A 115,343-nucleotide genomic window follows, 5' to 3' on the forward strand; every position below is an offset into this window, starting at 1 on the left:
GGGCGCGAAGCGCCCTCGACAACCAGGAATTGAGTTGCAGCGTACCTTAGCTGTCAACTCCAATGATTTGTTAGGGGGTCTTATTTATGAGAATGTCAATGATTATATCCTTGATAATGGATAGTGCAGCGATGATTGCAGCAATTATCGCAATTATATATGCTCGGCGTGCAATTCGGCTTGTTTCCTCTTCTCGTTCTTCTCGGCGTCGGGAAGCATCCTGATTAGATTCAAATTGTAGCTGTGCTTTTTTATCAATTGCAAGTTGATATGTATAGACCTTCTCTATCAACATTTGCGCAGGAATGAGATGTATAAAATCATCAAGTTCTTTTATTGAAGTAGAATCCTTAATCCAATTTTCTGCTTCTATACTATACGCTATTTTTGCTATTTCAGATGGAGATTTTCTATTCATACTTTACTCCTAACAAGTGATTATCCAGGTCTGGATATCATTACTTTTGTAATGTTATCCAACAAAAATTAAAGTTTAACTAGGAAGTTCTTGAGACACAATACTCAATTCAGCCATGTCTCTTTTTCTGTTCTCATAATTCATTCCTTTTTTTTAACCCCATGAGCTTTCATAAGTCTTTCCAGCATCTCGTAGGGCTGCGCACCAACCAACTTATCATGATTCATCACAAATGTTGGAACGGCTGTAATCGCTTTCTCTTGTGAAAGTGACCAATCCGCATCCACCGCCGTCTTAAATGCCCTTGTTGTAAGTATAGACTCTGCTTCTTTGCGAGAGAGCCCAATGGATGCAGCTAAATCTACAAGCACTGGAATTTTTGCGATGTTTTTTCCGTCTACAAAGTAGGCCTTGAAGACCGCTATGTGGAACTCATCCCCTTTATTTTTTGATTCACACCAGAGACCCAATTCCTGAGATAGACGACTATTGTAAGTTTTTTCCTGCTCTCCGAAAGGCAATCCCAGAGTAGTTGCGGTTTGTCTAAAATTTCGCATCATTGCTTTTACATCTATACGGTAGTTGGCAAAAAGCTGTTCAATCAAAACCCCCCCCTCCGGTATTTCCGGATGAAGCGGAAAAGCCCGCCATTTAGTGGCGATTTCATATTCTCTTTTAAGCTGTTCAACACGCCCGGTGATGAAGTAGCACCAAGGTCAAATGTAATCGGAGAATATTTCAAGTGTTAAAGGTGTGGGCATCTATATCCTGTTTATTGAGAAGGTTATCTTATTGTAAATCGAAACAAAGAGGCAGGTTTTTTGTTGACTTTTTTAATCCTTTTATATAAATAAGAAGCAATAAACATATCTTACTGGGAGATCGTCCAGCGGCAGGACTACGGACTCTGACTCCGTCAACCCAGGTTCGAATCCTGGTCTCCCAGCCATTAAAAATCCCCCATTACTTCTAACTATTCTCCTTTTGAGTAATCTTGGCCCACGAATCACGCAACGTTACAGTGCGGTTAAACACCATTACTCCATCGGAGGAATCAACCAAATCAACACAGAAATAGCCAAGCCTTTCGAACTGGTACTGGCTCCCCGGTTCAGCCTTTGCCAGAGACGGCTCAACCCGGCATAAGGTCAAAACCTCAAGCGAGTTAGGGTTTAAATAAGCCCTGAAGTTAATGTTATCCTTTATTCTGTCGGGGTTTTCTTCGGTAAGCAGGTTATCGTAGAGACGTACCTCAGCCGGTATAGAGTGGCTTTCAGAAACCCAGTGCAGCGTTGCTTTAACCTTGCGTCCATCCTGTGACCAGCCACCCCGTGTCTCAGGGTCATAAGTACAGTGAAGCTCAACCGGTTCCCCGGTTTTTTCATCCTTCACCACACTTATACATTTAATGTAATAGCCGTATCTCAGACGCACCTCACGACCAGGGGCTAACCGGAAGAATTTTTTTGGCGGGTCTTCAAGAAAATCATCTTGTTCTATATACAAAACGCGAGAGAAGGGTAGCTTACGCGATCCCATGCCTGGGTCTTCCGGATGATAAGGTGAATCCAGTTCCTCTGTTTTGTCTTCAGGATAGTTATCAATGATTACCCGAAGTGGACGCAACACTCCCATAACCCGTGGAGCCCTTTGATTCAGATCTTCACGGATGCAGTGCTCGAGCAGTGCCATGTCAACCATGCTTTCTTTTTTAGCGACTCCGATACGTTCACAGAAGTTTCGGATTGACTCTGGTGTATAGCCGCGTCTGCGCAGGCCTGATATTGTAGGCATCCGTGGATCGTCCCACCCGCTGACGACTCCGCTTTCCACCAGTTCCAGAAGCTTACGTTTACTCATCAAAGCATAGCTCAGATTGAGACGGGCAAACTCAATTTGCTTCGGATGGCAATCGACCTCCAGTTGGTCAAGCACCCAGTCGTATAATGGACGATGATCCTCGAATTCCAGCGTACAAATAGAGTGCGTAATCCCTTCAATAGAGTCAGAAATACAATGGGCATAGTCATACATCGGATAGATGCACCACTTGTTACCTGTTCGATGATGCTCTGTTCGAAGGATACGGTAAAGAACCGGGTCCCGCATATTTAAATTTGGAGATGACATATCGATTTTTGCCCGAAGTACACGAGAGCCCTCCTCAAATTCCCCTGCCCGCATGCGTTCAAACAGGTCAAGGTTTTCCTCTATGGACCGTGTGCGGTAGGGGCTGTCTTTGCCAGGCTCAGTCAATGTACCACGATAATCTCTAATCTCCTCTGGGCCTAAATCACAAACGTATGCCCTGTCCTTTTTAATTAACTGAACAGCATATTGGTACAGCCTGTCAAAGTAGTCAGATGCGTAAAAGAGTCTATCCCCCCAATCGAAACCAAGCCATTTGATGTCCGATTTGATTGATTTAATGTATTCAGCACTTTCTTTGTTGGGGTTGGTGTCATCGAATCGTAAATTGCAAAGGCCGTGGTTTTCAGCGGCAAGACTAAAATTAAGCCAGATAGACTTGGCATGCCCGATATGCAGGTAGCCGTTTGGTTCAGGTGGAAACCGGGTATGGACCCGGCTGCTGTTCTTGTTTGCCTTCAAGTCCTCTGCAATGATATTGCTAATGAAGTTGATCATACTTAAAATCCCATTTCACAAGCCACCTTCTCCCGACAGAAATCGGGAGTTCCAAAAAGGGAAAGTGCCTGCCTGGCACGGCGGTAATAAAGCCCCATATCATGCTCTCTGGTAGTACCAATGCCACCAAAAATCTGAACTCCCATGCGGGTGCAGTGCCTGTATACCTCGCTCATTCGTGCCTTTGCCATAGCCGATTCCTTGGAGCAAGGCAAGCCTTGTTCTATAAGCCAGCCTGCATAATAAACCAGTCTCTTGGCATGGCCGATTTCTGCCCACATCTCAGCCAGGTAGTGCTGAATAATTCCAAAGCTGCCAATTGGCTTATCAAACTGTGTCCTTTCCTTAGCATAAGCCACACAGTTTTCTACCGTCCAATCGGCACCACCAATCATCTCAGCGCATTTTGCTACGGCAGCCCTGTCGAGGGTTTTTTTTACTGCTTGCCATCCAGCATTTAATCCACCGACCACATTCCCTTCTGGTACCATAACTCCCTCAAATAGAATTTCATTTTGTTTATCATCCGCAATGGTAGGCAGAGGAATGGTCTTTATCCCCTGGCTTTTAGCATCCACCAGAAAGATGGTAATGCCTTCTTCTGGCGGCGACCAGAAATTCGTCCTGGCTACGCAGAGAAAATAATCAACTACCTGGGCATCATGAACGAATAGCTTGGTACCGTTGATAATATATCCGTCTTTATCCTCTGTAGCCTTTGTGTAGATACCGCTGGCATCATATCTGGCACTGGGCTCGGTTAAAACCAGGGTAAATATCTTTTCCCCGGATGCTATCTTTGGCAACCATTCCCTCTTCTGCTCTTCACTACCGGCATCCAAAAGAAGGAAGCTGCAGATAGCGGTTGAAAAAAACGGGGAGATGAGACAAGCCCGCCCCATCTCTTCCAACAGGACAATCAAATCCACGAATCCGCAACTGCTGCCACCATACTCCTCTGGGATAATTAATCCCATCCATCCCAACTCTGCCATTTTCTTCCAGATGTCAGGGCGAAATCCGATTGGATCCTCCTCCATTTCCCTCACCAATGTCTTGGGAAACTCTTTTGCCAATAAGTCATGAGCCATCTTTCTTAATATTTCCTGCTCTTCCGTAAAAGCGAAATCCATATTTCCTCCATTTAGTCACGGGGCAGCTTGAGTCCCTGCCAGGCGATAACATTTTTCCTTATTTCTGTGGTCCCTCCCGCAATGGTGAAGCCGGAACTCCACTGACAGAGATCTTGAAATTTTCCGCAGAGGGGAGCCCACTTAGATCCTCTTGTTACTGTTCCATAGAGCCCCATAATTTCCACTGCGGTGTTGGCGAGATGGAGATTAAGCTCGTTAGCGTAATAACCGCACGCCCCTGCCTCGGCTGCAACTTCCTTCCCTCTGCTCTGAAGCCAAGCTACGTAATATGCAAACTTCAGGGCTGCTTCAAAATCAATGGCAAGTTCGACGAGCCTGTGGCGAATCAAAGCCTTTTTAGCCAGGATTTCACCACCTTCTCGTGTCTCCTTGCAATATGAGATCAGATCTTCCAGGTCTCGCTTTCCTCCGGCAGCAAAAGCTATATTGGCACGGGCAAAGTTTCTCCCTGCCATCATAACATACCACCCTTGATTTACCTTTCCCACTATATTTTCCTTGGGTACACGGAAATCATCTATGAACGTTTCGTTATAAAAATGGCTCCTGTTCATAAAGATTAAGGGGCGAAACTCAATACCAGGACCGAGCTTATTGATGAAGAAGGTCAGTCCCTTGTGCCTTGGCTCGTTAGGGTCTGTTCTTGCCAGGATAAAAATATGGTCAGCACGGTGGGCACCGCTTGTCCATACCTTTTGCCCGTTGATGACGTAAGAATCACCATCTGCCACTGCTGTAGTAGTAAGGGAGGCAAGGTCTGAGCCAGCATTAGGTTCGCTCAAACCTTCAGCCCAATTTATTTCTGCTCTGGCTATCTTCGGTAGCCACTCTTTCTTCTGTTCTTCGGTTCCGTACACCATAATACCCGCAGCCACTGTCATAAAATGGAAAGGAATAGCGGGTACTCTATAGTAGGCCATTACCTCGCTGAAGATGAGCTGCTCAACAGGACCATGCCCCTTCCCACCATATTCTTTTGGCCAGGGCAAGCATAGCCATCCTTTTGCTGCTACCTTCTTTACTACCGATCGGTGATATGCCCAGCCTTCATCCGTTTCTTCAGCAGCGAGACCTCCTATCCAGCCCTCAGGGGCTCTATTTGATTCCTCTTTACAGAACTCCGTAAACTCTTTCCTCAATGCTTCCTGCTCAGGTGTAAACCTGAAGTCCATCTTCACTCTCCTTTTCTATGAACTGGTTTATTTATATGGTTATTCTCCCAACTAATTTGGAGAAAGGGATCCATGATTCAAGGGTTCAAGGATTCAAGTATTTGTAATTTTCAAGTATTTCACTCGAATCCCTGAATCCTTATCATCGATCAACTAATTTGGAGATGATCCTTACATTTAATGGTTTCCTCTGCTGCCACTTTAAGGGAATGCTTTCATCTCCCTAACAACCACTGCGGGGCACCTTTACCTTTGCATCGATGAGCTGTTTGTGGCTGAGACGTAGCAGATTGGCAAGTTTGTGAACTAAGTAATCCTCATGTTTATCAAGCGTTCCATCGGCATAAACAATCTTCCATATCATCTCAATAATATGGATTCTCTCCTCAGTTGAATAATTCTGATTGATAAGGTTTGTAAACTGCCATAGGTCTATACTCTGCTTCAACTCCTTATTTGAAGCTTCAAGAAGTTCGGCAGCATATTCACCAGACAATTGATAGTCTTTTTTCAAAATAGATATAATATCTTCTCGCTCTGTATCACTGAACTCACCATCTATATTAGCCATCTCAAGGAGAATAGCACAGGTTGCCACTCTGATATCATGATAATCTTCTCTTTTTTGATTCCCAGTATCAACCTGTGTGCTTTTCCCGAAAAAATTTTTTACCAGATCGATCAAATTACCTCTCCATTTTATATGGGTTGCAAACTCAGGACTATCATTAACTACCAGGTTATCTATATCTCAATTACCAGATTAAATCCAGTTCTTTTTCACCTTATACCATATTTTTAACGACCTTCCCGATTATCTCCCTTTTTTTGTATGTTACATTTCCCTGACCCAAGATCAATTCCACTGTAGAATGACAATATAAGGGATTAGAGATAAGTTGCAATACCCACCCCCAAGAATCCACGACAAAATTATAACTATTCGTAAATTCCTATATAATAATGTGGCGAATATATTCCCGGGCAGCTCGTTCCCATGAGAAACTACGCCTTATATGGTTTATCCCTTCTGCCAGCATCCTGTAATACAGTTCAGGGGTATCTCTATAGACTCGAACAGCATCTATGATGCTGAGCATAAGCTCATGGGCAATTGATCGAAAAAGAGGGTATCTCTTTCGCTGTTCAACCCGGTCTAACCCTTTGTCTTTTATATCATATCCGGCAAAGTTAATTCCTCTCCAATCATCAACAGCAGATTCTATGTTGTCTCTCTCCCGGAATAGGATTCCGGTGGGTGTGGCCGAGGCGGTATGCCAGTGCTCACTCCTAACCTGGACAGCTCGGGTGAAAGATGGGACAGACCTAAGGGGAACAATTTGCTGGACAACCCCTCCAGTTGCGCGACCAATCCCCACAGTACCATTAAGATAGAATTCGTTAGCCATTCCGAACGGCTCATATAGTGAGGGCATAATCCCATAAGTAGCTCCTTGGAGGACAGCGAAAAAGCCCTCTTGAAACAAAAAGGGAAGCACAAGGACACTTTCAGAAAATCTTTCCGACATCTTTTGCAAGAAGTGCAAACCCTCCAACCCCTCATCTCCCGGGATTGGGAATAAGAAAAATCGTGCTTCCCCCCCTTTTTCTAAAAACTCCGAGATGGCCAATACTGCAACATCATAACCCTTCTGTCGGGGATCATCCCGTCCTGCCATGATAAACCATGGAGAGTCATCTCGTCTTAACCTTTTAAGGTCGCCCCAGATAGGTTTTTCCTTTGAAGGGGAAAATTCATCCAGTGACTTAAGGGCTTCCTTTCTTCTTGTATTCTTCCACTTCCGCACCGGAGTAAAATTGCCCCGCATTATTTCAGCTAAGATATTTTCACTAATCGCAAGGCTTGCAAAAAGACCGTTGTCAACCCCAAAAAGCCTTGGTTTCAGAATGTCTTTTAGATGTGCTGCCATGACCTCAGCATGGAGAGGATCTTCCGTTAAGTCCATGGCAAATTGGCTTGATACAGTGAAAACAGGCCGTTCGGCAAGGGGCAGCGCCCGTTGCAGTATTGTTTCACCCGGGCAAGAGACAGAATCAATTCCCACCCGTGAAAGGTCAGCATCTGTAACTCCGCTGTCATAGCTGTTGTGAAGCGTTATGTACAGATGTTGATTCTTGCCCCGTCCTGTCATGGCTAAAACTGTGGTTGCCGCTTCCCAATCCTGTATCATGACCTTCCAATGGCATGTCCGGTCTATGAGGTTAAGTACACAGGCTGTAGCTGTACCAAAAAACAGGGAGTCCCGCAGTAAGTTCCCTGAAACCTCCCCCTGTGTCTCCCCAACGTCATACGGATGACGTCTTCCTGCAAAAAACCGACTGTCTTTTGGTTTTAAGAAGTACCATGTCCACTCGTATCGGTTGTCATTGTATTGATACAATTCTACACGGACATTTTTATTATCAAATGGGACATTGATGTTAGTCATGAGTTTGATTTTGTCATCAAGGAATGATGTCTTCTCGATTTTGTAATGGAATGGTGTAATGACAATCGTATCCAGACCAGAGGCTTTTTGAACATAGCCGGGTAAACGCCCCATTACTGCAGCAATCCCTCCGCAGGGAGCAAATGGAGTTTCATATGTGACAAAGGCCAGTTTCACAGACATCTGCTCTACCCTCATAACCTGCTACTTCAGGAATTGTCAGCCTCCACAGCTTTCAGAAGCTTAATATATATGTCTGGAATACTATAGAGAACGCGGTTCCAAGATGGGATTTGTGTATCTTCGCTTTTTTCTCTTGTTTCTTTCCATGTAGTCCAAAGGAATTCGTGAAAATACCATGCCATGAGCTCTTCTTCATGACGATCAAAAATCAGATCGTTCACTTCTGCATCGTCGCTGTATCGTTTAATGAAGTTGAGAGCATTCTGATAGTAAGTTCGCCTCATCATTTCCACGAAAGCATCATCAAGGACAACTCCGTTAGAGCGCATGTAATTAAAATAAAATTTAGCGATATCTATTACCATGCGGTGAAGCCCTTTTGTCTTGTCGTCAGGCGAGAGAGCCTGATGCTTGTGCTCGTAATTGGGGATAAGATCAATCTGGGCAATCTTTCTAGGGATAACTCTGTGGTAGACCTCTGAGAGTGTACTTACCTCAAGCCCCCAGTCGAAAGCTATATTTATCCCCTTAGCCAGGCGTGCAGTGAAACTAAACTCACCAGCCAGGGGATAATTGAACGTTCGGTGGTAGGAGAAGAAAGATTCCAATTCGTGGTACCCGCGGTCGTGCATGATCTGTTTCATCGTATCAACAAAGGGAACTACAAAGAGACGGGTAACTCGTCCCTTCATACTTCGTTCTGTCGGAGAGATCCTCAGGTAGTATCCTTTACAAAATTCAAAGTCGTTATTAGGATTTGCTGTGGGTTCAATGAGCCTTCCCAGAAGGAGTCGGTTATATGTAAGAATATCACAATCATGAAGGGCTATTACATCGCTCTCATCTCGGGCAAAGAGGTAGCCTAGGGCAAGCCAGACTGACTGCCCTTTCCCCTCAACACCGGCAGGGATTTTTCTTTCACGAATATAACTGAGTATACCCTGGATACGCAGACCATCGACCCAGAGGATTTTGATATCCCTCTCATCTGTGGTAAGCCGTCCAAAGTACTCTTTTGCCTCCTTGAATTTGCTTTCTTCTGTGGTACCCCCCAGTGCCACTACCACACTGTTGAGGTAGCGAACTTTCTGGATTTCATCCACTATTCTATCCAGAATTTGGGTATTCAACATTTCAGAATAAAAGCACGGAAGAATAAGACTGATTCTGGTATGGCGGGAATACTCCTCAAGTTTCTGTTCAAGCCCTATGAGATATTCTTCACGATCAAAAACTTCATAGAGTGCATGGAGGGTGGTGATTATTCCTTCCTGGTGAAAATCTGACATGAAAAATTCCTCCTTTCTCGGTTGTAATTTACCAAGGATTGGTATTTTTGACTTTTTAGGACTTCATCAGTTTTAGTTAGTAGGTATAAACGGTGATTGTTATCGAGGGAGTAAAAAGGTTATTCGACTCTGCCTAGGATTTTTTGGATGTAAGAATCCTCAGGAGCCAGCCTGTAATCAAACCAACTATAAAGGTACTAAACAACAGAACAATTCTCGACATTGATATTTGCCAGAATAGAAACCGTACTTCAATGACCTCAGTATTTTGAAGAAGAAAGGTCACAAGAAGCGCAAGCAAAACTAAAATGATTATGTTTTTGATTTTCATTTCTTAAAAACACCAAAAAATTTATCTATCATGGATTTTTCAAGTTTTGACAGAGCTTCAAGCTCTCCAGCATCAAGCCATACACCTTCGCATGAAAAGCATTTGTCTATTTTTATATTCCTGTACTCAATCTCCGAAAGCTCCATCCCGCATTTTGGGCACATCATATAATGAAGCTCTTTTAACCTGCTCTTTTCCCCTTCAGCCAGTTTTTTCTGCTTTTCTTCCATAATCTTCTTTTTCTTTTCTATCTCAATTCTTGTGAAATATTCTTGTTCGGATTCACTTGGTTTTAGTGGCATACCAACCTCCTCAGTTCGAAATGTCATAAAAATATTGTTAATACTACCTCAGAATAGATTTATACACAAGAAAAATATTCAGGCTCTTTCTCATTTCATGTTAGTAAATTTCCCTCCCTTAATGGAAGTGACACCAACTACTTTTCCCTCCCTTGGAGACTGTATCGTAATAGGGGGAAATGTCATTTCGATCCCTTCGCCTGTCATTCTGAGCAAAGCGAAGAATCTTAACATCTTAATATTACTACTGGTTTAGATTTCTAGTCTACCATAGGCTGACTCGAAATGATAAAAAAGGAGATTGCGACACAGTCTCTTGATGGGAGGGAATTAAGGGGAGGATGAAGTTAAAAAGGTCTCTCCCTTTGATCGAGATGACATCTTAATAAAGAAACAATCTACGGGGGGTATAGATAGGTAGGTAAACAGATGGATAATTAAAAGGCATGGTCACATAAAGCCCCATGCCTTTTAATTTTTAACAGATTACGTCCTACTTGAAGATTGACTTAGCAGCCATAGTATCTTTTACATACATAGCTTTTACCTTGTCGCCTACCTTAATATCAGCCAGAGCCTTCTTTTCTTTCCCTATCTTTACCACAGTTTCTGGAGTAACATTAAGGGTAATCTCCTCGGGGGTCTTTCCAGCCTTTTTAATGGTAACGGTGTTGGCAGCGGCGTCTACCTTTGTAACCTCACCCTTTGCCACAATCACTTTCTCTTTGGGTGCTTTGGCTTCTTTCTTTGCCTCTGCCTTCGGAGCTGGGGCTTCTTTCTTTGCCTCTGCTTTTGGGGCTTGGGCTTCTTTCTTTGCCTCTGCTGCGAAACTTACACCAGCAATAAATACCACGGCAATAATAAGCGCCAGAACATTAGATATTTTTCTCATTCTTCTTCACCTCCTTTCTAATAAATTATATTAGAGACCTTTGAAAAATACACTCCCTACGTCATTCCTGCGGACCTCGTATCAAGTACGGGGCATCAAGTGCGGAATGATGAAGGAGAGTTGCAATGCGGTTGTGCAAAGTTCTCTATATTAGAAAAGGAGCAATTTTTGTGCCTATTTAAAGATTCAAGGAAAATCAATGAGTTAAGTTTTGAATCTAAAATCCATTTTCCCCATTTGGGAAACCTTCCCTTCCCATTTGGGAAAATCTCCTTTTAACTCTAATTTCTTAATCCTGTACCAAAGGGTTTTATAGCTTAAACCCAAAAGCCTGGCTGCCTTAGTAATGACGAAATCAGATTTTTCCATAGCCTTAATGATCAAATCCCTCTCCAGATCATCCAGAGATATTCCCTCTTCCGGGATGTCCAGTTCAATTTTTCCCATAGTGTAAAAACAGGGGTGTATCGCTTTTGAAAAATCTTTCACCTCTAAAATCTCCCGCTCGGATAGGAGAACTGCCCTTTCTATAGCAGATTCCAGTTCTCTTACGTTGCCTGGCCAATGGTATTCCATCAATAAACGAAGGGCATCCTTAGAAATTCCTTTAATTTTTCTCCCCAGGGAACCATTGAATTTATTAATAAAATACTCTACCAATGCCGGGATGTCGGTAACTCTATCCCTTAAGGGGGGAAGGGATAGGGGGACCACACTTAATCTGTAATAGAGGTCGGCTCTGAACCTCCGTTCTTCCATCTCTTTATCCAGATCCTTATTAGTAGCCGTTATTATCCGCACATCCACCTTGATATTTTCTGTACTTCCCAGTCTTCTTATCTCCCTTTCTTGAAGTGTCCTCAGTATCTTTGCCTGCATGCTGTAACTCAGGTCTCCAATCTCATCCAGAAAAAGAGTGCCGTTGTGTGATACCTCGAAAAGACCTATTTTCCTTCTATCTGCACCGGTAAAGCTGCCTTTTTCATAGCCAAAGAGTTCCGAATCCAGAAGGGTTTCCGGAACAGACGCACAGTTTATCGCATGGAAAGGCATTCCCTTTCTTTGGCTGTTGTAATGGATTGCTTTTGCTATCAACTCCTTTCCTGTGCCGCTTTCACCAGTAATCAAGACAGTGGAATTACTGGGTGCTACCTTCTGAACTAATATGAAGACCTCCTGCATCTTCTCATGCCTTCCGATGATATTGTCCAGACTGAATCTTTCCTCTAACTGCTGTTTAAATAAGAGGTTCTCCCTTACAAGTCTTGCCTTCTCAAAACCCTTTCTAATGCTAAAGAGCAATTCATCCCTGCCTACCGGTTTAAATAGATAGTCAAAAGCCCCCAGTTTCATTGCTTCTTCAGCAGAACTCACTGACCCGAAGGCAGTAATGATAATTACAGTTACATATGGGGCTTCCTTCAGGAGATTTTGCATCAGATCTCCCCCATCTATATCAGGAAGTTTCAGATCAGTTAAAACGAGGCTACAAAGGTTTTCCCTGAATATTTTCAATGCATCTCTCCCGGTAGCAGCAGTCTCTACCTCGTATCCTTCTTCTTTCAGGATAACCTTAAGGATTTCCAGTTGAGACTTATCATCTTCTATTACAAGGATACTACCTTCTTTCATCACTGCCTCCTTAATTTGATCTTTACCTTAGTCCCCTTAAGGGGTTGGCTCTTAATCCTGATTTCTCCATTGTGCTCTTCAATGATCCGTTTGGTAATAGCCAGTCCCAATCCTATACCTACCTCTTTTGTGGTAAAATACGGTTCAAATACCTTCTCCATGTCTTCAGGCATTATACCTTCTCCGGTATCCTCGAATTCTATATCCATAAAAGGACCGGATTGAGATACCCGGATTGTTAGCTCTCCGCCTAAGGGCATTGCCTGAATGGCATTTACGGTTATATTTATAAAGCATGTTTTCACTTTATCTCTATCCACCATGCAAGGAGATTTGAGCGGAAAGGACTTTCTTACCCTTATTCCCTGCGTATCGATCCTTTCCCTGGTAAGGGTCAATACCTCTTCCAGTAAAAGAACCAGGTCGGTTTCCCTCAAATGAAGTTTAAGGGGTCTTCCATAATCCAGGAGATCCTCTATCATCCTGTTTATGCTGGAGATCTCCCCTTTCATATTGTAAACCAGGTGATGAAGCTCCTCATTTGGAGATAGTTTGTCTTTTATATGGTCTATGGTTAAGCTGATAAAATTCAGAGGATTCCTTACTTCATGGGCAATCCCTGAAGCAAGTTGACCAATAGCAGAAAATCTCTCGGCTTCTTTAAGTCTATTTTCGAGCTCCTTTCTTTCCCTCAGTCCTTTTACCATCTTATTGAAGCTTTCTACCAAAAGACCGACTTCATCCCTCTGCCGGGAGGGGGGCATATATTCAAGATTACCTTCAGTTATCCTTTGGGCAGCCTTTGCTACCTCTTGAATGGGCATAGTATATCTCCAGAACAGGAGAAAGGAGAATACTATCCCAAAACCAAAGATCAGGGCGGTCACCAATACCCTTTGGTAATACTTCTTCCTCAGGAGTTTATTGAAGCCCTCTAAGTCCGTATTGATATGGATATAACCCAGGTGTTCTTCTCCTATTATTACTGGAACGCTAACTCCCAACTTTTTCTCACTACCGAAATTTCTATCGAGGATTGCCTCCGTTATCATACTATCAGACAGGGGATTAACCTTTGTGCCCAATTTTCCGGGGTCAGAACTGGCAATCACTTCATCCGCGTTACTGATAATAGAGACTTCCTTAATTCCCTTTTTCTGGAGTTCCTTTATATACTGACGAAGACGTACCTCAGAATCGTTTCCCTCCAGGGTTAGTTTTTCTACACTCACCCTGATAGCCTCAGAAATTCCTTCGGTATGCTTGCCCAATTTCAATACCATATCTTCCTTTCCCTGAACATAAAGAACCGACAATGCCAAAATGGTAATTAAGGACAAAAAGATAAGGATAAGAAGGAGCTTTGTCCTTAGATTCAGATTAAAACTACCCAGAATTGTCCTCATTAAATTCTCCTTATTACAGTGAACAACCTCGAAAAGTAGTCATTGCGAGGAGTTCGCCAAAGGCGAACGACGTGGCAATCCCAAGAGATTGCTTTACTTCGTTCGCAATGACTGAAAGCGAGTTTTTCAAAGGTTTAGTATTCGTTCTCAGGACACTTTTTCAAAATAAACAGTAGTTTTTCAAAGATTTTATAGTATACCATAGTCAAAATGCTTTTGTTTACAAGATTTTCTGGGTCTTGATTTTTTTTTATAATAAAGGTATTCTACACGAGAATTCTGTGATAAAATAACAAACTTTTTACCTTTGAAAGAAGTAACAATATGATCGCTATGCAAATAGAGCCTTGAATCTTGTCATTTCGAGTCCGCCTCTGGTGGACTAGAAATCTTAATCGTTAGAAATGTTAAGATGTTAGATTCCTCACTTCATTCGGAATGACAAGCGAGGGGTTCGGAATGGCATTTTACCCTACTGCGACAGAGTCTCTTGGTCGAAATGATACTGTTGGCGGTTTTTCAAAGCTCGAAACCGGGGAAGAGAGAATTAATGTAGATATGCCTGAGAAAATGAAAGACAAAACAGAAAATGTATTACACGGTGTAAGCCTTCTTACAGACCACGATGTTTATCTCTTTAAAGAAGGAAACCATTTTAAACTCTACGATAAACTCGGCTCTCATCCAATTACCATTGATGGAAGGAGGGGAATGCTCTTTGCAGTATGGGCGCCAAATGCCGAGACGGTGTCGGTCATTGGAGATTTCAATGGATGGAAGCCGAATGTGCATCCTTTGAAGGCAAGGGAGGATGAATCGGGCATATGGGAAGCCTTTGTCCCTGGTGTTGGAAAGGGGGCTCCTTACAAATATCACATTGCCTCCAGATACAATAACTACAAGGTTGATAAAGGTGACCCCCTTGCCTTTTATTGGGAGACTCCTCCCTGTACGGCTTCAGTCGCATGGGATCTTAGTTATGAATGGGGAGATGACGAATGGATGAAAAACAGGCATAAATTCAATGCCTCTGATGCCCCCTTTGCCATATACGAAGTACATCTTGGTTCGTGGAAAAGATGCCCTGAAGAAGGAAACAGGTTTCTTACCTATAGAGAGATAGCCCATTGTTTAACAGAATACGTAAAGGAGATAGGGTTTACCCACGTTGAATTATTACCGGTTATGGAGCATCCCTTCTATGGATCATGGGGGTATCAAACTGTAGGATACTTTGCGCCAACAAGCCGATATGGAACTCCTCAGGACTTTATGTATCTGATAGACTATCTCCATAAAAATGGAATTGGTGTCATACTGGACTGGGTTCCTTCCCATTTTCCAACGGATGAACACGGGCTTGCTTACTTTGACGGAACCCACCTTTATGAACATGCAGACCGAAGAAAGGGATACCATCCTGATTGGGACACCTATATCTTTAACCTGGGAAGGAACGAGGTCAAGGAATTCCTTATCAGCAGCAGTCATTTCTGGCTGGACAAATACCATGTTGACGGTTTCAGAGTAGATGCTGTAGCATCAATGCTGTACCTTGACTATGGAAGAAATGAAGGGAATTGGATACCTAACGAGTACGGGGGAAATGAGAGTATCAGGGCCATAAACTTCCTGAAGAGGTTCAACGAAGCGGTCTACAGGGATTTTCCTGATGTACAGACAATAGCTGAAGAATCTACAGCGTGGCCAATGGTTTCTCAACCTACGTATGTTGGAGGGCTTGGTTTCGGGATGAAATGGAATATGGGATGGATGCACGACACACTGGACTATTTTTCCAAAGACCCCCTTTACCGGAAGTACCACCACAATCAGCTCACTTTTAGTATATGGTACGCATTTTCGGAAAATTTTCTACTTCCCCTGTCGCATGATGAAGTTGTCCACGAAAAGGGAGCCCTTGTTGGAAAGATGCCTGGAGATGAAGAACAAAAGTCGGCAAACCTTCGTCTCCTGCTAGGATACATGTATGCTCACCCGGGAAAGAAACTGCTCTTCATGGGAGGAGAATTTGGTCAATGGAAAGAATGGAATCATGACGAGAGTTTAGAATGGCATGCCCTCCAATACCCATCTCATCAGGAAATCCAGAGATGGGTTAAGGATCTGAACCTCTTTTACAGAAGCGAACCTGCTATGCATGGACTGGACTTTGCGATAGAGGGTTTTGAGTGGATAGATTTTCATGACTGGGAGCATAGCATCATAAGCTTTATAAGAAACGGTAAAGAAACTGACAGCATAATCCTTGTTGCCTGTAATTTCACACCTGTTCCACGATATAAATATAGAGTTGGAGTCCCTTGCAATGGCTTCTGGAAAGAGGTACTCAATAGTGATTCAGAGCTATACGGTGGAAGCGGGCATGGTAACCTCGGTGGTGTCGAGGCTACTCCGGTACAAGCCCATGGAAGAGATCATTCCATTTCCATAACTTTACCCCCTCTTGGGATTCTCTTCTTTAGGGGCAAGGCGTAAAACCAAATGAAACTCACATGCCTCAAAGAGACACAAACGAATAAGTAAAATGTCTTTGCGAGGAGTTCGCCATAGGCGGACAGCCCCCACAACAGCACACTTAAGTGTGCTGTTGTAAAGGATGGGATTGCTTCGTCCCGACTTGTCGGGGCTTGCAATGACAGAACCAGGTGTATTTTCAAGTGAAAATGTATATAGCAAGGAGTAAACTCTATAATGGATAAGTATATATGCATCCACGGACATTTTTACCAGCCACCAAGGGAGAACCCATGGCTTGAAGAGGTAGAATTTCAGGACGGGGCTTATCCTTACCATGACTGGAATGAGAAGATAACCGCCCAGTGTTACAAACCTAATGCAGCTTCCCGCATCCTTGATAAGGATGAAAGGATTGTTGATATAGTAAACAACTATTCGAAGATCAGCTTTAACCTGGGACCAACCCTTGCTTCCTGGATGGAAAGGCACGAACCAGAAGTCTACAAGGCTATCCTCGAAGCTGACAGATTGAGCATAAAACGGTTCTCCGGACATGGTTCGGCAATAGCCCAGGTATATAACCATATGATTATGCCCCTCGCAAACAAAAGGGACAAATATTCCCAGGCAGTATGGGGGATAAAGGACTTTCAGAAGAGGTTTGGGAGATTCCCTGAAGGAATGTGGCTTCCCGAGAATGCCGTTGATATAGAGACCCTTGAGGTGCTGGCAGAGCTTGGGATAAAGTTCACTATCCTCTCTCCAATACAGGCAAATAGGGTAAAGAAAAAAGAAGAGAGAGAATGGCAGGATGTCAGCAGAGGAAGGGTTGACCTAACGATGCCTTATATCTGCACCCTTCCATCCGGAAGGGCTATAAACCTGTTTTTCTACGATGGGCATATATCTGCTAATGTTGCCTTTGGGGACCTGCTGAATAGCGGGGAAACCTTTGCCAGAAAGTTGGCCTCTGCCTTTAATGATCAAAGGGGCGGACCCCAGCTTGTCCACATTGCAACGGATGGGGAGACATATGGGCATCACCACCGCTTCGGGGATATGGCTTTAGCTTATTGTCTCTACCTTATTGAGTCAAATACCCTTTCAAAGATAATCAATTATGGAGAGTACCTTGAAAAATACCCTCCAACCTACACTGTTGAAATCTCAGAAAACTCATCCTGGAGTTGCTGTCACGGAATAGAAAGGTGGAGAGAGAATTGCGGCTGCAGCACAGGAATGAATCAGGGATGGACCCAGGCATGGAGAAAGCCCCTAAGAGTGGCGATGGACGAACTGAGAGACAGACTCGTACCGCTCTATAAAGAAGATGCATCAAGGTATTTAAGTGACCCATGGAAAGCAAGGGACGACTATATTGAGGTTATACTGGACAGATCACGGAAAAATACAGAAGAATTTCTAAGAAAACATTCTGTCAAAGCCCTTTCAACCGAAGAAAAAATAAGAGTCTTAAAGCTTCTGGAGATGCAGAGAAATGCTATGCTCATGTTTACAAGCTGCGGCTGGTTTTTCGACGAGATATCCGGAATCGAGACTACCCAGATCATGCAATATGCAGCCAGGGCTATCCAGCTTACAGAGGAACTGTTTGACATATCCGTTGAAGAAGATTACCTTTCGACCCTTGAAAAGGCTCCTACCAATATACCGAAACTGGTGAATGGCAGAAGGATTTATGAAACCTTTGTCAAACCTGCAATGCTTGACCTCATGAGGGTTGGTGCCCATTATGCCATATCCTCTCTGTTCGATGGACATTCTGAAAGCACTGCCATATACTGTTATACCGTTACCAGGGATACATACAGCCTGAGTGAGGCAGGAAGGTTAAGGCTCGTAGCAGGAAGGGTCAGGGTAGTGTCGGACATAACATGGGAACAAGAATATGTATGCTTTGCTTTGCTCCACATGGGAGAGCATAATATCATTGGGGGAATTAGAATTAATGTGAACGATGAAGCCTTCTCAACGATGTACAGGGAATTAACAGAAGTTTTTGACAGAGGAGATATCTCCAAGGTCATAAGAGCCGTGGACAAACACTTTGGTGCGAATGACTACTCTCTCTGGCATCTCTTTAAAGATGAACAGAGAAGGGTCTTAAATCACATCCTTCGTTCAACGCTGGATGAGGCAGAGGCTTCGTTCCGTCAGATATACGAGGATAATTACGGTATCATGAACTTCTTACATGAAGTCTCTTACCCCCTTCCAAGCCCGCTTCTTGCGGCCACTGAGCTCATCCTGAATACAGACATAAGGAAAGTTCTTGAAGAAGAAAAACCAGATTTAGACAAACTGAAACAGCTGATAAGCGCGGTAAAGAGATGGACTGTGAATATTGACAAGCCAACCTTGAGCTTTGCTGCAAACTCTATGATTAATACCCTCAGCGAAAAGTTAAACTTGAATAGTAATGATCTGTCAATAATTGAAACCCTTGAGCATACTATAAGGCTGTTGAGGTTATTGGCACTGGAGTTAGACCTGTCAACTTCCCAGAATATCTACTTTCGCATAGGGCAGACGGTCCTTCATGATAAGTTGAAAGAGAGAGAAGAAAATAGAGATGAAAAAGCAGAGAAATGGCTGGATGCTTTTTATAAATTGGGGCATCAACTCCATGTGAAAGTCTTATGATGAGAAGTCAGGATGGAAATGAATAGAGAGGAAGAATGAAGAGAAGAGGAAGCGGCATACTTCTTCATATATCATCCCTGCCTTCATCATTCGGCATTGGAGATTTGGGACCATGGGCTTACCGTTTTGCGGATTTTCTTGCTGAGACCAAACAGGGTTTCTGGCAGATACTTCCCTTAAACCCTGCCGAACCGGCTTATGCCAACTCCCCATACCATTCTATATCTGTCTTTGCCAGTAATCCACTGTTAATAAGTCCAGAGCTTCTGGTCCGCGATGGCTTCCTTACCGAAAAAGATATTGAGCCATCACCCAATTTCCCCAGGGAACGGGTAAACTATGAAGAGGTTGTTGCTTATAAAAAAAGGCTTTTTTCTATGGCATACGAGTCTTTCAAAAAAGGGGGAGCCAATTATGAATACGACAGGTTTTGTCAGGACAATTCCCATTGGCTCACAGACTTTGCCCTTTTTGTTACCCTCAAAGCCCATTTCAATGGAAAGATGTGGAGTGAATGGCCTTCTGAAATAAGAGATAGGGAAAAAGAAGCTCTGCAACTGTTTGAAGAAAAGCTTTCGGATAAAATGGAGTTTCATAAGTTTCTTCAGTACATCTTCTTCAAACAGTGGTTCTCGCTAAAGCTCTATTGCAACCAGAAGGGCGTTCATATCATTGGAGATATCCCCTTTTATGTGGAATATGACAGTGCAGAGCTTTGGACTAATTCCGATATATTTAAGCTGGATGGAGGGAAAAGGCCTTATGCTGTAGCGGGTGTTCCACCAGATTACTTCAGTGAGACAGGACAGCTTTGGGGCAATCCTGTTTATCGGTGGGATGTCTTGAGGGAGAGGGGTTATGATTGGTGGAGTCAAAGGGTAGGACATAACTTAAAATACTTTGATATTGTAAGGATTGATCATTTCCGTGGCTTTGTGGGGTACTGGGAAGTTCCAGCAGGCGAAAGCACTGCTATAAATGGAAGATGGGTTGAAGCACCCGCGGAAGACCTGTTCAATACACTGCTTAAGAAGTTTCCTTATCTGCCCATGATTGCTGAGGACTTGGGTCTCATCACCCCGGATGTGCGGGAAGTTATGAACCGTTTTGACTTTCTAGGCATGAAGGTGCTGCTTTTTGCCTTTGGTAAAGATATCCCTACCAACCCCTATATACCCCATAATATAGTGAAAAACTGTGTTGTATACACAGGGACACACGATAACAATACGGTGAGGGGGTGGCTTGAAAAAGAGATTACCCCGGAAGACAAAAAGAGGCTATTTCAGTATCTGGGACATGAGGTGTCTGTAGAGGATATTAACTGGGAAATGATCCGGCTTGCCATGATGTCAGTCGCAAACATGGCAATATTCCCAATGCAGGATATCTTAGGTCTAGGGGAGATTGCCAGGATGAATCGGCCATCAACAACGCAGGGCAACTGGATATGGCGGCTTCTGCCTGAACAGTTAACACCGGACATTGCTGCAAAACTCCTGGAGATAACCGAAATTTATGGAAGGGCATAAAATAGGAGGAGTCACCTGATGCACTATGACACAGCTCTTAGGGGTTACACATCAAAACGGATCGAGGAGGTTGAATCCGCAGATATCCTGGTAGGGATTCCCTGCTACAACAACGAGCGAACCATTGCCCATGTGATTCAGATGGTCAGTCATGGTCTGGCCAAGCACTACAAAGAACTAAGGAGCGTAATATTCATTGCCGATGGGGGGTCCACAGACGATACCAGGGAGGCAGCCAAGGAGTTTGAAATCAAACCGTGGCAGGAGAAGATTGTCTCTATTTACCGGGGCTCAGCCGGGAAAGGGACAGCCCTAAGATCTATATTTGAGACCGCTAAGCGGTTAAGTGTTGAAGCGTGTGCTGTAGTGGACTCAGACCTCAGGAGTATCACATCAGACTGGGTACAGTACCTCCTGGACCCTGTTATTAGCCGGAAGTATCAGTTTGTATCACCTGTCTACCTCCGCCATAAGTACGACGGAACTATTACTAATAATATCGTATACAACCTTACCCGTGCCCTTTATGGAAAACGCATCCGACAGCCCATAGGTGGGGACTTTGCCTTCTCAAGGGATTTAGCCAGGTTCTATAGCGAACAGGACGTCTGGGAAACAGATGTGGCCCGGTACGGGATAGACATCTGGATGACCACTAACGCCATAACTCAAGGGTTTCGTGTCTGTCAGTCCAATCTTGGGGCCAAGATCCACGATGCCAAGGACCCGGGGCAGCACCTGGGTCCCATGTTCCGCCAGGTTATCTGGACCCTCTTTTCCCTCATGGAAGGCTTTGAAACCTACTGGAAAGAGGTCAGGGGCAGTAGCCCTGTTGAAACTTTTGGACACGAAGAATACATAGAACCTGAGCCTGTAACCGTTAATGTAGAGGTAATGATAGAGAATTTCAGGACCGGCTTCCAGCAGTTCTCTTCCCTGTGGAAGGAGATATTCTGCAAAAACTGTTTCGACGAGATCACAAAGAGCTACCAAATGGATTCGAGCCATTTTCATCTTTCCACCGATACATGGATTCAGATACTCTATGAATTAGCAGCTACCTTCCATGCCTGGCGCATCAACCGCAATAAGCTGATCGACTTAGTGACTCCCCTTTACTATGCCCGCGTAGCCTCCTTCATCCAGCAAACCCGGGAGATGTCCTCACAGGAGGCTGAGGCACTGGTAGAGGAACAGGCTATAAAATTTGAGAAACACAAGGATTATCTCATCGAAGTATGGAACAAGAAAACTGAGGAGATAGCAGGTGAGCAAAAACACATCGGGCTGGAATGTTAAAAAAACGATCCATACAAGGAAAGGAGATTGAAATTATGACAGTATTAAATTTTATCATTGCCATTATCGCTTTGGTTGTTGCTGTTTTGGCATACAATAAGGCAGGGGGGGTGGCTGATTTAAAGAAACAAATTGAGTCACTGGGTCCTCTCCGGGAAAAGGCAGCGGATATCCTTGCCAAGTTTGAAAAGGGACTCCGCAAGGAAGGGACTGAAGAAAAGCCGGAAGAAAAAGGTGAGGAGACAATAAACAAACAAGTATGAGAAAGAGGAGGTGAGACCGATGAGGAACGTCCTGGCTATGATCATGGCAGGCGGTGGCGGACAGCGGCTCTACCCATTAACCCGTGACAGAGCAAAACCGGCAGTCTCTTTCGGAGGAATATACCGTTTGGTCGATTTCACATTAAGCAATTGCATCAATTCGGGAGTTCGAAAGATCGTGGTCCTGACCCAATACAAATCTCTGTCCCTGGAACGACATTTGAGGTTGGGCTGGGATATATTGGATTCAGAACTTGGCGAATATATATTTCCGATCCCCGCCCAGATGAGGACCAGCGGGGAATGGTATAAGGGAACTGCGGACAGCATCTATCAGAATTTATACTTTGCCGATACAGTAAACCCCCGGTATTTCCTGATCCTCTCAGCCGACCATGTGTATAAAATGGACTATTCCAAAATGCTCGACTTTCATGAAAGCAAAGGCGCTGATGTCACCCTTGCCACCACAGAGGTTGATCAGAGCATCGAATCCCGGTTCGGCATACTAAAGGTGGATGAAGAAGACAAGGTGACAGGTTTTGAGGAAAAGCCTCAGAGAATCGAGGCTTCACCCCGCAGCATGCAGCCCCTCTTTGCCAATATGGGGGTGTATATCTTCAATAGCGACATCTTAAGAGAATCGCTTGAGGAGGATGCCCATAAAGAGACCAATCACGACTTTGGCAAGGACATTATCCCGGAGATAATCCACAAGGCGAGGGTCTTTGCCCATAATTTCAGAGATGAAAACAAAAAGGAAGCCAAATACTGGAGGGATGTAGGTACCATCGATGCCTACTTTGATGCCAATATGGATCTGGTTGCGCCAGATCCAGCCCTGAACCTTTATGACACTGAGTGGCCCATACGTACCTATCAAGGACATTACCCTCCTGCCAAGACTGTCTTTGCACAGGAATATCCCGGTGGAAGGTTAGGTATCTGCCTCGATTCTATGGTTTCCGGGGGATGTATAATTAGCGGTGGTAGGGTACAAAACTCTGTCCTCTCTCCCCATGTTCGGATCAACAGCTACGCTGATATTCGGGAATCCGTTTTGATGGAAGGTGTAGAGGTAGGCAGATATTCTAAGATCAGGAGGACTATCATAGATAAAAGAATAAAGATACCTCGGGGAACAGAGATCGGTTATGACCTGGAAGCGGACAGAAAGCGTTTTTTTGTAAGTGAGTCAGGGATAGTGGTTATAGCTAAAGGCACTAAAATTCCATATTCAGACAAATAAACTTGCGGCATAATAATATTTGGTTATTGACTTCCCTCCAAAAATATACTATATATTGGGTATGTATTAATTTTATACTCAATATATGGGGGAACCTTTCAGCGTAAACCAATCAATTCATGGAGAAAAAGCAAAATGGATATGAGATTATTGGCAGCAAGGCTTCCTGCACCTATTGGCAGACTTGCCGAGTTGGCTTACAATTTGTGGTGGTCATGGCACCCGGAGGGACGGGCTCTGTTCAGGTCGTTGGATAGAGTGCTCTGGAAAGGTGCCCGCCATAATCCAGTTAAACTCCTTGGGGATATCCCCCTTCAAAGGCTTCTGGCGGCCTCCGCAGACATTTCTTTCCTCCAGGAATATGATGCTGCGGTAAAAACCTTTGATGACTACATGTCACAAAACAGCAGCTGGTTTGTCAATAACTACGGAATCCTTGACAGACAGACCATTGCCTACTTTTCAGCAGAGTACGCCATACATAATTCCCTTCCCATATATGCCGGAGGACTTGGTGTCCTGGCAGGCGATTACTGCAAGGAAGCCAGCGACTTAGGGGTACCACTGGTAGGCATAGGATTCATGTATCCCCAGGGGTATTTTCACCAACATATTTCCCCTGATGGTTGGCAAGAGGAGCTCTACGAACAGCTTAATTTCGAAGAAGCGCCCATCAGTGCTGCAGTCTCATCTCAGGGGGAGAGATTAAAGGTTCCCATAGAGCTGGATTCAAGAACAGTATGGGTCGCAATATGGAAGGTCAGTATTGGACGTGTCAATCTCTTCCTGATGGATACCGATATAGAAGAAAACCCACCCAGTGACCGTCAGCTTTCCGCTCGCCTCTATGTAAGTGATAGAGAGAAGCGCCTGCAACAGGAAATTCTTTTGGGGATTGGGGGGGTACGGGTTCTCCGGGTACTGGGTATCAAACCAACTGTCTGGCATGCTAATGAGGGGCATGCAGCCTTTATGATGCTTGAGCGTGTTCGAGAATTGGTAGAAAAGGGTATGAATTTTGACGAAGCTGTTCCTAGGATTCAGGCTACCACCGTATTTACCACTCACACTCCAGTTCCTGCAGGTCATGATGCCTTCCCCTTCGACCTGGTTGAGAGCTACTTCCATCGCTATTGGGAATCTTTGAGTTTGGACAGGAATACCTTCCTGGAACTGGGCAGAATAAAAGGAGAAACTTCTTTCAGCATGACTGTGCTTGCACTCCGGATGGCTGACTGGATAAATGGGGTAAGTAAACTTCACAGCAAAGTCTGTCGCAGGATGTGGCAATCCCTTTGGCCTGACGTGAAAGAGGATGATGTACCCATCACTTCTGTGACTAATGGGGTACATATCCCCACATGGTTAGCCCCCGATATGAGGAATCTCTACAGGAAGTATCTGGGCAAAGATTGGAGAGAAAAACAGGATAACCCCGACTTCTGGAAACGAGCAATGGACATTCCGGATGAGGAACTCTGGAAGACCCATCTGTGGTTGAAACGTAAACTCATCAGTTTTGTATGCGACAGGTCCCGTAAGCGCTGGACTGAAGACAATGTAACACCAGGACAGGTACTAACTATGGGAGCGTTGTTGGACCCCGAGGTACTTACCATCGGTTTCGCCCGTCGTTTTACTGACTACAAACGGGCTACCCTTATCTTAAAGGATACGCAGCGTTTGAAGCGTATTGTTCAGGACCAGTGGCGGCCGGTACAGATAATATTCGCCGGCAAATCACATCCGGCGGACGAACAGGGCAGATACCTCATTCAGCAGATATATCATATAGCAAAGGATCCTATGTTTGGGGGGCGAATAGCTTTCGTTGAGGATTACGATATGCATGTAGCACGATACCTGGTGCATGGGATGGACGTCTGGTTGAACACTCCCCGACTATTGCAGGAAGCCAGCGGTACCAGTGGCCAAAAGGCAGCGCTCAACGGCATCCCCCATTTTAGCGTATTGGACGGGTGGTGGTATGAGGGTTACAATGGAGCCAATGGTTGGGCTATTGGCAATGGCAAAGCATCTCCTGTGGCATCTCAAGATGACCAGGATGCCGAGGCATTCTATCGTCTCCTTGAGGATGAAATTGTGCCACTATATTATGAACGCGACTGGAATGGATTACCTCGTGGATGGATAAGGGTAATGAAAGAAGCCATATCTTCAATCGTACCTGCTTTCTGCACAAGACGCATGGTGAAGGAATATGTAGAAAGAATGTACATAAAAGCTGCCCAAGCAGTTGAAGACATGGCCGCCACTCATGGTTAAATACGAAGTTGGACAACAGAACACATATCTCACTATTCAGAAAGGTCTTCCAGGGCAGTTTCCACCATTGAAGGGTCAACATGTACAATCATTAGGCCAAGGTACTGGAAGTCTTTGGTAAGACATGCTTCCACCTCCTTAGCGATTCGGTGACCCTCAGCTACAGTCAGATTCCTGTCCACCACTACGTGGAGCTCTATTTGATAAAGCCCACCGGAGGTGCGAACCTTTAAATCATGAACATCAATGACACCTTTTACTTGACAGGCGCAGTATCTGATCCCGTCCACGATTTCAGGATTGGGGGCAGTGTCTGTGAACTCGCGTACAGAGTCCCGCAGGATTTCCAAACCCACCTTAAATATAAAAAATGAGACCACAAGGGCAGCATATGCATCAAGGATGTGCCAGCCTGGTTTGATAATGGCTCCTCCCACACCTATCAGCACCGCTACAGATGACAGGGCATCTGAACGATGTTCCAAAGCATTGGCTATAACTGCGGCACTCTTGATCCGTTTTCCAACATGGATTGTGTAGCGGTAGAGAGTTTCTTTAATGGCGATGGAAAGCCCTGCCGCTCCTACGGCCAGCCAGGTGGGGTGATGCTCGGTATGGTGGTAGATATTTAAAGTGGCTTCTACGCCTATATAAACTGCAGTACCCATAAGCCCCAGGCCAATAATCGAAGATGACAGGGTCTCAAACCTGGCATGTCCAAAGTGGTGATCTTTATCAGAGATTTTGCGCCCTATCGTTAAGCCAAACAGTACCACAAAGTCGGTTGCAAGATCTGATGCAGAGTGGGCTGCGTCAGCAATAAGGGCCTGACTGTGTCCGAACAGACCTGAAAAAAACTTGAGGGCGATCAAGAACAGATTGACCAGCATACCGATATAGGTAACCCTGTAACCAGAATGGGTTTGTGAATGACCATGTTCTGACATCTCTTGTATAATGCCTTTTTTTTCTGTCTGGCTTTGTGTTGGGCACAGCCTGTATCTTCTTTAGTACAAACGGTATACTTGATGAAGTCGTAAAAAGTCAAAAATCAGGCGCATAGCTCTCAGTTATAGTCTAATCGATAAACTCGGCAATCCTGCTGTACTTTTGTTTAAGCTCCAAAATAATCCTATCGTAGTAGCGAATCCTGATGATTCCTCGTATAATGAGGTATGAACCCAGAAAAAACAAAATGGCACTTATCACCAATGCCGGCACAAACAGATGTATCACCTGGATAACATCGTAGTATTTCGAGGTGGCTATCAGGATACTCAGCACCGAGAGCGGCAAAGCTAAAACGGCAATTCCTGTGCGCATGGCTGACAGTGATGTCCTTTTTTCCGCCAAAAGAAGCTGAACCTCATTGATGACAACGCCTTCACTGTCAATCTCACCGTTCTGTGGCAAAGATTCCTCCTTGAGTTCCATGCTACTCAGTTTTCTAGTCCATCACTCTTCTCCACGCAACTTTTCAAGTCCTTCATTTGACCCCAGAAGAACCAAGATGTTGCTGTCTTTCATGATGGAATCTCCCGTGGGGATAAGGTTCAAACGCTCAGGGATAAGTTCTTTGATTGCGATTACCTGAACACCATAAAGATTGATGAGATCGAGTTCACGCAGGGTTTTACCCGTAAACTTTTTTGATGGAGCCAATTCTATAATACTGTAACCTTCCAGGAAAGGTAAATAGTCGAGCATATTAGGGTTGTGTAACCTTTCAGCCAGAGAGATAGGAATGTCCCTTTCAGGGTAGTTTTCAAAAACTTAATTTTTCAAAATCTTCTTCTTTACAAATAAACAGAAGAATTGAGTCTGGTTCTATCTTTGAATCAGGATCGGGCATAAATGAAATCACATCTTTTAGAATATTTTTAATGGCTATTATTTCAATATGATACTTTTTTCGAAAACCTATATCTTTAATTGTCTTACCGATAAATTTATCTGGGATTGCGATTTCAAAAATGCCATATTCAGGCGTAAGTGGAATATATTCAATTAAATTAGGGGAATTTAATCGTTCTGATAAATGTTCGCCAGCCATTTTTTCGGGATTGATAATTTCAGTGGCACCTATTTTTTTATAGATTATCGCCTGAATGTCATTCACTGCTTTTACAATTATGTTCTTAATTCCAATTTCCTTTAAATGATAAATCGCCAAGCTATTTGCTTCAATTGTTTCCCCAAGATTTAATATAACAGTATCTATGTTTTTGTTTAGATACTCTTTCAAATATTCCCCCGTTTTTACATCATGAACTATCGCATTGGTAACCAAATCTTTAATCTCTTCAATTTTATCACTATCCGAATCAATGACCAAAACTTCATGACCCTTTTGGGCAAGTGATACAGCAAGACTAAATCCAAAATTGCCCAGCCCAATAACTGCAAATTGACGCATATAAAATCACCTACCTTTATCCAACATAAATATCACCAAGGGGATATTTATATGTTTCCCTGTGTCTTTTGAGAACAGAAAGACCAACACCTAATGGGCCTATCCGCCCAATTAGCATGGTTGCTATAATAAACAATTTTCCAATGAAGGTCAAATTGCCGGTTATACCGGTGGAGAGGCCTACGGTGCCTAATGCCGAAACCACTTCAAATAGAATCTGGATAAATGATCCACTTTCCGTAACAGATAAAACGAGAGTAGCCAAAAACATCCATAAACCAGCCAAAAGCATTATCGATAATGAGTGTCGGATAACTTCAGCGCTGACGCGTCGTTTGAAGATATTCACGTCATTTTTTTGCCTCAACACAGAATAAAGCAAAGCAAGCAGAATACCAAATGTTGTTATCTTAATACCACCTGCTGTGCTGCCTGAACCCGCTCCAATAAACATGAATCCAATAATCAGAAATAAACTTCCTTCACTCATTCCACCTATATCAATAGTATTAAACCCCGTTGTGCTGGTAGCCGTTAAAGTCTGAAATATAGAATTGAGCATTTTTTCTTTAACAGAAATGGTGGCTACCCAGTGTTCCGAAAAATAAATAATGAATGTGCCCATAATAAAAAATACAATCATTAGCAAGTAAACAAGTTTGCTATGGACCGATAACCTGCTGGGTTTCTTTTTCTTTAATTTGTTCCGAATATTTTCAAAACTATCAAATACGACCCAAAATCCCAGACAACCTGCCGTAAAGATCAAGATCAGGATTATATTCAGAACAATGCTGTTATTATATCGGCAGAGATTATCAGCATAAATTGAAAATCCTGCTGTATTGAACGCAGAAACGGAATGAAAAATAGCTGAATAGACAGCTTGCGGTAGTGTAAAATCGCTGGAAAGATAAATACTTAATGCGATGGCACCTATCAATTCAATTACAAATGTATAAAATATGATTAGTTTTGCAAATTTGGCCGCTTCAATTTTAAAAGGCCGTTTTACTACCTCATGAAGCAGTAATGTGCTTTGCATAGAAAGTTTATTGCCCATCAAGAGAACAAAAAAAACAAAAAACAGCATATAGCCTAAACCGCCGATTTGAAAGAGTATCATAATTACAATTTGTCCGAACAAATTATAATGTGAACCTGTATCGACGACAATTAGCCCTGTAGTAGTTATGGCTGAAGTCGCGGTAAATAGAGCATCCAGATAAGGAGTCGTTTCCCCAGAAGATGATGAAATCGGTAAATATAATAAAATGCCACCGATGAGACTAATTAGAATAAATCCAACGGATAGAATTTGAATAGGAGTTCGTTTCCTAAATTTCATAATATATAATGTCCATTTATAATCTATTGTTTCATGAGAAAAAAAATCAGAAATAAATTACTCCCTTCCCTTCATCATTAAAAAATGAAGAGTTAGGGGCACGGCGCGCCGTGCCCCTAACCGAACATTTCAAAGCCACTTTTTTCTCTTAAAATAGATTACCATTACAACTCCTACAGTTGCCATGGCTATCAACGCGGCTGGATAAGCCCAATGAAGTTCAAGCTCTGGCATATATTTAAAGTTCATTTCATAAATACCCGCCATAAAAGTCAGGGGGATGAATATGGTAGCAATAATAGTTAAAACCTTCATAACCTCGTTCATTTTATTGCTGATACTGGAAAGATAGACATCGAGCATTCCAGAAACCATGTCTCTGAATGTTTCTATTGTATCCTTATGACTACGAAGATGTAATCCTCAAAATCCTCCATTTTTGGACGTTGCCCCGTATTCAAAATGTCTTCCAGAATAAGGGGATGTATGTTAAAATGGATCCCAAGTCTTTCTATCGCATCAACCTCATGGAGACCATCTATGTTTACCCAGGTAACGGTCGGTGTATCTTTAAACGGGAAGCATTCCTCCACTGTATTTACTTCCTGCTCTTGAAACTGCACTTCATCGTAGTCAATAACCGTAATCCTTGTCCTGTCAGTTTTCTTTTCCCCTATATGGACGAGGGTACCAGGGGAGAGACCAACCTTTTCTTGCCTCTTCTTAATCAGCTTAAGCATTATGGGACGGACCTTCTAATAATACAGAAAGGATTTTTTACGAAGCTGTCATAATTTATCTGGTGTAATATAGTCACCGTATCTTTCCCTTGCCTTGTTCAACCTCTGCCTTTGTTCCTCCAATACTTCAAATACCTTTTTGGGTGTATCAGAAACCTTGGTCTCATAAATCGCTTTTATCCTATCAATCTTTGCCAGGTTTTCCGGAATCCTTATCATAAATTGCTTACTATAGTCTTTTTCAGTATAGTCTTTTTTAAGTACCTCCTTAAACAGCCTTTGAATATCCTCATACCTGGGTATCTTACCAGTAGGTGTTTCAATGAAGCCAACTTCATCATTGACCCGCAGTTCCATCCATTTATACCAGACTCTCTTATCTGTCTTCTCATTTAAGAAATTTCCCTCCCTGTCTTTAATAAAGTAATTAACAGAAAAGATGATGGGCGGTTTTTTCAGGTTTTTGCCAAAATCCAGATTGTCTTGAATATACTTTCCTACAGGAATGGACAAAAAATCCAGATTGGACATAGGATTAAATTCTCTTACCCCTTCCTTCCCTAACGTGGCAGCCGTAGTCTCAGATTCCAATGATGCACCTTTGGCTATTATTCCATGTGCCCAGTCAAAAGATTCTTCAACTGGTACACAGGTATCTGAATCCCTGCCCCCGTAAACTATTCCACCTACCGAAACACCTGATGGGTCATTAATTTTAGGGTCAAGGTTTTCAAAAGCATCTAAACTGATCGTAAATCTTGCATTTGGATGGGAGCATTGTATCTCTTTACCCTTTCCGTCTTTTTTCCCAGTAAGCCATTCCCCTGAATGGTTATAACCTTTGGCGGGGACATTTCCATCCTTTCCAATCCAGTGTACGTGTTTATCTTCAGTAACCAGCACGTTGGAAAATATGATCTCTCCAGGGCTATGAAGCCCATTCCACTGATATGGGTCATCCTTAGAATTTACTCCCATTATTATACCAAACATGCCCTTTTCCACATTGACTGCCCTGACCTCTCCATCTTTTTGTCTGAGATAGGCAATATCATCCCCCACGATTCTTTCACCATCCAGCATGGCAGTAGAGGTCTTCCCGCAGAGGGAAGGAAACGCCCCTGTAAAATAAGTCACCCTATTTTTTGGGCCGTTTATTCCCAGGATTAGCATATGCTCTGTTAACCAGCCTTCTTTTGACCCCTGGTTGATTGCCAGGCGCATAGCCAACTTTTTCAACCCAATAGTGTTGCCACCGTACTGGGTGTTGGTGCTGTACACAATATCATCATCAATATCAATATATATTCTTCGTTTATCCAGATTTTTACATACCTTCCTTTCATCGAGTTCCCCTTGAGAATGGACAAACTTGAAGAAACGGGCTTTTGCCCCCTGCCTGACAAACTCTTCATAACCTGTTCGGTAAAGGAGAAACTCACTGTGAGCCACATAACTGGAATCGGTAAGCTGGACACAGGGGATGGAAAACTCGGATTTGGTAGGGCCCAAACAGAAGAAACATATGTAGAGTTCTTTGCCCTCCATAATATTTTTAAGTATCTCATGGACTTCCTTTACCCCTTCATATCTGTCCTTTGTAATTATGGTTGGACCAAGATCCACACCCTTAGGGACAAGGATATCGGTATGCTCTTTGTCCCTCCCTTGGTCATAATAACTGTCAAAATGAATGGTATGACCATCAATAGCCAGTCTGCTTTCCTCCCCATTTATTATTGCCGATTCCCTTATATATTTAATATCATTCATGGAATCAGTACTAACAAACACCTTTCTGGGGTTACAGAGTTCAACATACTTGGCAATGAATTGATGAAGCTCTGGATTGTCAATTCTAATCAGTTTTTGGTACCCTTCTTCCCCTAATCTGGTTTTGAGCGTGTCCATACTTTTTTTACCCATTTTTCAATCCTCCCTGGCTATAAAAGTTCATTAAAATTTGAGGGCTTTGAGAAACATATTTTTCAAATGTTTCAATTTGCTATTATTTACCTTTATCAGAAAAGGACTCCCTTATCAATCATTTCTTTATTATTTTCTTTTTTTCTAACCGGCACATTTCCCATTTTTCAGGGCTAAGGTTATTGGAGTACTGTGTTTTTTTTATCCTTAACAGAAAAATTCTTTTTCCTCAGACAAAAACTTTGTTGTCCGATTCCCCTTTTTAAGTTGCCCGTAGATTGCGTTTATGGTATAAAAAATAAGTAGCTAATTCAGTAGACAGGAGATAGAATTCAGGAGTCAGTAATTAAATCAACAATCAGCCGAAGAATGGATATACATACTGAATTTATGCAGGAAGCGCTGGCAGAAGCCAGAAAGGCAGGGAAAAAGGGTGAGGTCCCTGTTGGAGCTGTAATCATTTCCTCAAATGGAGAGTTATTGGCCAGCGCTCATAATGAATCCATTTCCAGAAATGATCCCACTGCCCATGCTGAGATCCTGGCACTAAGAAAAGCAGGCAAAAAACTGGGTAACTATCGTATATCAAACAGCACGTTTTACGTAACCATAGAACCCTGTATCATGTGTATAGGAGCGCTTATCAATGCCAGAATACATCATCTGGTTTATGGTGCCAGAGATCCAAAGGCAGGGGCAGTAGATTCTGTCTATAATATTCTACAGAACTCAAGGGTTAACCATAAAATGGAGGTTTCTTCAGGAGTTTTGGAAAGAGAGTGTCAGGATATTATTCAGTCGTTCTTTAGACGATTGAGAGACAATCAATAATGATTGCCTAGTAAAAAGTAAAAGGTGAAAACCACCTGATTTCGCAACGCAGGAAATTTCAGGAGAGATGGCCGAGTCTGGTCGAAGGCGATTGATTCGAAATCAATTGTCCTGAGAGATCGGGACCGGGGGTTCAAATCCCTCTCTCTCCGCCATAAAAACCAGTTACCACCCCCACCCTCCCCTCCCCCTTCAAGGTGAAGGGTTTGGGAGGGGGTGAAAAGTGATGAGTAGTTAAAAAGATTTTTGACTGAAAACTGTTCACTGATAACTGACCACTGTAGTTATGGGAGAGATGTCCGAGCTGGCTGAAGGAGCACGACTGGAAATCGTGTGTACGCTCAAAAGGTGTACCGAGGGTTCAAATCCCTCTCTCTCCGCCATAAAAACCAGTTACCACCCCCCACCCTCCCCTCCCCCTTGAAGGGGGAGGGTTTGGGAGGGGGTGAAAAGTGATGAGTATATAAAAAGATAGAGATGATTAGTTTGTTAGTTTGTCATGGAAAATGAAAAAGATAATTTTAAAGCTTGAATATAATTACAAATTGATAGCTGGATCCTACGCAATTAAAGGGTACAAACCCCGTCAGGTCCGGGAGGAAGCAGCGGTAGTAATCTCTTTAGTGTGCCGTAGGGTAATCCAGCTATCATTTATTAGAGGTAAGAAAGGACTATTCTATGTCCTATTTGGTTCTGGCTCGGAAATGGCGACCTCAGATCTTTGAAGAAGTGGTAGGCCAAAGACACGTCACAAAGACCCTCCAAAATGCAATTATTGGCAATAGAGTCCCTCATGCCCTTTTGTTTACTGGCACAAAAGGAGTAGGAAAAACATCCGTTGCCCGAATTCTGGCAAAAGCCTTAAATTGCCAGAATGGTCCAACTCCTGGACCGTGTAACCAGTGCCAGTTCTGTAAGGATATATCCACCGGGGCATCTATAGACGTTCTGGAGATTGACGGAGCGTCAAATACTGGCGTAGACGATGTAAGAGAACTCAGGGAAAATGTTAGATACCTTCCATCGAAAGGTAGCCATAAGGTCTATATTATTGATGAAGTTCATATGTTATCCAATAGTGCATTCAATGCATTATTGAAAACCCTGGAAGAACCCCCAGAACATGTGGTATTTATATTTGCCACTACAGAACCCCATAAAATACCCCCAACTATACTCTCCAGATGTCAACGATATGATTTTAAGCGGATCTCTGCCAGAGATATTCTTGCTCATCTGAAACTCATCGTATCAGACGAGAAGGTACAAATCAGTGATAAGGGTTTAGCTTTAATTGCCAGGGGAGCAGAGGGTAGTATGAGGGATGCCCAGAGTATTCTGGATCAGGCTATATCATTTGCCGGGAGGGATATTAGCTATGATGAAATTGTGGAGATTCTGGGGATTATAGATCGGAAACTGTTCTATGAAACTTCCCTTTCAATAATAGAAAGGAAGCCCAAAAGATGCCTCGATATTATCGAGGATGTATATAACTATGGGTATGATATTAAAGAATTTTACAAGGGGCTTCTGGAACAGTTTAGAAATCTGATAATAACCAAGGTTACTGAGAACCCCTCTAGGTTAATAGACCTTCCGGATAGCGAGATTGAAGATCTTACCACGCAAGGGGCATTATTAGGCATCGACGAGATTCAGCAGCTATTCAGCATCCTTGCTAATAGTGAACAAGAGATTATAAGATCGAGTAACCCCAGGTTGGTCATGGAGATGACCCTTGTCAGGATGGCTCATACAAGACCATTGCTCTCTATTGATGACATCTTACGTAAGATTGATAAGTTGGAAACAAAATTACTCAATACAGATAATAGTGATACTAATAGCACAAGGTTGTCCCTGGAAAAACCACAGCTTTTGGATTCATCCCCAGAACAAGTATTGGTCAACCACGAAATTGAGCACCTGGAAGTTGCTAATGATACGGAACTTTCCGAGGCAGAATCTGGAATTAAGGGATGGGATACTAAGGAGATATGGCTTAATCTGATTGGCTTCGTTAAGAAGAAAAGACCTCTTTTAGCTTCCATCCTTGAACTTGGTCATTTGATAAACATAGACGATGGAAAGATTGATATAGGACTTGAAAAAAATTCTGTATTCATGGACAGTATAAATGAACCCCAGAACAAAAAGGACCTTGCAGATATCTTCAGAGAATTCTTCCAGAGGGAAATGGCACTGAACATATCAGTCATAGTTCCTAACTCAGACTCAGCGTCCATTTTAAAAAAAAACAGTAAAGGATCTGACGGAGTTAGAAAATTGAGAGAGGAAGCATTGAACAATCCGATTGTCCAGTATGCCATCAACATATTCGGAGGCAAGGTTACAGAGATAAAGACGAAGCAAGTATAATAGTCAACTACCATCGGCTAAAGCCGATGGCTTAAGGGTTCGAGGATTCAAGTTTTTCTCCCATTCCCCGAGGGGACAATAACGGAGGTAGCGGATGTCAAAAGGTTTTGGAAATATTATGAAACAGGCTAAGATGATGCAGGAAAGGCTTGGAAAGATCCAGGAGGAACTTGCCAATAAGACCGTAGAGGCTTCGGCTGGTGGAGGAATGATTACAACTGTGGTCAACGGAAGACAGGAACTGGTCTCCATAAAGATAGACCCTGAGGTTGTCGACCCCAATGATGTGGAGATGCTGCAGGACCTTATAGTAGCCGCAGTGACTGAAGGAATAAAGAGGTCGCAGGAGATGATGGCAGAAGAGATGAGCAAGGTCACTGGCGGGATAAAGATTCCCGGCTTAACCTAATTTGATGGCTTCGTAAAAAGTCCATCTGTCCGCCTCTGGCGGATTACTGTGCCATCCCAATTTTGACTTTTTACAAGTCCATCTGATTTAATCCAGCGTGAATTTAAAAAGGTGACAGGATGTCGTTTTCTTACTTTGCCGATTCTATTGATCGCTTGATAGACAGGTTGAAAAAACTTCCAGGCATAGGTGAAAAGACAGCTACCCGTCTCGCCTTTTATATTCTTAACTCCTCCAGAAAGGAAGCAGAGGAGCTGGCCAAAAGTATAATTGATGTAAAGGAAAAGGTTTCCTGTTGCTCTGTTTGTTTTAATTTTTCCGATAGTGATCCATGCAAAATATGTGGGAATGAAAGAAGGGATGATAAGACAATCTGTGTTGTAGAGGACCCTGCAGACTTTCTGGCAATAGAGAAGACAGGGAAATATAAAGGCAGATACCATGTATTGCAGGGAGTACTCTCACCTCTGGACGGGATTAGTCCCCAGGAGATCAGAGTAAAGGAATTGATAGAAAGACTGCACGTTGGAAAGGTAAAAGAGGTTATTATTGCTACTAATCCCTCTGTGGAGGGAGAGGCTACCGCTATTTATCTGGCTAAGCTGATTAAGCCCATGGGGATAGAAGTGACAAGGATTGCCTATGGAATCCCTATGGGGGGTGACATTGAATATACCGATGTTGATACATTAAGTAGAGCTATGGAAGGAAGAAGAGAGCTATAAACAAACAATTAAAGAGAAAGGAATACAAAAAGTGAATAAGACAAAAAAAACCATTGAAGGGAATGAAGCAGCAGCCCATGTAGCCTATGCCATGAGTGAAGTGGCAGCAATCTACCCGATTACCCCTTCAAGTAGTATGGGTGAATACTGTGATGAATGGGCGGCACATGGGCGGAAGAATATATTTGGCCAGGTCATGAAAGTGGTAGAGATGCAGTCAGAAGCCGGTGCCGCAGGTGCTGTGCATGGAGCACTTTCTGCAGGGGCTTTGGCAACTACATTTACAGCATCCCAGGGCCTGCTGCTGATGATACCAAATATGTACAAGATATCCGGTGAAGTTATGCCTACGGTTTTTCACGTTTCGGCACGTGCTATTGCTACCCATGCCCTCTCCATATTCGGCGACCATTCGGATATAAACGCCGTCAGACAGACAGGTTTTTGTCTGCTGGCATCGTCCTCTGTCCAGGAGGTAATGGACCTGGGACTGGTAGCTCATCTTGCCAGCATTCGTTCGAGCCTTCCCTTTGTCCACTTTTTTGACGGATTCCGAACTTCATCGGAGGTACAGAAGATAGATATCATCGATTATTCTCACATGGCTGAGCTTGTGGACTGGGAGGCAATAGATGATTTCAGAAGCCAGGCGATGAACCCTGAGCACCCACAGCTCAGAGGGACTGCGCAGAATCCGGACATATTTTTTCAAAACCGGGAGTCTGCCAACCCTTTTTACGATCAGGTTGCATACATTGTCCAGGATGAAATGAAAAAAGTAGGAGCTCTCGTAGGCCGTTCGTACAATCTTTTCGATTATGTTGGAGACCCCGAAGCAGACAGAATAGTCATTTCCATGGCATCCAGTTGTGATGTTATCGAAGAAACGGTCAATTACCTGAACGGATTGGGCCAAAGGGTTGGCCTTATCAAGGTCAGATTGTATCTCCCCTTCTCGGTAGAACACTTTTTAAGGGCACTTCCAGCCACAGCCAGAAGAATTGCCGTTCTGGACAGGACAAAGGCACCAGGGGCTTTAGGGGAGCCTCTTTTCCAGGATGTATGCACAGTCTTCTATAACAGGGAGGATGCCCCGGTTATCGTGGGCGGCAGATATGGACTCGGCAGCAAGGATTTTACACCCACCATGGTAAATGCCGTTTTTGACAACCTGCGATCATCTGTGCCAAAAAACCATTTTACAGTGGGTATCGTAGATGACGTAACCTACACATCCCTTGATCTGGGTACTGAAATAGACCCATCCCCAAAAGGGACTGTGCGATGCAAGTTCTGGGGACTGGGTGCCGATGGAACCGTTGGCGCCAATAAGAACGCAATAAAAATTATCGGTGAGAATACGGATATGTTTTCACAGGGTTATTTCGCTTATGATGCAAAAAAATCCGGCGGCATAACCATGTCTCACCTCAGATTTTCGCCCCATAAGATCCAGTCCCCGTATCTGTTAACCAAATCCGATTTTATTGCGTGTCATAATCCTGCTTTCGTTACTCAGTATAATATCCTGGAAGGGATCAGAGAAGAAGGGTCATTTCTCCTCAACTCATCCTGGAGCCTTAAGGAAATGGAGAGCGAGCTTCCCAATCATATGAAGAGAACCATTGCCCAGAAAAGGCTGAACTTTTACAATATAGATGCCGTTAAAATCGCTTCCGAACTCGGTCTGGGTGGACGTATTAACATGATCATGCAGACGGCGTTTTTTCAGATAGCCAATGTTATTCCTCCTGAGGAAGTCTTTAAATACGTAAAGGAAGCTATTAAAAAGACATACGGGAAAAAAGGTGACGAAATTGTCCAGATGAATATTGATGCTGTGGACAAAACCGTAAATGCCTTGAAAAAGATCAAGGTTCCAAAGTCCTGGGCCGGTGTGGGTCAGGAGGCATATATTGAAAATGACGAACCTGAGTTTGTGAAGGATGTGGTAAGGCCTATGCTTGCCCAGCAGGGAGATAAGCTTCCTGTCAGTGCCTTCAGTCCGGATGGCATCTTCCCTACAGGTACTACCAGGTATGAAAAACGGGGGGTTGCCATAAATGTGCCGGAATGGCAGAAGGATGAATGCATACAGTGCAATCAGTGTTCCTTTGTATGCCCTCACGCCGCAATTCGTCCGGTCCTTGCCCGGAAAGAAGACCTAAGTAATGCCCCCAAAGATTTTACTACTGTTGAAGGCAAAGGAAAAGAACTGGAGGGATTGAGATACCGAATTCAGGTCAGCCCTCTTGATTGTGTGGGCTGCGGCAACTGTGCTGACATCTGCCCTGCCAAGAAGAAGGCTCTGATTATGAAGCCGCTGGTCACACAGACAGACACTCAGGTTCCCAACCATAAGTTTTCAACAGAGCTTCCTGTTATAGACAACCTGATGCCAGTCTCATCGGTGAAAGGTAGCCAATTCCGTCAGCCCCTCTTTGAGTTCTCAGGGGCATGCCCGGGATGTGGCGAAACACCATACATAAAGGTTGTTACACAACTCTTTGGAGATCGAATGATGATTGCCAACGCTACAGGCTGTTCTTCCATCTACGGCGGATCTGCTCCCACGTGTCCTTATACCGTCAATGATAAAGGATATGGGCCTGCCTGGGCAAACTCCCTTTTCGAGGACAATGCGGAATATGGCTTTGGAATGGAGCTGGCAGTAACACAGAGACGGGAAAAGCTGGCACAGATGATTCAGGAAGCCCTTAATTTGAATATATCAAAAGAACTCAGGCAAGCATTTCAGGGATGGCTGGAGAATATGAATGATGCAGATAAGTCAAGGGAGTACGGTCAAAAAATAGAGGAAGTTATTGGTAAATATCTGCTGGACAGTCGGGGTGTGGTGGATGAGTTAATCCTTGATATCTCAGATATGAGCGATCTTCTCGTTAAAAAATCAATCTGGGTCTTTGGCGGTGACGGCTGGGCATATGACATCGGTTACGGTGGGTTAGACCATGTTATTGCACTGGGTCATGATATAAATATCCTGGTATTGGATACTGAGGTATATTCCAATACAGGCGGTCAATCCTCTAAATCAACACCCACAGGAGCTGTTGCCAAATTTGCTGCCAGTGGCAAACCGATTAGTAAAAAGGATTTGGGAAGGATAGCCATGACGTATGGGTATGTCTATGTTGCCTCTGTTGCCATGGGTGCTAACAAGAATCAGCTTATAAAGGCGCTGTCAGAGGCAGAGAGTTATCCAGGACCATCTCTGATCATAGCCTATTCCCCCTGTATCAATCACGGGATAGACATGGGCAAAAGCCAAAATGAACAAAAGCTGGCAGTGGAATCAGGCTACTGGCCCCTCTATCGTTACAACCCAAAACTCAAAGAAGAGGGTAAAAATCCCTTTGTTGTTGACTCAAAAGACCCCAAGGGTAATTTCAGAGAATTTCTTATGGGTGAAGTGCGTTATTCCAGTCTTGTAAAAACCTTTCCAGAGAATGCAAAAACGCTCTTCCAAAAAGCCGAAGAACAGATGAAAGAGAGGTACAATACTTACAAACGGATGGCAGAGCAGACGGAGCAAGACTTTCCCAAAAAATCCTTGACAAAGGAAGGGGAAAAGGATACTTAGTATAATCCGTTTTCTTATTCTGTAACTGTATTGGTTGCTTATTACTCCCCGGTAGCTCAACCGGCAGAGCGGGTGGCTGTTAACCACTAGGTCGTAGGTTCGAATCCTACCCGGGGAGCCAAAATTCAATCCGCTGATCTCGGTGGTTCTGTATTTAACACAAGACCCCAAAGGATGATCTTCTTGGGGTCTTATCGTTTTCACTGTATTTACACCAAGTTACACCACTCCCCTTGTCATCCTGCCTTGAGGGACTTTTAAAAAATTCTAAGATTTTTTATATTTTTGCTTGACAACATAAAATCATATTCTATAGGGTGAATGGTAACTTAATACGTTCATAATTGAAAATAGGAGATTTTCTTATGCAAATAAATGGAACTGTCTATAAACCCCCTAAATGGAGTGTATTCCTGATAGCCCTGTTCGGCTGTCTTTTGCTGACCGCTTGCAACCGTCGGCAGCAACCCCCGCCGCCCCCTGTTGCCGAGGTTGCCACAGTGACTATTGAGCCGCGGCAGGTCGAGCTGACCACCGAACTGCCTGGTCGTACGTCCGCCTACCGCACTGCGGAAATCAGACCTCAAGTAAGCGGCATCATCCAGAAACGACTGTTTACGGAAGGCACCAATATAAAGACAGGTGAAGTACTATATCTGATCGATCCCGCGCCCTTTCAGGCAGCGCTTGACAATGCAAGTGCCGCCCTCGGCAGGGCTGAGGCAAATCTGCCTGCCATACGGTTAAGAGCCAAACGCTACAGGGAATTGTTAGCCGAAAAAGCGGTCAGCCAGCAGGATTACGATGACGTGGCAGCTGCTTTGAAACAGACCGAAGCCGACATCAGGTATTGGAAAGCAACATTGGAGACGGCCCGTATCAATATGGCATACACGCATATTACTGCCCCCATCTCCGGACGCATTGGCAGATCCAACGTGAACGAAGGCGCTATCGTAATGGCATATCAGCCTGTGGCACTGGCAACTATTCAACAACTTGACCCTATTTACGTAGATGTACCCCAATCCACCATCGAACTGCTTCGGTTGAAACGCCGTCTGGAGGAAGGCAATCTTAGTCAAAATGGGAAAAAGCAAAACAAGGTTCGGATCATCCTGGAAGACGCCACGGCATATCCAATGGAAGGAATTCTTCAGTTCCGGGATGTAACGGTAGAACCGACCACAGGTTCTGTTATCCTGCGGGTTGTAGTTCCCAACCCAAACACTGTCCTCCTGCCAGGTATGTTCCTACGGACATTAATTAAGGAAGGCGTCAGTGAACATGCCATTCTGATTCCTCAGCAGGCCGTGTTGCGTGATCCAAAAGGGAATCCGCAGGTTCTGATCATTGATGTTAAAGGTAGAGTCCAGCAGCGCATGCTCACGATTGATCGCGCCATTGGCGACAAATGGCTCGTTACATCAGGTCTTGCAAAAGGCGATCGGGTTATAATCGAGGGCATCCAAAAAGTGCGTCCTGGAGCACCCGTGCAGGTTGTTCCTTTTGAAGCCGACTCTTATAAAAGTGGTGCCAAACCTGAAACAGGGCACAGGCAGTCCCGAAATCGAAACTGACGGAGGAGTGTGATGTTATCAAAATTTTTTCTGGACCGTCCGGTCTTCGCATGGGTCATCGCCATTATCATAATGGCAGCAGGGGGACTTGCGATCTACAATCTGCCCGTGTCTCAGTACCCTCCCATCGCTCCCCCGTCGATCTACATTCAGTCCTTTTACCCCGGAGCATCGGCGGAGACAGTGGAAAACAGCGTAACCCAGATCATCGAGCAGAAAATGACCGGTCTTGACAGAATGATCTACCTGTCTGCCACCAGTGATTCGGCAGGTGCTTCCCGCGTTGAGTTGACCTTTGCTCCTGGAACCGATCCGGACCTTGCCTGGGCCAAAGTGCAAAATAAGCTTCAACTTGCCATGGCGAGCCTGCCCGAGGTGGTCCAGCGTCAGGGCGTCACCGTAGGGAAGGCCACCAGAAACTACCTGATGATCGTGGGACTGATTTCGGAAGACGGCAGCATGGACGGCACTGACTTAAGGGACTATGCCCAATCCAACCTGGAAAAAGTACTGGCGAGGGTTCCCGGTGTAGGCGAGGTAGAAAACTTCGGGACCCAGTATGCCATGCGCATCTGGCTGAACCCCAGCAAGCTCACTGATTATCACCTGACAATAGAAGATGTTATAGCGGCACTTCAGATATACAACGTGGAGGTCTCAGCCGGCCAGTTCGGCGGGGCACCGGCAATTAAAGGTCAACGCCTGAACGCCTCTATCATCGTCCAGAGCATGCTTAAGACCCCTGATGAATTTGCCGCCATTCCCATTCGCGTTAATCCAGACGGTTCTATCTTACGGATCAGGGATGTGGGACGAACGGAACTGGGAACCGATTCCTACGACGTCGAAGTCTATCACAACGGTAAATCTTCTGCCGGTATGGCCATCCGGCAGGCAGCTGGCGCAAATGCTCTGGATACAGCCGATGCAGTCAAAGCGAAAATGAAGGAGATGAGCCGATACTTCCCTCAGGGGATGAAGGTCGTCTATCCCTATGACACTACCCCCTTCGTCAAGGTGGCCATCGACGAGGTGGTCAAAACCCTCCTCGAGGCAATATTGCTTGTTTTTCTGGTTATGTGGTTATTCATGGGGAATATCCGGGCTACCCTGATCCCGACCATCGCTGTACCGGTAGTAATTCTGGGGACATTCGCCGTGCTTAGTCTATTCGGGTTCTCCATCAATATGCTGACTATGTTTGCCATGGTGCTCTCCATCGGTCTTCTGGTGGACGATGCCATCGTTGTAGTCGAAAATGTGGAGAGGATCATGAGCGAGGAAGGGCTTTCTCCAAGGGAAGCCACCCGCAAAGGCATGGAACAAATCACCAGCGCCCTGATCGGTATTGGGCTTGTGCTCTCGGCAGTGTTCGGTCCGATGGCATTTTTTGGTGGTTCTACAGGGGTTATCTATCGCCAGTTTTCCGTGACTATTGCATCATCCATGCTGCTTTCGGTGCTGGTGGCTCTCATCCTGACACCCGTTCTGTGCGCATCTCTCCTAAAACCGGTAGCGGCCGGGCATGAACCGGCACAAAATGCGATTTTCTTCCTTCGCCCCTTTTTCCTTTGGTTTGACCGAATCTTTTTCCGCTTCAGAGACTTTTATGTAAGGCTGGTCGGACATTCCCTTTCCAGAAAACTGCGCTATGTCTTAGCTTTTGTTCTGATTGTAACAGCGATGGGATTCCTTTTCCTGAGGATGCCCACAAGCTACCTCCCGGATGAAGACCAGGGAATCCTGCTCGCCCAGGTCATGTTGCCGACGGGCTCCACCATGGAACAGACTCAGAAGGTAGTGGATGAAGTACGGCAATATTTCCAGGAGAACGAAAAAGAGGCAGTGGAATCCTGTATGACAATTTGCGGTTTCGGCTATTCAGGCAGGGTTCAGACTAACGGCATGGTATTCATCAAACTCAAGGACTGGAAGCTCCGCAACCGTTCTGATTTGAGGGTAAATGCAATTGCGGAACGCGCAATGAAGGCCTTTTCTCAAATCCGCAAGGCACTGGTATTCGCTTTTCCCCCGCCTTCTGTGATCGAACTGGGCAACGCCACCGGATTTGATTTCCGGCTGCTGGATAGGGGCGGACTTGGTCACGAAAAGCTGATGCAGGCCCGCAACAAGTTCCTAGGTATGGCGGCACATGACTCCAGATTAACGAAGGTTCGGCCTAACGGTATGGAAGATGTACCAGAATACCGAATCGATGTGGACTGGGAAAAAGCCGGGGCTCTCGGGGTTCCCATTACCTCCATTCATAACACCATCTCAGCGGCCTTCGGCAGTGCCTATGTAAATAACTTTATCCAGGGCGGCAGGGTGAAGCGGGTGTTTGTCCAGGCGGACGCTCCCTACCGTATGCTGCCCAAGGACATAGAAAAGCTCTACGTACGCAATACCTCGGGCAAAATGGTCCCCTTTTCTTCCTTTGCTTCCAGCCACTGGACCAGCGGTTCACCGAGGTTGGAGCGCTACAATGGCTTTCCATGCATAAATATCTGGGGTGAGCCGGCACTGGGGAAGAGTTCCGGTGAAGCGATGAATGCTATGGAAGAGATCGTTTTAAAAATGCCGCAGGGAATCGGCTTCGAGTGGAGCGGTCTATCTTTCCAGCAACGGATGGCAACGTCTCAGGCACCTCTGTTGTATGCCTTTTCCGTTTTCGCGATATTCCTGTGTCTCGCTGCACTTTATGAGAGCTGGCCTATTCCCCTTTCGATTCTCCTGGCTATGCCTCTGGGGGTCATCGGTGGTGTAATAGCCTCGTCGCTTAGGGGATTACCCAATGACGTCTATTTTCAGATCGGGCTCCTGACCACCCTGGGGCTGACAACCAAAAACGCCATCCTGATCGTCCAGTTCGCCAAGGCGAGAGTAGAAGAAGGAAGGGGGCTAATCGAGGCAACGCTGGAAGGGACAAAATTACGATTCCGCCCGATCATGATGACCTCGCTGGCCTTCGGCTTTGGCGTCCTGCCCCTGACATTGAACAAGGGAGCAGGAGCAGGGGCTATGAACGCGATCGGCACCTCCGTACTAGGGGGAATGATCACCGGCACCATTCTGGTTATCCTCTTTGCCCCGCTCTTCTATGTATTGATTGAAAAGTTATTGGGTAAAAAAAGGAAGGAATATAAACCGGTAAAGACCACCGAGATAAATCCATGAGGGGATCAGCAACATGAACAGACACCTTTTTATTTTAGTGATTGGAATTTATATCTTGCTGACAGGCTGCAATCTGGCACCGAAATACACAAAGCCCGAAGCCCCGATCCCTGCCGACTGGCCGACCGGTGCGGCGTACCAGAAAACCAAAGCTATGCCCGGCACACTCACGGCAACGAAGATACAATGGCGGGAGTTTTTCAGCGATGAACGGCTTCAAAAGGTCATCAAGACGGCTCTGAACAATAACCGTGACCTGCAGCTTGCTTCCTTGAATGTGCAGAAAGCACAGGCAATTTACGGTATCCGGCGGGCAGATCTTTTTCCGGCGTTCAGCACATCTGCAACCGGAAGCAAACAACGCGTACCGGCTGATCTTTCATCCAGTGGACAAGCCAGTATATCAGAACGATATGACGTCAATCTGGGTGTAATTTCATGGGAGGTCGATTTCTTCGGCCGTATCCGTAACCTGAAGGATCGGGCGCTGGAAGAGTTCATGGCAACGAAGCAGGCACACCGCAGCGCGCAGATCTTATTGGTGTCCGCAGTTGCAAATGCTTACCTGACCCTGGCAGCGGACAGGGAAATCCTCAAACTGGCTGAGTCTACCCTTGGAACCCAGAAGACTGCTTACAATTTAATTCAACGGCGCTTTGAAGTCGGATTAACGACCGAACTTGATCTTCGCCAGGCTCAGACGAGAGTTGATGCAGCACGGGTAGACGTCGCCCGCTATACGCAATTGGTGGCGCTGGATGAAAATGCACTGAATCTTTTGGTAGGCTCTTCGGTGCCGGGCAAGCTCTTACCCCCAGACCTGAACAGCATCAACCCTCCAAAAGAAATTTCTCCAGGCACATCTTCCGAGGTTCTCCTATACCGGCCTGATATTCTGGCAGCAGAACACCAGCTCAAAGCAGCCAATGCCAACATCGGCGCCGCCCGGGCAGCCTTCTTTCCCCGGATTTCGCTGACAACATCTGTCGGAACTGCGAGCAGCGAGCTATCCGGGCTCTTCAGCCCCGGTTCGGAAGCATGGGCTTTCTCTCCCAGTATCATTATGCCCATTTTTGACGCCCGGACATGGTCAGCGTTACGGGCAATCAAAGTGGAAAGAAAAATCGCCCTGGTACAATATGAGAAGGCCATTCAGAATGCCTTCAGGGAAGTGGCAGATACCCTTGCCGTCCGGGGGACGATTGACGAACAGCTATCGGCACAACAATCTCTGGTCAACGCTGTTGCGAAAACCTACCGCCTCTCCAATGCTCGTTATACCAGGGGAATCGACAGCTACCTGGGAGTACTCGATGCACAGCGCTCACTCTATGCGGCACAGCAGGGGCTTATTTCCCTGATCTTTGCCAAACTTGCAAATCAGGTAAGGCTTTATGGGGTATTGGGCGGAGGCGTTGACCAGCCTATGACAGACCAGGGTGGATTATAAACTCCACTATCCCCTTTACTCATACCGCAATGCCTCGATCAGGTCCAGCCGGGCATTATATTTCCCTCCCATTTTCCGTTGCTGAATTTGCATTTACAGATATATTCCTGGATTTAAAACGTGATCGAGACGGAAATCGCTCCGAAATGCTGTTCTTCCTTCTGGGTATCGAATTCCTTCGTCCGGTAAACGTAGGAATAGGTTATCTTGAAGCGGTAGATGATCATCCCGACTCCACCAATAAAATCGGCTACCAATGGCTTTTTGTCAACGCTGTGGCTGTCCCGGAAGGTGTTCCCGTCAAGGAAGATGTTCCGGGCTACCGCGTTGCCGTCTACTGCAAAGAAGAGATGGATACCAAAACGGCGAAAAAAGCGTGGGTCTCCATCGTTTACGGGAGCGCTGCTATCTGAACCAGGGCGGATGAGATAGGTTCCGAAATCATTCGGGAGGTTCCAGCCTAAACGCACCTGGCCGCCCAGATTAGCTCCAGTGTAAATATTCCCCATAGCAATTCCCATGTGAGGGATACAGTCGAATCCGAGACTCCCCGCTACTTTGGTTTGCAACACCTTCCACTTGCGTTCAAAATAAATGTTCAGCACGGGTTCATCGTGGAGCTGATTCTCCCAGCCCTTGGGGTCAACCGAACCGATCCAATTGTGGACCACTTTCTGGCAATCTTCGGCATAGGAATGCCGGCCGACAATGCCAAGATCGAGTTCGAAGGTATCCATTTGCCGCTGGTTTTTGCTGTGCAGCCCCAGCCCCAGATATGTAATCCCGGCATAAGGCCGGTCATTCCGAATCAGGTCGCTCCGTTCTTTGTCCTCCGGGGTGTAGATGTTCTGCCCCAAAGAAAGGGAAACCATACGCTGGCGTTCCGGATCGTTGATAAACGGCATCCGTTCAATTAACCAATACACCCACGACGGCACAATCACAACGTCGTGATAGCTCGAAATATCCCGGGAAATCCAAGAGATCTTCGTCCCATGGGTGTAATAGCGGTCATTGTTGTCGGAGGCAAAGAGATCGTTTTCCAGATAAAGGGTGAGAGTATCCGACCTCCTCGCTTTTTCGTCTCCGGCAACGGATGGCTGTGACAGGAAGAAAAGTATGAGTATCAAGGCAAGTGCCAGAAACGGTTTTGCCTTCATTTCATAGTATCCTTCGGTATTTTCACGATTCTCTGTTCCCCCTCTGTTTTTTCTCCTTGCCCCCTAACCCATCTTATTTTTTGCCCTTTCCACTCAAAAGCGAAGTCTTATCAAATCACCTAAGAGCATCTGAAGGGCTAATCCATAGGTGGTTTTCCCACCTCTTATATCAGTCTGATTAACTTTAGATGAAACTTATACTCTCTCTATTCGATACCAGCCGGGTTCTCTTGTGCCCCATCACGAATTGCACGGATACCTGCCAGCGAGAATCTGACCACATGGTCGGCAAATGCTTTAATATCGTCTATCCTCGGGGGATCGTATTTCTCCCCCTCTTTTTCCTTAAAATGCTCATTTGAAAATGTCAAGCGATTTTGAAAAAAAATTCTCCTCTACCCTGGAACCAAGGATAGAGGAGATAATATAAGATATTATACGGATGGAGGTAAAAAAGTCTTCGGAAAAAAGGCAGTCGCAGGAGGGAGGAGGGATGAAGATTCTAAAAAGGAAACTCCCTTTCCCTTTCCCGATCATAATCTAACCCGTCGTTCATCCTCATAACACCGATTATCTCTGCAAAGGTAGCATCGGCTTCCAGTGCCTCGTAAACGTAAGGAACGAGATTTGTTTCGGGTTCAGATGCTGCCTTTTGTAATTTTTTGATCTTTCCCTTGAGGTTTTTGTAATTCCTTTTTTCTTTAAATTTCCGATAGTTCTCTAAGTACTCATCCACATCTGAATTATCAGGAGCATATAGCTGAGGTTTGAAATCCTCTTCGGGTGGTATCTGGAAACGGTTCACACCTACAACAACCCGCTCACCGTTATCAATCTTTCTCTGAATATCCAGTAATCCCTTCTTTACCTCTTCATGAATCCAGCCACTCTTCAATGCCGCCATCCAGCCGCCCAAATCTTCTATTTTGTCAACCAGTTCTTGAATTTCTTCCTCAAACTTTGAGGTTAACCACTCAACATAATAGGAACCTGCTAATGGGTCGGCAACACTTGTAGTCCCTGACTCGTAACGTAGTACCTGCTGGGTCCTTATCGCTATTCTTTCTGCTTCCTCAGTCGGAGTGGACCATGCTTCGTCATAACAGGCAACCTGAATCCCCATGCAACCACCAAGAATGCCAGCCAAAGCCCCTATGGCACCTCGTGCGATGTTGACGAGTGGTTGTTGACGGGTACAAAAAGTGCCCACTATATTCCCATGAGCTCGCAGACACATAGCCTTGGGGTCTGTAGCCCCCCACTTTTCTTTCATGGTTCGCGCCCATATCTTTCGGGCAGCCCTTAGTTTGGCTATATGTTCAAAGAAGTCCCGATCTAAACCAACTGTTGGGCTTAAACCACGACCTATAGCATTTATGTCAACACCCCTCCTGAGTATCTCTCGGATCAGTTCATCCCGACAGGCAATTATGAATGCAATTTCCTGAACTGCGTTTGCACCTGACTCGCAGAAGGCAGCTCCGTCAGCATACCATATGTTCCACTTCGGCAAATTCCTCAGTATATACTCACAGAAATCATTACCCCATCTTGCCAGTGTAGAAAATCTGCCATCAGTATAAAGGACTTCAGGCCAACTCGGCGTGTAAACAAGAAGATGAAGGTATAATGCCGAATGAACTACTCTGAGATCGCTGATATCATAGCCCCGCCTCTTGGCTGTCAATATATATGCCTGGGATAGTGCAGGGAGGGGATAATTCCAGCACATGCTTAACGCATCCATCGGCAGCCCCTCAGTCATAGCCTCAACATCCCTCAAATTATGTAAAGCTACACCGCAAACCCCAAATTGACCCTCAGCATATGGCTGGTCAGGTTCGATACCATACCATGTTGGAGTATCCATTTCACAATCCACGGCATTTGCGCCGTGCGATAGTACAAACTTGAGCCTCTCATTCTGTCTTTTTGGTGTTGATAAACCAATTATCTGTCTGATATTCCAGAGTTTACCCCTGTACATTTGGGGATGATGACCTCTGGTAAAGGGATATTGACCGGGGAGACCAATATCCTTGTCGAAGTCGATTTGTGAGATATCATCCGGGGTATATACCTCTTTGACTGGGATACCTGAAGGAGTAGTGAAATCAGTGACTGCTTCCCGGTATGCTTCTTCGATCTTTTTTGCTGTGATTTTCTTAGATTGAGTGCTCATCGAAATGTCCTTTCTATGACTTGAAGGTTAAAAAAGTAAACTACCTTTCGATACTCTAGATTACCCAGCAAGGTAGCAAAGGTCAAGATAAATTTTTTCCCTGCAAAACTTTCTCTTTCTCTCCAGCGAGAATTTTGGTAGTATGTACCTATTCCTGTCATTGCGAACCCCGACAACTCGGGGTGAAGCAATCCCATCCTTTACAACAGCAGACTTAAGTGTGCTGTTGTAGGGGCTGTTCGCCTATGGCGAACTCCTCGCAAAGACATTTTACTTATTCGTTTGTGTCTCTTTGAGGCATGTAAGTTTCATTTATATAAGGAGGCTTATATTATGTCCCACTTAAAAGGCTATGCAGGCAGCATCTTAAGAATAGACCTTTCAGCAAGGAAAATATATAAGACACCAACTATAGAATATGCTGATCTTTTTATAGGTGGAAGGGGTGTTGGGTGCAAAATCTATTGGGATGAGGTGCCTCCTGAAGCAGACGCCTTTCATCCTGAAAACCGTATGATCTTTCTAACAGGCCCCCTTTGTGGTATCCCTGGATTCGCTGGTGCAAGATGGCAGGTTTGTGCCAAATCACCACTTAATAACCGTTTTTCCTATTGCAACCTGGGTGGTTCCTGGGGTGTGTACCTTAAGTTCGCTGGTTACGATGCCCTTGTGGTTAACGGTAAGGCAGATATGCCCGTATATCTATACATTAACAATGATGTTGTAGAGATAAGGGATGCAGGTCGCTTTTGGAGCAAGGGTGCTATAGATACCAGGGAGGCTTTAAAAAAGGAGTTGGGTAATTCCTTCAGGATAGTTTCCATAGGCCCGGCTGGGGAAAACAGGGTAACCTTTGCTATACTCCTGGCAGACAATGATGCTACAGGCGGAAGCGGCTTAGGGGCAGTGATGGGATCGAAAAGCCTTAAGGCTATAGCTGTCTATGGAAAAGGCAAGGTTGATGTTGCCTCACCAGAAAGGGTAAAAGGGCTGAAAAAAAGGGTTTCTGAGCTTACCAGGGGTATGATGCTGTCACTTCCAACTGTTTTTGCTTCTGATAAGATCAGGAAGGACTCATGTTACGGCTGTACCCATGAGTGTATTCGGAGTGTCTTCCACGGGAAGAGCGGCAGAAAGGGTAAGTTTATGTGCCAGGCTGCCCTCTTTTATCAGACCCGTGCACAACGTTATTACGGAGAAGATAACGAGGTTCCATTTGAAGCCGCCAAGCTCTGCGACAATTACGGCATCGATACCCATCCTGTTGAAACTATGATCATGTGGTTGAGCAGGTGTTATAATGCCAACGTCTTAAATGAGGAGCAGGCAGGCATTCCCCTTTCCAGGATAGGGAGCATTGAATTTATTGAGAAGCTTGTTAGAGACATATCCCGAAGGGACGGGTTTGGTGATCTCCTTGCAAATGGAACCCACAGGGCAGCCGAGGCATTGGGTCCCCCTGCAAAGAATCTTATTAAAGACTATATTACAAGAACAGGGTATAATCCTGTTTATGGGGCAAGGATGTTTATCACTACAGCACTGTTCTACGCGATGGAGCCGAGGCTTCCCATACAACAACTCCACGAAATAAGTATTCTGGGTATGTTGTGGGCTGCTCAGGCTAAGGGATACGATGATAATTACATTACCTCTCGGGTTTTCAGAGCCATTGGAGACCGCTTCTGGGGAAGTGAGATTGCTGCCGATTTCTCTACTTATGAGGGAAAGTCCCTTGCCGCTGCCAGGATTCAGGATCGCCAGTATGCAAAGGAAAGTTTGATACTCTGTGATTTTATCTGGCCAATTATGCATACCGGGATTACAGATGATCATGTGGGGGATCCCACCCTTGAGAGCAAGGTTTACTCTGCCGTTACAGGAAGGGAGATAGATGAAAAAGGACTTTACATGATAGGGGAGCGGATATTCAATCTTCAGAGGGCTATCCTTGTCAGAGAAGGACATAAAGGAAGGGAAGACGATACCCTGGAGGAGTTCAATTTCACCATACCACTGAAGGGTGATTTTTTGAATGAAGACTGCCTGCTTCCCGGAGAAGACGGCAAACCCTTTTCCAGAAAGGGTATGGTGCTGGACAGAAAAGGATTCGAAAAGATGAAGGATGAATACTATAGTATCAGAGGTTGGGATGTCTCTACCGGTTTGCAGACACCGGGGAAACTCAGGGAACTCAAATTATTGACGGCTTTGTAAAAAGTTCATCAGATTTATGCCCATGCCCCCCCATTCACATAAATCGATTGAGCCGTAATATATGAGGAAGCGTCAGAGGCAAGAAAGACTACAGCTCCTACAATATCCTCGGGTTCAGCAATACGACCGAGTGGGATGCTGCCCGATATTCCCTTTGCTATATCCGGGTTCCTCCATAAGGGCTTACTAAAATCAGTTTTTGTTAAACCGGGTCCAACAGCGTTTACATTGATCTTGAACGGTGCCCATTCCAGTGCCATAGATTTGGTAAGCATTTTTAAGGCTGCCTTACTGGTACTGTATGCCCCCATGTTGTTCTCAGCCTTTTCTGCCCCAACCGTTGTTATATTTATGACCCTTCCACCTCCCTGTTCCTTCATCACCATGGCTGCCTCCCTGCTTAAGAGAAAGACTGCCTTTAGATTGGTATTGAATACCTTATCCCAGCCCTCTTCACGAAGCTCCATCAGTGGTCTCAAATAACTGGTGGCAGCGTTGTTTACCAGTATATCGATTCTTCCAAACTTCTCTCTGGTTTTTGCTACGAGGTTTTCGATATCCTCCTTTTTTGTTACATCTGCCACTATGGCAAGGGAGTCTCTCCCCATCTTTTTTATCTCCCCAGAAACCCCTTCCAGGTCAGGAAGATTCCGGCTACATACCACTACGTCTGCCCCAGCCTTTGCCAACCCTAAAGCTATAGCCCGTCCTATTCCTTTGCCTCCGCCTGTAACAATAGCTACCTTATTGTCTAATGAAAATTCTTGCAGCATTTAATTGTAACCTCCTCTCCTCTTTTCTCAGTTACTATAAATAGCATAAAAGCAAAGAGATGCCAATACCCAAAAATAGACATTGAATTGCTGTAGCCTGTATTTTATCCTTCAAAGGCTTTTAAAAATACCACCACGCTGACCCATCCGTCTTAACCAATCCCCTGTGGCATTAGAACCGGGCATGTTACATTCCGCATAAAGAACAAGCCCACTCCTCGGGGGCATCCTCTCTTCCGTTCTTTTTAACTTGAATCGCATTACCGTCTGTTGTATCATTGCTTAAACCCCTTTCTTTGTTTTTGGTTTCACCTGTTAGGTGAGATTAGTATCTCACTGAAACCTATAAACATAAAGGGGTTTCTTATGCCCTATGCAATTCAATGTCTATTTTAGGGATAGTAATAGGTGACTATGGGTCATGGAGATCTTAGGGCAATTCTAGAAATTTCTAGTTAAAGTTGTTGACAAAAATATAGTAGTGTGTTAAATGAAATGGCAAATGAATATTCATTCATTTTTGTTATTTTGTAATTTTTTTTTTAGGGCTTTCAAGCCTAATTGGCTGTAAGAGTTAGATAGCTGATCGATGAAGAATAAGAGAAAGCTTTTCAGACTGATCGGTAGATACAGTACAATTGGGCTGGAAATGGTTATCTCGGTTGTTATTGGTATCCTCTTTGGATGGTGGTTAGACAGGTTGTTCGATACTAAACCATGGTTAACAATGATCTTTATGTTGTTTGGTATTGTAGCAGGGTTCAGGAGTCTATTCAGGTTATTGAAGGATATAGAAAAGGATGGAGGAATCAGCCAGGAGTAATTGTGTGAATGAAGTTAAAGAAGAATCGAGACTTACTTCTATTCAGAGAAATAATATAATAATACTTCTGATTCTTACCTTGGGTAGCATAGTCTATAAATCATCTGCTGTTACTCTGGGAGTGTTTTTAGGAGGGGTTATAGTCATCCTGAATTTTTGGTTTCTCCGCAAGATTATTGAGGGTGGTTTTAAAAAGGGAGATAATGTTGCGGCTTTCGCATTGAGTTATTTTTTTAAATTTGCCGCCCTGGTTGCAATTATATTTGTGGTTATCTATTCTGGTATTGTGAATACGCTTGGTCTAATAATAGGGCTCTCAACAGTATTCATCGGTATTGCTCTGGACGGATTCGTTCAAGTATTAAAGAAACCATAGGGGAGAAAACAGATCATGGGACATGATTTTACATGGGTTTCAACATTTCCGTTTTTTCATTTTGTTACGTCTTTTTTAGGTCACGAACATGATGCCTTGGCTGTTTATCATGGAATACTGGTATTCTTGGTTCTAACTATTCTTGTACTTATAGGGTATGCAAGAAAATCTAAAAACCTTATTCCTGAAGGTAAAGCCAGTATCAGGAATTTTCTGGAGGTGCTTGTTGAAGCAGTTCTTGGTCTGGTAGAGAACACATTAGGGCACGAGGGAAGAAGGTTTTTACCTTTGATTGGTACCCTTGCCATATTTATATTGTTCTGTAACCTGTTGGGGCTTTTCCCAGGGTTTTTGCCGCCAACAGACAATATCAATACAACGGCAGCATGTGCACTAACTGTCTTCTTCTACTATCATTATGTAGGGATTAAGAGACATGGATGGAAGTATGTAAAACAGTTTACAGGGTCTTTTTGGCCGATAGCTCCGCTGATGTTTCCTATTGAGATTATAAGTCATTTAGCCCGTCCGTTATCATTGTCCCTCAGGTTATTTGGGAATATTACAGGAGATCATTTGGTTCTGGTTATATTTTCTGGTTTAATACCCCTGATTGTTCCAATCTTTGCATTGGGTCTTGGAATTTTTGTTTCCGTCATTCAATCTTTAGTGTTTATTCTTCTTTCAATGATGTACATATCAGGTGCTCTTGCTGAAGAACATTAAGGAGTGATAAAAGAGTAAGGTCTAAATGTTGTCCAGGATATTTAATCTCTAAATAGAAAGGAGGATTGCGGATGAGGCGAAGGGCAAGAATGATTTTGTTTCTTCTAGTTGTTACCTTGTTTTCCATTGTCCCTATGGCTTTTGCAGCAGAAGAAGGTGGGGTGCTGGATTCTACAGTGAAGAGTGCTATAGCCATAGCGAGTGGATTTGCCATTGGAATTGCCGCCTTCGGTGGTGGATTGGGGCAGGGTAGAGCCATTGCAGCCGGGCTTGAAGGTATTGCTAGGAATCCAGGTGCTTCAGGGCAGATAATGACGCCAATGATTATTGGTCTTGCTTTGATTGAGTCCCTGGTTATCTATGCTTTTGTAATATCCTTTATGCTGTATATGAAGCTGTAAATATGTTTAGTCCAATCATTGTTTTTTGTTCGTGATTGGACTGCTTTGAAGAAAGAAAAAATTAATAATTGATAATATAACCTGTTTGTTGGCTTTTAAGGCAGGTTTGGTGTGCCTTAAAAGCCAATACTAATTTTAGTTAATTACCTTTTTTAAAAACTGACCGGTATAAGATTCGCTTATGCATGTCAATTCTTCCGGGGTTCCACATGCCACTACTTCCCCACCTTTTTCTCCGCCTTCTGGCCCTAAATCAATTATAAAGTCTGCGGTTTTTATTACCTCAAGGTTATGCTCGATTACAATAACTGTATTTCCTGCATTAACCAGTTTATTTAAAACATGGAGTAACTTTTGAATATCAGCGAAATGAAGGCCTGTAGTTGGTTCATCCAGAATATAGAGGGTCTTCCCCGTGCTCTTTTTGCTTAATTCTTTTGCCAACTTTACCCTTTGAGCTTCTCCACCCGATAGGGTAGTAGCTGACTGCCCTAATTTTATATAATTTAAGCCCACGTCAGAAAGGGTTTGAAGTTTTGCCTTGATCTTTGGGACCCTGCTTAAAAAAGCAAATGCCTGATCTACCGTCATGTCTAAGATATCAGCAATATTTTTTCCTTTATACTGTATTTCTAATGTTTCCCTATTGTATCTTCTCCCCTTACATACCTCACAGGTAACATAAAGGTCAGGAAGGAAATGCATCTCGATCTTTATGGTTCCGTCACCTCTGCATGCTTCACACCTTCCTCCCTTAACATTAAAACTGTATCTTCCTGGCATATATCCCCGTGCTTTTGATTCTGGGAGTTTAGAGAATATATCTCGAATATGAGTAAAAACTCCGGTATAGGTAGCTGGATTAGAACGAGGGGTTCTTCCTATGGGGCTCTGGTCTATATCTATAACTTTATCTATGTATTCAATCCCTTCAATCTCCGCAACCTTTCCAGCTCGCTCTTTGGTATAGTGGAGTTTTTGAGCTAAAACCTTATATATTGTATCGATTACCAATGTACTTTTTCCTGAACCAGAAACTCCGGTTACGCAATTAAACAGTCCCAGGGGTATCTTAACTGATATATTTTTCAAGTTATTTTCAGTAGCTCCCCTCACAACTAAGTATCTTTTGTCATGCCTACGTCGTTTAACGGGTACTGGAATTGCTAACTCCCTTGAGAGGTACTTTCCTGTCAAAGAATTCTCATCTTTAACTATTTCCTGTGGTGTTCCGCAGAATACTACCATTCCACCATCAGTTCCTGCGCCTGGCCCCATATCCACAATATAATCAGATGAAAGAATGGTTTCTTCGTCGTGTTCTACAACCAGTACAGTGTTGCCTATATCACGTAGTCTCTTTAAAGTCTCAAGGAGTCTGATATTATCCCTTTGATGCAATCCTATACTGGGTTCGTCCAATATATAGAGAACTCCTACCAGACTAGAACCAATCTGAGTAGCAAGCCTGATGCGTTGTCCCTCTCCCCCAGATAGAGTAGCTGATGGCCGATCTAAGGTTAAATAGTCTACACCAACATTTATCAGGAACCCCAATCTTTCTCGAATCTCTTTTAATATTCGCTCTGCTATCTCCATATCCCGATCACTTAACCGAATATTAGAGAATAGTTTGGAAGCTTCTTTTATTGAGAGGTTCGTTATATCACATATTGACCTGCCGTCTACCTTAACGAAAAGACTCTCCTGACGTAATCTGTTTCCATTGCAGGTAGGACAGGGATGATTATTCATATACCTCTCTAATTCTTCTCGAATGAAGTCGGAATCGGTCTCTCTATATCGGCGTTCAAGGTTATTTATAATCCCTTCAAACTCTTTATAATGAAAGGTCTTCCGTCCATTTAATTCAAAGTAGAATTTTATCTTTTCCTCTCCGGAACCATGGAGAAGAGCGTGTTGAACTTCAGGAGATAAGTCCTTGAAGGGGGTGTATATATCTATCTTATAGTGTTCACTCAAGGCATCTAACATCTGATGGAAATAGCTAGAATTTTTCCTGGCCCAGGGCAAAATTGCTCCTTCCCTCAGCGACAAACCGGGGTTGGGTACGATAAGATCAGGGTCGAAGTGCATAGTAGTCCCTAATCCTCCACAAGTAGGACAGGCTCCGTAAGGGTTATTAAAGGAGAACATCCTTGGAGTTATTTCCGGGTAATTGATACCACAGTCTATACAGGCAAACTTTTCACTGAATGTTAGTTCCTTACCACCAATTATCTCTACTTTAACTATTCCTTCGGAGAGGTTAAGGGCAGTCTCCAGAGAGTCTGCAAGCCTCCTCTTTATATTTTCCTTAATGATAAGTCGGTCTATTATGGCATCTATATGGTGCTTCTTGTTTTTATCCAGGATGATATCTTCGCTAAGGTCTCTTACCTTTCCATCAATTTTAACCCTTACATAACCACCCTTTCGTAGTTGATTCAGCTCTTTTCTATATTCTCCCTTCCTTCCCCTGACTATTGGCGATAAGATGACGATCCTGGTTTCATCTGGTAACTCGATTATTTGGTCAACGATTTGCTGAACAGTTTGAGAGAGAATCTCTTTGCCACATTTATAACAGAAAGGTTTACCGACTCTAGCAAACAGTACTCGCAGATAGTCGTATATCTCGGTGACCGTTGCCACAGTGGAGCGAGGATTTTTACTAATGGCTTTTTGTTCGATAGAGATAGCGGGAGAAAGCCCCTCAATGGATTCTACGTCAGGCTTTTCCATCTGTTCCAAGAACTGCCGGGCATAAGCAGAAAGAGACTCCACATATCTTCGCTGTCCTTCAGCATAAATAGTATCGAATGCAAGTGTTGATTTTCCAGAACCGCTTAATCCTGTAATTACTACCAATTTATCTCTGGGAATATCAACATCAATATTCTTAAGATTATGTTCTCTGGCTCCTTTGATTATAATTTTGTTGCTTACCATGATTTTATAATCCTAAATTTTATCTTTAGGGTACCAGAATGAAGATAGGAGAACTTTTTATTCTAGTTTATACCTACTTAGATTGCAAAACAAATTTTTAAAATCTTCTTGATTTTGGAAGTAACTACAGATAATATGAAAAAAAGAGAAATATTTAATGTTAACCCATAGTTATCTTTTATGGAAAGGTGAAAAAGATGAAAAATGGTTTGGATACAAAACTTCCTTTAATACAAGATGCAAACCTTGATAGTAAAGTAGTTTTGCTAAGAGTTGACCATAATGTGGTAAAAGGAGGATTCATAAGAGATCCATACAGGATAGATAGCACATTGGGTACAATTTATAACATCGTGGAAAGGGGAGGGCGTCCTATCCTTATGACCCATGTGGGGAGGCCACGTAACAAAAAAACAGGAGAGATAAACTGTACCCCAGGCAATTCTGTAGACCCCATTGTAGAGTACCTGGAGCGCAAGCTGCACATAAAGTTTCATATACCAAAGTTCAATATAGATTCTGCCAAAGGGATTCCAGGTATAGATACATCTATAAATCTGGCGATAAAAGAATTAAGGAACAGAAATATAGGGGGCATTTATCTTCCAAATACCAGATGGTTCCAGGGAGAAGAGGGAGATGGAGATGTTCGGGAAAACTTTGCCTTACAGCTTGCAGGACTGGCAGATGTCTTTGTTAATGATGCCTTTGGGAGCTGGCAGCCCCATGCCTCAACATACGATATCACGAAACATTTACCTTCATTTGCTGGCTTTTTAATGCAGCAGGAGATAAAAAACCTGAGCTATGTATTAGAACCTACCAGACCATTTGTGGCCGTCGTTGCCGGTGCCAAGTATGATACCAAAATAGGACCATTAAAAGAAATCTACAAGAAAGTAGACCACCTTATACTAGGCGGTGTCATATACAGTACCTTTCTAAGTGCTAAGTATAAGGTGCAGATAGAGGGTATCCCCGAGTCAGATGTTATGGCGGCTGAGGATTTAGTTGAGACCGACAGAAAGAGCCACAAGATAATAGAACTGCCCTATGTGGTTGAATCAGATACCCTGGAAGGAAGGATTCCAGGGAAATACAGAACAATATCAATTCGGGATTTTAAGAAGGGAAAGAAAGTTGGCTACATATTGGATGTTGATCCTAAGTCCTTCGAGGACAAAAGGGTGTCAAGTTTTATAGGAGATGCAATGACTATTTTTGTAAACGCAGTGATGGGATTTACCCCTCATTTTACAGCCGGTTCAGAAGTGTTAGATAAAACTATTGATCAGAACAGTAAAGCAAGGAAGCTGTATGGGGGTGGAGATACATTACAAGAATTTAAAAACCTTTGTCCTGGGTTGTATCTGGCCGTTCTGGATGATGCACAGTATTACTTCTTCACAGGGGGAGGAAGTGTACTCAAGGCTATACAGGAAGGAAGTCCATATGGTATGGAACCCATAAGGGGACTGATAGAAAATGGTGGAAAGCCGCCCAGGTAAGGAATATTCATCTGAAGATAAAATGTGGATATTATATTCCCTCTTAGTGAAGTTTCTATTTATTTCTTGACATAAAAAATTAAATCTGATACCAATTTTAGTGTCCCTAACTACTTCAGTTGAACAAGCTGAATTTATTGGAACTTAATAATGGAATCCAAAGTCTGCGACATAAAGAAATTGATGGCTGAAGAGTTGCAAAATGGTTCAAATGACCTTGTAACCAGAGATACGGGTATTGCTATACGGTCTAGAATAGAAAAAGAACTAATGAATATAAAGGAAGGAGACATACTATTCATAGATTTTTCAAGGATAGGTGTTATGGATTACTCCTGTTCAGATGAGATTATTGCAAAACTCATATCCAGGTTAATTGGGCTGGAGTATGGAGATAAGTATATAGTCTTAGCCGGCGTTAACTCTAATCAGTTGGAAAATATTGAGGTCGCCTTAGAAAGAAAGAAACTGGCAGCTATGGGGATCGATTCAGATAACTCATGGAGGGTTATCGGTAAATTAAACAATTATTTGGCGGCTACCTTGGAATTTGTGATGGGTAAAGGAGAAATCACAACCAGGGAATTTGCTGAATCTAAAAAAATAGGACTCAATACCAGTGGAACTCGCTTATTGAACCTATATAAAAAACGATTTGTTGCTAGAATAGAAAATACTACAGAGGAAGGAGGTCGCCAATATGTTTATAAATCACTAATTATTTAGATGAACAAAAAGTGACCTCTGTAATGCAAATAGAAAGATGAAAATATGAAAGGTGTACTTGAAGTATTAAAATAAATAATAAAGGAGGGTCGAGTAAGCAGGTTTCAGGCTAAAGAGTTTGAACCGCTTAGTTGAGAATAGAATATGGGCAGTGTTGTGAAGAAGAGAAGAAAAAAGATACGTAAACATAAATACAAAAAATTACGGTCCCGTACACGACATAAAAGGAGAAAATGATTAATACCTTCAGAAAAGTATTTGAATTTTTTTGTAATTTTTTTCATACATTATTCGTAATGGGTAGTACTGACAATTCTAGACTTTTTTACTTAGGAGGTTAGATGAACAAAAACACTATTCCTATGGAGGTATTCTTATGGAATGGAACAAAAAAGAAAAAGAAAAGTCTATTCAAAGTCTTGAAAATTGGATTGACTGGACCTACGATGAAATCGACTTTGCTGAAAAACTGATAGCTTTTATAGAAGATTCTATGTCTGAGAATGATTTCATAGAAAGGGCACACAAAGAGGTAGAAAGGTATCATAATACCTGTATTAAAGACGATTTGTATTCGATGATATACAGTATTGTGTTGCCAAATAGTTCAAACTGAAAAAGTCTTATGGGAGCTAAGGTTGAGTTTAATAAACAGGAACAACTTAAGCTATCTTTACTGTGTAGAACAGTATTTTTTATCCCTGACCAAAATTGGAACAGCCCTTTCGCCTTTAGATTATCAGATAATTAAATCATGGGAGAAAAGAGGGGTCCCTTTAAACGTTGCCTGCAATGCGGTAAAAATAGGGATCGAATCTTTCAAAAAGACCTCCGGGCTTAATAAACCCCTGCCGAAATCGATTAAGTACTGCAAAAATTTAGTAGAAGAGGAGTTCATCAATTACAAGAGGCGTAAAGTCGGAACCCATTTTAAGCGATCAGGAGAGCTGGAAGAGAAAATAGTCCTTTTTAAAAAAATAAATGTATTGATCGATAAAATAGCCAGGATTACCGATATAGAAAAAGACGAAAAAGTCAGGAAATTATATGCTGTGGTTTATGATAGAATTCTAAGATTAAGTTCCAATATAGATGAAAATTATCTGTTTATATATACAGAAGTAGAAAGGATAGACAAATATTTAATTGACGAATTCCTTAAACTAATATCACCTGACGACGTAACGACTCTTATGGGAGAAGCAGAGGAGAAATTATCTTTACATAAAATTAAGATGAGTCAGGAGGCATATGAAAGAACATTCATAAGTCTAAGAAATCTTCTTGTTAGGGAAAGATATGGATTATTGAAGATTGAGATTGGAGATTAACCGTGGGAAAGCGGGTTTGTGATAATTGTAAGGGCAAAAAGTATGAGATTTTCCAGAAGGGGAAATTTGCCAGGGCAATAATATGCGAAAGGTGCCGCAGTGTTTGTGATAAATGTGGCGGAGATGGAGTTGTCTTTAAAAGGGGTGAAAATAACTATACATATGCCAATAAATGTGACTGTACTATGTTAGAAAATAGGGCAGTGCTTTTTAACGAGGCAGTGATCCCTGCTCAATTTGCCCAGGTTACCCTGGAGGACTTTCAGATTACTCACCATACCCAAGAAGAAGCTCGAACCAATTCTCAGAAGTTTGTGGATTCATATCCTATACAGGAGAGAGGGTTGCTCTTTATGGGACCGGTAGGGGTGGGAAAGACCCATCTGGCTGTGGGTATTATAAAGAAATTAACCCTAGAGAAGGGCTTTAGCTGTAAGTTTGTTGACTTTTTCCATCTCCTGGCAGATATAAAAGAAGGATATTCCGCGGGAAAATCTGATAAGGAAATAATAGAGCCGTTTGTAAAAGCCCCTGTTCTGGTTATAGATGAATTGGGAAAGGGCAGGAATAATGAATGGGAATCCAACATCCTGGATCAGATAATCTCTAATAGATATAATAATTCAAATGAGCTGGTTACTATAATTACCACTAATTACACCACAAGGAAAGATTCTACCTTGAGTTTAACCAGAACCAAGACGAAGAAGGATCTTTTAACTTCAACCAAGGATAAAAATTATGAGAAGGAAGTCTTGCAGGAGACCTTACAGGAGAGGGTGGGAGAGAGGATCTTTTCAAGATTGGTGGAAATATGCAAAATGATAGAAGTGAAGGGGGAGGACTTCAGGACCTTAAAATATAAAGAGGATGACTTGTGAAGTGAAATTTAAACTTGCTATATTTGACCTAGACGGTACTTTAACCAAAGAAAGAAGTCTATGGGAATTTATACACAAAAGCATAGGCAAGTGGTACGGCTTTGCAGAGGAGTATCAGACTCAATTTTTTAACAATGAGATATCCTACGAGGAATTCTGCAGGCTGGATGCTCAAGTCTGGAAGGGGATGAGCATTAAGGAACTTAAAACTATTGTTGAATCTGTGCCATTATACGAAGGCATCGGACTTCTCACTTCACACCTTAAGAATCGTGGGATTAAATTATCCCTAATATCGTCAGGGCTTTCTGTCCTGTCTGACATGGTCAAAGAAAGGTATGCCTTTGATTATGCCATAGCAAATGACTTACTCTGTAATAATGGTACCCTGACCGGAGAAGTCTGCATAAATGTTAATTTCGACAAAAAGGCTCTATGGGCTGAAAGGGTAATGAATAAATACAAGACAAAAAGGGAGGAGGTCATTGCTATTGGTGATAGTCCGGGAGATAAGGAGTTGTTCGAGATAGCAGGGTTCTCAGTAGCCTTTAATCCGTCTTCTAAAGAGTTAAATAGTATCGCTGATGTTATCGTCAGTAGTGACAACATATCCGATATAATTCCAAAGCTGCCGTTTTAGGGGTTGCTTCGTCCGCCTCTGGCGGTTTCGCAATGACAAAACTAGGTGCATTTTCAAGTGAAAACAGGCATAACAAATCTCCCTCTGCATTACGGAAAGGCCCCGTCCTGGCTATTTAGTCGAATGAAAGATCTGGCAAGGGAGATAACCATTGTCATAGTAGGGGAATTCGGGTCAGAAGAAATGCTTGAGAGGCTCTCTGACCCTTTCTGGTTTCAAGCCTTTGGGTGTGTACTGGGCTTTGATTGGCATAGCAGCGGTCTTACCACAACCGTATGCGGAGCCTTGAAAGAAGGCATAAAGGGGCTGGAAAAGGATCTCAATCTGTTTGTAGCTGGTGGTAAAGGAAAGGTATCCAGGCAGACCCCCCTTGAGATAGAGAGCCATTGCGAGGCTATCTCTCTGGATGCTAATGGTCTTGTATATGCCAGCAAAATGTCTGCAAAGGTGGATAGTGCTGCTATTCAAGATGGTTATCAACTCTATCATCACTGTTTTTTTTTACCGGAAAGGGAGATTGGGGAGTTATTCAACAGGGCATGAATGAAACCAATAGATTTGCCAGAAGGTATCACTGGCTCGGTCGTGGATTAGGGGATTTTGTATGTGAGCCCCACTCTGCCATATGTTGTGATTTGAAAGGTAAGACTCTTAACATGGTAGCTAAAGAGAGCGGAGATGCCAGGGAGACTGTAACATCTATATCCATGGAGAAACCCCATATTCTTGAATCGGAGATTATGAAACTCCAGCGATTGGACCTCCCAGATCACCATCAGATTCTCCCCAGTGATTTGAATTCGAGCAGGTTAAAAAAGATTCTTTTGGAAATCTATGAGAGGCAACCGAAAGACTTTGAAACCCTTCTTGGTATAAAGGGGGTGGGGCCAAAGACCATCCGCTCCCTGAGTTTGATTTCAGAATTGGTGTACGGGGTAAAGTCAAGCTTCCGCGATCCAGCCAGATTCAGCTTTGCCCATGGAGGTAAGGACGGGCATCCCTATCCTATAGATCGGAAAAACTATGATCTGTCTATTGAGTTTCTTAAGGAGAGTATTTCTCTGGCAAAGATCGGAAGACAAGATAAATTAAATGCCATCAGGAGATTGAATCAGCCGAAGGCGGGCTGATAAAAGAATGGGGTTACAAAACATGGAAGTAAAACCAAACACAATTAAGGCACTGGAAAAGATAACATACGGGCTTTATATACTTACTACAAAAATGGGAAAGGAAATAAACGGGATGATTGCCTCCTGGGTTTCGCAGGTCTCTTTTAGTCCCCCCCTTGTCATGGTAGTTATACGAAAGAAAAGATATTCACATAAGATGGTGAAAGAGAGCGGTGTATTTGCACTGAGTGTTCTGGGTAAAGATAATAGCGGATTGGTCAGCAAATTTAAGGCATCTACCCCGGAAGAGAAATTTAAAGGGATAAGATGGGAAACAAAAACTACCGGCGCTCCCATAATCGGCGAAACCATTGCCTATATGGACTGTAAGTTAGTAGACTCCATTGATACAGGTGATCATACCATTTTCGTAGGAAAGATTGTCGACGCAGATACCCTTAGAGATGGCATTCCCATGACCAGTCTGGATTACGGCAAGGTTTACATTGGTCAAAGCTAAGGACCCAACCTCTTAGGAAAATGGGATTTTTTATTTTTCAGGATTAACTACTTACAATAACCCATAGAGACTGCCTATGACCCCTACCTTAGAAGAATGTTTGGATTTGATGAAAGAACACAATATGCTGGAGAATATTGTTCACCATAGCCTTATGGTTAATGAGGTTGGGCTCTGGCTTTCTGAAGAATTGAATAAAACAGGTGAAAATATAGACATGGCAAAGGTCCGGGCAGGTGCCTTGCTCCATGACATCACTAAAACCAAAAGCATAACCACAGGTGAAGACCATGCCAGGACAGGAAGCGAGCTTTTAGAAAAACTGGGATTTACAAGTATAAGCGAAATAGTCAGACAGCATGTAATGACCGATGATGCTCTAAATTCACCCACAATTTCAGAGATAGAGATTGTCAACTATGCTGACAAAAGGGTACTGCATAACAAGGTTGTAACCCTTAGAGAAAGATTTGATGACCTGAGAAAAAGATACGGCACCACTCAAGAAAGGGTCCACTTAATCAGTCAATCGGAAAAGAGGACAATCGAGGTGGAGAATAAGATATTCTCCAGATTGGATGTAACCCCCGATGCCCTCCTGTCTATAACGATTGAAAACTACGCCCTAGAACCTCAGCGTTATCCCCGCAAGGATTGAATAATCTGACTCTGTTTTATTTAACCCGCCCTTGACACCAAAATCCACATCAAAGTTCTCCGAGACGGAGTAGATTACCCCTCCCAGGATAAAGGCAGGGTTTGTGTTGGAAGTCTTGTCGGTATTGCTTTCTATACCAATGTTTGCAACTGCTTTAATATTTTTAGCTGTTTCTACCTCTGATGCAAAAGATGCATGCCATATATCCTTTTCCTCATCAACCTCATTTTCATTCCTCTTATATCCCAGGTTTAAGTGAAATGCCCATGCCCCTATTTCCTTTGTGTTAATAAAAAAAGCTCCATATGTCACCCTCCCGGCACCAAGTCCTTTTTGATCGTCCCCTGTGGGAAATGTGATACCGGGTTTCAGGGCAATGCTAAAACCATCCCTTTCATAAAAACGCCATTTTAAATCAATAGATGTGTCTGATATGCCATCCTCTGTATTTGTAGTATCTGAATCATCTGTCCTTGTATACTGGTATGGGATACCTAAAACTATGTCCATATTGTTTGTTACCCCGTAGCCCAATGCTGTTGCTATCTCAGTTGTCTTTTCTGTAACTCCATCTTCATCAGTATGGTCATACTTTCCATTGAGTTCAAGCTGAAATTTCCCCCTGCCCAGGGTGCCTGCATCGTCTGTTATAAGAGGATGTGCACCAAATGCCAATCCACTCCAAAACAGCATAGTAAAGAATACAACTATTCGTATAAACATCTTTTCTCCTCCTTTTGGTTTTTTGAAATAAAAAGCCACAAAAGCTTTCCAGACCTTCTGGTCTTTATTTAAGCCTTCGTGGCTCTATTTGTGATTCTAACTTTAATAATAAGGCAAAGAGCAGGCCGTTATGACCCTACATCAAACACCCTGTTGTATAATACAATGTTACACATATCATCATGACATTTCTGAATAGCCTCTTTCCTTAGAGGATCTACCTGCATGAAGACCTCACCCTCATGGGTCATCTGGAGTATCCTTCTCCCTTCAACCTCGGTGCAAAGCACTCCACAGGGCATTTGTGATTCCATAAAAGCAAGGTGTAACGCATCTGCATAAGGTATACTGCACGTATTGATATTCTCACACCCACTACACATCTCAATCTCCAGGTTTACATAGCCAGCCTTGATGTTGTTAACGACTTTGGTAATAATTTCATACTCCATGGTAAAGTCGTGATCATGAGGATCGTGCTCCTGGTCTTCTTCTATAGATGAAACAGGCATCCCTTTACGGGCTGCAATAAACCTCTCATTAGATTGGAGGATCAAATCAGCAGCAGCTTTAAGATTATGTGCTACCTCTTTTAACCCCTGTATGTCCGCCTCTTCTGCCCATTTCCTGTATTCTTTAACATGGTCTTCATTATGCCTGATCCAATGGTTCAAAAGAACTGCAAGCTTTTTCAACTCGTTCTCTTCCATAAATTAACTCCTCTATAGTTGGTTACGATTTAAGCATATCACAAAACTGGCAATTGTAGGTTGGGTCTATTTCGTATCGTTCGAGCACCTTCCTTTTCCCTAAAATATCTTTAACTGACCCGTCTTCTACAACCCTGCCTTCTTCAAGGATTATTATTCTTTGGCACAGCTCTAGGGCAATAGGCAGGTCGTGTGATACTATTATTTTTGTTTCAGGGAAAGACTTAATGAGGTCTATCAGGACCCGCCGCATCTTTGGGTCCAGGTTACTTGTCGGCTCATCAAATATAAGGATTTTAGGTTCCATTGATAAAACTGTTGCAATGGCAGCCCTCTTTTTCTCCCCGGCACTCATGTGATGCGCAGACCTCTTTTCGAAACCTGATAACCCAATCCTTCCCAGAACCTCCGTAACCCTCTCCTTTGCCTCCTTATCGTTCATCCCCATATTTATAGGACCAAAAACTACATCATCGTAGACAGTAGGACAGAAGAGCTGGTCATCAGGGTCTTGAAAGACCATACCCACCATCCGCCGAATACTCTTAAGGTTTTTCCCGTTTACGGATTTCCCAAAGATCTTAACCGCAGCGTTTTTATTCAGTATGCCATTTAAATGTAAAAGCAAAGTAGACTTTCCTGCCCCGTTATGTCCTATAATGGCTACGGATTCTCCTACAAAAATGCTGAGATTCACGTCCTGTAATGCCAGATTTCCATCCGGATACCTGTAAGTTAGGTTTAAAATCTCCACTGCCTTTTCTTTGTTCATACCATTAACCTCACACCGGTAACTACAGTGATTAAAATAGACAAAAAGATATAATCCATTGGTCTCAATCTCTGTATCCTTTCTTTTCTCTTCAAATCGCCATCAAAACCCCTGGAAAGCATAGCAACATACACTCTTTCTCCTCTCTCGTAGCTTCTTATAAAAAGGGTACCAATCATATTGCCTATCACCTTTGAGTGCCATATCCATTTCCCACCAAAGCATCTGGAATCTCTGGCTCTTTTCATCCTTTGCGCTTCGTCTGTAATGATAAAGAGATACCTGTACATGAAAGACGCAATCGTGGTGAATATTTTAGGCAATCCCAAATCCTCAAATCCCTTCAGTAGTTTTGGAAAGGGAACAGTTGAAGATAGGAGAATCATACATAGTACACCTATGTATGACTTGACAACCACATTCCACAAGACCATAAGCCCGCTATTAGAAACTGTAAGTCCGCCTATACCCAGGTTATACCCCCCTCCAATTACATCTTTCTTTAAAAAGGGGATAAATATTGCTACCATAAATACAAAGGGGATAACTATCATTGATCTCCCAAATACATGATGGAAGGGGAGGTTTGACAGTAAAAGAACCCCTAGAAGTACTGCAAAATATACACCAAAGCTGAAGTAGGAAGATGCTGGGGTACTAACACATACAACTGTGAGAAAGAAGAGGCCAATGATTTTGACCCTTGGATCTAATCCATGAATCACACTAGGAATATCACTGTAATTGTCTAAAAACGAGTGTTTCATATCTAATCAAACTTTATGCTGTGATCTTTTTGAACGAATGAGCCTGGCAACACCATATCCGACACCGAAAACAATGAGTGTTCCTATAAAGCCGGATAGCCCCGTAGCAATCTTTTCATTCTTGGAACCCGGGATGGAATAATCTGGCATAAGCGATAGTTTCCATAAAACCCATTCCTCGCCTTTTTCCAAAAACCCCTTTATTTCAGCTACCTTTTCCAATCCATCAGGATAGGATGAAGCAAAAGGGGAAACGAATATGGCTATCAGCAGAGAAATCAATAGACCGACAAGAACAAATGCCTTTATGCTTACGTTGTTCATATTATGCCTCCACCCTATTAAATGTCCTGGCATCCGGGTAACTATACGTCCCTACAAGATCAGGTCTCGTGTTTACGACTAGACCTACAACTGCAGTTGTAATTATTGCCTCACCAATACCTATCAACACGTGAACAGATGCCATTGCAGGGAGCACTATGCCCAGAGGCGATGTTCCTGAAATCGCCAATTCGACGGCACATGCACTTGCCCCCAGCACAACTGACATCCAAGAACTTATGGCAACTGAAACTAAATATCCCCCCTTATTTTTGGGAAAGATAGATTTCAGTGCTACCAGAAGGTAATAACATAGTACACCTCCTATAATACCCATATTGAAGATATTTGTACCCAGTGCTGTAAGCCCGCCATCTGCAAACAAGAGGCATTGTATAGTAAGCACCACCGCCATAATAAGACAACTTATCCATGGTCCTAAAAGCGATGCTGCTAAGAGCGCCCCCAGAAAATGACCACTGGTACCTCCAGCTACAGGAAAATTGAGCATCTGGGCAGCGAATATAAATGCAGCCACTACCCCCAAAAGGGGAACTTGCTTGTCTCCAAGCTTCTTATTTGCCTCTCTGACAGCAAATACAGAAACCCCAGCAGATATAATATAGGTTATAGCATTTACCCCGCCACTTACGAATCCGTCAGGCACGTGCATTCTACTCTCCTTTCTGAAGCGTGGTCAGAAAATACAAAAGCCACGAAAGCATTCTTCGGTCTTCTGACCTTCCCAAAGCCTTCGTGGCTTTTCTTCAGAGGAAAAACTGCCTATTTATAAGTATAGATTATCTTTAAACCAAGTTAAAAAGGATGTCAAGAAAAATTTTACTGGTACGCCCAGCAGGATTCGAACCTGCGACCTACGGATTCGTAGTCCGTCGCTCTATCCATCTGAGCTATGGGCGCACACTGGCGGAGAGAGAGGGATTCGAACCCTCGGTACATCTTTCGACGTACACTCGCTTAGCAGGCGAGCGCCTTCAGCCGACTCGGCCATCTCTCCCATTACTAAAGTGATCAGTTATCAGTGAACAGTTTTCAATCAAAAATCTTTTTAACTAACTAATCACTTTTCACTCTTAACTGGTTTTTGTGGCGGAGGGAGTAGGATTCGAACCCACGGACCTTTCGGTCAACGGTTTTCAAGACCGCCGCCTTCAACCACTCGGCCATCCCTCCATATCTATGGTGAATCACAAGTCGTAAACCTTAAATAGAATAAAACCGATTCACGATTCACGGGTTACGGATTCTACTCCTCCCATGTATGGTCTCAAACCCTCTGGTATGGTTATACTGCCATCCTCTTGCTGATAATTCTCTAAGATTGCAACCACTGTCCTTCCCACAGCAATGCCTGATCCATTTAATGTGTGTACAAACCGAGTCTTGGGTTTGCCCTCTGATTTGTATCGAATGTTGGCTCTCCTGGCCTGGAAGTCTTCAAAGTTACTGCAGGATGATATCTCTACAAACCTCTCTTGCCCTGGCAGCCATACCTCAATATCATAGGTCTTTGCTGCTGAAAATCCCAGGTCTCCGGTGCAAAGACTCACAACTCTGTATGGTAATCCCAATCTCTGTAGTACCTCTTCGGCATCTAAAAGAAGTTTCTCCAGCTCGTCATATGAACTCTCAGGGGTAACAAACTTAACCAGTTCTACCTTGTTGAATTGGTGCTGTCGGATCAGTCCCCTGGTATCCTTTCCATAGCTACCTGCTTCACTGCGGAAACATGGGGTGTAGGCAGTATAATACAGAGGAAGATCGCTCTCTTTTAATATCTCATTTTGATGAATATTGGTTACAGGAACCTCTGCAGTAGGTATAAGATAGTAATCATACCCTTCTAACCTGAAGAGGTCTGATTCAAATTTGGGAAGCTGTCCGGTTCCAATCATGCTCTGCCTGTTAACAATGAAAGGCGGTAACACCTCTACATAATTATGTTCATTGGTATGCAAGTCCAGCATGAAATTGATCAAAACCCGTTCTAGTCTAGCCCCCCAACCCCTGTACAGGACAAACCTGGCGCCTGTTATTTTAGACGCCCTTTCAAAGTCAAGTATATTCAATTCTTCCCCGATATCCCAGTGGGGTTTCGGTTTGAAAGCAAACTCGGGGATCTCTCCCCATTTCCTTATCTCAGGATTGTCCTTTTCACTATACCCAACGGCTACAGATGAATGAGGCATATTAGGCATATTCAGGAGAATCTGATTCAGCAAGTATTCTTTTTCACTGAGTTTTTTATCCAGTTCCTTTATTCTCTGGGAAACTTCCTGCATCGCAGTTATTTCTGAAGAAGCATCCTTTTTCTCCTTTTTTAGCCCGGCTATATTCTCAGAAACGGTATTCCTCTGAAACTTCAGGCTCTCAGCTTCCTGCAGGAGGTCTCTCCTTTCAATGTCCAACCTGACAAACTCATCAACATCCAGATCCAGCCCCCGCTGTTCTGTTTGCTCCTTAACCTTTTTTATGTTTTCTCGAACGAATTTTAAGTCCAGCACCTTTAAAATTATCCTTTAGCGATTGTTAAAAAAAAGCAGCTTTTTCCATACAAAGCAATTTATAAAAAATGCTAGAGCAGCTCATAAGCCGAGTTCTGTTCCTCAATTCTCAGGACCTTCTTGATCTGTCGAAAAGCCGTATTCTGATAAAGAGAGGTCCTTATTGAGGCAATGATCATTCATCTAGTCCCGATGTTTCCAACGGGATCAAGCGACCTACCCGCCCCGTCATCCAGAAGCCTCCCGAATCGGTTTCCTCCGTATGTTGAACGGGCCATTCTTCTTCTCCGTTATGGAGAAAACGGGACCTATTTGGTCTTGCTCCGGGTGGGGTTTGCCTAGCTCCAGATGTCACCATCAGGACTGGTAAGCTCTTACCTTACCGTTTCACCCTTACCCACCGAGGCTTACGCCTCGGAATTCGGAGTTAGAAGCCTGGAGTAAAAAGTAGTTAACTTCTCACTTTTCACTTTTAACTCATCACTCCCGCCATAGGCGGGCAGGCGGTTTGTTTTCTGTGGCACTTTCCTTATCCCGACTTCTCGGGACAGTCCGTGTTACGGACCACCCTGCCCTATGGAGCTCGGACTTTCCTCTCGCTCAGACCTTATTACGGACTGAACCAGCGATCATTTGATCTGCTCTAGCATCCTTGTTTTTTTTATAACCTGTAACGGTGCCTGCCGGGGGTGCATAGCAAAATAACACGTAAGAGCTACTAAATTTGTCTAACTTAATTATGATAACAACTTGTTTTTGCTAAGCATTGCTGGTGCAAACATGTAGTTCGTTATTTTGCTATGCACCCCCGGCAGGCACCAATCCTAGTTAAGCTGACCATTACTCCTTTCGTCTATAGCTTCATTGGCAAGCCTGTCGGCATGCCGATTCTTTTCTCTATCAATATGCTTTATATCATACCAGACAAATTTTTTCAACAGATCATTCACTTCATTGTACAAAACGATCAACCCCTTATTTTTAACCTTATATGCCCCATTCAACTGCTTAACCATCAATTCTGAATCAGAGAAGATATGTACCCCTGTCCCCCTGAGTTTCAGAGCTTCTCTTAGCCCCAGAATCAATGCCTGGTATTCAGCAACATTATTAGTATTTTTTCCAAGATATTTTTTCAACTCCTTAATCAGATTTCCTTCTTTATCTAAAATCACTGCTCCTGCCCCGGCTTCCCCCGGATTCCCTCGAGAAGCACCATCGGTAAAAACAAAAAAATCAGGGAGATTGGATGAAGCCCGGTTATCCGATTTGTTCCTATAAAATAATGCTGATTGATATAGTAGATCTCGGATATCCTCCTTTGAAACCATTGGAAATTTCTTAATGGTCTTTGTAAAACTCATGTGCAGAGCCAGATGATTCAATATGTCTGTTTTTAATTTATCCTGGATATCTCTATTCTTCAATCTTTTCTCGGTATACCCTTGACTGTACTTTCAGGGGTATAGATTTATGGAAGCTATCCACTAAAATGTGGGTTAGAGTTCGAAAGTGATTGGGGTCATGAACTGCTCTCCCAGTAAAGGATTCTATTACAATTTGGGCAAAAGATTAAATCCATCCCCCTCTGTACCTCATTAGAGAGTTGAGGCGGAATATCCATGTAGCATCCTTGACAAGATCCGTTCCTTGTCGGAACAACAGCAATTTCCTGCCTGTGTTTCTTTATGTTCTCATACATCTGCAGTAAGTCTGGACCTATCTCTGAGGATAATTCCCCTCTCTTTTTCACTTTTTCTGCCAGTTCATCCTTAAATTCCTCCAGTTTTGCCGTAAGTTGACTTTCTTCTTTACTAAACTCTCTGGATATTGCCATAAAATCTTCCTCTTTTTCCTTTAAATCCTTTGTTAACACATCAAGTTCCTCTAAAACATTAAGGATATCTTCTTCCCTTTGGCTATTGGATTCCTTTGTCAATGCTATTTCCTTCAATGCTGCCTGGTATTCTTTATTGGTCTTAACCGATAACAGTTTTTCTTCAGATTTCCTAATTTTCTCCATCTCATCTTCCATAATTCTCTCTTTTTTCCTTCTCTCATTCTCTAGACTCTCCAGTTTATCCCTTTTTGAATCAGCTATTCTCCGCTTCTCTTCTAGCTTCTCCTTCAATAATTCTATCCTTCGGGGATAGTTCTCTTTAATCTCTTCAATCTTTCCTATGCTTAAATCCAGGTCCTGGAGCTTAACCAGAATATTAATCTGTTCGTGCAATATTTTTTCCCTCCTTAGTGGATGTTAGCAGTATCAGCCTAGAAATAAAAAAGTGCACCTGAAAGGTGCACTCTTCACCAGCTTCTCTTTTTTATATCTTCCGCAAATTTCCAAACAGACCTTTTCAATGGATGTCCTTCTCTGCTATCATCAGTGAGATCGTTGGTGGGCCCACCTGGGTTCGAACCAGGGACCTACCGGTTATGAGCCGGTGGCTCTTCCAGCTGAGCTATGGGCCCCTATCAGGAAAAAAGCTGTAAAATCTGTCAGGTTAAATTTTTCGAAACTAAATTTAAAAACAATAAATAAATTGAAAACCTTTGTCAAGTAAAAATGGCAAAATCTAGCACTCAAAAGGCGTTAACGTTATTTTTCTACAAAGCTTTTGAGTCTTTTGCTTCTGCTGGGATGTCTCAATTTCCTCAAAGCCTTAGCCTCTATCTGCCTAATTCTCTCTCTAGTAACATCGAAATCCTGGCCTACCTCCTCCAGTGTGTGATCTGCCTTCTCGCCGATTCCAAACCTCATCCTAAGAACTTTTTCTTCTCTTGGCGTTAGAGTAGCAAGTACCTTTCTGGTCTGTTCGGAGAGGTTTAGGTTAATAACAGAATCGCTTGGAGATATAATCTTTTTATCCTCAATAAAGTCCCCCAGGTGGCTGTCTTCCTCTTCGCCAATAGGAGTTTCCAGGGAAATAGGTTCTTTAGCTATCTTCAGAACCTTTCTAACCTTATCCAGAGGTAATTCCATCTTTTCAGCGATCTCTTCAGGCAGTGGTTCCCGACCCATTTCTTGAACCAGGTATCTAGAAGTTCGGATTAGTTTATTTATTGTTTCAATCATATGAACAGGGATCCTGATAGTTCTGGCCTGATCCGCTATTGCCCGTGTAATAGCCTGTCGGATCCACCATGTTGCATAAGTACTGAATTTGTATCCTCTCTGATATTCAAACTTATCGACGGCTTTCATCAATCCTATATTTCCTTCCTGGATTAAATCCAGAAATTGAAGCCCACGGTTTGTATATTTCTTTGCTATACTTATTACTAAACGCAGGTTAGCCTCTATCAGTTCACTCTTAGCTTCCTTTGCTTTGCTTTCTCCATACTCAATACTCTGAATAATCTTTTTCAACTTCTTTGCAGACATCTCTAATTCAACTTCTGATCTCCTAATCCTCCTTTGAGCACTATTAATTATCTTCTCAAATTCTTTCAATCCATCCCTGCTAAGCAGTTTATTATCTAAGAATTCAACGCATTCTGCCCCTTCCTTTTTCTTCACCAGTCTAATTAATCTTTTTATCTCCTTAAGGTCTATACCAGAAATCCTTTCACACTCCTGTATTTCCCTTACTGCTTTTTCAACTCTGTCATTGAGGCTTTTTAATCTTTGAACTATTCTTTCAACCTGTTTTTTGTTGAAATTTATATCCATTAGTAGACTTATTATCTCCTGCTTATTCTCAATCCTATTCTTTCGAAGCTCTTCTTTGTCAAATGGTCCCCCTTTATCCTGCATCAACAGCTTCTGAATCTCTATATTCTTTTCATTCAGTTCCTTTATTCTTTCAATTAGGGTCAAAACTCTCTGGGTGTGGTATTCGGAATTTAAATGTTCTTCCTCCTGGTCCTTAATTATCTCCTTGACAGTAATCTTTTCTTTTTTAAGCTTTTCACCTAATAAGATAGTTTCTCTTATCGTTATCGGAGAATCCAATGCCGCCTCTAGAACCTCTCTTTCCCCTTCTTCAATTCTCTTTGCTATCTTAACTTCTTCATCTCGTGTCAGCAGGGAAACCGACCCCATTTCACTTAAATACATCCTCACCGGATCATTGCCCTTGCTGTATGATTCCTCCTCTATGTCAAGTTCTTTTTCTTCTTCTCTTAATTCTGGAATTTTCCTTTTTGGTATTTTTACGTTCTGAACAGCATCGACAATTTCAATGTCATTTTCATCAAACATAATCATCAAATCATCAATTTGCTCCGAGGACACGATATCCGAAGGTAAAATATCATTAACCTCATCATAGGTCAGAAATCCTTTTTCTTTACCCATGTTAATTAGCTGCTCTACCTCTTCAATCTTTGTCTTTTTGGGCATTAAAGCTCCTCCTTTGAAATATAATCCTGTGAACAAGGAGGGGCACGGCGCACCATGCCCCTCCTTAGGCATTATGACGGCGTGAAAAAGCTTGTCTATAGTTTATTTGCTTGTTTTTAAGCTTTTGCCTGGAGACCAAGAACTCCCTCTGAAGCACTTCATCTTTTTTCTCTTCTGCCTCTTTAATCTTTATATCCAGTATTTTTATTTCCTCATCCACTTTATGCATCCGAATTTTATTTATACAGTCTTTAAGAATTTTTTGGACATCTTCAATACTCTCTTTTTCAATCGACAGCTGAGAGATCAGGCTTTTTGAACTTTCATCTTCTAAACAGTTAATTATTTTTCCTGAATCTACCCTTCCTTGTCTATTGAATTCCTCTAAAAGCAATAATCCTATCTCTTTGTATTGCTTATTCACAAACTCTTCGATTATCGCTTCTTCCTGAATTTTATGGACAACCTCGTTGTTTAATAGCATCAGCTTTAATAAGAGTTTCTCAACAATATCTTCATCCATAGACTGAATACCCTTTTCTTGTAAAGCGTCCCCCCCTTTTTTTGTCTTGCGGAGTTGTGAAACAATGGTGTCCTCTTTTATATCCAGTCGATTGGAAACCCTTTGTATATAGATGTCCCTTTCTATTTTATTTTCTATCTTAGCCAGAATAGGTGTAACATCTTCTATTATTTTTACCTTTCCTTCCACTGAAAAAGCATCATGCTTTTTTATGACCTCGTTGATGGCAAATTCTATGAGGGGTATAGAACCAGCAATAATTTCTTTAAAACTGTTCTCCCCCACTTTTCTCACGAAACTATCAGGGTCAAACCCTGAGGGAAGAACTGCTATCTTCGGTGAAGTGCCATGTTTTAATAATATATCAAGACTTCTGGCAGCAGCCTTCTCTCCAGCCTCATCGGCATCAAAGACAGTGATTATGTTATTTGTGTATCTCCTCAAAATCCTTATATGACCTGTGGTTAAGGATGTGCCCAGTGTAGCTGTAACGTTTTTTATGCTGTATTGATTTAAACTCAAAAGGTCAAAGTATCCCTCTACAACTATTACCTTATCTTCGCTCCTGATAAAATCTTTTGCAACTTTCAACCCGTAAAGGCTATTGCTTTTATTGTAAATGGAAGATTCCGGTGAATTAAGGTATTTGGGAAGACTGTTGTCTAACACCCTTCCTCCAAAACCGATCACTTTGCCATGGATGTTAATTATAGGGAAGATTATTCTCCCCCTAAAACGGTCATAAAATCCTTGGGCTTTTTTCGGTATAATCAATCCAAGTTCAGAAACTCTTGGAAGAGGAATTCCTTTTTTCAACAGAAACTTTAGCAATCCATCCCAGCTATTCTGGGCATAACCCAGTCTGTGGTCTATTATTACATCATTCCCAATTCCCCTCTGCCTGAGATATTCTCTAGCTCCTTTACCCTCTTTTTCATTTACCAGAAGATTGTGGTAGTAGCTTGCTGCTAGTTCATTTAACTCAAATAACCACTCTCTTTCTAGGGTTTCTCTCTTATCTGCATCAGATATTTTTATTTTGGGGAGATCAATTCCATACCTCCTGGCAAGTTCCCTTGCAGCCTCAGGAAATGAGAGACGATCCATCTTCATCAGAAAGCTTAACACATTACCTCCCATATTGCACCCAAAACAATGAAAAATCTGCTTTTCCTCATTCACCATAAAGGATGGGGTCTTCTCAGGATGAAAGGGGCACAATCCTTTATAGTTCTTCCCTACCTTTTTGAGGGAGACATAGTCTGATATTACCTCTACGATACTGGCCCTATCTTTTATCTCTTCAAGCTTATCATCAGAGATATAATCTGCCAAAGTGCTGCTTCTCCATTTTCTTAGTCAAACCTTAATTTCCACAACTGTAACACCAGTCCCTCCCTGGGGCAAGTCGGCTGAATTAAAATCTGCTACAAAACTGTGGGACTTCAGATGGTCTCTAATGGCATTGCTTAATCTTCCAGTACCAACTCCATGAACGATATCTACCCTTGCCATGCCACTTAGTATGGCATTATCTATAACCTTATCAACCAAGGGTATAGCATCATCTACTCTCATCCCTACCAAATTAATCTTACCTACCATACCAGTAGTGAAAGGAGTAAATGACATATCTTCTTTGCTTTTGGTATGCTTCGGTCTATTTCCATTTACTTGCTCAAGTTCATTTAAGGGTACCTTAATCCTCAGGTTCCCAATAAGGACATCTACTTTATCTGAATTTCCTTGTGCCCTTACTATTACCCCCTCTTTATTTAGAGAGCTGATTTTTACCACATCTCCCTTCATTGGATTTAAAATGGGCATTCTATTCTCCTTTTTAACAGGTCTAAATAGCTCTAATTCCTCTTTTAGACCAGGGAGCCTTTTATCAACTTCAGCAACACTGTGCTCTCCCTTTTTCTTAAGATTCCTGGACATTTCTTTAACTTCGATTTCTATTTTCTTTAAAAAACTAATTGCCTTGGTCTCTGTTTCCAATAATATTCTGTCCTTTTTATCCCGGATTTTCTCTAACAACGACTCTATCTGTTTCTGATAGAGCAAGATTATTTCCTTAACCCTTTTGACCTCTTTTATATCTTCTATTATCTCCCTCTGGGAACTCTCAAGAGTTCTAATTAACCTTGAGATGTCACCATTCTTGCCCTCCATAAAACTAACTGCTTTATCCAAGATTTTTCGTGGGATACCTAACTTTTCAGCGATTACCAGAGCGTTGCTTTCTCCCGGAGATCCATATATGAGACGGTAACGAGGCTCCATGGTTTTTGGGTCAAACTCAACGGATACATTCATTACCTCTTTATGAAGATATGCATATGCCTTTAATAAATTGAGATGGGTTGTAGCAATAATACTGCAATTTTTTTCCCTTAAATAATCCAATATAGCCATTGCCAAAGCAGCACCTTCATCGGGGTCAGTTCCTACCCCAATCTCATCTAATAGTAACAATGATGATTCATCAGCCTTATCCAGAATATCAACCATCTGGTAGATATGGGAAGAGAAGGTGCTGAGATTTTGCTCTATGCCCTGTTCATCACCAATATCCGCAAAGATTGAATCGAAGATCGCGGCAACGCTTCCATCCGCTACTGGAATATGCATTCCTGCCTGTAACATTAGGGTCAAAATACCTACTGTCTTTAAAGCAACGGTCTTGCCGCCAGTATTTGCTCCTGTAATTATTAAGGTATTGCAGTCTTTATCAAAATGAATATCGATAGGGACCACCCCCTTCCTTAAATTGGCTGCTTCCTCTCTGTTAGTATATTCCTGTCTGTCCTGTTGGGATCGCAGACAGGCATTATGGAGGGACAACAGCAAGGGATGATATGCATTGATTAAACTGACTATGCCATCTCTGTTTAATACGGGCTTTATTGCATTTATCTCCATACTGTACTTTGCTTTAGCATAAGTAAGGTCAGTCTTCCCCAAAAGATTTAGATTTGAGAGAATTTCTTGAGCATTTGCTTTTATATTGTTGCTCAAATTCTTCAACACTCTGAACTCTTCATTCTTCTCTTCCTTAATGAGGATGCCAAGTTCATTATTCAATTCTATAGTAGAGATAGGCTCAATAAAGTATGTTGCCTTGCTATGAGAATGGTCATGTATAATACCTTGAATATGGCATTTAAAATCCGATTTAACCGGGATTACATACCTTCCATTTCTAATGGTAATTATCCTTTCTTGAAAAAAGGATTGGAATGAATCTTTAGAAAGTAAATCCTCCAGAGATGCATGTATCCTTTTCCTAAACTTCCTTACTTTTTCTCTTATTGCTTTAAGTTCTGGACTGGCACTGTCTAATATGTCACCCCTCTCTCCCACAGTATTTTCTATCTTGCGTTCGATATCTGGGAGCGAAATAAAGTTGCTTCCTATTGCTTTCAGCAAGGAATATCTATTATCTTCTAATTTTCCGAAGAACCTCTTGAGGTTATGGGTTGCTTTCAAGGTACTTAAAATATCCAGAAGTTCCACAGGGTCCATGATTGACCCCTCAACTCTGGTCTTTTTAACAGGCTTTTCAATATCCCTGATACCACTGATAGGGATATCACCATAGATTTGTAATACCTCTTTTAGCTCACTTACTTCATTCAGGAGAACCTCTATCTCTTTTGTATCTCTTTTTGGCTTAAGAGACTCACATAAAGCTTCTCCCAAACTGGAGGTAACAAATCCCTTTAACAAGCTTAATATACTGTTAAATTCCAGAATTCTTAACGTATGCTTATTTATTACTGCTAGACGATTTTTAAAGCCCATTCAGATTTTTTTGCCCTCCCACCTTAACGAGCATAGTGTAGAAAAATTCCGCCCCAGACGGATTTAATCCTCCAGAGACGGGCCAGAGACAGGGAGTTTGTTCCATCTCAGGCGGATTCAATGGAGCTAGCTTGGATGGGTCAAAAAATGAAGGCTGAAACGAAAAGGGATAATTTTTCAAAGCCCTAACTACATGAAAATTAAGAATAGGAAGTGACATGAATTAACAAATAGGCCGGATAGGAATCTTTAGTTTTGCTTAAGCACTTATCCCCAAGAAAAAGTGTTTAAGCAAAGATAAATGGATTAGACCAGAAACAAAGCAATTAGGATACAATTAAAACATGTGCCTGCTAACCTGTTTATGTCTTTATCTTCTGACTCTTTTTTCAATCTTTTTATTCATTAATAGAGGCGCGAATCATCCTAACAATGGAAAGCCGTAATTTGTCTTTTGCCTTGACGGCCAGTTTCATCTCGTCTATTATTTAATGGCATAGGTTACACCCCAGTTTCCCTTTTTCTTTTTAATGCCCTTTTTCTAGCTGCCAAAGCCTTTCTTTTTCTCTTAACACTGGGTTTTTCATAATACTCCCTTTTCCTTGCCTCTGATAGTATTCCAGTTTTATCACACAGTTTTTTAAACCGTTTCAAGGCATTTTCAAAGGTTTCATCTTCCCTAACTTTAACACCAGGCATTCATCTTTCCCCTCCCTTCATCGACAGTTGTATTATCAGAATATTTGGTTCTTCTCCCATTTATCGTGTTTAGCATATAAATCTCTAACGGAATTTAGTCGGTAGAAAGGGTTCGAGGATTCCAGCCCCCTTGAACCCTCTTAGAGCCTCAACTTAATTTGGGGATGATCCAAATTTTTATCTTTTAAAGAAAAAGCTTGATAAACATTTTATTATATAAAGATAATGATAATTGTCAAATAAAAAATCTTTAATTTGTTGCTTCTATCCTTCTCAATGTGGCATATTAGTTTGAATTGAAGATATCTCCCTTGAGAAGGTAGGGAGGAGATTTGGTTAACAGGAGATACCTTCTGGAGCCAAGACTTAAAATAGCGATTTAGGATACAACATAGTCGGTAAATTCAGATTTCTGGAAGAACCAAACTTATTTGGGTTCCAGGAAATAAGGATAAATTCGATTGTCTGTTTCTATCTTTATCCCAATAAGGAATTATGGAGAGTTTTGCTGTACCAGAACGGATAGAAAATTTTCCGCTCCATTGATTGACAAACCTTCTTACAGATGTCAAACCATGTCCACGACCAACTTCACTGTGCCTAGAGGTACCATGAATAAGTGCCTGTTCAATTGCAAGTATATCAGACCATTTATCTTCAAACAAGGGGAAGAGTTTATTCTCTAAAGAATTCTTTATGCCTATACCAAGATCCATAACGGCAATCTTCACCATGTTTTTTCTAAGTCTCTTTTGGTAAAAGTACTTCTGTATACCAACAAAACCTACGTTTTCACTGTGCTCCAGTATGTTTTGGCATATCTCAGATAATGCAACAATAAAACCGTGGGTAGTTTTTTCATCGTAATTAAGATGGGCTTGAAGGATGGATTTGGCTCGACTTTTTACCTCCCCAACTATATTATGGATATCATTTGAATCTTCGATTTTTGTAATCTCTAACAGCACATCTGAATCTTTGCTTCGAAAGTATTTGTCTCTGAAAGTAGGTAAAGTTCCTTGTATTTGGTACGTATTCAGGGCAAACCTCAAGAAGTCCATCCTCTCAAGGTATCTCAATACTGCCTTGGATTTTGGCAGGTTAAGGACTGGGTATATCCTTAAGCTTTTAAGAAAACGTCCGAACTCTAAAGTTCCCACCATACCATAGGGGTCAATAAACTCTATATTTCCCATGTCAAGAAGAAGTGTATCTATCCTTTCATTATGATTTCTTCCCCATTGAATAAATATCCCTTCAAATGTAGTCTCATCGAGGTATAGGGGCGACGTAATTACTAAATCCATCTTATAAAAGGGTATCCTTTAATCTTTCGTAATATAACTCAACAGGATGCTTTACCTGGATGGGCAACGATCTCTGACCCAGCCCATCCACCAGTTGCATGTGACAACCAGCACAACCGGTTAGCACAACAGTTGCACCAGTCTTTTCTATATCATCTAACTTTTTATCAAGTATCTTTAAAGAAAGATCATAGTATGAGAGGTTGAAGCTTCCTCCCCCGCCACAACACCTATCGGGCATGGACATCTCTTTCAGCCTGACACCCTCTATCAGGTTTATCAGACCCCTCTGTTCCTTATAAATTCCCAGTCCGCGCCTCAGGTGGCAGGGATCATGATAGGTTACAATGGTTTCATCTTCAGGGCTTTGAGCTTCTTTATACAGTATCCTTTTAACCCTGATAATGTTTACCAGATATTCACATATATCATAGGTTCTATCCGAAACCATCTTTGCCATATTAAGGAATTCTTCTGTCTCATTGGAAAGTAATGCAAGATATTGGTACTTTAAAGTGTAACCACATGTGGCACATGCTACAATTACCGCATCAGCATCTAACCCTGATAAGAGCTTCAGATTGCTTTTTGCTAGGGTCCTGAATGTGGATTCATCTCCTGCTGCCATAGCCACATTTCCGCAACAGGTTTGGTCTTTAGGAATGATTACTTCAACCCCATGCTTTAAGAGGGTCTTTATAACCGCATCTCCTATTTCAGTAAGCATATAGTTCATAGTACATCCCGTAAATAATGCTACTCTACTTCCCGGGCTTTCAGGAGCAATTATCTCTGGCCATTTTTCTTTTAAGGCTTTCCTTGCTAGCGGTAAAACAATTCTTTTGCTGTCCAGACCTATATGCAATCTGGATTTACAGGTGTGGCCAAATCCTGTTGACATCAGGAGTATTCTCTGAATATCTGAAGCAATCTTTACCGCCAAGTTAAAAAGCCATCGATTTTTGAGAACTATCTTCAAAATTACCCATTTTATAGGAGAAATGCCTCTGATTTTTGCAGTAATTGCCCTTGCCTTCGACACTATATAATCTACCCTAACACCGCTGGGGCAGCTTTCTACGCAAGTACCACATAAGAGACAGCAGCGAATCCTTTCAGCCAGAGTTGATGTTAGCTTTAATCTTCCTTTTATCAGTGCCTCAACAAGTGCGATTTTACCACGGGCAACCGATGATTCCTGACCTAACTCCAGGAAGACAGGGCACACAGATTGACACAAACCACACTTCATGCATTTGATAATATTATCTTCAAGTTCTTTGATTATTTCCAGAATGTTCATAGTAGATAAAACCAGGGATTAAACACTCGGTAAATCTTTGACAGGGTTGCTTCGCCTATGGCGAACTCCTCGCAAAGACATTTTCCTTACTCTTTGTGTCTCTTTGAGGCATGTGGGTTTCACTCAGCTATGGTAAAAAGGATTAGGTAAGGTTTGGGGGTTCGGGATTTATTGGCTTTTTAATTTTTCTTCAGCCTCTTCTCTTGTTTTACAATCTATGCACAGGGTAGTGACGGGTCTTGCTTTAAGTCTCTTCTCTGAGATTTCTTCTCCACATACTTCACAAATGCCAAACGTATTTTCATCAATCCTTTCCAAGGCGGCTTTAATTTTCAATATCAACCTTCTCTCTCTGTCTCTAATCCTTAATAGAAAATTTCTATCCGATTCCATAGCGGCTCGATCCGTGGGGTCGGGAAAGGTTTCTTCTTCATCAGTCATTCCGGATACCGTTTTTTCAGCTTCTTGAAGCAGTATTCCCAACTTGTCATTCAGAAGATCTTTAAAATACGCTAGCCTTTCCTTATCCATCCTAGCCCCCCTCATAAAGGAAAGTGAGATTTAAAAATCAGCAATTCTTATAGGATATTTTATACCCTAGTGTTTGTGAAAAGTAAAGAAGAAATTAATATCCTACAAACGTAATGGGAAAGAAGAGACGCAAATGCCAAGGGTAGAAAGAAGAAAAAAACGCACTTTTTGGGTTTACTAATTTACTAAAAAGATAAAAAATTTAAAAAGAAAGGAGATGTCGGGATCATTTTTGGTAACTGTATAGGTAGGCAAGTTTCAAGCCATCTAGGGTAATGATTTACCACGATAAATTTAGATATTGTTTAAATTTTGGATATATTATTGTTTATTAGCTCAGTGTTTGTCTTAAGAGTGATAAATCATCTAATTTAAACCTTGATTTTTATATTGCAGATGGATAATATGGCAACCAATTAGCACTCGTTTTAACTGAGTGCTAACAAATGGGTATAAATAAACCAATAAATACTGGTAGTTGTATACAAGGAGGTGAGAATACTCAATTTAGTCATTTTATTTATTTGGATAACCAAGATAAGGGAGATTTAACTTATTAAAAGGAAAGGAGATTTTGTTATTATGAAGATTCGGCCTTTACAAGATCGAGTGATAGTAAAGCGGGTTGAGGAAGAGGAGAAGACCAAAGGGGGAATAATCATTCCTGATTCCGCAAAAGAGAAGCCCATGGAAGGCAAAGTTGTCGCAGTAGGAACTGGTAAAGTTTTAGACGATGGCAAGAAGCTTCCCCTGGATGTGAAAAAAGGAGACAGGATATTATTCGGCAAGTATGCTGGGACAGAGGTAAAGATAGATGGGGAGGAACATCTGATAATGCGAGAGGACGACATCTTGGGTATATTAGAATAGAGACTACACAACTATAAGGAGGAGTTTATCAAATGGCAAAGGAGATAAAGTACGAACAGGCTGCAAGAGATTTGCTTTTAAAGGGTATAAATACACTGGCGGATGCTGTGAAAGTAACTCTGGGGCCCAAGGGTAGAAATGTGATTTTAGAAAAGAGTTTTGGTTCACCCACAGTGACCAAAGATGGGGTTACCGTTGCCAAAGAAATAGAATTAGAGAATAAGTTTGAGAACATGGGTGCCCAGATGGTAAAGGAGGTTGCCTCTAAAACCAGTGATGTGGCTGGTGACGGGACTACAACGGCAACGCTGTTGGCTCAGGCGATTTATCGAGAGGGTTCCAAACTGGTAGCCGCTGGCAACAATCCCATGGAATTGAAGAGAGGTATAGATAAGGCAGTAGAAGTAGTGGTGAACGAGTTGAAGAAGCTTAGTAAACCTACGAAGGATCAGAAGGAAATAGCTCAGGTGGGAACCATCTCTGCCAACAACGATGATACCATAGGCAACATCATAGCTGAGGCGATGAACAAGGTTGGTAAAGAGGGGGTTATTACTGTTGAAGAGGCAAAGAGCATGGAGACTACTCTGGACATCGTTGAGGGTATGCAGTTTGACCGTGGTTATCTGTCGCCTTACTTTGTTACTGATGCTGAGAGGATGGAGGTGGTATTGGATGAGCCTTACATCCTTATGCATGAGAAGAAAATCAGCAACATGAAGGAGCTGCTTCCCATTCTTGAGCAGATAGCGAAGATGGGTAAACCTCTTTTGTTAATATCCGAGGATGTAGAAGGAGAGGCATTAGCTACATTAGTGGTCAACAAGCTTCGAGGCACATTGAGGTGTGCCGCTGTAAAGGCTCCTGGTTTTGGAGACAGGCGTAAGGCTATGTTAGAAGACATATCCATACTTACAGGCGGTACGGCTATAACTGAGGATTTAGGGATTAACCTTGAGAAAATTACATTAAATGATCTGGGTTCAGCCAAACGGGTTACCATAGACAAAGACAATACCACCATAGTTGATGGAGCTGGTGAGAAGAGTGCTTTAGAGGGCAGGGTCAAGACCATCAGGGCACAGATAGAGGAGACTACATCGGACTATGATAGAGAGAAACTTCAGGAAAGGTTGGCAAAGCTCATAGGTGGTGTAGCTGTAATCAACGTAGGTGCTGCTACTGAAACAGAGATGAAGGAGAAAAAGGCCAGGGTAGAGGATGCCTTAAACGCCACCAGGGCAGCTGTGGAGGAAGGTATCATTCCTGGGGGTGGTGTTGCCCTCTTGAGGGTAATACCTGCCTTGGAAAAGTTAAAACTGGAAGCGGACCAGCAATTTGGCGTAAATATTGTTAAGCGGGCACTAGAGGAGCCCATAAGGTGGATAGCCAACAATGCTGGGGTAGAGGGGTCCATAGTAGTAGATAGGGTGAAAAATGAAAAGGGAGCATTCGGCTTCAATGCCCAGACCGAAAAATATGAAGATTTGATTAAAGCAGGGATAATAGATCCTACTAAGGTTACCAGATGTGCTCTTCAGAATGCAGCCAGTGTTTCGTCCTTGTTGCTTACCACAGAGGCTATGATTGCGGAGAAGCCTAAGGAAGATAAAGGTCCTATGATGCCTCCGGGAGGCATGCCACCGGGAGGTATGTACTAGGGATTTTAGGGATTATATGTAGAAGAAAAAGCCCCCACTCTTACGTGTGGGGGTTTTTTTATCCTTTTTTACCCTTCGTGTAACATTCCGCATACAAAACCCCCCGGTATTTCTACCAAGAACATAATCAATCAAAAACGATTTCCCCCTTGACAACAGCTAAATTTATGCTAGTTTAATCTATCCGTATATCAAATGTTTTTAGACAATGCTTTTGGAGGATATAATGGATTATAAGGATACCTTGAACCTTCCCATGACCGAATTTCCAATGAAGGCAAATCTTTCTCAAAGAGAACCGGAGATTCTGAAAGAATGGGAGGAAGCACAGATATATAATAAGATAAAAGAAGCTACAAAGGATAGAGAAAAGTATATTCTTCATGATGGTCCCCCCTATGCCAATGGACATATCCACATGGGGACAGCTCTAAATAAAATCTTAAAAGACATAATAGTTAAGTCAAAGGTTATGACTGGTTTTAATAGTTACTATGTACCGGGGTGGGACTGCCATGGTCTTCCCATAGAGCATGAGATAGATAAGAAATTGGGAAAAAAAAGGCGTTCTATGTCTATCCTTGAGATAAGGACACTATGCAGGGAATATGCTGAAAAATTCATAGATATTCAAAGGAATGAATTCAGACGGTTAGGAGTATTCGGTGAGTGGGATGACCCCTATCTTACTATGAATTATAAATATGTAGCTACCATAGTTAGAGAATTTGGTAAGTTTGTAGGTACAGATAGTGTTTATAAAGGCAAAAAGCCTATTCATTGGTGTGCATCCTGCAGGACTGCTCTGGCAGAAGCTGAGGTTGAGTATCAGGAGCATGAATCTCCCTCTATATATGTTAAATTCCCACTAATATCAGATATTGGCAAGTTACTTCCAGCCCTCACTGGTGAGAGGATTTCAGTCCTTATATGGACTACTACCCCATGGACAATACCGGCTAATCTTGCCATTGCCCTTCATCCCGATTTTATCTATGTTGCCGTAAAAGTAGGGGATGAAACCTTTATATTGGCTGACGGGTTATTGGAAGAGACTATGAAAATACTTGGAATTATGGACTATAAGGTCATAGAAAGGTTTCCATCTTCGAAATTAAAAGGGCTTAAATGCAGCCATCCATTCATAGACAGGGAATCATTGCTAATTTTAGGCAATCATGTGACACTGGATGCGGGAACCGGCTGTGTCCATACCGCTCCGGGCCACGGGCAGGAGGACTACGAAATTGGCTTGGAGTATGGCTTGGAAATCTATGCCCCTGTTAATGATGAAGGAAGGTTTACCGATGATGTGGAATTTTTTGCAGGAGAGTTTGTCTTTGATGCTAACAAGTCGGTCAATAAAAAACTGGATGAAACAGGTGCCTTATTAAAGGAAGAGTCTATATCTCATTCATACCCCCACTGCTGGAGGTGCAAAAACCCTATTGTCTTTCGCTCTACTGAGCAGTGGTTTATCTCTATGGAGAAGAATGGGTTGAGAGAGAAAGCGCTGGAAAGTATAGATAGGGTAAAGTGGATTCCGAGTTGGGGTAAGGATAGAATCTATGGAATGATTGAGAATCGTCCGGATTGGTGTATTTCCCGCCAAAGGGCTTGGGGGATTCCTATTACTGTATTCTATTGTAATTCCTGTGATTATACCCTTGCAAAAAAGGAGATTATAGACTACGTATCTGACCAATTTGAAAAAGAGGGAAGCAATGTCTGGTTTTCAAAGGAGGCAAAGGAGTTGCTTCCTCCTGGCATCAAATGTCCTGAGTGCAATGGCAGTGATTTTAAAAAAGAGATGGACATACTCGATGTTTGGTTTGACTCTGGTGTGAGTTATGCTGCGGTTTTAGAGGGCAGAGAGTATTTAAAATTCCCGGCAGATATTTATTTAGAAGGGAGTGATCAGCACAGGGGATGGTTTCACAGTTCCCTTTTAACATCAGTAAATAACAGAGGGAGTGCCCCGTATGAGTCTGTATTGACTCACGGCTTTGTTGTTGACGGTCAGGGGAAAAAGATGTCCAAATCTTTTGGAAACGTGATTGCTCCGGATGAAATCATAAAGAAATATGGGGCTGAAATCCTCAGACTCTGGGTGGCCGCCGAGGACTATAGGGACGACATTCGGATATCCGAAGAAATACTAAAAAGACTCTCTGAAGCCTACCGCCGTATTCGCAATACCTGCAGGTACATACTGGGAAACCTGTATGACTTCAACCCGTCAACAGACAGAGTTGAATATGGGGATCTTTTAGAGATTGATAGGCTGTCTCTACATAGATTGCAAAAGCTTATTATAAGAATTACGGATGCTTATAACAGTTTTTCTTTCCATACTGTATACCATTCCCTTCACAATTTCTGTGTGGTTGATATGAGTGCCTTTTATCTGGATGTCCTGAAGGATAGACTATATATTTCTCTTCCGGGTTCTAAGGAAAGGAGGTCAGCCCAGACCGCTATATATGAAATCTTAAGCTCTGTTGTAAGACTTATGGCGCCTATTCTTTCTTTTACATCTGAAGAGGTATGGAAGTATGTACCATCGGATGGAAGTAAAGACGGTAGCGTTCATTTGTCCCAATTTCCTGTTGCTAACAGGGATTACATTGATGAAGAGCTGGCTGCCAGATGGGATACCTTATTAAAGGTTAGAGGGGAGGTTTCCAGGGCGCTGGAATCAGCCCGTCGTGATAAGGCTATAGGGCACTCCTTGGATGCTGAGGTTAACCTTTATGTACCTGAAAAACTCTATGGATTTTTAAAAGGCTATATTAATGACATGAACTCAATCTTTATTGTTTCTAAGGTTAATCTTTTTAAGAATGAAGATGGCAATGGTGAATTTAAAAGCGAGGAGGTTGATGGATTGAGTATCGATGTGTGCCAGGCCCCGGGCAAAAAATGTGAGAGGTGCTGGACTTACCATCCGACAGTAGGTGATAACGGAAAACATATTACAATATGCCAGAGATGTATTAGGGTAATAGAGGGAACTTGAATAAAAAATATCTGATAACAATTGCAATTGTCCTCGGAGTTGTATTGCTGGATCAGTCTTCTAAACTCTATATTGATAGAGCTTTCCCGCTCTACCACTCCATACCCATTGTAAAGAATTTCATTCACATAACCTATGTTAGAAATACAGGTGCCGCTTTCGGTCTTTTTGCCTCACAGGTCATCGGGTTTAGGGTTTTTTTCTTTTTGATTACCTCTATTATAGCTGTCCTGATAATCCTTTATTTCCTGAGAAGCCTGAAAGATACCCAGACTTTCCTTATATCAAGCCTGTCTCTGATAATGGGCGGAGCCATTGGAAACCTGATTGATAGGGTCAGGTTGGGGGAGGTTATCGACTTCATCGATCTTCATTATTACTCTTGTCACTGGCCAGCCTTCAATGTTGCTGACTCTGCTATTACTGTTGGAGGAGTTTTTTTGCTCGTCAATACAGTTTTCAAAAAGGATAAGACTCAATAGCTTCATTAATTAGGATTCAAGGGGTCAAGGGGTGAAGGATTCAAGTCCTAGAATCCTGGAACCTTATATCGTGTTTTAATTAATAGAATTTCCAAGAGGTATTATGTACCCGGTTCTATTCCAGATAGGCAATTTTAAGATACACACATATGGGGTTTTTATTGCCATTGGGTTTTTGACAGGCATTATTCTGGCATTGAGGGAGGCGAAACGTGTTGGAGAAGAGCCTGAGAATATCCTTGATCTGGCATTCTATAGTATTATTGCCGCCATAGTGGGCTCCCGCCTTCTTTATATCGTACTTAATTATCAATATTATATAGAAAACCCACTGGAGATGATAAAGATCTGGAGTGGAGGATTGGTATACTATGGAGGTTTCCTCCTAGCTTTGATAGTGGGCATATGGTATATCAGAAAAAGCCATCTGCCTCTTTGGAAAACCGCTGATATTATAGCTCCTTCCATAGCCATAGGAGAAGCGATAGGACGATTGGGCTGTTTTTCTGCAGGCTGCTGTTATGGCAAAGAAACAACCCTTCCGTGGGCTATTACTTTTTCTAATCCTGAAAGTCTGGCAATACTCGGGATTCCTCTACATCCTACACAACTGTATTCCTCTATAACTGCCCTTTTTATATTCCTGATTCTGACGGTGGTCAAGAGGTTTAAGAAATTTGATGGCTTGCTTATATGGCTGTATGTTCTACTCTATTCTATCACACGCTATGTCATTGAGATCTTCAGGGGTGACGATAGAGGGTTCATATATGAAGGAACGTTCTCTGTATCCCAGTTTATTGGGATTATTTTAGTGATTACATCTGTGCTTATGCTGTTATATTTGTGGAAAGGAAACAGGAGTTTGTTGAAAAAGTAGGTTGGAGATAAAGTAATAGATGATGAACTTTTTACCATACCTTTTACCGCCAGTTATCGGGGGTATTATCGGTTGGTTTACAAATAAAGTGGCTATATGGATGCTCTTTAATCCTAAAAAAGAAAAAAGGGTTTTTGGCTTCCGTATTCCATTTACCCCTGGTCTGATACCCCGGGATCAAATCCTGATAGCGAAAAGCCTGGGAACACTCATTGAGGAGAAACTTATAAATCCAGAAGAGATTGAAAGCAGGATAACCAGGGAGGAGGTTAATGACAAAATTAAAGAGCTGATGGATAAAGCAGTAGAAAAAAGCATGGGGAAACTGGCCTTTTTGGTGCCACAGGCAGCTATGTATCCTATAAAAAGGTTTTTTGCGCCAAAGATTTCCGAGCTGGTAAAGGATGAGTTGTTTAATTTCCTGAATCTTATAGATTTCAAACAGATTGTTGAAGAAAAAGTGAGCAGCTTCTCTATAGAGGAACTGGAAGAGGCAATTAAAGGTGTGACCAGGAGGCATCTTACTTATATTACACTGCTAGGTGGCGTGTTAGGGTTTATAATAGGGCTTATGCAGATAGTTGTGAATATTTATCTTCAATAAATTGGGAGCGTTGGAGAGTCTGGATGATAACCGTTGGGGTGCTGACAGTTAGCGATAGGGGGGCAAGGGGGGAAAGAAAAGACCATAGTGGTTTTGAGATAATAGAAAGGTTGGTAGAAGGGTTGCCGGGAAGGGTAGATGCCCATGAGACAATCCCCGATGAGAGAGATATTATAGTTAACAGACTGATAGATTATGCAGATAACAAGAAGTTAGACTTGATTATTACCACTGGCGGTACTGGTGTATCCCCCAGGGATGTAACCCCTGATGCCACATTGAGTATAATAGAAAAGGAGGTCCCCGGGATGGCAGAGGCAATGAGACTTCAGGGGCTAAAGAAAACGTCCCATGCCATGATATCCAGGGCAGTAGTGGGGGTTCGGAAGATGTCCCTCATCGTTAATCTTCCTGGAAGCCCAAAAGCTGTATCGGAAAATCTCAACGCAATCTTACCTTCCATACCCCATGCAATTGAAAAGATAAAAGGGGATCCCTCAGAATGTGGGTCATCTTTCTAAGTTGACATAGAGTGCCTGTTATTCCGAGACCTTAGCCTTTGTCATTCCGAGTGAAACGAGGAATCTTAAGATTTCTCAGTTGCGCTGCTCCTTCGAAATGACAACTTTTTTTTCGTTGACCATAGTTATTATAACGAGAGAGGCCTAGTAGAGTGTTTTTGGCGGTAGTTATTCTATGTGAACAATTTTATTAGTTAGATCTACTATTACGTGGAATGTCTCTTTATTTTCTACTACATTGAAAAGGAGCTATGACCATTTTTATGTATTTTAAAGTAATAATAAAGCCGTGGATTTTTATAGAAACCACCAGAAAAGATTTTTTGACATATAATTAGTTTATATTGCTGAGGAAAGATATTATTGCTCTCAATTTCTTTTCCATCTTTATTGGGAAAAGTGAATTCTGCTCTTTTGTTTATTTTAATTTGTTTTCCTACCTTGCGATCAAATTTAATGATAGACATAGTGGAGCACCTTTGATTCTGAAACCATAACATATAATATACGGATTCCAAAATAATTCAATACCAATTAATCCCTTTTCCTCGTAAAAATCATACCTCAATTATCAGGTAAAATCCAGTATTTTTTCTGCTACCATTTTGCTACCATAACAACCTAAAACAGCAAGAAAGAAGGGGTAACCTAAAGATCGTTGTCTCCTTCACCGAAATTTGGTTAAGTCGCAAAAAGTCAAAAATCAGACGGCATAGTAATCCGCCAGAGGCGGACCAGATGCAAGGCGCGCAAATCCGAAGGAATGAAGCGTACTTACCTGTATGCTGCAATGACTGAGGATGCAGCGGAATCCGCCTCAGGCGTACAGATGGATTTTTTACGAAGCCGTCAAATTTATTATCTATATATTGTGGCAAACTGCAAGATTTCTACCATATATTGTATTTTTGTCTTGACTTTTTCGATTTTCTTGCTATAAATCAAAAAAGTCCTAGATAATTAGTGAAATAACATCGGATTTTTTATTTGACAAAATTTAGTTGTTTATGTAGATAGTGATTAATTTGTAGGTATATGTGGGCGATTAACTCAGCGGGAGAGTGCTACCTTCACACGGTAGAAGTCACTGGTTCGAACCCAGTATCGCCCACCAATAATTTTAGTGCCTCATGGAGAGCTTTGGAAAAAGAATGTTTTTACGAAATATATATTTTCCAAAGCTCTTATAGTAATGGCACTTTTTAGGGCATAGGGAAGGATTAAAATTATGAAAACAAGAGGAGGGTTCTTATAGTGGCAGAACAAATAATTAAGGGCATAAAGGGTTTTACACTGCAAAGCAGTGGCAATCCTTCTTTTCTAGAAAAGGAGGAAGAGAGTATCCCAGAGGAAGAACCTCCCGGTTCCGCCGGGGAGGTTCAAGGTGTAGCCAGGAAAAAGATTGAATCGAGGTCAAATCTAAGGCTTGTCTTCAACAGAGAGGAAGATGATGATTCATGGAGGCACCTTCTGGCACGAAGTATTACCAAGGCGGTAGACCTGCCGAGACAACTGTGTATGGATGCCATCACAGTCCACGATGTTATTCGCCGTTATCCCATGCGTATCAATCCCTATTATTTAGGGCTTATCAAGGAGACTAATGATCCCATATGGCTCCAGGCAATTCCTGATTTCAGAGAACTCCACGACCCCCTTGGTCTTGAGGATCCCCTGAAAGAAGAAGAACAGAGTCCTGTCCCCAACATAACCCATAGGTATCCGGACAGGGTTTTGTTTCTCGTTTCCAGCCAATGCGCTATGTATTGCCGTTTCTGTACAAGGAAGCGGAAGGTTGGACGGTCCCTGACAGTGACGGAAGAGACTATTGCCCTGGGTATCGAATACATCGGGAGACACAGAGAGGTGAGAGACGTTCTCCTTTCAGGAGGTGACCCCCTATTGCTTCAAGATAAGTCTATAGAACGTATATTAAAGGCACTAAGGCAGATTCCACATGTGGAGATCATACGAATTGGAACAAGGGTTCCCTGCACTCTTCCCCAGAGGATTACGCCAAGACTGGTCAATATGCTTAAGAAATATCATCCTCTTTACATTAATACCCACTTCAACCACCCCATTGAGATTACTACTGAGGCTGCAAATGCCTGTGGACGTCTTGCTGATGCAGGGATCCCTCTGGGGTGCCAGACTGTTCTCCTTCGAGGTGTTAACGACAATGCAGCCATTATGAAGCGGCTCATGCAAAAACTATTACGCATCAGGGTTAGACCCTATTATCTTTACCAGGCAGATTTGACACAGGGTACAGGGCACTTCCGAACCCCAATTGATAAGGGGCTTGAGATTATAGAAGCCCTGAGGGGGCACACATCAGGGCTTTGTGTGCCGACTTTTGTTGTGGATGTTCCAGGGGGAGGGGGAAAGATTCCTCTCCTTCCCAACTATCTCCTGCGAAAAGACAAGGATACCCTGGTGCTAAGGAATTATCATAATAATGTTTACTCGTATCCCTTTGCGACAGGAGAAGAAGAAACCGGAACAGACAGTACATCTGACCATGTGGGGAATTATGAAGATTGCGCTTACTTTTAATCTCAGGAAAAGCTATGAACTTGATGCTTCCGAACCCCCGGATCGTTATGTGGAATTCGATTCGGAAGAGACTATCGAGGCTATTAAGACAACCCTGGAATCCCTTGGTCATGATGTGGTGCTGATCGGCGATATAAAGAGCCTCCTTCACTTTTTGCCGACTTTTGAACTGGACATGGTCTTCAACATCGCTGAGGGTATGGAGGGCCGTTCCAGGGAGGCTCAGATTCCTGCTATACTGGAGGCATTTCATGTTCCCTATACCTTCTCCGACCCTTTGACCCTTGCCCTGTCTCTACACAAAGGTATGACGAAGGCGATTATAAAAAGTGAAGGAATTCCTACACCAGATTCCTACCTGGTTGAAGAAATTGCGGAGGTTAATGGCAATTTGCCATTTCCTCTATTCATCAAGCCGGCATACGAGGGAACGGCAAAAGGGATCGACTCCAGGTGTCTGGTCAAGGATTTCGATTCCCTTCATCGAGAGGCTTCAAGGCTTCTTTCCCTTTATCGTCAGCCAGTCCTGGTGGAGCGCTACCTTCCCGGTAAGGAGTATACAGTGGGAATTCTGGGGACAGGGAGGAATGCCAGGGTTTTGGGCATGATGCAGGTGGTTGTTCGTGACAAGAACCAGAGGAATATCTACACCCGGATTGCCAAGGAGGAATGCGAGAATCGGGTTACATATGTTCCTGGTGAAATGACTCGAGTGGAAATAAGGCAACAGATAGAGACTATCTCCCTGAAGGCGTATCAGACTTTGGGATGCCGTGATGCCGGAAGGGTTGATATCCGTTGTGATGAATTCGGCAACCCCTGTTTTTTAGAGATCAATCCATTGGCAGGGTTACATCCTACGCATTCGGATCTTTGCATTATAGCCAGTCAGGTGGGAATGAGCTACACGGAACTCATAGAGGCGATCCTTGCCTCTGCTGTTGATCGGTATTCAAGCAGGGGCACGGTGCACTGTGCCCCTACCCAATCAAGGTAAGATATGACTGTAGAGAGAAGGGCAATTGGCATTGCATATAACGAACCGGTTTTAACAGGGCATCCCTTTTCAGAGGCATCCCTGGATGTCCTATCTCAGGTGGAGGCTGTAGAAACTGCCCTCGGGAATACTGGCATTTCATCTGTTCGCATCCCTTTCACAAAGGATGTAGGGCTATTTATCCAAAGGGTGTATAAAGAAGAGATAGGGATGATTTTCAATCTATGCGAGACCGTTGACGAGGATCCTCGATTTGCTGGCCATCCTGCATCGGTCATGGAGCTAATTGGAATACCCTTTTCGGGATCGCCTTCCATAGCACTGATGCTTACAGCCGACAAGCTATTGACAAAACAATTGCTCAAAGCAGAGGGGATAAGAACCCCGATATACAGGTTTTACGACAGTATGACCTCCTTCTTTCCTCATACCCTGAGATATCCTGTTATTGTGAAACCGAGGTTCCAGGAAGCCAGTATTGGTATCGACCAGGATTCGATATTTGCAGATGAAGGTCAACTGCGGAAAGGACTTCCAGAATTTTACGAGCGTTTCGGACCAGTTCTGGTAGAGGAATACATCGAGGGAAGAGAGTTCAACGTCTCCCTTTTAGGTTATCCTTTAGCACGGGTGCTTCCCATTGCAGAGATCGATTTTTCAAATTTTCCTGAAAGCCTGTATTCAATTGTAGGTTACCATGCCAAATGGGATATTGAATCCTTCGAATACCACAATACACCCAGAAGATTCCCGGAGGTGCTTCCCCATGGTCTGATGAGCAAAATAGAGAAAGTTGCCCTTGGTTGTTTCCGTGTTTTCATGCTAAGGGATTATGGCCGGATCGACATAAGGGTCGATAGTAAAGGTAAAACATATGTCCTTGAGGTCAATGCTAATCCATGCCTGAGTCCGGACGCTGGCTTTGCGGCAGCCATTGATAAAGCCGGGATGACATATTCTGATTTTATAAAAGATCTTTTAGACTTTATGACCGAAAGGGCACCAAAATATGTTTATCAGACCCCTTGTCTTTCAGGATAGATCTGAGATATTAAGTCTCATAGAAGGCACAAAAACCTTCAATGAAATGGAGATTCAGGTGGCTGCGGAGGTAATCGATGATGCCCTTCGCCATCCGGAAAAAAGCGATTACCATATCTTTTCTGCTGTTGATGCCTCTGACTTACCAAAAGGGTATATATGCTTCGGCCCTATTCCTATGACACAGGACGGGTATGATCTCTATTGGATTGCTGTGGATAAAATGGCATCCAGACAAGGAATTGGAGGAAAACTTCTGGAATTTATGGAGGCAAATCTTAGGAAGAAAGGAGCGAGGCGCGTTTATGTAGACACATCTTCATCCCCTCCCTACAAGGCTGCAAGAGCTTTTTATGAAAAGCACGGCTATCAACTTGTGTGTGTACTTGACGATTTTTATAGAGAGGGTGACCATAAGATGATATTTATGAAGGAGCTTTAAGTCGTTATTTCTCCTTTTAAGCTCCTTTTTACCTTAAATACCTTGTTATCAAGGCTAGACGGCAAGCCGAGTATGAACCTCTTTCGCAATCTTTGAACCCACCTCTTGTGCAGTAATTTTTAAATCGTAACTGGTTTGTATGTTCAGCCAGAACTGCGGTGTTGTTCCAAAGTAGCGTGCCAATCTGAGAGCCGTATCGGGTGTAATGGCACGTCGTTCACGCACTATTTATTGACAACAAAAATGTAATTCTTTATTGTTTGATCTAATCGTTTAGCACTCAATAAATGAAGACAGCGGAATATATCAATTAAAATACAAAGTGTTAGGGGTCCTTTTATGTTTGATATAGTGATCTCTAATGGGAATATAATAGATGGTTCCGGTAGATTGCCCTACAGGGGGAGTATTGGAATAAAGGGTGACATGATTTTAAAGATAGACTCTGGCAATTCCCTTTCAGGTAAAACGATTATTGATGCAGGGGGTATGGTTGTATCTCCTGGATTTGTAGATATTCACGGTCATTCCGACTATTTTCTTTTGGTAAACCCGCAGGCAGAGAGCAAGGTTCGTCAGGGGGTAACCACAGAGATCGGGGGGAACTGTGGCTATTCAGCAGCTCCAATCTTTGGAGAAGAGGCACAGGAAAGGAAGGTTGAATACCAGAAACAGTTTTCCCTGGATTTAAACTGGTATACTGTTCAGGAATACAGCGAGTTACTTAAAAGAATTGGTATTTCCATGAATTTTGCCATCCTTCTAGGCCACAATACCATCCGTGCTTCGGTAATGGGCAAAGAGAACAGAAACCCTGGTAAAAAAGAGTTAGAAGATATGTGTATTGCTGTGGAGAAGGGTATGAAAGAGGGTGCCTTTGGCCTCTCAACAGGTCTTATCTATTCCCCGGCATGTTTCTCTGAAATAGCTGAAATAGTTGCCCTGAACAATGTGGTAAAAAGGTATAAAGGGGTGTTTACAACCCATATGCGGAGTGAGGATGACATGGTGGTAGAGGCTATTAATGAGGTGATTGAGGTAGCGAGAAAAGCCGATGTTCCCCTTCAGATATCCCACTTAAAGACTTCCAGGGAAAGGAATTGGAATAAACTGGACAGGATGTTTAAGGTTATAGAAAGTGCCATAGATGAGGGACTGGATGTAACCTGTGATCGTTATCCATACATCGCTTCAAATACAGGGCTTCAGGCTATACTTCCTGACTGGACAACTGAGGGGGACAAGGAAACCAGAATCAGCAGGTTAAAAGATCAGGCAGTAAGGGAGAAAATAGAGAATGAGATAGTAAAAAAACACCCTGAACCGGATTATTGGAAGACGATCGTAATATCCACAGTAGTATCAGATAAGAATAATAAGTATCAAGGTATGAGTATTGCTGACGCTGCAGGTATGGCTGGAAAAGAGCCTTTTGATTTCACTATGGATGTCCTGATAGAGGAAGAGATGAACGTTTCTGCCAACTATTTTACCATGTCTGAGGAAAACCTGGTAAAGATATACAGGAAACCATACATTATGATAGGGTCAGATGCTGCCTGCCGTGCCGATTATGGTCCTCTGGCAGAGGGCAGCCCTCATCCCAGGGCATTTGGAACCTTTCCAAGGGTATTGGGTGTATATGTAAGAGAGAAAAAAATTATGGACTTGCCGACAGCAGTGAAGAAGATGACATCCGATCCATGCAGAAAGCTGGGTATTCAAAAAAGGGGTGAGTTAAGGGAGGGGTTTTATGCTGATCTGGTGATATTCAATCCGGATACGATAGTAGACAAGGCTACCTTTTCTGAACCTGTCCAGTATCCTGAAGGGATTGAGTATGTTATAGTTAATGGGAATATTGCTGTAAAGAAAGGTGAGCATACAGGGTGTAAGAATGGGAGGGTATTGAGAAAGACATGAGCAAATGGCAGCCCCTTATTGGAGTTACCTCGGATTACCATAAAGGGGGAGATATATTCAAAGGACCGGCGTATTTTATAGGAGAAAATTATATCTCAGCGGTTAGAGAAGCAGGAGGGATACCTGTAATCCTGCCTTACAGTTCGGATGCTAAGGTAATAGAGAAGCTTGCAGAGAGGATTGATGGCCTGCTCATAACAGGGGGAAATTTTGATATAAATCCTGTCTTCTATGGAGAAGATATTATTGATAAAATTGGAGAGTTAAATAATAAAAGAACCAGCTTCGAGATGGAGATTGCCAGGATTGCATTGAGAACAGATATGTCTGTATTGGGTATCTGTGGTGGTGAACAGTTGTTAAATGTAGCAGGTGGTGGCAGTCTCTATCAAGACATAGAGGTACAGGTAAAGGGGGCTTCTAACCATCAGCAGAAGATGCCGAAATCAGAAACGCACCATTCAGTAATTATAGAGCCTGACACAAAATTGTACTCCATCCTGGAGTGTGAAACTTTAGAAGTAAACAGTACCCATCATCAGTCCATAAAGGAAGTAGGGAAGGGGTTTGTCTTCAATGCAAAAGCCCCTGATGGGATTATAGAAGGGATAGAGAGTGAAAGTCACCGGTTTGTCTTAGGGGTTCAATGGCATCCCGAGGCTCTCTACCAGAAGGAGGAAAGATTCAAGAGACTTTTTGAGACGTTTATTAAAAGTTGTAAAAAAAGATCTTAGATTTCTAAGAATTAGACCCAAGTTTCGAAGCCCTATACATAGCCAGTATAGATTTTGTTGTACCCATTTATGAAGACCGGCGGGTGGCTTTACGTCTTCTTCGAGCAGCCTCAAGTCTTTTCCGTTTCTTTTTGACGCTGGGTTTCTCATAAAATCGTCGATGTTTGAGTTCCTTTTGCACACCTTCCAGTTGCATCCTTTTCTTGAGTACTTTAATGGCCTTTTCAATATCTCCCTTAACTTCTACAGTAATGGACATTAAACTTCCTTTCCCATAGCAAAACTCTGGATATTCCTACCTGCATGGAAGTATAAAGTCTTGCCAGTTAAACGATGGTTGAAACTTATAGCTTATATTTCCCCCTGTATTTTATACAATAAGACAAAAATAAAAAATCCTCAGGATACTAGGAAGTTCTGAGGTTAAAAAATAAAAAACTCTTTGGCTTCCTAACAGGTTATGTTTTCTATGCTAGAATAAATAAATATAAAAATCAAGCACTAAATTTTTATTGTTCTGTAGCAATTGTTTGGAGAGTATAAAATTTTATCAACAACCTCTTTATGTTCTCTGCATCCAACCATGGCTTTCACATCATCGTAATTTGCGGGATGGTATGGGAGGAGGTATTTATTTTTAACCTTTATTATACGCTTTATGGATTCTTCGATTCCTGCTTCAGACAATTTTCCTTCATCTATCGCCTCAAGGGTAGAGTGAACAGCCTTTTTTTGTTTCTCCAGATTATTCCCAATGAGGATAATATCTACCCCTGCCTTTATAGCATTTACTGTAGCCTCTCCAATAGAATAGTTTTCAGCTATAGCACCCATTTCCATATCGTCGCTTATAATCAACCCTCTAAACCCCAGTTTCTTTCTTAACAGACCTTTTAATATCCTCTCAGAGAGAGTGGCAGGCATTGAAATGTCCCATGCAGGGTAAAGGACATGTGCAGTCATTATCGCCTCTAAACCCCTTCCTATAGATTCCATAAAGGGTTTTAATTCTGTTTCTTCCAGTCTCTTCACATCATGTCTAACCACGGGTAGTTGTTTATGGGAATCCAGGTCTGTATCACCGTGGCCCGGGAAGTGTTTGCCTGTGGCTATTACTCCATTTTCCTGAAGCCCTTTTATAAAGGCATTACCAAGGATTGCGACTAAAGAGGGGTTGGCACTAAAAGAGCGATCTCCTATCACAGGATTATTGGAGTTTGTATTGACGTCCAGGACAGGAGCAAGGTCCATATTTATTCCTACAGACCGTATTTCCCTCGCTAAAATTCTGCCAAGGTTGCGGACTAGCTTAACAGTCTTATACCTCTCATAGGAATGTTTTTTAAAGCTTTTTCCCTCTATTTTGATTTCCTTCAACTCTTTCTCAAATACCTTTCCCAGGACGCCTGCAGGTGGTAGTTGAGTGAAAGGCTCTTTCAATCTGGTTACCCTTCCTCCCTCCTGGTCTATTGATATAAATAAAGGGATATCTGGTGAAAGACTCTTGAGATCATTACATAAATTCATCAGTTGTATGGGGTCTCTGTAGTTTCTGGAAAATAGAATTACACCGCCAATCTGATAAAGTTGAACCATTTCCCTCAGATCTTTGGATACTATGCAGTCATCGAAGCCGAACATGAACATCTGACCAACCCTGTCTTTTAGCACCAGTTTCCCTCCTTAGTTCTTTCTCACATCCAGTGTGTCTCTTAATCCATCTCCAAGAAAATTAAAACCCAGTACCGTTATCATAATAGCCAATCCTGGAAATGTGGTCATATGAGGGGCTACCAGCAGGAATTGTACCCCTTCATTCAACATGCTCCCCCAGCTTGGGGTGGGTGGCTGAGCCCCCAATCCTAAAAAGCTAAGGCTTGCCTCAGCGAGGATTACTGCCGCCATTCCAAAGGTAGTCTCTACGATCAAAGGTGAAAGGATATTAGGGAGGATATGGTGCATTATTATCCTGGGGGGCTTTGCTCCCAATGCCCTGGCGGCAACTATGTACTCTTGCTCCTTTATGGTAAGTATCTGTCCCCTTACAATTCTGGCATAACCAACCCATCCTGTTACGGATAAAGCCAGTATCACATTATTGAGGCTTGGCCCCAGGACTGCTGTCAGGGCAATTGCCAAAAGAATACCAGGGAACGCTAAGAGGATATCAACGATCCTCATGAATAACTCGTCTATCCAGCCCCCATTATAGCCGGCTAAAGACCCTATGAATAGCCCTACCAGGAGTGATATCCCCACTACAGCCAGCCCCACGTAGACTGAGATTCTCGAACCATAGATTATCCTGCTCAGATTATCCCTTCCCAGTTTGTCCTGTCCAAGGGGATGTTCCTGACTTGGTGGATTTAACCCACCCCTCAGATTCTGCTCAAAGGGACTGAAAGGGGCTAAATAAGGGGCAAGTATAGCCACAAATATCAGTATGCCAATTATAAATAATCCTGCTATAGCGAGTTTATTTTTAAGCATATTACCGATCAGTCTATTATTTCAATTTAATCCTGGGGTCAATATAGGAATACGCAATGTCCGTTATGAGGTTTATCAAGACATAGCTGATGGATATTAACAATACGCACCCCTGTATCAGGGGATAATCCCTGGTATTTATGGCCTGGATGAGAAGCCTGCCTATCCCGGGCCAGGAAAAGATAGTCTCAGTAATGATTGCGCCGGCCAGGAGGGCACCAAACTGCAATCCAACTATCGTTATAACAGGTACCAGCGCATTTTTAAGTGCATGCTTGAGTATAATCCTTACCTCCGATAACCCTTTAGCTCTGGCAGTAATAATATACTCCTGGCTGATTACCTCCAGCATGCTTGCTCTAACCATTCTGGAGAGTATTGCAGCCATTCCTGTGCCCAGTGTGATGGCAGGGAGTACAATGCTGTAAATGCCCTCATCCCCGGAGATTGGAAACCAGCCCATATTAACAGAGAAGACAATCATTAGCATCGGGCCTAACCAGAAATTAGGCATGGATACCCCCAGGAGTGCAAAGAACATAGAACAATTGTCCATAAAGGAATATTGCCTGAGGGCAGAGTAAATCCCGGCTGGCAGGGATATGAGCAATGCCATTATCATGGCTGCAATAGTAAGTTTTATGGTTGCAGGGTACCTATTTAGAATTAGCTCTATAACTGGTTTTCTGCTGTGGAGTGAGTTGCCGAAATTGCCTGTTATAACACCCCCTGCGAAGAGAAGGTACTGCTTCCCCAAGGGCTCATCAAGCCGGAGTTCTTTCCTCAATGTTTCCTTGTCAGAAATCTGGGCATTCTCTCCCAGCATAAGATCAACAGGGTCTCCGGGAATCAGATGGATGAGTAGGAAGACCAGGGTAAGCACCCCAAATACGACGGGAAAAAGCAGTGTTAAGCGTTTTATTATAAAAGCCATAATAGAGTCGTGAATCGTAAATCGCAAATTTTTCTAATTGTCCATCCACACATCCTTCAGGGAGATAAAATCTCCTGCTGGATACACCACAAAACCATGAACTGACTTATTCATAACCGCTACATTGGTGGTATACCAGAGACTCACATAGGGAAGGTCTTCTGCCAGTATCTTCTGTACCTCACTGTAAACCCTCTTTCTCCTGGAGATATCCAGTATAACTCTGCCCTTTCCGGTTAGTTTGTCCAGCCTTTGGTTTATATATCCTCCACGATTTGCACCGTTAGGAGGGATGCTGGAAGAATGAAAGATATAGTACAGCATGTCAGGATCGGTAATACCAACCCATGAAAGGCTATACATTTGAAAGTTCCCTGACTTTATGTCTGAATAGAGGGTCCCCCATTCATAACTCATAATTTCTATGCCGATCCCAACAACTCTCAGTTGCTGTTGGATAATCTCCGCTATCCTTTTTCTAAGCCGGTCAGTGGATGTCTTGAATGTCAATTTAAACCTTGTCTCCGGGCCATCGCCATCAGGGTCTTTAAACCCTGCCTCATTCAGCAGTCTTAATGTCTTTGTTTTGTTGTATTCAAATATCTTAACGTTTCCCTCATATGCCCAATTATGGGGAGAAAGAGTTCCACTGGCGGAGGTAACAAGTCCCTTTAATATATACCTTATTATTGACTCCCTGTCTATAGCATGGGCAATAGCCTCTCTGACCTTTATATTCTTCAAAACAGGGTCTTTTAGATTGAATCCGAGGTAGGAATAGGTAGTTCCTTCCTCTTTGACAATCTTTAAATTGTCCCTTTTCTCCAAAAAGGGGAATAAATCCGGGGGGATGTCGTTCTGTAAAAGATGGATACCCCCCTGGCTCAATTCCAGTAACCTGACTGTACTATCGGGTACTATCTTGAAAACTATCCCGCTCAACCTGGGCTTACCCTCAAAGTAATCGGTATTCGCCTTCAGTACTATTTTTTCATCAGGAAGAAATTCTGTCAGTTTAAAAGGACCGGTTCCGATTGGTTGATTACTAAACCTGTCTGAGGATTTCTGGGCAGCATGCTCTGGAACAATCCCCATAATTGCCAGGTTTATTAAGAAAGGGGCAAACGGCTCCTTAAGTATAAATTTTACTGTATATCTATCCAGGGTCTCTATTGACTTAATCTTTTCAAAAGCACCCATATGGGGTGATTTGAAAGAAGGATTAAGAATTGTATCGAAGGTGTATTTTACGTCTTTTGAGATAAGCTCTGAACCGTCATGAAACTGAACTCCCTCTCTTAAATGAAATATATATGTGGTGTCATTGGGGTTATACCATCTTTTAACTATATCCGGCACAGGATTAAAATGAGGGTCTAGTTTAAAGAGAGGATTAAATAGGACCTGGGTTAAACGGTAGGAATTTGCATCAGTGGCATACCTGGGGTCAAGGTTAGTGGGACTGCTCTCAAGACCTATGACAAGGATGTTTCTATCTGATTTCGGTTCTCTTAGACAGGCTGGGAAGCCTGTCAAGGATAAGAGGGTAAGGAAAAGGGTGAACCCTCTAATAAAATAGGCACCTTTTTTTTTACCATAGATAATTTTCATACATTAGGAAGGACTCATAGTGAACATCACTCTCAGTGATTTTTCATTTTTCAGGATCAACTAATAGTGTTAAGAGCCCCTTTAGGCTTTACTTGCCCCTTTCTTTAACAAATACAATGCCTTATCTATTACCTCCAAGGTAGCCTCAGGTAAACCATAGCCTGGAAGTTCAGGTATGGGGACAGCTCGAGCATCAAGGGCATCGGAGTCAGCCCTTAGTTTTCCAGACTTGTATTTACAAAGAAAGTCTACAAGAACGAAATGGAACAATATGCGATTATTCTCATCCCTGATTATTGGATCCACAATCTTTACAATTTCAAGGGTATCTACCTTCAATTCTGTTTCTTCATAAATCTCCCTTTTGGCGGCGTCCTTCATGGTCTCCCCTAACTTAACTGTACCACCTGGAATGCTCCATGTTCTGTAGCCTGGTTCTTTGCCTCTCTTTACCAATACTACCCTGTCATCTAAAAACACTATACCTCCAACCCCCAGAACGGGATAGTCAGAATACTCTCTTTCCATAAAGACCTCTTGTATTTTTTAGTTCACACTGAAAAATTCCCTTTTCCGCTCTCTGGTGCAGGTTTTTTGACCCATCTATGACTTGCTTCAGGCATTTTCAGGAACTCTCCGCCTTTGGCGGATCAAATCCGCCAAAGGCGGACTTATCTTCCGCTTCGTCAAGGTGGGTTCCCCAAAAATCCTGCTCATGTTCGCTCCAAAGGAAATTTTTCATTTTTCAGGATGGACTACTTTAGATAAGCAATCAGCGTCAATCCAGAACATAGTAAAAAGGTATAACTTGAAGGACGTTAAAACTCTAAACATAGTTAAATATGAGAGATTCACAACCGAGGCGATTAAGAACAGACTGATACTCATAGAATTCATTTAAAGGCTTACTACTAACCGCTTATGGTTAAGCGCTTACTTTCAATCAGAGCCCGTATAAATAACTGCGAGAATATAGGTCGGCTCTTTTCTATTTGAGGTTACTAAATGGGGAATGCTTGAGAGATAATAAATGGTGTCCCCGGTAGATAAGATTTCCACTTTTTCCCCCACACGTGCCTTCATTTCTCCATCAATGACGAATATAAACTCCTCTCCATCATGTGCCGATAATTCTTGATCCTGGGTTTCTGGTTCCAGCTTTACAATGAAGGATTCCATATGTCTGCCTTTTACATCAGAGGCAAGGGACATATAGGTGTAATTGTGTCCTTTTTGTGATGCCGATCTGGAAACTACCTTCCTTTCGCCATGCCGTACTATTGAATAGGTTTTTTCTCCTTCTTCTGCAGTGAGTGTCCCAAAGACTGTTTTCAGGGATTTGGCAAGTTTTATGATAGTTCCAATCTGCGGGGAAACAGTTTGATTTTCAATTTCTGATAGCAAATCGACAGGGAACCCTGTTTTGACTGAAAGTTCTTCAAGGGAGATTCCTTCTGTTTCTCTTATCTTTTTAATTCTCTCACCAACCGATTCAACTATATCTGGGCTCTCTTTATCCTCAAAGTGCTCAGTTAATTCCTTTAAAAAATGTTGGTATCTTTTGCTGTCTTCCCCGGGCATAGTCATAAGAACCTCCTAAAAGTTTTATCTGTTCGTAGCCGATAATTTGTATATTTAGTGTAGTCAGTGGGAAAAGTCAATTAATTTTCTTTAGAAACGGGCAAACGGAACTGCATTATGTAATTGATTTTTTAGACTTCATGCCCTATAGTAAAAAAGTTTTCAGGACGGTTTTTACGAGCGTTTATTAGAGGGTAAGGTTGGAGAATAAATAATGAAACTTGAAGATGATCTTTATTACTATCCGTGGACTAGTATGATGGAAAACAACTGCAATAGCTACTACCTTGGGGGTAAAATACCTACTGTTGTTGATACTGGTCATAAACACCGTGTAAGTAACTTATGTTCTCTTATGGAAGGGGATGGTATTGACCCCCACGGGATAAAACTGGTGATCAGTACCCATGCCCATCCGGACCATTTCGAAGGAAACCAGATTTTTACCAATAATGGGGCGATGATGGCAATCCATAAAGAAGAAGATAGGTTTCTCAGGGAGGTAGGTGGAAGGTTTTACAGGATGTTTGGAATGGAGCTGCCTGACTTTAAGATAGATTTCTATCTAAAAGAAGGGAATCTGGTATTGGGTAAGAACGAGCTTCAAATATACCATACCCCTGGACATTCTCCTGGGTCTATATCTATCTACTGGCATGAAAAGAAGGCACTTATAACCGGGGATGTAGTGTTTAATCAGGGTGTGGGAAGAACGGATTTCCCTGGATGTGACGGAAGGCTGCTAAAAGAGAGTATAGAAAGGTTGTCGAGACTGGATGTGGAATACTTACTGCCTGGCCATGGAGATATAATTGTAGGGAAAAATGAGGTGATCCAGAATTTCGATTTTATAAAAAAGGCTATATTTGCCTATTTGTAATTTAAATCAATTGGCATCTAAATCTAACAGTTCACCTTTGAGTTTAACTAACCTGTCTTCATATTCTGAAGACAGGCTAGCGAGGGCATGATACCATCTTTCATCATAATCCACTACAGGCTGAACCGCAGTTCCTGATATACCCATTCCATCAAGCCTTTTTCCTATCTCTTTTTCTATCTTTTTATAACGAGTTCCCTTCTCCTCATTAAAATCCTTGCAGAGTTTATTTATCCTATCCAGCGTAGGTTTAACCCTATTCTGTTTTAGAGTATCTATCGCCTCAAGCGCCCTTTTATTATCAATGGATATATCGATAGTGTCAGCTAATCCGGACAATAGGGCACCAACTATTGTATCCCTTGCATTTCCATCATAACCAGCCAGTTCTTTTATCAAGCCTTTAATATTTAAATCTCCGTTAAGGTATCGGTTTAACATCCCTTTAGCATTTGATACATATTCCCCTCTTTTTAGCTGTTCTTTTTCTTCCGGTGACACTTCTATCTTTTTGGCTTTTTCCATGACAAGTTCCAACGTGCTTTTTATTTCTGCCATCTGTTTCACCCCAATAAATGCTTTTGTCTTTAATTTAATATATTCTTCCATGTAGGAAATGTCAAGAGGATGGGCTTTGATTACCCAAAATTGCTTGACAATATCAGGAATCCTGTGCTAAATAGTCTGAATGAATATTCACTCATTATTATGGAATTGAGTTGCCGGAGATTTGGTGCTTGCCTGCTTGAAACAGGCGGTATCATACTGACTTATGAATTCTGTCCGTATCTGGTTTGTCTCTGGCGGACGAGACAACTAACCTGGCTATGAGGAAAGAATGAGAGAGATTGAAGCAAGTTACATAACTGAGAAAGTAAAAGAGCTCTGCATGGAAGCAAACTACGATCTTCCAGAAGATGTATCGCTGGCCTTTCAAAAGGCAAAAGATGTTGAAGAATCTCCCCTTGGAGTTAGTATTCTTGAACAGCTCCAAAAGAATGCAGAGATAGCCCGGGATGAAAAGGTTCCCATATGTCAGGACACAGGGTTTGGTGTTGTATTTATTGAGTTGGGGGAAGATGTCAGGATTTCAGGGGGAAGTTTGAAAGAAGCTGTTGCTGAGGGTATTAGACAGGGCTATGGAGAGGGATATCTCAGAAAATCCATATGTCATCCCTTCACCAGAAAGAATACCGGTGATAATACTCCTCCGATTATCCATATTGATTTAGTCCGGGGAGAAAAGCTTAAGATAATAGTGGCCCCTAAAGGCGGTGGAAGTGAGAACATGAGCCGGGTAACCATGCTTAAACCCTCGGATGGTATTGAAGGTATTATAGATTTTGTTGTGACTAGAGTAAAAGAGTCGGGTGGTAATCCATGTCCACCAATTATTGTGGGGATAGGGATCGGTGGAACATTTGAGTATGCCGCTCTACTGGCTAAGAAGGCATTGTTAAGGCATGTAGGAAGTTCTAATCCTGATACGGAATTGGCAGGACTTGAAAAGGATATATTAAACAGAATAAATGACTTGGGAGTCGGTCCCATGGGGTTGGGTGGGAGGACAACGGCACTCGCTGTTCATATCGAGATGCATCCCTGCCATATAGCCAGTCTGCCCCTGGCTGTCAATATTAATTGCCACGCCAGCAGGCATAAGGAAATTATCATCTAGTGGATTACAGAGAGAAAAGGGGTTATTTATCATGGCTAAGCCAATAAATATCTCTACTCCTCTATCAGATCAAGACGTCGAGAATCTGAAGATAGGGGATGAGATTTTAATAAACGGGGTTATATACACAGGCAGAGATGCTGCCCACAAAAGGTTGGTTAACCTTATTAATGAAGGCAAAGAGCTTCCTTTTGATATATCGGGCCAGATTATTTATTTCGTAGGCCCGACCCCTCCCAAGCCAGGACAGGTAATCGGTTCCGCTGGCCCTACTACCAGTTACCGAATGGATGCATACTCGCCCTATTTAATAGCCAAAGGATTAAAGGGAATGATTGGGAAAGGGGCAAGGTCTCAAGAAGTTGTGGAAGCAATGAAGAAATATAAGTGTGTGTATTTCGCTGCAATAGGAGGGGCAGGTGCACTTCTTGCTAAATCAATAAAAAAGACTGAAGTGATAGCCTATGAGGATTTGGGCCCAGAGGCTGTCAGAAGATTGGAAGTAGAAAACTTTCCTGCAATAGTAGCCCAGGACATATACGGCAATAATCTTTATGTTGAAGGTATGAAAAAGTATGCAAGATAGGATATCGGAGGTGGAGACAGAATGAAGATTCATGAATATCAAGCAAAGAGGATATTTGTAGAATACGGGATACCAATACCTGATGGAGATGTGGCGGATACCCCTGAGGAAGTAAGGGAGATAGCAAACAGAATAGGCAGAAAGGTTGTTATAAAGGCACAGATTCATGCCGGTGGCAGAGGGAAAGGTGGTGGAGTTAAGACTGCCGATTCCCCTCAGGAGGCAGAGAAGGTGGCAAGGGAGATAATAGGGATGAACCTTGTTACCCACCAGACAGGCCCGGAAGGAAAGAAGGTGAAGAGGGTTTTAGTAGAAGAGGCATTGGATGTAGAGAAGGAATTGTATTTGGGCATCGTGATCGATAGGTCCAGGGATCAGGAACAGCCAGTGATAATGGCCTCTGAGGCAGGAGGTATGGAGATCGAAGAGGTTGCTTCCAAAAGTCCGGAAAAGATTATCAAGGTTGGGGCAAATCCGGTCGGGAGTTTTAGCAGCTTCCAGGGGCGTAAACTGGCATATGGTCTGGGCATGGACAAATCCATTGTCTCTAAGGCATCTAAAATAATAGAGATGCTGTATAGGATTTTTATGGAAAAGGACGCGACCCTGATAGAAATAAACCCGTTTGTTTTGACAAAGGGGGGAGACCTGTTGGCACTGGATGCCAAGATGAACTTTGATGATGATGGACTGTACCGGCATCCGGAGATTAAAGGATTGAGGGACTTAGATGAAGAAGAGCCACTGGAGATAGAGGCATCAAATACTGGGGTCAATTACATCAAATTGGATGGAAATGTAGGTTGTATGGTAAATGGGGCCGGTCTTGCCATGGCAACTATGGACCTTATAAAACTGGCAGGGGGCGAGCCTGCCAATTTCCTCGATGTGGGAGGGGGTGCTACCGCTGAAAGGATTGAGAAGGCATTTAGGATTTTAACTTCCGATAAAAACGTCAAGGCAATACTTGTAAATATATTTGGGGGGATTCTGCGATGTGACAGGGTAGCCAGCGGAGTAATAGAAGCTGCTTCAAAGATGAACCTGAATTTACCTATGGTAGTGAGGCTACAGGGTACCAATGTGGAGGAAGGCAGAAAACTTCTTGAAGAATCAAAACTTAAGTTTGAAGTAGCCGAGGGGCTTTTTGAAGCAGCCCAGAAGGTAGTAGCTCTCGTATAGAAGGCAGCAAGGAGGGATTAGATGAGTATTTTATTGAATGAACAGTGCAGAATACTAGTCCAGGGGATTACAGGGGGCGAGGGAAGCTTCCATACAAGGGAAGCAATTAGCTTCGGAAGTAAAGTGGTAGCCGGTGTAACCCCTGGAAAAGGTGGAACAGACTTTGACTGTATCCCTATTTACAACAGGGTTATCGATGCTGTAGAGAAGGAAGGGGCAAATGCCTCTGGTATTTATGTCCCTGCTTCCTTTGCTCCCGATGCTATCCTGGAGGCAATAGAAGCTGGTATTAAGCTGATAGTTTGTATGACTGAAGGCATCCCTGCCCTGGAGATGGTAAAGGTAAAAAAGGCATTGAAAGGGACGGGCTCTTACCTTATCGGCCCAAACTGTCCCGGAATCACGACACCTGATGTTGGTAAGATAGGGTTTATGCCTAACTTCATCCATAAAAAGGGAAATGTAGGTGTTATCTCCCGCAGTGGGACATTGACCTATGAAGTAATTAATATGCTGACGAACCTGGGAGTGGGACAATCCACGTCAGTTGGGATAGGGGGCGACCCTATCGCAGGGTCTACTTTTGTAGATATATTGGAATTATTTGAGGCTGACCCCGAAACCCACCTGGTTACAATTATAGGTGAGATAGGGGGGAATGCAGAGGAAGAAGCCGCAGAGTTTGTTAAAAAGGAGATGAGTAAACCTGTAGTTGGTTTTATAGCCGGTCAGACTGCCCCCCCTGGCAAAAGGATGGGACATGCCGGAGCTATAATATCAGGTGGTAAGGGAACTGCAGCAGAGAAGATGAAGGCGTGGGAAGATGCAGGAATAAATGTCGTGGTTAACCCTGCAGATATAGGGAAAAAGGTTGTTTCCATACTCAATAAGTAATTGACTATTGACTCTGTTTGTTCTATATATCTGTCAGGATATACAAAAACCTTTTTAAATCGAGAATGGTCCCATCGTCTAGTGGCCTAGGACATCGGCCTCTCACGCCGAAAACACGGGTTCGATCCCCGTTGGGACCACCAAGTAATTTCAGGGGGGGGTTAGGTTAATTACCTAATCCTTTTTTTCTTTTGTGAAGTAGGATTGAAATAATTATTTAAACCAATATACCTAGAAATAAAAAAGGCAGGGTTATTCGGTCCTGCCTTTATAAATCCTGATAGCAAATTTAACATAAGAAATTCAGTTCATTTTCTAGAGGGTGGCAGCACCCAATCAGTTATAGGTACCAATCTGCCACTTGCAGGATCAGCCCTGAAAAGTTTATTATACCTAAGCCCGTGGTGCATGGTAGGAGTATAGGTAACAGGGCTCGACAAACCACCCGTGTCAAAATCCTTTAAGGTCTCCAGCGCATCCGCCAGTTTCTCCCCATCCAAATCTTTTCCTGCCCTCCTTAACCCCTGTTCCAAAATAGTAGCTATAAGCCACCCGAATGAATACAGCTTGAATCCATAAGCTTTCTCGGCGTCAGGGTTATATTTCAAGCTTATTTCCCTCATCTTTTTCACAGCAGTATAATCCTCATACCATGAGCTGTGCTGACCGGTCGCTTTATAGTTTCCAGACGCTTTGCCTGCAATTCTGACAACGTCTTCTGTGCACCCGGGGGATAACCCGAACGAAGGTATGTCCAACCCAAACTTTCTCATGTCTTTAAGCATACCGATTATACCAGGTGCGACGTGAAATATTAATACATGGGTTACCTCGGCTCTCTTCATACTCAGGATTTGAGACGTAACATCAATAAGACCTAGAGGTATAACCTCCATGTGCAGCTTCAGACGATAGAAGCTGGCCCAATCCTCCGCATGCTTTTTGATGAGCTTGCCAGCTTCCACATCGGGATAGCACAAGGCTATTTTGGGGTTGACAGCCTTCAATTCATTGATAATATGATTGAAGAGAATTCCGAATTCATCAGAATAGAAGCCGTTCCCAGGAAATACATACCTCTTGTACGGGACCCTTACCGACTCATCAGGGGCCCATGGCAGCATAACCATCTTATTCCTTTCAATCTGCATAAGCAACGTTTTTGTCTCCGCAGTAGACATCGGTCCCATGATCGCGAGGACCTGATCGCGAAAAACGAGTTTCTTAAACGCAGCTATCCCCGCGGGTATGGAATAACGGTCGTCCTCCACAGTCAACTTGATTTTCCTTCCGTGTACCCCTCCCTGATCATTTAAATGCCGTATAAAGTTTCGATAAGCTTCAATTACAACCGTGCCAATGTTAGATGTAGGACCTGTAAGATCGATTATTACACCAATCTTTATCACGTCCTCGGTCACCCCCCTCACGTTTCCAGCGTGCGAAGATACATTCAACAAAAATATGAAACCTAAAGAAACACAAACGTTCATCAATAGCCTCTTTTTTTGCATCTCGGCCTCCTCTTGTATATGAATAGAATTATTAGGTTAATCATTAATATTTATTCCTCTTTTTATTTATCTTAACAGGCAAAAGGAGATATAAGTAACATTACTCCTTTTTGAAGGCATTGCTGCCGATTGCAAAAAGAAGAAGCCCTGCACCCAGAAGAAGGAAGGCTACCGGACAGGGCAGAGGCCAACCAAAAAGGAGAGTCCGGACTCCGGCAATTATAAGTATTGATTCTATGATAAATAAAGCACCGGCTATTATGAAAAGCCATTTTGATACCGTTAACATAATGTCACCTCCCATTAATAAGTTTGTTATACCTACTTTCCACATCAGTTATTCCTCTAAAACCAAAGTTCTTGCAATCTCTTTTGAGGGTTTGTCATAACTCTTTTCAATCTCTTTCTGTTCTTCATCGGAAACATACGGCGCAAACAATAATCTCATCTTCATTATTTCATCTTCGAGAGCATCTTTTACTGCTTCTTTTACTATTTCTTTAAGTTTGGTTTCATCTGCCATTTTCAGATTCATGTACTTCACCTCTCTTTATTGATTTTTTATTTATTTTACCCCTTTGCATGATAGTTTGCAATTATAAAACCCTTACCTTCCCCGTCACCACATTGCTTATTAGAGCCTAAGATACTGATAAATCCCTTTATTTAGAGCCTCTTGGAACGCTAAGCGATTTGTGAATCAACAGCCCATTCCTTCGCAAATTGTATCACAACGTCTATATTTCTCTTTCTAACTTAGTGTTCCGTTGTTTTAGTATATTTCCCCAGTCAGGTAGGTATGCACTCATTAGACTTTTAAATAGCCTGCCATGATTAGGAATCTGTAAATGCAGCAGCTCGTGAATTATCACATATTTCTGAAAATCTATTGGTTCTTTAAGAAGATCGGTACTGAAGCATACCAACCCTTTTGAAGAACAGGATGCCCACTTCTTTTTCATAGTCTGAATTCTAAGCTGCCGGGGTCTAACTTTTATCTTTTCAACCCATCGGTTGACTTCAGCCTTAAATTCATCAAAATTATTTAGCCTTTCTTTATGGTTACTTTTTTTCGGTGTCATTTGCGGTTCAGTTTCAAAAGTTTTTCAACTATCCCGACCATGCGTTCTTTTCCAAAAATGGGAAGTACCAGCTTGTAAAGTTCAGCCTTGAGTTCTCGCAGCTCTGCTGGATTGTCCTTAAAGTCCGGGAATCGTTCAAACACACTGTTAACTGCCGGTGCAATCTTTTTATGATTCTCTATCTTTTCTTGCTTGAGAATCCAGAAAATCGTAAATGTATTGATATCAAAGTCTGTTTCTTTCTGCTGTCGCCGGGCTTCAACAATCTCATGAATAAGCTCTTCGATTTTTTTTAGAGCTTGTTTAGTTGATATCTGCCGGTCATCGAATGCTTCCTGAATCTGCTCAGCACGCTCACCTATTGTCCTGAGGTATGGGTTTTCTTCTGCTTCATCGTTGACGGTTTTGCCGATGCTGTTTATCAGGTTTATTACCTTTGATTTGTCTGATGTACCGCTATCCTTTATTGCATGAAGAGTGTTTTCGTCAATCTTCACTACCGGCATTGTGGTCTTCAGCCCGTAGGTGGTGACCTTTTCCCGCACCAGCAGCTCGGTTTTTCTGGCGATATCACTATATAAAACGGTCTTTTTTTTAAAGGCATTGTGGACAATCTGATAGAGTACAGAAAGCTTCCCAAAATCATCTACATAATCTCGCAAATCAGGCGATGGGGATAATATTTCATAAAGCATTTCGAGCTCTTTGAAAAACTTGTAAAATTCTTCTCTTGCCTCTTGATCAACAAAAGCATCTATTGCAGCCTCGACTGCTTTGTCATCAATCATGCCGCGGGTCAGAGCAAGATACTTCTGAGCTTCACCGGTCATGAGATCAAAAAATTGTGCTTTAAGCACGTCAAGATTCTTGATAACACCGCTTACCACGTCAGAATCAAAGGCGAGGGCCTTTTCCAGTTTTTCAAATATCCCCACAAAGTCTACCACCAGCCCGCAGGGTTTCTTGATGTCGCCTTCCTCCTCATAGGGACGATTTACCCTCGCAATGGCCTGCAGCAGCACATGATCTCTCATGGGCTTATCGAGATACATGCCGTAAAGTATTGGGGCATCAAAACCGGTCAGGAGTTTATCGGTAACAATAAATATCTTGGGTATGGTTTTCGGTTTGGGGAAAAGCTTACGGGCATTTTTTTCCTCAATCTCTGAGAGCTGGTATTTATGCACCAGAGGATATTTTTCACTGTCATGTTGGGTGGCAGTGTATACCGGTAAGGTGTATTCGGGAGGCAGAATCTTATCAAGTTCCTCTTTATACAGCGCGCAGGCCTCACGGTCAACTGCTACAAGAAATGCCTTATAACCCAAAGGTTCAATAGATTCCTTGAAATGCTGAGCAACAAAGGCAGAAACCTTTCTTATCCTGTCTTCTGATTTTAAAAATGTTTTGAGATTGACTGCCTTATCAAGAATTTTGTTCAGTTCTTCAACATCACTGATCCCTTCAGCATCTATCAGTTCAAGGAATTCTTTTTCGAGCTGCTCCCGAGGCACACGAATATCATTGGGCGCAAGCGTATAATTGAGCGAAAGGGTTGTGCCGTCTTCTATAGACTCGGCGATAGAGTATTTATCCAAATAGCCGGTTTTGTCCTCTTT

Annotated in this window: 101 protein-coding genes, 10 tRNA genes, 2 other RNA genes and 4 pseudogenes (1 of these 117 cut by a window edge); 56 read left to right on the forward strand and 61 right to left on the reverse strand. The window is 42.7% G+C overall.

Annotation, left to right across the window (positions count from 1 at the left end):
* Positions 1-70 precede the first annotated feature (70 nt).
* Positions 71-418 carry a hypothetical protein gene (locus AB1401_03555; protein MEW6614536.1) on the reverse strand — a complete coding sequence of 116 codons (348 nt, stop codon included), beginning with the start codon at positions 416-418 and terminating at the stop codon, positions 71-73.
* A 140-nt stretch (positions 419-558) separates the two neighbouring features.
* A pseudogene (locus AB1401_03560) lies at positions 559-1,122 on the reverse strand (DsbA family protein).
* A gap of 171 nt (positions 1,123-1,293) precedes the next feature.
* Here AB1401_03560 and AB1401_03565 point away from each other — a divergent pair.
* A tRNA-Gln gene (locus tag AB1401_03565) sits at positions 1,294-1,367 on the forward strand.
* A gap of 20 nt (positions 1,368-1,387) precedes the next feature.
* On the opposite strand, the gene AB1401_03570 is transcribed toward AB1401_03565, so the two are convergent.
* From AB1401_03570 to AB1401_03620, 11 genes are all read right to left on the reverse strand, one after another.
* On the reverse strand, positions 1,388-3,064 hold the full coding sequence (locus AB1401_03570) for a glutamine--tRNA ligase/YqeY domain fusion protein (GenBank protein ID MEW6614537.1): 1,677 nt from the start codon (positions 3,062-3,064) through the stop codon (positions 1,388-1,390).
* 2 nt (positions 3,065-3,066) lie between these two features.
* Positions 3,067-4,197 (reverse strand): acyl-CoA dehydrogenase family protein, encoded by a 1,131-nt coding sequence (locus AB1401_03575; protein MEW6614538.1) that lies wholly within the window; start codon positions 4,195-4,197, stop codon positions 3,067-3,069.
* 11 nt (positions 4,198-4,208) lie between these two features.
* Positions 4,209-5,390, reverse strand: coding sequence for an acyl-CoA dehydrogenase family protein (locus AB1401_03580; protein MEW6614539.1), 1,182 nt, complete (start codon positions 5,388-5,390; stop codon positions 4,209-4,211).
* A 223-nt stretch (positions 5,391-5,613) separates the two neighbouring features.
* Positions 5,614-6,075 carry a TerB family tellurite resistance protein gene (locus AB1401_03585; GenBank protein MEW6614540.1) on the reverse strand — a complete coding sequence of 154 codons (462 nt, stop codon included), beginning with the start codon at positions 6,073-6,075 and terminating at the stop codon, positions 5,614-5,616.
* A gap of 268 nt (positions 6,076-6,343) precedes the next feature.
* The gene (locus AB1401_03590) at positions 6,344-8,023 is read right to left on the reverse strand and encodes a glycogen/starch synthase (GenBank protein MEW6614541.1); all 1,680 of its coding nucleotides are present in this window, start codon (positions 8,021-8,023) and stop codon (positions 6,344-6,346) included.
* Between the two features lie 26 nt (positions 8,024-8,049).
* Positions 8,050-9,312: a glycosyl transferase gene (locus AB1401_03595; protein MEW6614542.1), complete on the reverse strand. Its 1,263-nt coding sequence runs from the start codon at positions 9,310-9,312 to the stop codon at positions 8,050-8,052.
* 133 nt (positions 9,313-9,445) lie between these two features.
* Positions 9,446-9,643: a LapA family protein gene (locus AB1401_03600; protein MEW6614543.1), complete on the reverse strand. Its 198-nt coding sequence runs from the start codon at positions 9,641-9,643 to the stop codon at positions 9,446-9,448.
* Positions 9,640-9,945 carry a zf-TFIIB domain-containing protein gene (locus tag AB1401_03605; protein MEW6614544.1) on the reverse strand — a complete coding sequence of 102 codons (306 nt, stop codon included), beginning with the start codon at positions 9,943-9,945 and terminating at the stop codon, positions 9,640-9,642. The genes AB1401_03600 and AB1401_03605 overlap by 4 nt, the downstream gene beginning before the upstream one ends.
* Before the next feature lie 493 nt (positions 9,946-10,438).
* Positions 10,439-10,837 (reverse strand): hypothetical protein, encoded by a 399-nt coding sequence (locus AB1401_03610; GenBank protein ID MEW6614545.1) that lies wholly within the window; start codon positions 10,835-10,837, stop codon positions 10,439-10,441.
* Positions 10,838-11,041: 204 nt separating this feature from the next.
* Positions 11,042-12,469: a sigma-54 dependent transcriptional regulator gene (locus AB1401_03615; protein ID MEW6614546.1), complete on the reverse strand. Its 1,428-nt coding sequence runs from the start codon at positions 12,467-12,469 to the stop codon at positions 11,042-11,044.
* Positions 12,469-13,875 (reverse strand): ATP-binding protein, encoded by a 1,407-nt coding sequence (locus AB1401_03620; protein ID MEW6614547.1) that lies wholly within the window; start codon positions 13,873-13,875, stop codon positions 12,469-12,471. The genes AB1401_03615 and AB1401_03620 overlap by 1 nt, the downstream gene beginning before the upstream one ends.
* A gap of 558 nt (positions 13,876-14,433) precedes the next feature.
* Here AB1401_03620 and glgB point away from each other — a divergent pair.
* The 7 genes from glgB to glgP all read left to right on the forward strand — a co-directional run bounded on the left by glgB (position 14,434) and on the right by glgP (position 25,649).
* Positions 14,434-16,374 (forward strand): 1,4-alpha-glucan branching protein GlgB, encoded by a 1,941-nt coding sequence (glgB, locus tag AB1401_03625; GenBank protein MEW6614548.1) that lies wholly within the window; start codon positions 14,434-14,436, stop codon positions 16,372-16,374.
* A 216-nt stretch (positions 16,375-16,590) separates the two neighbouring features.
* Positions 16,591-19,020, forward strand: coding sequence for a DUF3536 domain-containing protein (locus AB1401_03630; protein ID MEW6614549.1), 2,430 nt, complete (start codon positions 16,591-16,593; stop codon positions 19,018-19,020).
* Between the two features lie 35 nt (positions 19,021-19,055).
* Complete coding sequence (malQ, locus tag AB1401_03635; GenBank protein ID MEW6614550.1) at positions 19,056-20,552, forward strand: 4-alpha-glucanotransferase; 1,497 nt, start codon at positions 19,056-19,058, stop codon at positions 20,550-20,552.
* 18 nt (positions 20,553-20,570) lie between these two features.
* A complete protein-coding gene (locus AB1401_03640; protein MEW6614551.1) occupies positions 20,571-21,851 on the forward strand; it encodes a glycosyltransferase in 1,281 nt (426 codons plus the stop codon).
* 35 nt (positions 21,852-21,886) lie between these two features.
* Positions 21,887-22,114: a hypothetical protein gene (locus AB1401_03645; GenBank protein MEW6614552.1), complete on the forward strand. Its 228-nt coding sequence runs from the start codon at positions 21,887-21,889 to the stop codon at positions 22,112-22,114.
* A 19-nt stretch (positions 22,115-22,133) separates the two neighbouring features.
* Positions 22,134-23,363, forward strand: a complete 1,230-nt coding sequence (glgC, locus tag AB1401_03650) for a glucose-1-phosphate adenylyltransferase (protein ID MEW6614553.1) — start codon at positions 22,134-22,136, stop codon at positions 23,361-23,363.
* Between the two features lie 135 nt (positions 23,364-23,498).
* A complete protein-coding gene (gene glgP, locus AB1401_03655) occupies positions 23,499-25,649 on the forward strand; it encodes an alpha-glucan family phosphorylase (protein MEW6614554.1) in 2,151 nt (716 codons plus the stop codon).
* Between the two features lie 32 nt (positions 25,650-25,681).
* Here glgP and AB1401_03660 read toward each other — a convergent pair whose 3' ends face one another.
* From AB1401_03660 to AB1401_03690, 7 genes and pseudogenes are all read right to left on the reverse strand, one after another.
* The gene (locus AB1401_03660) at positions 25,682-26,596 is read right to left on the reverse strand and encodes a cation diffusion facilitator family transporter (GenBank protein ID MEW6614555.1); all 915 of its coding nucleotides are present in this window, start codon (positions 26,594-26,596) and stop codon (positions 25,682-25,684) included.
* 130 nt (positions 26,597-26,726) lie between these two features.
* Positions 26,727-27,062, reverse strand: coding sequence for a hypothetical protein (locus AB1401_03665; protein ID MEW6614556.1), 336 nt, complete (start codon positions 27,060-27,062; stop codon positions 26,727-26,729).
* Between the two features lie 42 nt (positions 27,063-27,104).
* Positions 27,105-27,356, reverse strand: coding sequence for a TrkA C-terminal domain-containing protein (locus AB1401_03670; protein ID MEW6614557.1), 252 nt, complete (start codon positions 27,354-27,356; stop codon positions 27,105-27,107).
* 58 nt (positions 27,357-27,414) lie between these two features.
* Positions 27,415-28,065 carry a TrkA family potassium uptake protein gene (locus AB1401_03675; protein MEW6614558.1) on the reverse strand — a complete coding sequence of 217 codons (651 nt, stop codon included), beginning with the start codon at positions 28,063-28,065 and terminating at the stop codon, positions 27,415-27,417.
* A gap of 16 nt (positions 28,066-28,081) precedes the next feature.
* The gene (locus AB1401_03680; protein ID MEW6614559.1) at positions 28,082-29,413 is read right to left on the reverse strand and encodes a TrkH family potassium uptake protein; all 1,332 of its coding nucleotides are present in this window, start codon (positions 29,411-29,413) and stop codon (positions 28,082-28,084) included.
* A 129-nt stretch (positions 29,414-29,542) separates the two neighbouring features.
* Positions 29,543-30,144, reverse strand: a pseudogene (locus AB1401_03685) (CorA family divalent cation transporter).
* 57 nt (positions 30,145-30,201) lie between these two features.
* A complete protein-coding gene (locus AB1401_03690; protein ID MEW6614560.1) occupies positions 30,202-32,079 on the reverse strand; it encodes a phosphoenolpyruvate carboxykinase (GTP) in 1,878 nt (625 codons plus the stop codon).
* A 369-nt stretch (positions 32,080-32,448) separates the two neighbouring features.
* Between AB1401_03690 and tadA the strand changes: the two genes are divergently transcribed.
* The 12 genes from tadA (at position 32,449) to AB1401_03750 (ending at position 46,237) form a co-directional block, all read left to right on the forward strand.
* Positions 32,449-32,910: a tRNA adenosine(34) deaminase TadA gene (gene tadA, locus AB1401_03695; GenBank protein MEW6614561.1), complete on the forward strand. Its 462-nt coding sequence runs from the start codon at positions 32,449-32,451 to the stop codon at positions 32,908-32,910.
* A 61-nt stretch (positions 32,911-32,971) separates the two neighbouring features.
* Positions 32,972-33,065 (forward strand) — tRNA-Ser (locus AB1401_03700).
* Positions 33,066-33,199: 134 nt separating this feature from the next.
* Positions 33,200-33,293, forward strand: a tRNA-Ser gene (locus AB1401_03705).
* Between the two features lie 167 nt (positions 33,294-33,460).
* An RNA gene (ffs, locus tag AB1401_03710) (signal recognition particle sRNA small type) lies at positions 33,461-33,559 on the forward strand.
* Positions 33,560-33,588: 29 nt separating this feature from the next.
* Positions 33,589-35,292: a DNA polymerase III subunit gamma/tau gene (gene dnaX, locus AB1401_03715; GenBank protein MEW6614562.1), complete on the forward strand. Its 1,704-nt coding sequence runs from the start codon at positions 33,589-33,591 to the stop codon at positions 35,290-35,292.
* Between the two features lie 94 nt (positions 35,293-35,386).
* Positions 35,387-35,701: a YbaB/EbfC family nucleoid-associated protein gene (locus AB1401_03720; GenBank protein MEW6614563.1), complete on the forward strand. Its 315-nt coding sequence runs from the start codon at positions 35,387-35,389 to the stop codon at positions 35,699-35,701.
* Positions 35,702-35,820: 119 nt separating this feature from the next.
* Complete coding sequence (gene recR, locus AB1401_03725; GenBank protein MEW6614564.1) at positions 35,821-36,426, forward strand: recombination mediator RecR; 606 nt, start codon at positions 35,821-35,823, stop codon at positions 36,424-36,426.
* Positions 36,427-36,457: 31 nt separating this feature from the next.
* Positions 36,458-40,030 (forward strand): pyruvate:ferredoxin (flavodoxin) oxidoreductase, encoded by a 3,573-nt coding sequence (gene nifJ / locus AB1401_03730; protein MEW6614565.1) that lies wholly within the window; start codon positions 36,458-36,460, stop codon positions 40,028-40,030.
* A gap of 45 nt (positions 40,031-40,075) precedes the next feature.
* A tRNA-Asn gene (locus AB1401_03735) sits at positions 40,076-40,151 on the forward strand.
* A gap of 244 nt (positions 40,152-40,395) precedes the next feature.
* A complete protein-coding gene (locus AB1401_03740) occupies positions 40,396-41,610 on the forward strand; it encodes an efflux RND transporter periplasmic adaptor subunit (protein MEW6614566.1) in 1,215 nt (404 codons plus the stop codon).
* Positions 41,611-41,622: 12 nt separating this feature from the next.
* Positions 41,623-44,787 (forward strand): efflux RND transporter permease subunit, encoded by a 3,165-nt coding sequence (locus AB1401_03745; protein ID MEW6614567.1) that lies wholly within the window; start codon positions 41,623-41,625, stop codon positions 44,785-44,787.
* 13 nt (positions 44,788-44,800) lie between these two features.
* Positions 44,801-46,237: an efflux transporter outer membrane subunit gene (locus AB1401_03750; protein MEW6614568.1), complete on the forward strand. Its 1,437-nt coding sequence runs from the start codon at positions 44,801-44,803 to the stop codon at positions 46,235-46,237.
* Between the two features lie 113 nt (positions 46,238-46,350).
* Here the strand turns inward: AB1401_03750 and AB1401_03755 are convergent, their stop codons facing one another.
* From AB1401_03755 to AB1401_03765, 3 genes are all read right to left on the reverse strand, one after another.
* Complete coding sequence (locus AB1401_03755; protein ID MEW6614569.1) at positions 46,351-47,397, reverse strand: lipid A deacylase LpxR family protein; 1,047 nt, start codon at positions 47,395-47,397, stop codon at positions 46,351-46,353.
* A gap of 206 nt (positions 47,398-47,603) precedes the next feature.
* The gene (locus AB1401_03760) at positions 47,604-47,768 is read right to left on the reverse strand and encodes a hypothetical protein (protein MEW6614570.1); all 165 of its coding nucleotides are present in this window, start codon (positions 47,766-47,768) and stop codon (positions 47,604-47,606) included.
* Between the two features lie 131 nt (positions 47,769-47,899).
* A complete protein-coding gene (locus AB1401_03765) occupies positions 47,900-49,579 on the reverse strand; it encodes a methylmalonyl-CoA mutase family protein (GenBank protein MEW6614571.1) in 1,680 nt (559 codons plus the stop codon).
* Between the two features lie 333 nt (positions 49,580-49,912).
* On the opposite strand from AB1401_03765, the gene AB1401_03770 reads away from it, so the two are divergent.
* Complete coding sequence (locus tag AB1401_03770) at positions 49,913-51,796, forward strand: aldehyde ferredoxin oxidoreductase N-terminal domain-containing protein (GenBank protein ID MEW6614572.1); 1,884 nt, start codon at positions 49,913-49,915, stop codon at positions 51,794-51,796.
* A 14-nt stretch (positions 51,797-51,810) separates the two neighbouring features.
* On the opposite strand, the gene AB1401_03775 is transcribed toward AB1401_03770, so the two are convergent.
* Both AB1401_03775 and AB1401_03780 read right to left on the reverse strand, forming a co-directional pair.
* Positions 51,811-52,569, reverse strand: coding sequence for a 3-oxoacyl-ACP reductase family protein (locus tag AB1401_03775; protein ID MEW6614573.1), 759 nt, complete (start codon positions 52,567-52,569; stop codon positions 51,811-51,813).
* A gap of 111 nt (positions 52,570-52,680) precedes the next feature.
* Entirely contained in the window at positions 52,681-52,848 is a 168-nt protein-coding gene (locus AB1401_03780; GenBank protein ID MEW6614574.1) for a hypothetical protein, read from the reverse strand.
* Positions 52,849-53,158: 310 nt separating this feature from the next.
* On the opposite strand from AB1401_03780, the gene AB1401_03785 reads away from it, so the two are divergent.
* The 4 genes from AB1401_03785 (at position 53,159) to AB1401_03800 (ending at position 54,895) form a co-directional block, all read left to right on the forward strand.
* Complete coding sequence (locus tag AB1401_03785; GenBank protein MEW6614575.1) at positions 53,159-53,392, forward strand: AtpZ/AtpI family protein; 234 nt, start codon at positions 53,159-53,161, stop codon at positions 53,390-53,392.
* A 4-nt stretch (positions 53,393-53,396) separates the two neighbouring features.
* Positions 53,397-53,768, forward strand: a complete 372-nt coding sequence (locus tag AB1401_03790; GenBank protein MEW6614576.1) for an ATP synthase subunit I — start codon at positions 53,397-53,399, stop codon at positions 53,766-53,768.
* A 15-nt stretch (positions 53,769-53,783) separates the two neighbouring features.
* Positions 53,784-54,494, forward strand: coding sequence for a F0F1 ATP synthase subunit A (gene atpB / locus AB1401_03795; GenBank protein ID MEW6614577.1), 711 nt, complete (start codon positions 53,784-53,786; stop codon positions 54,492-54,494).
* Positions 54,495-54,565: 71 nt separating this feature from the next.
* Positions 54,566-54,895 carry an ATP synthase F0 subunit C gene (locus AB1401_03800; GenBank protein MEW6614578.1) on the forward strand — a complete coding sequence of 110 codons (330 nt, stop codon included), beginning with the start codon at positions 54,566-54,568 and terminating at the stop codon, positions 54,893-54,895.
* Positions 54,896-55,030: 135 nt separating this feature from the next.
* Here the strand turns inward: AB1401_03800 and uvrA are convergent, their stop codons facing one another.
* Entirely contained in the window at positions 55,031-57,847 is a 2,817-nt protein-coding gene (uvrA, locus tag AB1401_03805) for an excinuclease ABC subunit UvrA (GenBank protein MEW6614579.1), read from the reverse strand.
* Positions 57,848-58,044: 197 nt separating this feature from the next.
* On the opposite strand from uvrA, the gene AB1401_03810 reads away from it, so the two are divergent.
* The 10 genes and pseudogenes from AB1401_03810 (at position 58,045) to AB1401_03855 (ending at position 65,223) form a co-directional block, all read left to right on the forward strand.
* Positions 58,045-59,355 carry a phosphoglycerate kinase gene (locus tag AB1401_03810; GenBank protein MEW6614580.1) on the forward strand — a complete coding sequence of 437 codons (1,311 nt, stop codon included), beginning with the start codon at positions 58,045-58,047 and terminating at the stop codon, positions 59,353-59,355.
* Positions 59,356-59,505: 150 nt separating this feature from the next.
* Complete coding sequence (locus AB1401_03815) at positions 59,506-60,081, forward strand: hypothetical protein (protein ID MEW6614581.1); 576 nt, start codon at positions 59,506-59,508, stop codon at positions 60,079-60,081.
* A 144-nt stretch (positions 60,082-60,225) separates the two neighbouring features.
* Entirely contained in the window at positions 60,226-60,318 is a 93-nt protein-coding gene (locus AB1401_03820; GenBank protein ID MEW6614582.1) for an AURKAIP1/COX24 domain-containing protein, read from the forward strand.
* Between the two features lie 139 nt (positions 60,319-60,457).
* Positions 60,458-60,697: a hypothetical protein gene (locus AB1401_03825; GenBank protein MEW6614583.1), complete on the forward strand. Its 240-nt coding sequence runs from the start codon at positions 60,458-60,460 to the stop codon at positions 60,695-60,697.
* Between the two features lie 22 nt (positions 60,698-60,719).
* Positions 60,720-61,412: a hypothetical protein gene (locus AB1401_03830; protein ID MEW6614584.1), complete on the forward strand. Its 693-nt coding sequence runs from the start codon at positions 60,720-60,722 to the stop codon at positions 61,410-61,412.
* Between the two features lie 2 nt (positions 61,413-61,414).
* Complete coding sequence (locus tag AB1401_03835; GenBank protein ID MEW6614585.1) at positions 61,415-62,293, forward strand: ATP-binding protein; 879 nt, start codon at positions 61,415-61,417, stop codon at positions 62,291-62,293.
* 1 nt (position 62,294) lies between these two features.
* Positions 62,295-62,933, forward strand: coding sequence for an HAD family phosphatase (locus AB1401_03840; protein MEW6614586.1), 639 nt, complete (start codon positions 62,295-62,297; stop codon positions 62,931-62,933).
* A 123-nt stretch (positions 62,934-63,056) separates the two neighbouring features.
* Positions 63,057-64,063 (forward strand): annotated as a pseudogene (locus AB1401_03845) (DUF763 domain-containing protein).
* A 22-nt stretch (positions 64,064-64,085) separates the two neighbouring features.
* The gene (locus AB1401_03850) at positions 64,086-64,565 is read left to right on the forward strand and encodes a flavin reductase family protein (protein MEW6614587.1); all 480 of its coding nucleotides are present in this window, start codon (positions 64,086-64,088) and stop codon (positions 64,563-64,565) included.
* Between the two features lie 76 nt (positions 64,566-64,641).
* Positions 64,642-65,223 carry an HDIG domain-containing metalloprotein gene (locus AB1401_03855; protein MEW6614588.1) on the forward strand — a complete coding sequence of 194 codons (582 nt, stop codon included), beginning with the start codon at positions 64,642-64,644 and terminating at the stop codon, positions 65,221-65,223.
* On the opposite strand, the gene AB1401_03860 is transcribed toward AB1401_03855, so the two are convergent.
* The 21 genes from AB1401_03860 to dksA form a co-directional block, all read right to left on the reverse strand.
* A complete protein-coding gene (locus tag AB1401_03860) occupies positions 65,191-65,946 on the reverse strand; it encodes a transporter (protein ID MEW6614589.1) in 756 nt (251 codons plus the stop codon). The two genes, AB1401_03855 and AB1401_03860, sit on opposite strands and share 33 nt — an antisense overlap.
* A 128-nt stretch (positions 65,947-66,074) precedes the next feature.
* Positions 66,075-66,656: a hypothetical protein gene (locus tag AB1401_03865; GenBank protein MEW6614590.1), complete on the reverse strand. Its 582-nt coding sequence runs from the start codon at positions 66,654-66,656 to the stop codon at positions 66,075-66,077.
* Between the two features lie 22 nt (positions 66,657-66,678).
* A complete protein-coding gene (locus AB1401_03870) occupies positions 66,679-67,428 on the reverse strand; it encodes an ABC transporter ATP-binding protein (protein MEW6614591.1) in 750 nt (249 codons plus the stop codon).
* Entirely contained in the window at positions 67,425-68,195 is a 771-nt protein-coding gene (gene cbiQ / locus AB1401_03875) for a cobalt ECF transporter T component CbiQ (protein MEW6614592.1), read from the reverse strand. The genes AB1401_03870 and cbiQ overlap by 4 nt, the downstream gene beginning before the upstream one ends.
* Before the next feature lie 6 nt (positions 68,196-68,201).
* Positions 68,202-68,519: a PDGLE domain-containing protein gene (locus AB1401_03880; protein ID MEW6614593.1), complete on the reverse strand. Its 318-nt coding sequence runs from the start codon at positions 68,517-68,519 to the stop codon at positions 68,202-68,204.
* Between the two features lies 1 nt (position 68,520).
* The gene (locus tag AB1401_03885) at positions 68,521-69,192 is read right to left on the reverse strand and encodes an energy-coupling factor ABC transporter permease (GenBank protein MEW6614594.1); all 672 of its coding nucleotides are present in this window, start codon (positions 69,190-69,192) and stop codon (positions 68,521-68,523) included.
* Between the two features lie 171 nt (positions 69,193-69,363).
* A tRNA-Arg gene (locus tag AB1401_03890) sits at positions 69,364-69,440 on the reverse strand.
* 4 nt (positions 69,441-69,444) lie between these two features.
* A tRNA-Ser gene (locus AB1401_03895) sits at positions 69,445-69,537 on the reverse strand.
* A gap of 90 nt (positions 69,538-69,627) precedes the next feature.
* Positions 69,628-69,713: transfer RNA gene (locus AB1401_03900), tRNA-Ser, on the reverse strand.
* 50 nt (positions 69,714-69,763) lie between these two features.
* Positions 69,764-71,044: a serine--tRNA ligase gene (gene serS / locus AB1401_03905; GenBank protein MEW6614595.1), complete on the reverse strand. Its 1,281-nt coding sequence runs from the start codon at positions 71,042-71,044 to the stop codon at positions 69,764-69,766.
* 69 nt (positions 71,045-71,113) lie between these two features.
* Positions 71,114-71,689, reverse strand: an RNA gene (gene rnpB, locus AB1401_03910) — RNase P RNA component class A.
* Positions 71,690-71,868: 179 nt separating this feature from the next.
* Complete coding sequence (locus tag AB1401_03915) at positions 71,869-72,471, reverse strand: ribonuclease HI family protein (protein ID MEW6614596.1); 603 nt, start codon at positions 72,469-72,471, stop codon at positions 71,869-71,871.
* A gap of 95 nt (positions 72,472-72,566) precedes the next feature.
* Positions 72,567-73,277, reverse strand: coding sequence for a C4-type zinc ribbon domain-containing protein (locus tag AB1401_03920; protein MEW6614597.1), 711 nt, complete (start codon positions 73,275-73,277; stop codon positions 72,567-72,569).
* Positions 73,278-73,440: 163 nt separating this feature from the next.
* A tRNA-Ile gene (locus AB1401_03925) sits at positions 73,441-73,516 on the reverse strand.
* 127 nt (positions 73,517-73,643) lie between these two features.
* Positions 73,644-75,389 carry an RNA polymerase sigma factor RpoD gene (gene rpoD / locus AB1401_03930; GenBank protein ID MEW6614598.1) on the reverse strand — a complete coding sequence of 582 codons (1,746 nt, stop codon included), beginning with the start codon at positions 75,387-75,389 and terminating at the stop codon, positions 73,644-73,646.
* Positions 75,390-75,453: 64 nt separating this feature from the next.
* Positions 75,454-77,247, reverse strand: a complete 1,794-nt coding sequence (dnaG, locus tag AB1401_03935; GenBank protein ID MEW6614599.1) for a DNA primase — start codon at positions 77,245-77,247, stop codon at positions 75,454-75,456.
* Positions 77,248-77,271: 24 nt separating this feature from the next.
* A complete protein-coding gene (locus tag AB1401_03940; protein MEW6614600.1) occupies positions 77,272-79,719 on the reverse strand; it encodes an endonuclease MutS2 in 2,448 nt (815 codons plus the stop codon).
* A gap of 501 nt (positions 79,720-80,220) precedes the next feature.
* Positions 80,221-80,418, reverse strand: a complete 198-nt coding sequence (rpsU, locus tag AB1401_03945) for a 30S ribosomal protein S21 (protein MEW6614601.1) — start codon at positions 80,416-80,418, stop codon at positions 80,221-80,223.
* Between the two features lie 404 nt (positions 80,419-80,822).
* Positions 80,823-81,725: an ATP-binding protein gene (locus tag AB1401_03950; protein MEW6614602.1), complete on the reverse strand. Its 903-nt coding sequence runs from the start codon at positions 81,723-81,725 to the stop codon at positions 80,823-80,825.
* A 1-nt stretch (position 81,726) separates the two neighbouring features.
* Positions 81,727-83,028, reverse strand: a complete 1,302-nt coding sequence (locus AB1401_03955; GenBank protein MEW6614603.1) for a (Fe-S)-binding protein — start codon at positions 83,026-83,028, stop codon at positions 81,727-81,729.
* Between the two features lie 168 nt (positions 83,029-83,196).
* Positions 83,197-83,559 (reverse strand): RNA polymerase-binding protein DksA, encoded by a 363-nt coding sequence (gene dksA / locus AB1401_03960; GenBank protein ID MEW6614604.1) that lies wholly within the window; start codon positions 83,557-83,559, stop codon positions 83,197-83,199.
* 582 nt (positions 83,560-84,141) lie between these two features.
* On the opposite strand from dksA, the gene groES reads away from it, so the two are divergent.
* From groES to AB1401_04020, 12 genes are all read left to right on the forward strand, one after another.
* Complete coding sequence (gene groES, locus AB1401_03965; protein ID MEW6614605.1) at positions 84,142-84,429, forward strand: co-chaperone GroES; 288 nt, start codon at positions 84,142-84,144, stop codon at positions 84,427-84,429.
* A 32-nt stretch (positions 84,430-84,461) separates the two neighbouring features.
* The gene (gene groL, locus AB1401_03970; GenBank protein ID MEW6614606.1) at positions 84,462-86,090 is read left to right on the forward strand and encodes a chaperonin GroEL; all 1,629 of its coding nucleotides are present in this window, start codon (positions 84,462-84,464) and stop codon (positions 86,088-86,090) included.
* Between the two features lie 226 nt (positions 86,091-86,316).
* On the forward strand, positions 86,317-89,109 hold the full coding sequence (gene ileS, locus AB1401_03975; GenBank protein MEW6614607.1) for an isoleucine--tRNA ligase: 2,793 nt from the start codon (positions 86,317-86,319) through the stop codon (positions 89,107-89,109).
* The gene (lspA, locus tag AB1401_03980; GenBank protein MEW6614608.1) at positions 89,106-89,591 is read left to right on the forward strand and encodes a signal peptidase II; all 486 of its coding nucleotides are present in this window, start codon (positions 89,106-89,108) and stop codon (positions 89,589-89,591) included. Before ileS ends, lspA begins: the two co-directional genes overlap by 4 nt.
* A gap of 103 nt (positions 89,592-89,694) precedes the next feature.
* Positions 89,695-90,471 (forward strand): prolipoprotein diacylglyceryl transferase, encoded by a 777-nt coding sequence (gene lgt / locus AB1401_03985; protein MEW6614609.1) that lies wholly within the window; start codon positions 89,695-89,697, stop codon positions 90,469-90,471.
* A gap of 19 nt (positions 90,472-90,490) precedes the next feature.
* Complete coding sequence (locus AB1401_03990; GenBank protein MEW6614610.1) at positions 90,491-91,075, forward strand: DUF445 family protein; 585 nt, start codon at positions 90,491-90,493, stop codon at positions 91,073-91,075.
* Positions 91,076-91,098: 23 nt separating this feature from the next.
* Positions 91,099-91,596 carry a MogA/MoaB family molybdenum cofactor biosynthesis protein gene (locus AB1401_03995; protein MEW6614611.1) on the forward strand — a complete coding sequence of 166 codons (498 nt, stop codon included), beginning with the start codon at positions 91,099-91,101 and terminating at the stop codon, positions 91,594-91,596.
* A 1,039-nt stretch (positions 91,597-92,635) separates the two neighbouring features.
* Positions 92,636-92,710, forward strand: a tRNA-Val gene (locus tag AB1401_04000).
* Positions 92,711-92,850: 140 nt separating this feature from the next.
* Positions 92,851-94,155: a KamA family radical SAM protein gene (locus tag AB1401_04005; GenBank protein ID MEW6614612.1), complete on the forward strand. Its 1,305-nt coding sequence runs from the start codon at positions 92,851-92,853 to the stop codon at positions 94,153-94,155.
* The gene (locus AB1401_04010; GenBank protein MEW6614613.1) at positions 94,133-95,152 is read left to right on the forward strand and encodes an ATP-grasp domain-containing protein; all 1,020 of its coding nucleotides are present in this window, start codon (positions 94,133-94,135) and stop codon (positions 95,150-95,152) included. The genes AB1401_04005 and AB1401_04010 overlap by 23 nt, the downstream gene beginning before the upstream one ends.
* Positions 95,153-95,155: 3 nt before the next feature.
* Positions 95,156-96,193 carry an ATP-grasp domain-containing protein gene (locus tag AB1401_04015; GenBank protein ID MEW6614614.1) on the forward strand — a complete coding sequence of 346 codons (1,038 nt, stop codon included), beginning with the start codon at positions 95,156-95,158 and terminating at the stop codon, positions 96,191-96,193.
* Complete coding sequence (locus tag AB1401_04020) at positions 96,162-96,635, forward strand: GNAT family N-acetyltransferase (GenBank protein ID MEW6614615.1); 474 nt, start codon at positions 96,162-96,164, stop codon at positions 96,633-96,635. Before AB1401_04015 ends, AB1401_04020 begins: the two co-directional genes overlap by 32 nt.
* 54 nt (positions 96,636-96,689) lie before the next feature.
* Here the strand turns inward: AB1401_04020 and AB1401_04025 are convergent.
* Positions 96,690-96,863: pseudogene (locus AB1401_04025) on the reverse strand (HigA family addiction module antitoxin).
* A gap of 111 nt (positions 96,864-96,974) precedes the next feature.
* Between AB1401_04025 and AB1401_04030 the strand changes: the two are divergent.
* Together AB1401_04030 and AB1401_04035 are read left to right on the forward strand one after the other, a co-directional pair.
* Positions 96,975-98,558 carry a D-aminoacylase gene (locus AB1401_04030; GenBank protein MEW6614616.1) on the forward strand — a complete coding sequence of 528 codons (1,584 nt, stop codon included), beginning with the start codon at positions 96,975-96,977 and terminating at the stop codon, positions 98,556-98,558.
* Entirely contained in the window at positions 98,555-99,292 is a 738-nt protein-coding gene (locus AB1401_04035) for a gamma-glutamyl-gamma-aminobutyrate hydrolase family protein (protein MEW6614617.1), read from the forward strand. Before AB1401_04030 ends, AB1401_04035 begins: the two co-directional genes overlap by 4 nt.
* A 67-nt stretch (positions 99,293-99,359) precedes the next feature.
* Here the strand turns inward: AB1401_04035 and rpsU (AB1401_04040) are convergent, their stop codons facing one another.
* From rpsU (AB1401_04040) to AB1401_04070, 7 genes are all read right to left on the reverse strand, one after another.
* Positions 99,360-99,545, reverse strand: coding sequence for a 30S ribosomal protein S21 (rpsU, locus tag AB1401_04040; protein MEW6614618.1), 186 nt, complete (start codon positions 99,543-99,545; stop codon positions 99,360-99,362).
* Positions 99,546-99,793: 248 nt separating this feature from the next.
* Positions 99,794-100,963: a beta-N-acetylhexosaminidase gene (gene nagZ, locus AB1401_04045; GenBank protein MEW6614619.1), complete on the reverse strand. Its 1,170-nt coding sequence runs from the start codon at positions 100,961-100,963 to the stop codon at positions 99,794-99,796.
* Between the two features lie 12 nt (positions 100,964-100,975).
* Complete coding sequence (nikC, locus tag AB1401_04050; GenBank protein MEW6614620.1) at positions 100,976-101,782, reverse strand: nickel transporter permease; 807 nt, start codon at positions 101,780-101,782, stop codon at positions 100,976-100,978.
* Positions 101,783-101,798: 16 nt separating this feature from the next.
* Positions 101,799-102,716 carry a nickel ABC transporter permease gene (nikB, locus tag AB1401_04055; protein MEW6614621.1) on the reverse strand — a complete coding sequence of 306 codons (918 nt, stop codon included), beginning with the start codon at positions 102,714-102,716 and terminating at the stop codon, positions 101,799-101,801.
* Positions 102,717-102,749: 33 nt separating this feature from the next.
* Positions 102,750-104,327, reverse strand: a complete 1,578-nt coding sequence (locus AB1401_04060; protein ID MEW6614622.1) for an ABC transporter substrate-binding protein — start codon at positions 104,325-104,327, stop codon at positions 102,750-102,752.
* A gap of 81 nt (positions 104,328-104,408) precedes the next feature.
* Positions 104,409-104,855, reverse strand: coding sequence for an NUDIX hydrolase (locus tag AB1401_04065; protein MEW6614623.1), 447 nt, complete (start codon positions 104,853-104,855; stop codon positions 104,409-104,411).
* Between the two features lie 411 nt (positions 104,856-105,266).
* A complete protein-coding gene (locus AB1401_04070; GenBank protein MEW6614624.1) occupies positions 105,267-105,914 on the reverse strand; it encodes an XRE family transcriptional regulator in 648 nt (215 codons plus the stop codon).
* 208 nt (positions 105,915-106,122) lie between these two features.
* Between AB1401_04070 and AB1401_04075 the strand changes: the two genes are divergently transcribed.
* Entirely contained in the window at positions 106,123-106,788 is a 666-nt protein-coding gene (locus AB1401_04075; protein MEW6614625.1) for an MBL fold metallo-hydrolase, read from the forward strand.
* A 6-nt stretch (positions 106,789-106,794) separates the two neighbouring features.
* On the opposite strand, the gene AB1401_04080 is transcribed toward AB1401_04075, so the two are convergent.
* Positions 106,795-107,346, reverse strand: coding sequence for a hypothetical protein (locus AB1401_04080; protein ID MEW6614626.1), 552 nt, complete (start codon positions 107,344-107,346; stop codon positions 106,795-106,797).
* A 69-nt stretch (positions 107,347-107,415) separates the two neighbouring features.
* Here AB1401_04080 and AB1401_04085 point away from each other — a divergent pair, with 69 nt between their 5' ends.
* The 6 genes from AB1401_04085 to AB1401_04110 all read left to right on the forward strand — a co-directional run bounded on the left by AB1401_04085 (position 107,416) and on the right by AB1401_04110 (position 111,271).
* Positions 107,416-107,619, forward strand: a complete 204-nt coding sequence (locus AB1401_04085) for a hypothetical protein (GenBank protein MEW6614627.1) — start codon at positions 107,416-107,418, stop codon at positions 107,617-107,619.
* A gap of 7 nt (positions 107,620-107,626) precedes the next feature.
* Entirely contained in the window at positions 107,627-108,466 is an 840-nt protein-coding gene (locus tag AB1401_04090) for a fumarate hydratase (GenBank protein MEW6614628.1), read from the forward strand.
* A gap of 31 nt (positions 108,467-108,497) precedes the next feature.
* The gene (locus AB1401_04095; GenBank protein MEW6614629.1) at positions 108,498-109,052 is read left to right on the forward strand and encodes a Fe-S-containing hydro-lyase; all 555 of its coding nucleotides are present in this window, start codon (positions 108,498-108,500) and stop codon (positions 109,050-109,052) included.
* A 21-nt stretch (positions 109,053-109,073) separates the two neighbouring features.
* Entirely contained in the window at positions 109,074-110,234 is a 1,161-nt protein-coding gene (sucC, locus tag AB1401_04100; GenBank protein ID MEW6614630.1) for an ADP-forming succinate--CoA ligase subunit beta, read from the forward strand.
* Positions 110,235-110,255: 21 nt separating this feature from the next.
* The gene (gene sucD, locus AB1401_04105) at positions 110,256-111,128 is read left to right on the forward strand and encodes a succinate--CoA ligase subunit alpha (GenBank protein ID MEW6614631.1); all 873 of its coding nucleotides are present in this window, start codon (positions 110,256-110,258) and stop codon (positions 111,126-111,128) included.
* Positions 111,129-111,195: 67 nt separating this feature from the next.
* Positions 111,196-111,271: transfer RNA gene (locus AB1401_04110), tRNA-Glu, on the forward strand.
* Between the two features lie 165 nt (positions 111,272-111,436).
* On the opposite strand, the gene AB1401_04115 is transcribed toward AB1401_04110, so the two are convergent.
* The 5 genes from AB1401_04115 to AB1401_04135 all read right to left on the reverse strand — a co-directional run.
* Positions 111,437-112,642: an ABC transporter substrate-binding protein gene (locus AB1401_04115; protein ID MEW6614632.1), complete on the reverse strand. Its 1,206-nt coding sequence runs from the start codon at positions 112,640-112,642 to the stop codon at positions 111,437-111,439.
* Positions 112,643-112,742: 100 nt separating this feature from the next.
* Positions 112,743-112,931 (reverse strand): hypothetical protein, encoded by a 189-nt coding sequence (locus AB1401_04120; GenBank protein ID MEW6614633.1) that lies wholly within the window; start codon positions 112,929-112,931, stop codon positions 112,743-112,745.
* 48 nt (positions 112,932-112,979) lie between these two features.
* A complete protein-coding gene (locus AB1401_04125; GenBank protein ID MEW6614634.1) occupies positions 112,980-113,177 on the reverse strand; it encodes a hypothetical protein in 198 nt (65 codons plus the stop codon).
* Between the two features lie 202 nt (positions 113,178-113,379).
* Entirely contained in the window at positions 113,380-113,724 is a 345-nt protein-coding gene (locus AB1401_04130; protein MEW6614635.1) for a M48 family metallopeptidase, read from the reverse strand.
* On the reverse strand, positions 113,721-115,343 hold the 3' portion of the coding sequence (locus AB1401_04135; GenBank protein ID MEW6614636.1) for an HsdR family type I site-specific deoxyribonuclease. Its footprint extends 1,296 nt past the window's final position; the window shows 1,623 of its 2,919 coding nt (coding positions 1,297-2,919); its start codon lies off the right edge, out of view; the stop codon is at positions 113,721-113,723. Before AB1401_04135 ends, AB1401_04130 begins: the two co-directional genes overlap by 4 nt.

The sequence above is a fragment of the Thermodesulfobacteriota bacterium genome, assembly GCA_040757775.1.
Lineage (GTDB): Bacteria > Desulfobacterota > UBA8473 > UBA8473 > UBA8473 > UBA8473.

What these genes read in the sequence shown, in the direction of transcription:
- nikB (MEW6614621.1), bottom strand. Translation starts at nt 102,716, where the DNA reads ATGGCTTTTATAATAAAACGCTTAACACTGCTTTTTCCCGTCGTATTT.
- groES (MEW6614605.1), top strand. Translation starts at nt 84,142, where the DNA reads ATGAAGATTCGGCCTTTACAAGATCGAGTGATAGTAAAGCGGGTTGAG.
- AB1401_03785 (MEW6614575.1), top strand. Translation starts at nt 53,159, where the DNA reads ATGAAGAATAAGAGAAAGCTTTTCAGACTGATCGGTAGATACAGTACA.
- AB1401_03675 (MEW6614558.1), bottom strand. Translation starts at nt 28,065, where the DNA reads ATGCGTCAATTTGCAGTTATTGGGCTGGGCAATTTTGGATTTAGTCTT.
- AB1401_04015 (MEW6614614.1), top strand. Translation starts at nt 95,156, where the DNA reads ATGACTGTAGAGAGAAGGGCAATTGGCATTGCATATAACGAACCGGTT.
- AB1401_03690 (MEW6614560.1), bottom strand. Translation starts at nt 32,079, where the DNA reads ATGGGTAAAAAAAGTATGGACACGCTCAAAACCAGATTAGGGGAAGAA.
- AB1401_03630 (MEW6614549.1), top strand. Translation starts at nt 16,591, where the DNA reads ATGGATAAGTATATATGCATCCACGGACATTTTTACCAGCCACCAAGG.
- AB1401_03755 (MEW6614569.1), bottom strand. Translation starts at nt 47,397, where the DNA reads ATGAAGGCAAAACCGTTTCTGGCACTTGCCTTGATACTCATACTTTTC.
- AB1401_04095 (MEW6614629.1), top strand. Translation starts at nt 108,498, where the DNA reads ATGGCTAAGCCAATAAATATCTCTACTCCTCTATCAGATCAAGACGTC.
- AB1401_04070 (MEW6614624.1), bottom strand. Translation starts at nt 105,914, where the DNA reads ATGACTATGCCCGGGGAAGACAGCAAAAGATACCAACATTTTTTAAAG.
- uvrA (MEW6614579.1), bottom strand. Translation starts at nt 57,847, where the DNA reads ATGGTAAGCAACAAAATTATAATCAAAGGAGCCAGAGAACATAATCTT.
- ileS (MEW6614607.1), top strand. Translation starts at nt 86,317, where the DNA reads ATGGATTATAAGGATACCTTGAACCTTCCCATGACCGAATTTCCAATG.
- AB1401_03595 (MEW6614542.1), bottom strand. Translation starts at nt 9,312, where the DNA reads ATGTCAGATTTTCACCAGGAAGGAATAATCACCACCCTCCATGCACTC.
- AB1401_04060 (MEW6614622.1), bottom strand. Translation starts at nt 104,327, where the DNA reads ATGAAAATTATCTATGGTAAAAAAAAAGGTGCCTATTTTATTAGAGGG.
- AB1401_03940 (MEW6614600.1), bottom strand. Translation starts at nt 79,719, where the DNA reads ATGGGCTTTAAAAATCGTCTAGCAGTAATAAATAAGCATACGTTAAGA.
- sucC (MEW6614630.1), top strand. Translation starts at nt 109,074, where the DNA reads ATGAAGATTCATGAATATCAAGCAAAGAGGATATTTGTAGAATACGGG.
- recR (MEW6614564.1), top strand. Translation starts at nt 35,821, where the DNA reads ATGTCGTTTTCTTACTTTGCCGATTCTATTGATCGCTTGATAGACAGG.
- nikC (MEW6614620.1), bottom strand. Translation starts at nt 101,782, where the DNA reads ATGCTTAAAAATAAACTCGCTATAGCAGGATTATTTATAATTGGCATA.
- AB1401_03990 (MEW6614610.1), top strand. Translation starts at nt 90,491, where the DNA reads ATGATGAACTTTTTACCATACCTTTTACCGCCAGTTATCGGGGGTATT.
- AB1401_03775 (MEW6614573.1), bottom strand. Translation starts at nt 52,569, where the DNA reads ATGCTGCAAGAATTTTCATTAGACAATAAGGTAGCTATTGTTACAGGC.
- tadA (MEW6614561.1), top strand. Translation starts at nt 32,449, where the DNA reads ATGGATATACATACTGAATTTATGCAGGAAGCGCTGGCAGAAGCCAGA.
- AB1401_03865 (MEW6614590.1), bottom strand. Translation starts at nt 66,656, where the DNA reads ATGGAAGAGAACGAGTTGAAAAAGCTTGCAGTTCTTTTGAACCATTGG.
- AB1401_03800 (MEW6614578.1), top strand. Translation starts at nt 54,566, where the DNA reads ATGAGGCGAAGGGCAAGAATGATTTTGTTTCTTCTAGTTGTTACCTTG.
- AB1401_04090 (MEW6614628.1), top strand. Translation starts at nt 107,627, where the DNA reads ATGAGAGAGATTGAAGCAAGTTACATAACTGAGAAAGTAAAAGAGCTC.
- dksA (MEW6614604.1), bottom strand. Translation starts at nt 83,559, where the DNA reads ATGGATAAGGAAAGGCTAGCGTATTTTAAAGATCTTCTGAATGACAAG.
- AB1401_03825 (MEW6614583.1), top strand. Translation starts at nt 60,458, where the DNA reads ATGGAATGGAACAAAAAAGAAAAAGAAAAGTCTATTCAAAGTCTTGAA.
- lgt (MEW6614609.1), top strand. Translation starts at nt 89,695, where the DNA reads ATGTACCCGGTTCTATTCCAGATAGGCAATTTTAAGATACACACATAT.
- sucD (MEW6614631.1), top strand. Translation starts at nt 110,256, where the DNA reads ATGAGTATTTTATTGAATGAACAGTGCAGAATACTAGTCCAGGGGATT.
- AB1401_03860 (MEW6614589.1), bottom strand. Translation starts at nt 65,946, where the DNA reads ATGTTTATACGAATAGTTGTATTCTTTACTATGCTGTTTTGGAGTGGA.
- dnaX (MEW6614562.1), top strand. Translation starts at nt 33,589, where the DNA reads ATGTCCTATTTGGTTCTGGCTCGGAAATGGCGACCTCAGATCTTTGAA.
- AB1401_03850 (MEW6614587.1), top strand. Translation starts at nt 64,086, where the DNA reads ATGGAAGTAAAACCAAACACAATTAAGGCACTGGAAAAGATAACATAC.
- atpB (MEW6614577.1), top strand. Translation starts at nt 53,784, where the DNA reads ATGGGACATGATTTTACATGGGTTTCAACATTTCCGTTTTTTCATTTT.
- glgP (MEW6614554.1), top strand. Translation starts at nt 23,499, where the DNA reads ATGGATATGAGATTATTGGCAGCAAGGCTTCCTGCACCTATTGGCAGA.
- AB1401_03605 (MEW6614544.1), bottom strand. Translation starts at nt 9,945, where the DNA reads ATGCCACTAAAACCAAGTGAATCCGAACAAGAATATTTCACAAGAATT.
- AB1401_03680 (MEW6614559.1), bottom strand. Translation starts at nt 29,413, where the DNA reads ATGAAATTTAGGAAACGAACTCCTATTCAAATTCTATCCGTTGGATTT.
- AB1401_03745 (MEW6614567.1), top strand. Translation starts at nt 41,623, where the DNA reads ATGTTATCAAAATTTTTTCTGGACCGTCCGGTCTTCGCATGGGTCATC.
- AB1401_03660 (MEW6614555.1), bottom strand. Translation starts at nt 26,596, where the DNA reads ATGTCAGAACATGGTCATTCACAAACCCATTCTGGTTACAGGGTTACC.
- AB1401_04020 (MEW6614615.1), top strand. Translation starts at nt 96,162, where the DNA reads ATGTTTATCAGACCCCTTGTCTTTCAGGATAGATCTGAGATATTAAGT.
- malQ (MEW6614550.1), top strand. Translation starts at nt 19,056, where the DNA reads ATGAAGAGAAGAGGAAGCGGCATACTTCTTCATATATCATCCCTGCCT.
- AB1401_03620 (MEW6614547.1), bottom strand. Translation starts at nt 13,875, where the DNA reads ATGAGGACAATTCTGGGTAGTTTTAATCTGAATCTAAGGACAAAGCTC.
- AB1401_03765 (MEW6614571.1), bottom strand. Translation starts at nt 49,579, where the DNA reads ATGAGCACTCAATCTAAGAAAATCACAGCAAAAAAGATCGAAGAAGCA.
- groL (MEW6614606.1), top strand. Translation starts at nt 84,462, where the DNA reads ATGGCAAAGGAGATAAAGTACGAACAGGCTGCAAGAGATTTGCTTTTA.
- AB1401_04080 (MEW6614626.1), bottom strand. Translation starts at nt 107,346, where the DNA reads ATGGCAGAAATAAAAAGCACGTTGGAACTTGTCATGGAAAAAGCCAAA.
- AB1401_03750 (MEW6614568.1), top strand. Translation starts at nt 44,801, where the DNA reads ATGAACAGACACCTTTTTATTTTAGTGATTGGAATTTATATCTTGCTG.
- AB1401_03740 (MEW6614566.1), top strand. Translation starts at nt 40,396, where the DNA reads ATGCAAATAAATGGAACTGTCTATAAACCCCCTAAATGGAGTGTATTC.
- AB1401_03575 (MEW6614538.1), bottom strand. Translation starts at nt 4,197, where the DNA reads ATGGATTTCGCTTTTACGGAAGAGCAGGAAATATTAAGAAAGATGGCT.
- AB1401_03870 (MEW6614591.1), bottom strand. Translation starts at nt 67,428, where the DNA reads ATGAACAAAGAAAAGGCAGTGGAGATTTTAAACCTAACTTACAGGTAT.
- AB1401_04115 (MEW6614632.1), bottom strand. Translation starts at nt 112,642, where the DNA reads ATGCAAAAAAAGAGGCTATTGATGAACGTTTGTGTTTCTTTAGGTTTC.
- AB1401_03820 (MEW6614582.1), top strand. Translation starts at nt 60,226, where the DNA reads ATGGGCAGTGTTGTGAAGAAGAGAAGAAAAAAGATACGTAAACATAAA.
- AB1401_04065 (MEW6614623.1), bottom strand. Translation starts at nt 104,855, where the DNA reads ATGGAAAGAGAGTATTCTGACTATCCCGTTCTGGGGGTTGGAGGTATA.
- AB1401_03720 (MEW6614563.1), top strand. Translation starts at nt 35,387, where the DNA reads ATGTCAAAAGGTTTTGGAAATATTATGAAACAGGCTAAGATGATGCAG.
- AB1401_04125 (MEW6614634.1), bottom strand. Translation starts at nt 113,177, where the DNA reads ATGAATCTGAAAATGGCAGATGAAACCAAACTTAAAGAAATAGTAAAA.
- rpoD (MEW6614598.1), bottom strand. Translation starts at nt 75,389, where the DNA reads ATGCCCAAAAAGACAAAGATTGAAGAGGTAGAGCAGCTAATTAACATG.
- rpsU (MEW6614601.1), bottom strand. Translation starts at nt 80,418, where the DNA reads ATGCCTGGTGTTAAAGTTAGGGAAGATGAAACCTTTGAAAATGCCTTG.
- AB1401_04010 (MEW6614613.1), top strand. Translation starts at nt 94,133, where the DNA reads ATGAAGATTGCGCTTACTTTTAATCTCAGGAAAAGCTATGAACTTGAT.
- AB1401_03880 (MEW6614593.1), bottom strand. Translation starts at nt 68,519, where the DNA reads ATGAACAACGTAAGCATAAAGGCATTTGTTCTTGTCGGTCTATTGATT.
- AB1401_03555 (MEW6614536.1), bottom strand. Translation starts at nt 418, where the DNA reads ATGAATAGAAAATCTCCATCTGAAATAGCAAAAATAGCGTATAGTATA.
- glgB (MEW6614548.1), top strand. Translation starts at nt 14,434, where the DNA reads ATGCCTGAGAAAATGAAAGACAAAACAGAAAATGTATTACACGGTGTA.
- AB1401_03770 (MEW6614572.1), top strand. Translation starts at nt 49,913, where the DNA reads ATGTCCCACTTAAAAGGCTATGCAGGCAGCATCTTAAGAATAGACCTT.
- AB1401_03855 (MEW6614588.1), top strand. Translation starts at nt 64,642, where the DNA reads ATGACCCCTACCTTAGAAGAATGTTTGGATTTGATGAAAGAACACAAT.
- AB1401_03995 (MEW6614611.1), top strand. Translation starts at nt 91,099, where the DNA reads ATGATAACCGTTGGGGTGCTGACAGTTAGCGATAGGGGGGCAAGGGGG.
- AB1401_03955 (MEW6614603.1), bottom strand. Translation starts at nt 83,028, where the DNA reads ATGAACATTCTGGAAATAATCAAAGAACTTGAAGATAATATTATCAAA.
- AB1401_04120 (MEW6614633.1), bottom strand. Translation starts at nt 112,931, where the DNA reads ATGTTAACGGTATCAAAATGGCTTTTCATAATAGCCGGTGCTTTATTT.
- AB1401_03645 (MEW6614552.1), top strand. Translation starts at nt 21,887, where the DNA reads ATGACAGTATTAAATTTTATCATTGCCATTATCGCTTTGGTTGTTGCT.
- AB1401_03640 (MEW6614551.1), top strand. Translation starts at nt 20,571, where the DNA reads ATGCACTATGACACAGCTCTTAGGGGTTACACATCAAAACGGATCGAG.
- AB1401_03615 (MEW6614546.1), bottom strand. Translation starts at nt 12,469, where the DNA reads ATGAAAGAAGGTAGTATCCTTGTAATAGAAGATGATAAGTCTCAACTG.
- AB1401_03885 (MEW6614594.1), bottom strand. Translation starts at nt 69,192, where the DNA reads ATGCACGTGCCTGACGGATTCGTAAGTGGCGGGGTAAATGCTATAACC.
- glgC (MEW6614553.1), top strand. Translation starts at nt 22,134, where the DNA reads ATGAGGAACGTCCTGGCTATGATCATGGCAGGCGGTGGCGGACAGCGG.
- AB1401_04075 (MEW6614625.1), top strand. Translation starts at nt 106,123, where the DNA reads ATGAAACTTGAAGATGATCTTTATTACTATCCGTGGACTAGTATGATG.
- AB1401_03670 (MEW6614557.1), bottom strand. Translation starts at nt 27,356, where the DNA reads ATGCTCGACTATTTACCTTTCCTGGAAGGTTACAGTATTATAGAATTG.
- cbiQ (MEW6614592.1), bottom strand. Translation starts at nt 68,195, where the DNA reads ATGAAACACTCGTTTTTAGACAATTACAGTGATATTCCTAGTGTGATT.
- AB1401_03610 (MEW6614545.1), bottom strand. Translation starts at nt 10,837, where the DNA reads ATGAGAAAAATATCTAATGTTCTGGCGCTTATTATTGCCGTGGTATTT.
- AB1401_04085 (MEW6614627.1), top strand. Translation starts at nt 107,416, where the DNA reads ATGGGCTTTGATTACCCAAAATTGCTTGACAATATCAGGAATCCTGTG.
- AB1401_04130 (MEW6614635.1), bottom strand. Translation starts at nt 113,724, where the DNA reads ATGACACCGAAAAAAAGTAACCATAAAGAAAGGCTAAATAATTTTGAT.
- AB1401_03815 (MEW6614581.1), top strand. Translation starts at nt 59,506, where the DNA reads ATGGAATCCAAAGTCTGCGACATAAAGAAATTGATGGCTGAAGAGTTG.
- AB1401_04030 (MEW6614616.1), top strand. Translation starts at nt 96,975, where the DNA reads ATGTTTGATATAGTGATCTCTAATGGGAATATAATAGATGGTTCCGGT.
- AB1401_03590 (MEW6614541.1), bottom strand. Translation starts at nt 8,023, where the DNA reads ATGTCTGTGAAACTGGCCTTTGTCACATATGAAACTCCATTTGCTCCC.
- AB1401_03580 (MEW6614539.1), bottom strand. Translation starts at nt 5,390, where the DNA reads ATGGACTTCAGGTTTACACCTGAGCAGGAAGCATTGAGGAAAGAGTTT.
- AB1401_04035 (MEW6614617.1), top strand. Translation starts at nt 98,555, where the DNA reads ATGAGCAAATGGCAGCCCCTTATTGGAGTTACCTCGGATTACCATAAA.
- AB1401_03570 (MEW6614537.1), bottom strand. Translation starts at nt 3,064, where the DNA reads ATGATCAACTTCATTAGCAATATCATTGCAGAGGACTTGAAGGCAAAC.
- AB1401_03780 (MEW6614574.1), bottom strand. Translation starts at nt 52,848, where the DNA reads ATGATACAACAGACGGTAATGCGATTCAAGTTAAAAAGAACGGAAGAG.
- AB1401_03810 (MEW6614580.1), top strand. Translation starts at nt 58,045, where the DNA reads ATGAAAAATGGTTTGGATACAAAACTTCCTTTAATACAAGATGCAAAC.
- AB1401_03600 (MEW6614543.1), bottom strand. Translation starts at nt 9,643, where the DNA reads ATGAAAATCAAAAACATAATCATTTTAGTTTTGCTTGCGCTTCTTGTG.
- AB1401_03950 (MEW6614602.1), bottom strand. Translation starts at nt 81,725, where the DNA reads ATGGATTTAGTAATTACGTCGCCCCTATACCTCGATGAGACTACATTT.